The sequence below is a fragment of the Bacillus sp. IT-79MI2 genome (genome assembly GCF_949768135.1).
Classification (GTDB): domain Bacteria; phylum Bacillota; class Bacilli; order Bacillales; family Bacillaceae_G; genus Bacillus_A; species Bacillus_A pseudomycoides.
Genome location: NZ_CATKPV010000139.1, coordinates 1 through 115,343 on the forward strand (window position 1 = coordinate 1; position 115,343 = coordinate 115,343).

Sequence of the window (115,343 nt, forward strand, 5' to 3'; positions counted from 1 at the left end):
TGAAAAAGATGGTTTAATTTGTCAATTCTCTATTCTACTTAAGTAGGCTATAGAACATATTCCTGATACAAGTTCCCCTTGCGTCAATCCTTTATGTATACGAATTTGTCGTATTCGTTCCCCGATTTGCATGTTTCCATCCCCTATTCAAACATTCCTAATAATGAAATAACTATTTATATTCTAATTTCTATTTTAATTGTACTGTTGTAATTCTATAATTTCTATCCACTTGTTAAAAAAATTGGTAAAAAAGTCAATTTTTCCGTCTTTTTTTTTATAAAATTCAACTACTTGTTATTAACATAAACCACATTGTATATTTTAAGTACGATAAACTTGCTAGAAAAAATTTGAAGCAAATATAAACAATTGTTATTTCTATCCTATCTCTAGCAGCTTGCACTTATTTTTCACACAAATATGATGAATGAATTTCATGCAATAAATTGATATTCAATTTATCACTCTAACTTATTACATATGGACAGTCTATTACCTATTCATAATAAAATTCAGAAAACGTAATAGATAAAATAATAATTGTTTTATTACAGTTTATCGATGATTGAAATCAAAAATATTTTATTAAATAAGAAAGAGGGATGATTATGATTTGGAGAACACATAACAAAAAGGCGCGAAAAACAGTAAGATATGTTGCAGGATTTGCTTTACTTTTAATACTAGCATCCTATATATATCAATGGAATAATAATTTAGTGATTGATACGAATGAGGACATTGGTTTAATACTAGTTCTCACTACTTTCCTTTCGAGCTTCTTGCCTGTAAAAAAGCAAATCAATGAATAATAAAAAAGCACTTGAGGATTTAAAGTGAACCCCATTAATAGGGTTCACTTTAAATTGACCTCAGGTGCTTTTTTTTGCAAGATAACATGTTATGCCTATTTATAATTGTATAACAAAAAAGATTGATCAAAAAGATCAATCCTTTACTCTACTTCATTTAAGAAGAACAATGTTAATACGCCCGGTCCTGTATGCGCTCCGATTGCTGCACCAATTGTATTTACAATAAATACTTCACAGCCAAATTTTTCAGTAATTAATGCTTTTAATGCATTCGCAGTTTCTAAATCATCACCATGGGTAATTCCAATCGTTTGACCTTTAAGGTTCTTCCCACGCTCTTCCATAATATCAACCATTCGGCCTAGAACTTTTTTTCTTCCTCTTATTTTTTCAAGTGGTACAAGCTTACCTTCTTCTACATTTAAAATCGGCTTAATGTTTAATAAACCACCAATAAATCCAGCAACCTTACTTAAACGCCCACCTCTTACTAAATACTGCAAATCAGCCACAGTAAAGATATGCTCCATATGTTTTGTTAGAAAAGCAATTCGTTTCAAAATTTCTTCTTTTGATGCACCTTCTTTAGCCATTTTCGCAGCTTCTAATACAACAAGACCTTGACCAAGTGAAGCGCATTTTGTATCAATAATTTCTAAATCGAAATCTGCATATGTTTCTTGTACTTCTTCTTTAATCACTACTGAAGATTGATATGTACCCGAAAGTTCAGAAGAGAAAGCTACATATATACAAGGTGTACCTTGCTTTGCATATGTAACGAACTTTTCTTGGAATGTTTCTAATGATGGCAGCGATGTCTTAAATACCTCGCCTTCTCTCATCTTTTGTAATAATTGAACCGAATCTAATGTTACTCCATCTAAATACTCTGTTTCTGCCTCATCATATACACGGAGTGGAATCAAATCTATATCATAAGCTTGCAGCAATTCTTTTGGTAAATCAGCAGCACTATCCGTAATGATTTTAACGCTCATTTTTAAACCTCTATTCTGTTATAAGTATACTAAAATAAGAACAATTACCTTTAAATTATATACGTAAAACAGGAATGAAGAAAGAGAAAGTATTATTAAACTATTCTACATTCTATGCACGGAATGTAGAGAAATTAACTTCATGATTAAATCAATTTCTCAAACGAGTTATATCTAATTGAATCAAGTACTATTATTTCATTACAAATCATTTTGTTTCCTATACAATAGAAATATCAGAATTTTTCAAGGAGTGTATTTTTATGAAAATAAAATTTGTTTCATCAGAGGATTTAGAATGGATTAATCATCAATATAAAACAGTTGGATTTGTACCGAGTGATTTAAAAAAAGATAAAGTGGCAATTGTGACACCTCGTATACTATCAGAAACCTTATGATCTATTTATCTATTTTCCTTACAAAAACCTTACACTTTTGTAATAAATTCGAACTGATTTTGAATCAGCAAGGATTTCCTTTCCCTTCACTGAATAGCACTTCTCCTATCCGAACTTTGGGATGCGAATATTATAATTGAGAATGATAATAAGGAAACAATTTCATCTTTCCACTAAAAAACGTTATAATAAACTGTAGCTTCTACGATTACGTTATAAAGGAGATTAAAAAATGGCTAAAATTAAAGTGTATCAAGTAAAAGAAGAAAATATGGATGCAGTAAAAAACATCATTGATGCCCAGGAACAAAACCCATCTACTGCAGATTTACAAAATCTATACGCATGTGTATTAGATACTGAGGATATGGCATTGCCTGAATCATATATAGAAGAAGATATTTTAATCGATTCTATTGAAGTAATGGTAAACGTTTCTCAAAACAAACTAAGAGACCTAGGTACATACGATGTAATTGAAGTACAAAACAAAGGTAAAAAAACACAGATTTTATTATTAGCAGACGAAGAATATGAAGTAATCGAAGGTTAATTTGTAAAGTTACATACAAAAAAGCTCCTTTCTATTTGAGAAAGGAGCTTTTTTCTTCTATGCTTTTGATGTTTCAGCCTTTATCTTACCTTGTTCTTTCTTATATACCATTCGCTCATTCCCCATGAAAAAGATGAACAGGAATGCTAAACCTGCTGGAACTAACGCCCACATAAAAGTATGAACGATAGAACTTGAAAGGGCTTCAATAATTTTATCTAATATTTGTGGCGGAATTTGAGATCTTGCGCCTTCTGAAAGAATTGCTCTTGAATCCCCTAGAGCGTCGCTATTTATTCCGCCGTCCATTCCTTTAAATGCTTCTTCTAATTGATCTTGAAAACCTGTTCTTTGAATCATACCAAATATTGTAATCCCAAGTGTCATTCCTAATGAGCGGATAAAGTTACTCGTTGAAGTTGCTGATCCCCTCTGGTTCATACCGAAATTATGAATTGCAGCCATACTTAATACAGAGAATGAGAAACCTACGCCAAAACCGATAATAATCATATAAATGGTTAACCATACACGGCTCGTTTCTAGTGTTAATGTACTTAATAAGAACAATCCACCCAGCATAATCACAGCTGAAATAATCATGATATTACGGTAACTTAGCTTTGATGTTAAAAATCCACCTAACTGTGCTGTAACTACTGATCCTAACATCATTGGCAATAGTAATAAGCCAGAATTCGTTGCCGATCCGCCATATACACCTTGAATAAACAAAGGAATATATACAGTTGCTGACATAAAAGCTGCCCCGTAAAATAAAGCGATAATTGTACTCATCCCGAATAAGCGCTGTTTAAACATTTCAAACGATATTATAGGTTCTGCCACTTTTCTTTCAATAAAAATAAACATAATAATTAAAATAGCAAATGCCGCAAATAAACTTAAAATAAAAGTAGAATCCCAATCATACTTCTGTCCACCAAGTTCTAATGCGAACATTAAACAAACAACTGCACCGACTAGTGTAATTGCACCAAACCAATCAATCTTTTGTTTTTGATGAACGCGCGATTCTTTATAAAAGAAGACAATAAAAATAAGTGATAGAATACCAAGCGGTAAGTTAATATAAAACACCCAGTGCCAGCTAATGTAGTCTGTAATATATGCGCCAAGTAAAGGACCGAAAATACTAGATAATCCAAAGACCGCACCAAATAATCCACCCATTTTCCCGCGCTTTTCGGGCGGGAAAATATCAAAAACAATGGTAAAGGCAATTGGAACAAGTGCCCCGCCACCAATACCTTGGATCGCACGATAAATACCTAACTGCGTAATATTTTCTGCGGTACCACAAAGTGCCGAACCAATCATAAAGACAATTAAACCGAAAATAAAGAATCTTTTTCTACCATACATATCTGATAGTTTTCCGAAAATCGGCATTCCTGCCATTTCTACTACCATATACGCCGATACAACCCAAACAAAGTTTTCTAATCCACCTAAATCGCCAACAATTGTTCCCATCGCTGTAACAACAATGGTATTATCCATTGATGCCATTAAAATCCCTAACAATAAACCAGCAACTACCAAGCTAAGTTTACTATTCTTTGCAACCATATATCTTGCTCTCCCTCTTACAACTATATTTGTTTATGTTCTTTTACAACTGATTTTCCTTTTTGATTAAAGCTAGTATGATATTCAACAACACTTATTTCACAGCCAGGGCCAATTGTAACATTGTTTCCCCTCACTACTTCAGCTATTGTATGCTCTAAATAAATGTCATCACCTTCAATAATTGATGTTTGAAGATTACCAGTATGGCTTGTAAAAGGAATAAATCTAGCTTTTTTTCGTACTGTAATCTTTTTTCCACCAATTTCTCTTACTTTACTTCCTTCATAACGCAAGATAATGTTAATATTTTCAGCATTTAAAAGCCCTTCACTTTCAAGACCACCCGTTAATAAAAATTCTTCAACTTCAATATCTTCTTTTACAGTCAGTCCTCCTTTAATGTCCACAAAGTTTCCGGATAACTTTCCATTCACTTCGAACATTCCTCGAATTTTTATTTTGTTAATGTGACAATCATTCTGCACTTGTGTGTTACCATACACTTTCACATACTCAGCATGCAAACCACCTTGTACTTCACTATCTCCATACACAATATATGAATTTGTCGTCATATCACCACGAACATCGCTCGTTCCGTACGTTTTAAATTCATTACAACTAACGTGATTGGAAATTGTTCCTTCGCCACGAATTTTCACTTTATTATAAGCTCCACCTGCTGAACTGCCCGATCCGTTCACGGTGAGACTATGCTGATTTTCCATATCTATTCCTCTCTTTCTAAAAAATTAAACTTGTTGAATTTCTTTTACTTTCGCGTTTTTATCAACATTAAGAACTCCTGTATATTCAATAAGTCCTATCTCACAATTTGGACCTACTGTAACATTGTTACCTCTTACTGTTTTAATTTGCACGTAATCAACATCAATATTGTCACCTTCTAACAATTCAGCTTCTAAATGTGATCCAAACACCGTTTTAAAAAGCCTACTAAATGCCGTTGGTCTGTGTCTTACTTTAATTGTTTGACCACCTATTTCTTTCGCTCTACATGTACCATGAATATCGATGTCAATTTCATCCGCGCTCAGTAAGCCACCGATTGTAAACTGCCCTTCTGATGAAAAGACATCCACTTCGCAGTTACCATCTATAATCGCTTGCCCGCGAATCTTTAATTCTTCTCCAGTTAAAGTACCACCAATTGTACCTTTTCCAGCAATCTTTAAATTGTTGACCTTAACATCTTTTGTAATTGTTGCCTTTCCATCAATCCTCATGTTTTCAGTGCTTACTGTACCGTCAACTTTACCGGATCCGCTAATTCTTGTGTTTCCACTTTTTAAATTACCATTTACACTGCCAGAACCGTTACATTCAAAGTCGTCACACTCTACGTTTCCGTTAACAGTTCCTTTTCCGTTTAATTGAACTTTATGAAACTCCCCCCCATTAGAAGAACCATAACCATTTATAATTAAATTTTCTGATCGCATTATTTCTCCTCCCCTATAACAATTTTGTTTTTAATGCTTCTGTATAGTTCATAATTGTTGCGCGAATAACAACTTTTGTTCCCTTTTCAAAAAGTAAGTCTTCCACATTTGACACTAAGAAACATGTAGAAATACCTAATTTCCGAATTACAACTAAGTCACAATTTTTATGCTTTATAGCTTCATAATTGTCATGCAAGACTTGTAAAACCATTTTTCCTTCTTCTAGACTAATCTCTCCGGATTGGAGAAGTTCTTCTAAAATATACACATAAAGAGTATCTACAAATTGAAATTCAGCTGGTTTATTCGTTTGTTCTATGAAAAATTGTATAACTGGTTCTGAAGCAATCCCTTTACGTATTACATCACCTTTTGTTAAACAAATCTCTGTAACACTTGGCGAAAACATACTCGCTAATTCATCAAGAGACAAATCCTCTTTCATTGTTTGAATTTTATCAATACGCTCTAATATCTTTTCTTTTGGAAAAAATGTTTCTTGCCCTGTAAACGTTGATTTTCTTACAAACCAATCTTCTGGTATTAAATTCTTTCTTTTCCACCTATATAGCTGTCCGTATGAAATACCAGTCAGTTCCAATAAATCCTTTTTTGAAATTAAATCCGTACTCAACTGTATAACACTCCTTCCTAACAACAACGTAACATAACACTGTTACGTTGTAAATGGGCGTTTATAACAATATGCGAAACAATGTTCAAAATCCACATGTACTTCCATACAAAAAGGCCCTTTTGATTTTTCAAAAGAACCTTTATTAAATGCTTATATATTAAGGTTTAAACCATATATTATAAAAATCAATCCACCCTTGAGCGTTGATGATTATATTTTGCACTTTTTCATGTGTACGTATGTGTTGTTTATTACGATATAAAGGAACAATATGAATATTACGTAACAATGTGTCCTCTATATCGCGTAACAGTGTAATTCGCTTTTCAAAATTAGGTTCAATAAAATATGAATGTAATTGCTCATTAAAATCCAGAGAGCTATGCTGATAAATAAAGCTATTTTTTGAAAGAAATATATACAAAAAACTGCTTTCTGTTTGTTCGCTAATGGTAGCACTGTCATGAATCATATCTGCTTGTTGTATTGCTTTAACCTGTAATAATTCCTCTGCATCCAGAAACTTTATTTCAATTACAATTCCATATTTGGCACATTCTTTTTGAATCCAATATGAATCTTCTACATGATCTTGTTCTTTAAATGTATATAAATATAATGTTTCATCATTGTATTTGCTATTTCCAATAAGGGTATGAATATCCTCCTCAATTCCCGGGACAGAGCTATTCGTTAATACTAATTCCTCTGCTACCTCGCCACGCTCTCCCTCTAACTCATCTATTATTTTGTTACTATGAATAATTTTATACAATGCTTTTCGAAATGTAACATCTTGCATAGGTCCTTGTTTCTCAGTGTTTAACGTTATATATGTTACATTGGATTCCAATATAGAAAGTTCCTTATGACACTTTTCTAATTCTTTATGTTGCGCCTTCACCAACACATCATATGTATCTATACTTTGTGGCACATTCCATAATTCAATCCGATCGAGAAAGGGCCGTTCACGAAAATACAAATCATGCGCTTCTAATACAAAAATAGACTCATCATTTTCACACAGTTTAAACGGTCCTGTTCCAATTAGGTTGTCTTCCTCATCTTCTATTACAATAGAACACTGTTCTGAGCTTAAAGCATATAACAATAACTGATTTTCCGTATGCAAGTGCATTTCTACAATATATTCATTTACAATACGAACACTTTCAACATGTTGAAGCATCCATGAATACGGATTATCCTCTTTATTCATAAACCTACCAAATGTATATACAACATCATGAGCTGTAAATCGTTTTCCATTATGAAATCGAACCCCCTTTCGTAAATAAAAAGTCCATAGTTTTAGATTGTCATTATATTCCCAATGAAAGGCGAGTCTCGGCTCTATTGTATTTGTGCTCTCATTAACATAAATAAGCGTGTCATATAGATGTTTTACCATATGACACTCCGAACGCATTGTAGCATATACAGGATCTAAAGAAATTTTCAGGTTCATTTCAACTTGTAAACGCAGTACATCTTGTCTTCCTCGAGAAGTCATTTCAATTTGATAACCAAATATCGAATCTATCCAAGCTTGGAATTGTTTTTCTAATACGGAGAAATATGAGCTATATTGCTCAACAAATGCTTTTCCACCCTTTACATCCCCCTGTTTCGTTATTTCTTTCCCCTTTTCTAAAATTAAGGAAGCAGGATCTTTTTGAAACGATAACTTTGACAGATTCCCTCTCCCGCGTCCTGGAAACCAACAAATCCAAGTTAGCTCTTCTAATTTTTTTATAATAAATTTACTATTACGATCCGTACAAAACACTGTTTCTGATATATTTTGTAATGATATTTCTATTTTTTCTCCCTCTGTTCTCCCTTTTCCATACCGGAGCCACAGCTGAACATACTGATCCAAAATAACCATATCCATCCCCCTAAAAGGTGAAAAATCCCACTCTTTCATTCTACCCTTTTTCATTTCTTGCTTCTATCTTAAGATTTCCATATAGAAAGGAGGAAATGAAGAATGAATCATCTTATAAAACGTTACAATAAACCAATCTGGATTCGATTATTAGGAGAGTTATTGACTAGAACAACTGAGGCCATGCTGGCAATTTTTTTTATTATCCATGTCAATAAAGCGCTAGAAGGTAATGTAACTCTTACAATGCTACTGTTCGGATTGCAGCCACTCTCTGATATTGTGTTCACAATCATTGCTGGAGGTGTAACAGATCGCTACGGTAGAAAGAAAATTATGTTACTCGGGTTATTCGTGCAGGCAATTGCAATAGGCGGATTTGTTTTTGCTGAATCAGTCCTATTCTTTGCTTTGTTATATGTAATGAATGGTATTGGCCGCTCCTTATATATTCCTGCTCAACGTGCACAAATTGCAGATTTAACAAAGCAAGAAAAACAAGCAGAAATATTCGCTGTTCTTCAAACAGTAGGAGCTATCGGTGCTGTGATTGGTCCATTCATCGGTGCCTTTTTTTACAATAGTCACCCTGAATACTTATTTATCATTCAAGCTGTAACTCTCCTGCTGTATGCCATTCTCGTCTGGACACAACTTCCAGAAACAGCTCCAATCATTCAAACTAATGAAAAATCAGCACAAGTAACAACACGTACACAGTTTATTTTTAAGCATTATGCTATATTTGGACTCATGATATCTACTCTTCCGATTAGCTTTTTCTATGCCCAAACTGAAACGAATTATCGTGTATTTGCAGAAAATATCTTTCCAAATTTCTTATTCGTTCTCGCATTTATCTCAACTTGTAAAGCTGTAATGGAAATCATCCTGCAAGTTGGTCTTGTCAAATGGTCTGAACGATTTTCAATGCCTAAAATAATTGTAATTTCCTATATTTGTTATACATTCGCTGCTATTGGTTATGGTTATTCTACAACATTATGGTCACTCTTCTTCACATTGCTTTTCCTGACAATTGGTGAAAGTATTGCTTTAAATCACTTACTACGATTTGTCTCCAGAATAGCACCAAGTCATAAGCGGGGATTATATTTTTCTATCTACGGCATACACTGGGATATTTCTCGAACGTGCGGCCCTGTTATTGGAGCAGTTATATTAAGTCATGTAAGCGGCAGCACCTTATTCTATATTTGTGCCTGCTTATTAATAATTGGCGGAATCGTTCAAACTTACTTTGTTTATTCAGTAGAGCGCAACAAATCAAAAGAGCTGTCCTTATGAAAACTCCCTCCACTTATCTCCTTTGGATCTGGAAGTGGGAGGTAAGCCGCTGGGCGATTCATCTCCCTCCTACTCATTGGGCTATGCCCCTCACATTCCTTGAGGGTGAAGTTTTCTCGCCTATTTTTAGATAAATTTAACCTTGCGTCCACTCCATTACACTACTTTTCAAATCATAAGAGCACCAAAACTTCTTCACATTCTGCTTCTAACTGTCCGACATATACAATTCTAAAAAATATACTTACTTATATATCCCTTCTCTCTTAAACCATGTCAAACCTCCTTATAAGAATATAGAAAACTATACTGCCTTTGCTTCTTCGATGATTTGTACAAAATAAAAAAGCCGCCCTATGAAAGGCAGCTTTAGCTATGTATTTATACTTCAATACTTTTTCCATCTTCAACGATGTGGTAAAGTAAATGAGCTAAATGATGAATTGGACCATATTCTTCCTCTTCCTCATCTGTTTCACCTTGGAATTCAAGGTCATTTAAATACAGTGCTAGAAATTGATAGAATAATTTCAAATCAAATCCGTAGCAGGCACTTGGCTCTTCGTGATCTCCTTCATATTGCAACATTAAGTATTGTTCATTGCCTTCTGCATCTTCTGCATCAAAGAATACAAAGAAACCAACATTTGTATCTAGATCAAATAGATGACGAGTACCATTCTCTGTTACTTTATTGAAGTCCTCTTCACTTAACTTATGTACTGTTGTTGCTTTTGCATTGTCTTCCTGATGAAAGTTTACTGTAAATGATTTCAATGCTGACACCTCCTGATTGTATAACAGTAGCATAACAGATTAGGACAAATAATACAAAAATGGATCGCTGACAATTGTCAGCGATCCACCTGATTTCATTTTCGTATTGCACGTAGTAATAAGCTGACAATAAAAATTAAAACAATGGCACCAATTAATGCTGGAATAATTGCATACCCTCCGATAACCGGTCCAAACGTACCCAATAATAATGTTCCAAGCCAAGAACCGATAATCCCAGCAATAATATTTCCAATCACACCACCAGGTACATCTTTACCAACGATTAAACTTGCTAGCCATCCTAAAATACCACCAACAATTAAAGACCATATAAATGCCATATCACTATACCTCCTTAATTTTACAAGACAGAAAAATAATAACCATAAATCATTGCTTATCATTAGTTATGCTACTATTTTTATTAAGTTATACTTTTAACTTGCGTATACTAAAAAAACGATTAAACCAATCGATAATAAAATGAAAATCCCATCAACAACCGAGCTTTTACAGGATATATAATTCGTATCTTTTATCCTTATAAAAATCAATCATTGGCTTAATTAGTTTTGCTAGCCCTGTTCCCTTTTCATTAATAATGTTTACCATTTCAGGAGTAATAAGCGCTGCTGCGTTACATTTAGCGGATAAACACTAACATTCTTGGCATATTTCATGACAATATTAGTTGCAATTGGATCTCCATAAAGTGAAACTTTAATCAGTGGGGGTTTTCTTCATCCTCCTCTGATTATTAGTTGAACGAATCGGGCTTTTATGGGCAGTTGATCCCCCACCTAACTTCTTTGCTTTCGCTGAACTTTGAGGTGGGGGTCTTACTGCCCGTTAATGCGGGGTAAAAGTTAGCTTCTGAAACAGGAGTAACATTACCTGGAAATCAAAATGCGCCACCCATTATATAATAAGCGCATACTTGGTCCATTACATCTGGATACAAAAGAAATAATGTTGCATGTTTTATCTGCATAAATTAAAGCAACTGCATCATTGATACCAAAATCTCCAAAAAAGATTTTTTATTAACTCCTCTCACCCTCCTCATCATTTTCTACTATTATTATGCGAAAAAGACAAGGCGGTGAAACAGTATCAAATAAAAAAAACGCCTATTTACTGGCGGTTATATGGAGATAATAAAATTGTTTATATTTTATTCAACTATCGTGTATTTTTTAATATGAATACAATTTATTTAACTTTTCATTTTCCTCTTAAAGCCCAAAACAGCGATTACGAAAATAATGATTATATAACCAACTACCCATAATAAAGGTACAACGAAATCACCGTATTCACCAGCTAAAGCAAATCGAGTAGCATCAACCGCATGAGCAAATGGCAATGCATAACCGATTGTTTTAAACGCACCACCAATCATATCTAACTTAAACCAAGTGCCACTTAACCATGTTGTAAGGTTGACAAAAATCGCAAAAATCCCGCCAACTTGCTTATCTGTAAAATACGTACCAAGTAGTAGACCAAATCCAATATAAAGCATTGCGATGATAATGAGTATAATAGTGGCAACTAGTACATTCGCATTAAAAGATAAACCTAAGAAAAATGCTGAAATAAAGCAAATAACAATTTGAAAAATTGCAACCGGTAATAGTGGAATAGCGTACCCAGTAATATAATCAGACGCAGACATAGGAGAAGCAAAAATCCGCATTAAAAACGAACTACTTTTATCCTTACCAATTAGCATCCCTGAAAATAACGTTATAAAAGAAAAACTGAAAATAATGACGCCTGGCGTTAAGTTTTCTATATGATAAAGGTCAAAAGGCATGTTTTGCTGCATGATTGAAAAAAGATACATAATAATAACAGGAAGCACAACCCCAAAAAGAAGCGTGAGAGGATCTCGTAAAATCTCCTTACGATTACGTGAGGCAAATGCTACATTTCTCATAATCCGTCCCCCTCTTCAGTTAGTGTAAGGAAAATATTTTCTAAAGATGATTATCCTGTATTTTCTTTTAACTCATCAATCGTTCCAAGTGCATGCAATTTACCACCATGCATAATACCGACGCGATCAGCAAGTGCTTCTACTTCTTCTAGATAGTGCGTCGTTAAAATAATCGTGATTTTACCCTTTAATTCAAGTAGAGTCTTCCACAGATCATGTCTAGCGCGAATATCAAGTCCTAGTGTTGGCTCATCTAAAAAAATGATTTGGGGAGACGAAATAAGTGCCATCGCAATGCTTAGCCGGCGCTGCAACCCACCTGATAATGTTTTTGCTTTATTTTTTGCTCGCTCCGAAAGTCCAAACTTTGTCATCATTTCCACCGCTTTTTGCTTAACCTCTTGCTTATTGCTTCCATAGATACTCGTGATGAATTCTAAATTTTCCCTTACAGAAAGATTCGGAGCTACCGCAGTTTCTTGCGGAGAAATGTTTATTTTTTGTTTTACTGCCGTAGGTTTTTTGATGATACTATCTCCTAACATCAGTGCATCGCCACTTGTAGGTGTAAGTAAGCAACTAAGCATTTTAATCGTTGTTGTTTTTCCAGCAGCATTTTGCCCTAAAAGTGCGAAGAATTCTCCCTTCTTAATCGTCAGTGAAAGATTGTCAACAGCTGTGCGCTCTTTAAATTTTTTCGTTAGATTTTTTATAATTATGGCCACTATTCATCACTTCTCCCTTCAAATTGCCTTGATTGAATCGCAGCATTAATTTTTTTTATATCATTCTTTGACATCATGTATTGAATAGCCCATGTAATGACATATGTACCTAAAAAACTAATAAAAAAAATCAGTGTGCCTATAGATGTTTTGGGCATCCACAGTAGCGTTACAATCGGCCCCCATACTAGTGCTGTTATACAAAAATGTACGATGTACTGTTTTAGTAGACTCCACTTCACTATGTCAAAAACAAGCGAACTTGTAGCGAATGTGACCCCAATCAGCCCTGTTAACAGTATTTGTACCATGACAGCTGACATCTCACTAACAAATAAAGAGCGAAACTGTTCCACAACTGGCATATATTCTCCTTGACCTAATGTGAGTGAAATAAGGAGTTGTACGATTTGTCCAATAATCACACCGATAACAAAACCACCAACAACTCGACTAATTATATTTTTCAAGATATTTTCACCTCATATTCCGAACAGTTTCTTAATTTTTGAAACATAGCGTCGAGAAGCATACGTTTTGATATTCCCTGTTAATGACACGCCAATTGTTCCTGTCATACTAATATCCATATTCGTAATCATTTTAATATTAACAATCTCTGAATTTGAAATACGAACGAAAAATTGACTATTTAATTTCTCTTCCAGTTCATATAACCTTGAGCGAACGGGATAAATACCAGCAGCGGTTTGGAGAAATACCTTCTGTTTCTCTGTATAGATTCTAATGATATCTTTACATTCAACAATTTCAACACCTCTTTCTGAAAATACAGCTAATGAATCCATATGAGTCTCCGATAGTCGCTTCATAATATCAGATATCTCATCTGTCATTTTATCCGTTAGAATGATAATTTTCGGCTCTTTATAAGATGGATCAATCGACACTTCAAACTTCACTTTCACTCGCTCTAAATATAAAAGCTATTTAAGTTACTGTAAATGGATTTTCGATAATCGGTCGTTTTCACACAATAACTGGTCAAAAGAAGAATATAACAATTAGATACTTCAGGATCACATTCTCACTCTCTACAGTAAAAAAGCACATAAAAACAGACCCTCTGTATGCTAATTTAATATATGTAGTTATAAATAAAAATCATTTCATTAAGTTATTTTTTTATACAGATTAACAAATTATATAAGATCGGTCTAAATATTCAAAATATACCTTTCGCTAAAAAACATTCCCTGTTAATTAAAGGAACTTTTTATATTTCTATTATACATGAATAGAAAAAACGACACTGTATTTTGTGTCGTTTCGGCTCTCTTTCATTAAACAATTTTATTGTTTTTAAAGGACTTTATTATTTGTGAACAGCATTTTCCATCTTTTTATACGACAAATATGCTAATACATTCTTACTTGTATCATATTTAGGATTGTTTCCTTTTTTCGGCTCTCTAACATGTGTCTTTTCAAACCCAGGAATTTCAGGCATTTTCTCCAAAAATTCAACAATCTCTTTTTCAGTTCCCTCAACGCGTACACGAATCATTGTTATTACTCCTCAATTCTCTATTTCTCTGTACTAAGTATAGCGTACTGAGAAAAGACTGCAAGAAAATTATCTTTTTAGCGTTGAACTTTTATGACATACAAACAGTGCCATCTCCGTATAAAATGATTCTACTTTATTATTGTTAAATTGTATGTTGAAGAACTCCTTCATTTCATTTGACGCTTTCATCATACAATCCGTTAACTTGGAGCGTGTTGGCGATGGGACATCCATCATGTTACACCACCAATCAAAATTAAATTGTTTTTCAAATGTGAAACATGATTGCATTTGTAAACCTTGCTTTTCTAATAATGAAATCCACTCTGTTTTTCTAAGCGCTCTCCTGTGACTTGGATCTCGCTTTTTCTCAATAAAATTATAAAATGTATCATATTCTAGGTTTTCTGGGGAGACATTATCAATTAATATAAATAATCCGTTCTCTTCTAACTTTCGATGTACTTCAAAAATAAATTGAGAAGGGTTTGAAAAATGATGCGCTGCAATGCGACAAATAATCGTATCAAACGATTGATTAGAAAATGGTAAATCCTCTGCATTTCCTACTACAAATGATACATTTTCATGTCCGTTTGTCTGGATAAATGCTTTCGCTTTTTCTAACATTTTTTCTGTTAAATCGAGCGCAACAACCTCTTTAAATATCGGGGCTAATAAATTAGCAACATGACCGCCACCTGTAGCAATATCAAGAAGACGAATATTTTTACGATTTTTTACTTGTTGAACGACATACTGTAAATCTGGCCCTTTTGCATGAATTTGACTATTCACATACTTTTCAGCATTACTACCAAATTGTGTTTTCACAAGTTCTTCGTTACTCATTTCAATCATCTTCTTTCCACATATATTTACATATTCTTTTTCAGCAAGAATATATAAATATCCTCTTTATTCAATGAACTAAGCACTCTATTTCCTTCCGATTTTCTTCTTGTTTTATATATTTACATACATTTATACCATATGCTTGTACAATGAAGGGAAGTGACAATACAAATAGTTCTTTTAACACATTCTCTTCGTATTCATCAACCCAATCCTTTGTTTCTGCACAATAATTAAAAATCAACGTATAGAAACTTCCGCATTCAATTTCTGTTTTACCTACACCTATTTCTCTTAATAACTCTTTACATAATAACGAATGTCCATCAATAAAGCGTGGAAAGTAATAAGCATAAATCATTTCACGGCACTTCTCCCTAATCATTTCCTCAAATTTAATATAGTATATTCTACTTTCAAAATAGAACGCTCCTCTTGTTTTCCCACTATACTCCCGTAAAAAATCTCCAATTGTATCATACGTATAGCCTTCATGTGTTTGATTCATATGTACTAAAACACCACTAGAGTTCACCATATATTTTGGGACTGATATGTAATAATAGACAATCCAAAAACAAAGCTTTGCTATTATTTCCTCTTCCTGCTTCTCTAAAAACTGGTCGAACAATTTTTTGAAAAATTGTTGAATCATAAGTATCCCTCCCTCGTACATTTTAAATTTATTCCAATTTATTTTCTAATATGTAAATTTGATTTTTTAGCTCTATAAAAGCAAAGTTTTATCCAAATCAAAAAGATTGAACTTTCATTATCAAACACGTAATATAGACTCTGACTCTAAAAAATAATGATTCAAATGTATGAATGAAGAGGAGGATTTATATACGATTTTTCCTATTTTATAAGACTGAGAGGTTTTGTTATGTGGCGTAATAAAAATGTCTGGATTGTTCTAATCGGTGAGTTTATCGCTGGGCTTGGTTTGTGGCTTGGGATTCTTGGCAATCTAGAATTTATGCAGAAGTATGTACCTTCTGATTTTATGAAGTCGGTTATTTTATTTATTGGATTATTAGCCGGTGTTCTTGTTGGTCCGATGGCTGGTCGTGTTATCGATCAATACGAAAAAAAGAAAGTCCTTCTTTATGCTGGTTTCGGCCGTGTTATCAGTGTTATTTTTATGTTCTTCGCTATTCAATATGAAAGTATCGCCTTTATGATTGCCTTTATGATTGCCCTTCAAATTTCAGCGGCTTTTTATTTCCCTGCATTGCAGTCTGTTATTCCGCTTATTGTTCGTGAACATGAACTATTACAGATGAATGGTGTCCATATGAATATCGGAACAATCGCTCGTATTGCTGGAACCTCACTAGGTGGTGTTCTTCTTGTCGTTATGAGTTTACAGTACATGTACGCGTTCTCAATGGCAGCATACGCTTTATTATTCCTTTCGACCTTTTTCCTACAATTTGAAGATCAAAAATCAAATACATCAAGTAAAAAAGCAGCAAAAGATAATAGCTTTATGGAAGTATTTCGGATTTTAAGAGGAATCCCAGTTGCATTTCGGGCACTTATTTTAAGTATTATTCCCCTTTTATTCATCGCTGGTTTCAATTTAATGGTTATTAACATTAGCGAAATGCAACATGATCCGACAATTAAAGGGTTTATTTATACCATTGAAGGTGTGGCTTTTATGTTAGGAGCTTTCGTAATTAAGCGTTTATCTGATCATTTCCCACCTGATAAATTACTTTATTTCTTCGCCTTCTGTACTGCTTTTGCGCATCTCTCATTGTTCTTTAGTGATGTGAAATGGATGGCACTTGTATCATTTGGTCTATTTGGATTTAGCGTTGGTTGTTTCTTCCCTATCATGTCAACAATTTTCCAAACAAAAGTTGAAAAAAGTTATCATGGACGTCTTTTCTCATTCCGTAATATGTTTGAAAGGGTAATGTTCCAAATTGTCTTACTTGGAACTGGGTTCTTCTTAGACACAATTGGGTTACGATATATGGTTCTTATTTTTGGCGCTATTTCATTATTAATTATTTTTATGTCGTTATCAAAGCACAAGCAGGCAAGTAAAAACACTTCCCAAGTATCGAACATGTAAAATCCATCTCCAAATTGAGATGGATTTTTCTCTTATTGTAAGAGATTACCTAAGTCTCCTGTTGTTATATTCCCACTATTTGCTTCATCTGTATCAATATGCATATCTAATGCGTATGTATCTTTTACACGAACTAACACTTGATTAAAAATCAATCCTCTGTTTCCTTCTACTTTCACACTTACATATTGTCCATCTTTCACTTGAAATCTTTCAGCATCTTGAGGTGTCATATGGATATGGCGCTCAGCGACGATTACACCTTTTTCAATTTTTAAAGAACCCTTTGGACCAATAAGAGTAATCCCTGGTGTTCCATCAATATTGCCTGATGCGCGAATCGGAGCATCCACTCCTAATTTACGTGCATCTGTTTTTGAAATTTCAACCTGTGTAAACTTTCGAATAGGACCAAGGATACGGACCTTTGAGATTTCTGCTTTTTCGGTCTTGATTGTTACTGTTTCTTTCGCTGCAAATTCTCCCGGTTGTGAAAGCTCTTTTGCAACCAGGAGTTCATATCCTTCTCCAAAAAGCTTTTCTAACCCTTCGTTTGTCAGATGAATATGCCGATTTGATACACCAATTGGAATTTGTTTCACCTTTAACACCTCTTCATTATGTGGTAGTATTCATACTCTTTAGCCTTCCCTTCTTTTTCTTTTTACACAACTGTGTTTTGAATTCTGGCTCAAAAGTGATAAAATACAATTATGTGTTTTCAGAATAATAAAAGAATATAAAAGTTAGAAAAATGAAAGCACAGTTTTTTAGGAGGGGTTTTGATGACTTATACGTTAGCAGCTAGAATGAAAGCATTTCAATCTTCTATATTCAGTGAATTAGCAGCTTATAAAAAGGAAAAAATTGCAGCAGGTCACAAAATGATCGATTTAAGTATTGGCAATCCAGATATGCCTCCTGCTGATATTGTAAGAGAAGCTATGGTACATACAGCAAGCGGAAAAGAAAATTACGGTTATACTTTAACAGGTATTCAAGAATTTCACGAGTCAGTAACTGAATATTACGATAACAATCACAATGTTAAATTAGATCCAAACAATGAAGTTTTATTATTAATGGGTTCCCAAGATGGACTTGTTCACTTACCTATGGTTTTTGCAAATCCAGGTGATCTTATTTTAGTACCTGATCCTGGATATACAGCATATGAGACGGGTATTCAAATGGCAGGTGCAAAGCCTTACTTCATGCCTTTAAAGAAGGAAAATGATTTTTTACCTAATTTACAAGACGTTCCTGAAGAAATTGCTAAACAAGCAAAAATGATGATATTAAACTTCCCTGGAAATCCAGTTCCAGCAATGGCACATGAAGATTTCTTCAAAGAAGTTATCATCTTCGCAAAACAACACAATATCATTGTGGTACATGATTTCGCATATGCAGAATTTTATTATGATGGAAAGAAACCAATCAGTTTCTTATCTGTTCCTGGCGCCAAAGAAGTTGGTGTTGAAATTAATTCCCTATCCAAAAGCTATAGCTTAGCTGGTAGCCGCATTGGTTATATGATTGGAAATGAAGAAATTGTAGGTGCACTAGCGCAATTTAAATCAAACACAGACTACGGCGTGTTCTTGCCAATTCAAAAGGCCGCATCAGTTGCCTTACGTAAAGGGGCCGATTTCTGTGAAAAAAACCGCATCATCTACCAAGAACGTAGAGATACTTTAGTTGATGGATTTGCTTCTTTCGGATGGCATGTTGATAAACCAGCCGGCAGTATGTTCATATGGGCTGAAATACCAAAAGGCTGGACTTCATTAAAATTTGCTTATGCATTAATGGATCGTGCGCATGTTGTTGTAACCCCTGGTCATGCTTTTGGACCACATGGTGAAGGTTTTGTTCGCATCGCACTTGTCCAAGATAAAGAAGTATTACAACAAGTTGTTGAAAACATTAAAAATAGCGGTATTTTCTCTCTTGAAAAAGCAGATGCATTAGTCAAGAATTAATTACAAATCCCCTGCTTCCTTTTAGCAGGGGTTATTATTTTATATTCACTTTTCATTTAGAAATTAGGAGGTACATATGAATATCACAGCTATTAACGATACACTTCCCCATCGTCACCCATTTTTAATGATTGATAGAATTACAGAAATTGAAAATGAAAAATCCGTAAAAGGATATAAATTAATAACAACTAACGAATGGTTTATAAATGAGAATCAAAACAGTATGCCTCACATGCTAATTGTAGAGGCACTTGCGCAGCTTGGAGCATTCGTGGGAACAAGCAAGTCTAATGGATTAGGATTTCTCTCCTCATTAGACGGCGTAACATTTAATGGAACTGCTACTCCTGGTGATAAGCTAGATTTACAATATGAAGTTCTACGGAACAAACGAGGATTTATTCTCGGCAAAGGAATCGCTTCTGTAAATGGTAAACCAATTGTTATAGTTGAAAAGTTATTAGTTTACATCACTAAATAAAGATTTAATTATAGATATCCGTTATGATAACTACATAATGATAAGGAGTACAAAAATGAAGAGCGCCGTCGGTATTGATGCTGGAGGAACACTAACAAAAATTGCTTATTTTAATGAAGACAATGAATTACATTTTAAAAAATTTTACTCTCATGAACAAAACAAAATTCAAAAGTGGTTAAATAAAAATAAGTATATAAATAGATTGTCTCTGACTGGTGGTAAAGCTGAACAGTTACAAACATTATTTTTAGAAAAGTACACTATAGAGTATGTTGCAGAATTCGATGCCACACTTGCAGGCGTTCACTATCTTATTAACAACGGAAATGATTCCATAAATAACTTTGTTTTAACAAATATCGGTACAGGAACATCCATTCATTATGTCCATAATAAAAATTATATTCGTGCTGGAGGAACTGGTATTGGTGGAGGCACTATCATGGGCTTGTCGAAACTATTAGCGAATATAGATCGTTTTGAAGAAGTAATCCAGCAGACAAAACTAGGTTCTAGGCAGAATCTCGATATAACAGTTGGAGATATTTATAGCGGAATTCTATCTCCTATTGATAGTAATTTAACAGCTAGTAATTTCGGGAAAGCTGCTATTAGTGAAGCTGATTATAACAAACCCGATTTACTCGCCACCCTTCAAGGTCTTGTTGGTGAAGTAGTTACTGCATTAAGCCTTCAATTTGCAGAAGCAAAAGATATGGATCATATCGTTTATATTGGATCTACACTATCAAATAATACACATCTACAAGAAATTATAGGTAGTTATACTTTGTATCAAAATAAAAAACCTATCTTCTTAGAAGATCACGGTTTTAGCGGGGCTATTGGGGCTTTATTGAGTGCGGTAAAATAAATTCATCACAAAAAGGGGACTTTTGTGAAAGAGAAAACATTAATCAAAATTGAAAAAGATATCGAAAATCACGACTTAGGAAAAGCAAGAGATCGACTTCATGGCTTAATTCAGGCTTACCCTGAGGACCTTTCACTTCGCAAAAAATTAGGTGATATTTATTTCAAGTTACAATATCCAACAATGGCCGGACGCTATTGGTATCTTGAAGAAAACAAAACACCTGAAATGCTTCAAGCATGCCAACGATTTGAAAAATCGATGGGCAACAGTCCTAATGAGATTGTAAGAGCTTTAAAATTTAAAGGTGATTCTGCAATAATTAATAAATTATCATTAAACTATACTAGCTCTAATATACAACATCGTGTCATAAGCCAGATTGTCCAAGGACCTGAAGAAACTTGGAAGGATACCCTAGTTACAATTGGTTGTATTTCTATCTTGCTAATATTGATTATAACTGCCTGCATTGGATTATATACAATATTCAATTGGATATTTTCGTAAAATTTTCACACAATAAAAAGCTGGTATAAACCAGCTTTTTTTATGAACTATAACTCTACATACCCTTTTTCTCCACCGAGATACTGAAAGTCAGTTACACCAAACTCTTTCGTTACATATAATTTTATCGCTTCAATCCCTTCACCAAAATAAGGAATAGGGTTTTTCAAAAACGAGATTGTTTTTTCTCCATCATAAATTTTAGCTTTTATTATATCTTTGTCCGAATGAAACAATATATATATTCCCTTATAATAATATTCATAATATCCCTCTTCATCCTGTTCACTCTTGTCTTCAAAAGGTATACATTCCATTTTATAAGTATCCCCATTAATATTTATCAATTCCATGTAATCCGCCCCTTTAAAGAAAACTTAGGTACATTAACATGTAACACCCTCTTTTATTCCGCTTCTACATTTTCTTGTAACAATACGTTTTTGGAGAAACAGACTGTAAAAATTCATTCATCTCCCCTACAGAATAAATATATAACTCATGCATTGCACGCGTACAAGCAGTATAAAATAATTTCCGTTCACTTTCTCTACTATATTTTTTCTTTGATGCATCATAAATGATAACTGCATCAAACTCTACCCCTTTCGATAAATATGACGGGATAATCAAAATACCAGCATCAAACGAACTCGTTTCTTTCTTAATAAGACGAACTTGTAATGATGTTTGTAATGCAAGATAAGCTTCTTCACTTTCTTCCGCTGTTTTACAAATAACTGCAATTGTCTTATGACCACTTTGCTGCAACTGTTCGATTTGATCCACAATCTTTTTATGATGCACTTTCCCTTCTTTCACTTCCGTTATAATTGGTTGTTTGCCTTCACGCTGAAACGGTTCAATTTCATGCCCATCTGTAATTAACTGCTTCGTAAATTCAATAATTTGTTTTGCGGAGCGATAGCTACGTGTAAGAACGATTCTTTCACTCAGTTCTTCCCCGTACAGCGTACTTAACTGTGAAAATTCATTCTCTGACGCATGTTCATAAATAGTCTGATTAAAATCGCCTAGTATCGTCATTTTTGTATGCGGGAATACTCGTTTCAAAAATGCATATTGAAATGCGGAATAATCCTGTGCTTCGTCAATAAATATGTGCTGCACAGAAGTATTTCTTTGTAATTCTTCTAGTTGGTCTTTCATGTATAAATAAGGCGTTGCATCTTCATATGACATATAAAAATCTTGTATTTTTTCTATAGTTTCTTTGCATATTTCATTCCATCTTTGCGGTAATTCATTTTCTTCTACAAGTTGCTTAGCAAACTGCGGATCTTTAAATAACTGCATATAGAGTGCTGGTGTATGCATAAATTGTAATTTTTTCACACGTCTTTTAAGCGGTTTAAAATGCTCTTTTACAACAATCGCTGCTAGCATCTTCTGTTCCCGCTCAAAATCATCAAATGCACCATTTGAATGTTCTTCCTCTCGTTGCAATTGATGATACACTTTCGCATATGTTTCTTTATCTAATAACTGTATTTCTTCTTCCACCCATAACTCTTTTCTCTCTATTTTTTCTTGTTTTCTTAACTCTTTTAACAACCACTCAGAAATTAACTTTATTCGATTCGGAATCCGTATTGAAGGATCAAATTTATAAAATTGTTCTTTCATTTGTTCTTTAGAGATTAATACTTCCCCTCTAAATTTTATATCTTTAAATAACATACCTTCTCGTTTTAAATAGGATACATACTGATCTACTACTTCAATAAAATCAGAACTTGCTTTATATCTAATCCCTTCTAATCGTGTTTCATAACTCTTTTCTTCCATTCTTGTCAGTACATATTCCATTTGTGTAAATGGATCTTCTAATTCAAATTTCTTATCAATATGACGCTCTAAGTATTCTTGGAATGTCGTTTGCTTCATATTGTCTTCACCAAGTTCCGGCAATACTGTAGATACATAGCTATTAAACATCGAGTTTGGAGAAAAGAGAACGATTTGATCTGCATGTAATGTCTCTCGATAACGATATAATAAATATGCAACGCGCTGAAGTGCTGCCGATGTTTTACCGCTCCCCGCAGCTCCTTGAACAACAAGTAAACGACTCTTTTCATTCCGGATAATTTGGTTTTGTTCCTTTTGAATTGTTGAAACAATGCTTTTCATTTGTGTATTGGCGTTATTTCCTAATACTTCTTGTAGCAATTTATCGCCAATCGTCACTCCTGTATCAAACATACTTACAATTCGACCATTCCGAATAACATATTGCCTTTTTAAGGTCATTTCACCCGAAATCGTATCATTAGGTGCTTCGTATTTAGCTCTTCCTACAGAATAGTCATAATACAAACTTGATATAGGGGCTCGCCAGTCATACACAAGAAATTGTTCTGTCTGTTCATCGTAGAATGAGTGAATACCAAGATAAATAGCATCCTCACTTTTTTCACCGTCTTCTAAAAAATCTACCCTTCCAAAGTATGGTGATTGCTGTAATCTTTGTAATCCTTTTAGTTGCTTGTAAGCATGGCGGTGACTTTGCTCTCGTTCAGATAATAACTCCGCTTGTTGTTTGATACTTGCTGCCGTTTCGATAGCCTCTTCTGTATTATCAACATTCACAGTTACATCGTCCCAAAAATGTTTTCGAATCTGGACAACATCTTTTGTTGCTGCACTTGTATATTGCTCTAATGTATCAATATGTTTTTCAATCTTTCCAACTACTTCTTTCACACGATGTTGTTCCTGTTTCCACTCTTGATCTGTTTTCTCCATATCGCCACTCCTTATCAACTAATCGTTCTGATTCTCATTGTTTGATGCTATAATAAATTCAATAAAAAGTTTGACAAACAAGCATTTAATTTGTTATAATTAAATTGGGTAATTATTGAGTTTTATAAAAATAAACAGTGAGCGTTTTTCCATTTTAACACATATATATATGAAAAAACAATAAAAAGGAGATACAAATTTGTATCTCCTTTTTATTTTGAAAGTTCCACTTCAAATTCTATTATTGATTCTCCACCTTCTCCAATACATTCAACACTTACTTTTTCAAGTATACATTGCAATCGCGTACTTAATCTCGGCATCTTCTCTGCGATTTCTATTGCCCGTTTTTCATTTTCTTTTCGTCCAACTGTAACATGTGGTATATAGGGTATATCACTTCGCAAAAATTTCGCCAAAGGCCCTTTGTATAACTCATCATGCAACTTCCTTATCTGTTCCCTTCCTTTTTCAATGCGTAAGAACAAATAATCACCTTCATGACTTATACAATCGATAAGCTCAACTTCTATTGGATGAACCCCTTCCAATTTCCGGGCTATATGCGCTCTTAGTTCATCATTAGAAAGTGCACTTTCAAAAGGAAAAACAAGTGTAATATGTGGTTGAATGAATCCAAATAAAGGATCATGCTTTTTTCTAATTGCTTCAATTTCATCTATTTGTGCCTCACCTAAAAAAAGTAAAATAGTACGCATATTCCAACCTCCCTCCAACGAAACAAAAAAACTCAGCTCTATGAAACTGTACGAAAAACTTTTCTAAACTTCATATAACAAGCAATTCTCCATGGAACAATATAAGAAATAGCAACAACATAAAACAATAACCCTATCGTTTGCTGATCCAAATCAATTATATATTGCCTAGAACCATACCTTAAAATTACAATCCCGATAAAAGTAATGAGAAAAGCTACACTTTTCTTCGTATAGATATTCCCATCTTCTCTTCTCTCATAATTTGTAAGTATAATAAGTGGAATCGCGAAAAGAATTCCAAATAACATCGCAAAGTCAATGTATACTGCGGCCGGATGAATAGGACCAAAAAACATTAAAATTCCTGGTGATAAAAAAAGCAGTGGTAATAAAATTCGTTTACCATTTCCCTTTATCGGTCTATGCATAGAGCGGTAACGCCGCCATAAAATCAATAATGCAATACATAAAAACATCGTTATTAACGAAGATGTATCTCCCATATGTTTTCCTTCTCTCCTAAAATATTTTATCTAACACTGCTATACAATTTATTAAACCGTTTGTTCTAAAGAAATTTTTCGAATACATATGCCACTAATCACAAAGTAAAACACAATTAGCCCACTGGAAATGATTATGAACGAAGGTATATTCATCAAAACTTCAGTTTTTGTAAGGGTCAATTTTAGCCCGCTGTCATAACATACGCTTGTTAAGCCTATAAAAAAGATTGAACCAACTCCACATCCAACCCAATTAAATCTCTGCTGAAAAATAACAATTCCTTGAAAAAGACTCGCTATAGTAACATAAAGTAAAAACTGTACAAAAAACTGCTCAATTGAACCTCCTAACAAACTAGCACTTTCCACACGATAAAATAAGTCCTGTAAGAAAAGAACTTGAAACAGTGAAAAAAACGCTGATTGTAAAGCAATATAACAAACTGATCCAATGAAAAACTGTAACCTTGTTGTCCCAAACGAAACAGCTAAGCGAAATACATCTAGCTGTATAAAGAAAGTACTCACTACAATAAAAAACATAATGGCAATAGAAGGATTGTTGAAAACATCTTGTAAAAAGCCAACTCGTATATCTTTTATATCTATTAAACTCGTTGAACCTTTTATGATTAACGCTACAATCCAAAATATTAAAATAGCTTTATAATGATAATTAATGTGTAATTTTAACTGATTCATTAGCATCTTCACTTCACGTCACCATCCGTTATATAAATAAATAATTTCTGAAGCGACACTCCCTCAATTTCTAACTCTTCACTTTCAAGATATTTATAGTCTTCTTTAGAAAGCTCTCCCCATATAACACCAATCCCTTTATTTCCAAACAATTCTCGGTATACAACATTTTTATTTATCATAAATTCATCCACTTTATCTTTTCGCCCTGATATGTAATGGCCTTGCTGTAATAAATCTTCAACTGCTGATTGAACAACTACTTCTCCTTCTTTCAAAATCAGCACATCTTCTACTAAATGCGCTACCTCTTCTACTAAATGCGTTGATAAAATAATTGTTCGGGGATGATTGCCATAGTCTTCTAACAACATACTGTAAAATAATTCTCGGTGCGCTGCATCCAAACCGGTAGTCGGCTCATCAAAAATGGTAATAGGTGCCCTACTTGCTAATCCTTTAATGATTCCGACAACAGTCTGCATGCCATGTGATAATTTATCGTACTTTTGGTTTACATCTATTTGAAACTTTACTGCAAGTTCCTCCGCAAACTTCTGATCCCAATTTTTATAAAACATGTTACATAACTTAAAAATTTCTTTCACTTTATAATTCGAATAAATCTCTTCTTTCACTTTTACAAAACAAATATTTTGTAATGCATGACTATTTTCATACACATTTTCATTAAATATAGATACACTACCTTTACTTGAAACGATTTGTCCAGTAAGAAGGTGAAGTAGCGTTGTTTTCCCCGCTCCATTTCTACCAAGCAAACCATATATTTTATGCTCTTCCAATGAAAAGGTTAATCCATTTATAGCCATCTTTTTCTTATATTGTTTTGTCAATTCTTCAGTTTTCACTACAATTGTCATTCTTTTCCCTCCTTTGTAACCATTTGAATCATTTTGATTAGCTCTTCTTTAGAGATTTCAAGTACCTCCGCTTCCTTCCACACTTTAGGCAAAAATTCATTCCTAAAAGCACTTTGTCGCTTCTTTAGTACCACTTCCTTCGCTCCCTTTGCAACAAACATCCCAATCCCTCTCTTTTTATATAAAATACCTTCATCGACTAACAAATTTACTCCTTTCGCCGCTGTCGCCGGATTGATTTGCAGCAATTTTGCAAATTGATTTGTTGACGGAACCTTTTCTTCTTCAAGCAGTATTCCCTTTAAAATATCCGACTCAATGGTTTCTGCAATTTGTATGTATATTAACTTATTTTGTTCAAGAGATTGTTTCATACCTTCCCCCTTAGGTTCATAGGTTCATTACTTATGTAATTAACCATATCACAAGAATATATTTCCATTCAATATTTTCCCATAATTTTTTCGCAAAAAAGAAGTATCATACCTTAAAGAATGATACTTCTTTATAAAACCGTTGTATTTTCTATACTGAACCTCAAGTTCTTTTCATTCAAACCATTTTGACAAAAATCAAACTTCTTTCCCTTTAATAATTTTGTTCGATCTACTACCTGTCCTAGATGATAACTTGTATGCTCAACTAAATGAAACAAGCAATGTATGTCTATACGAGTATTTTCATTACAAGCTTTAACATACTCTTTTTTCCATTCATCAAATGTTCCTTGTACAGTTTTAGATAACATTGCTGGACTCAAATGCATAATTGGAAAATATTCTTCAATCCCGTTTTCAAAATGTATATTCGGATTCGAATAACGACTGCTATTTCTTTTTATATGCTCACAAATATGTAATACAATGCTGCCAATTGAATTTACTGTCCTGTCTGATTTCCACAACTCTTCTTCATTTAAATACCCAATTGTTTGCAGTAATTTAGGTAAATAGTGGTCATACATTCGGTGATAGGCAATCTTATAAAATAGTTCCATCTTTATCCTCCATTCAATTCCCCTATAACTAATACATCGCCTTATCAAAATTCCCTTCCAAAATATACACATTTTAATAAAAATTAAAAATTTTCACTTTTTTAGTTTACAATTATCCATTAATTGTATATACTTACTAACGTAAGAAAAAAATTCTAAAAGGAGGTCGAATAAAATGATGAAATTACAATTACATGTTGCATCTATTTTACAATTAAATATGAATTCGACCACCCTAATGGAGAATTGAAAATCGTTCGGTATTTTCTTTAATTAGCAAATTCGCCACAGGAGGTCGTATACTTTCCTGTGGCTTTTTCATGCCTGTCACAGGAGAATTATATCTTCCTGTGGCTTTTTTGTGCGATTTTTTAATCTCTAACACTATTTCTTTTCGGAAGGAGCAAATATTCAATGACTTTTCACGTACTTTTTTTCAGTATTACAATCCAACGAAAGCAATTATCTGAAGTTGAAATGTTACACGATCAACACATTCAAAAGACTATGAATGACATAAAGGAGCGTCAATGTCCTTACAGTAGTCACCTATAATTCCTTTACGAAAGGAGGAATTCATTTATGACGATTCATATTTTCTTTTTTACGTTTGCTCTTCAGAAAAAATCTTTATCTGAAACTGAGATTTTACGTAAACAACAATTAAAAGCGATTACGGACGAAGTAAAAGATCGCAAGAGTTCTTATTATAATCAAATGTATTAAAAATTAATTTATAAAAGGAGCAATCTTCTGATGAAATTTCGAGTATTCTTTTTAACCATTACTGTTCACAAAAGTAAAGTCTCTGAAACTGAAATTTTACAAGAACAGCAAATCAAAAAAATGATGGATGAAGTGAAAGAACGTCAAGTTTCTTATTACAACCATATGTACTAAAAATTTATATAAAAAGGAGCAATCTTCTGATGAAATTTCGAGTATTCTTTTTAACCATTACTGTTCACAAAAGTAAAGTCTCTGAAACTGAAATTTTACAAGAACAGCAAATCAAAAAAATGATGGATGAAGTGAAAGAACGTCAAGTTTCTTATTACAACCATATGTACTAAAAATTTATATAAAAAGGAGCAATCACCTTATGAAATTCCAAGTTTTCTTTTTAACGATTACAATTCACAAAAACAAATTTTCTGAGTTCGAAATGTTACACGATCAACACATTAAAAATGCTATGGATGAAGTGAAAGAACGTCAAGTCCCTTATTGTAGTCACCTATAATTCCTTTACAAAAGGAGGAATTCATTTATGAAATTTCATGTTTTCTTTTTAACGATTACCATTCAAAAGATGCGATTATCTGAAGCTGAAATTGTGCAAGAACAGCAATATAAAAAGATTATGGATGACATTCGAGATCGTAGAAGCAAATATTATACACATCTATAATGATGCAATTTAAATCTTATGAGAGGAGAGGATTAAGATGTTAATGGCGCGTTGCAAAGAAATGATTTGGATTATTGAGAGGGATTCCACATAGTCCAATGTATGATATTTTAAAGCACTAGTTTCTTTGAAAAACAAGTAAAAATTACACATTAAAAAAAGATACATCACTTAAAAAGCAATGTATCTTTTTTGATACTTTTATTTCCGATTATTTCTTTTCATCTTAAATAATCTCACCAAGTTTGAAACAACTGTTTTTGTCACAGCGTAAGCTGGTACTGCTAAAATCATCCCAACAATACCCGCGAAATTACCTACACCAAGAATTAACACAATAATTGTTAAAGGATGGATATTTAATTTCGAACTCATAATACGCGGTGAAATAATGTTACTCTCAAATTGTTGTACAATGGTTACGATAACAATTACCCAAGCTGCTTGCATTGGAGATACAAATAATCCAACAATTACAGCTGGTGCTGCCCCAATAAAAGGTCCTAAATTCGGGATAATATTTGTAAATGCCGCTATAATACCTAAAACAAAAGCATATGGCAAATCCATGATGACATATCCGATAAATGTAAATGCACCGACGAATAAACAAACGAGCGCTTGCCCCTGAATATAGGCAGACAACGTTTCACCTGTTTCTTTTATAATACGAAGTCCTTCTTCACGATACGATTCTGGTAAAAAACTAACAGCTTTTCCTGGAAATGCATGACCATCTTTAAACATGTAAAACAAGATAAATGGTACTGTAAATACGACTAATGCAACGTTTGTAATAATACCGAATAAAGCCGTTGCACTCGACGTTATTGTATTTGGTATCTCTTTTAAATACTCAATTGCGTTTTTTTCAATCGTTTCAATTGATACATAATCTTGTGTAGCCAGCCATTCAAATAGCCTATGATGAGATAATTCTTGTATGTATACTTTCCCCTCTTTAATATATGTTGGCATGTTTTTCACTAGGTCCATTAGCTGCTGTGAAATCGTTGGAACGACTACACCAATTGCAACTGCTGCCAGTGTAATGATAAAAACATATAACAACAATATCGCCAAACTTCTAGGAACTTTTTTCGCCTCTAAAAACACTAACACTGGATTAAAGATGAAATATAAAAACAAAGCGATTAAAATTGGGAAAAATAAAGTGGAAATGAATATGCCAATCGGTTGAAATAAAAATGATATTTTTGTGCAAATAAATATAATTCCTACAACCATTAGCACTTCTAATGTCCAAAAGTGCACTTTCGATTTCAAAAAAACGTCCTCCTTTAAACTAGCACTTCCCTATATTGTATCAAAACATCCATGAATTTTACATGCTATTTTCACCTTCAATGTTCCAAAATGCGAATAAATACACTACAATGAGATTACATACAAATTTGCAGGGTAAAAGGTGATAAATATGACGCAATGTATTATTTGCAGAAAAGAAACGAAAGAACTTAGTGAACAACATGTTATCCCAGAGATTTTATGTGGACATTATTTTACAAATTCAATTTGTGATACTTGTTATGAACATCTCACAACAAACGTGGATCGACCATTAATTCGGCATAAACTGATTCAATATAAAATCGAACAAATGAAGCAACAAATTGATTCCCCTCTTTATACGAATGAATATGGTCAAGAATTAGCTGCAGCGGAAACTGAAGAAGTTGAAACAAACGACGAAGTATATTATTCTAATGCATTAATTATGAAACTATGTAAAAAACATGATATTTCATTACATAATGAAATTTGGAAAGAAGAGCGCGTAACAAAAGTAGCAAGCTCAATTCAACGTGAATTACTTTTAGATAACCGTAAATATAAAATGAGTATCTTAAAAATGGCTTATACATTCGCAGTACATACAATTGACGGTTATTTTAATGATCCAGATGCGATTGATATTTCTACTATTATATCTAATGTTGACTTTATCGAATTAAAAGAACGAAGTATTGTTCGTGATTTAAGTAAAAGTTCATTGTGGAATACCCTTAATACAACTAGTGATAATCACTACTTTATCTTATTAAGTGACAAAGATGGCCTATTCTGCTTCATTCGTCTATTTGATATTTTTGATGTTGTTGTCCATCTTTCTGGAAAAAAATATCAACTTCCATCTCCAATTGTTGGAGTAAATGATGTAGAAAAACAAGAATTTTATATTGAGAATTTAAAACAATACATGGATAAGTTATTTAAACAAAAGAGTACAAAAACTTATATCTAATTACAAATCAGAACATATGGTCTCCTTTCTTAATAAAAAGACACTATGTTATAATGAGTATGAAAAGAACAATACAATCACATAAAACAATTATAAATTGTATATAAATAAAAAAGACTAGTGTGCGGCTACACACCAGTCCATGTAACTTAGCAGATTGGATTGTTCATTTATCCTATTTGTTTCTTACAAACGAGACAACCCACATTCTATTGGCATAGGTGGGTTGTTATTTTTTGAGCTTGTCGATTAAAACGACAACAAACGTTAACAGTGCAACGAGAAACAATCCGCCTTGCAATAGTAACGCAATTTCACTCATTCATTATCACCTCCCTTCTATCCGGAGAAGTGATAATTGAACAACCAACCATACCATAAGTTACCTCTTAATTTTATCATATTTTCTAATCTTTTACGATGAAAACCGGCAAGTCTCTCGCTTGCCGGTTTTACTGATTCCTATTCTTTTATTCTCCATCTTGCACTAGTTTTCCAACAATCGCTTCATAAAATTCCCGCTCATCATCCACATTTACATGTACACGATTCACCTTTTTGGTAAACCCATATAATAACTGCGCTGTTAACGGCTCTTTTAATTTTATTTCAAAAGTAGCCGGTTCCTTTATAAATTCCATTACCGTTGCTTCGAATACTTCTTTTCCTTCTTCCTTCGTTAATGCTTCACCTTTATAAAATGTAATCTCCTTTATTTGAGTAAATGGGATTATGATTTTCTTCCCAAATCCAACTTGGATAATTACTTCCGTTTCCGTCATCATATATGGATTCGTACGAATTGCTTGTATCTCAGCTAAAAAATATAAAATTCCATATATATTTACAACGAGTAAGCCCCAAGCCAACACTTCATTCCACTGATGAAGTAAATAATGAAATCCAATTGATTCAATTAATGTTGCGTGAATCAGCATAATATAAAATGGGATTGCCCCAGTCTTTTTATGATACGAAAAAACATGCTCACTTTCTGGTATCTTTGTACGCCACGAGAATAAAGCGTAGTAAAATAATTTACATTCCGAAACAATAACATCTACTACAGTATTTCTTTTCAACGCAGTATCAAAGGCTTTATCAATTACAAAGGAGAATGATGGATATTCATTCTTATATTGTTTATAACATCGTATTATCTTAGGTAATGCTCTAGCAATCTTATATAGAATAAATAACTCTAAACCTATAAATGCACTTTCTCCTGCAACTAAAATATAAGAAATAAATGCAAACGACTGTAAATAATCGCTCGGAATAATGAATCTTGCAGCGATATACCCCGCAATTATAACCGGGAATATATTAGTTAATGAGTAGCGTTTACGTATAATAAAGAAATACGTAATGACTGGAATAACAATAAGAAAATCTAACAAGGACCCTAGCACCATTTCCTTCGGTACAGCGGGTACAATAGGAAGTGTATATGCTAGATAATTTGATATTACAATTAAAGCTATAAAACCAATCGAAATATTTCTTCTTTTACGCGAAGTGGATTCACTCATATAATCCCACCTTTTTATTTAAAAGTCTTATGAAGCTGATCCTTATAAAATAGAATAGCTTTTTCATATTCTTTTACATTTTCTAGTTTTACAACGGTTTCGATCAATAATTTCATTGCTTCTTCATATTCTTTTACGCTTTTTATAAACGACTTAACCTCCCCTCTTCTACACGATTACATAACTGTTCTAACCTGTTTACAATCTCTTTTGCTGTTTCATCTTTCCCTTCACAAACCCAAACATTGCCATCTTCTCCAATCACATGATGAATGGCTGCATGCGAATACAGTGAATGCGGAGAATTTGCTATCATCAGATTTGCTTTTGCCTGTTCCATTCTTTCACTTGCACGTTGGATTAACTCTCCTCTGTTGACATCACTTTCAAGCTTGAATCCAACTAAAACTGTTTCTGGATTCCATTGTTTAATTTGTTTTAATATTTTAGGTGCTTTTTGAAAATGAATAATTGGTGCTATATCACTTGAAATTTTACCGTTCATATCAAGTTCATTTCCTTCTTGATCACAAATTTTATCAACAATCCAGTCCGATCCAGCTGCCGCCATAATCACAGCATCGATTTTCTCATGTGTAATGATACTTTTCATTTTATCTTGTAAATCTATAATACCTTCAAATGGATGTAATTCTAATTTGCTATTTGTAGCATTCGGTTTTTCAGCAAAATAACCATGTAAGTATATGACATGTGCTCCTTTTGACATCGCTTCTTCAGCAAGAATTTTTCCGATTGTACCTTTTGCTAAATTCGTATGACCGCGTACTTGATCCCATTTTTCTAAACAGCCACCACTCGTAATTAAAATCTTTTTCTCCTTCATCATAACCATCCCTTACTTGTTTTTCGAACGAAACCACTGTACACCAAAGTCAACAACTTCTCGTTGTTTCATAAGTCTACACGTTGCATTTCCAATTTTACCGATTATTACAGATCCTGTGTGCTCAAATTCCTTCCCAATCTCAACAAATGCATCAGAATCATAGTCCATTTCATCGAACTCTTTCCATACTCTGACACCGTTTTCTATAATAGGCGCCCCCACTTTCACCAATTCACGTGCACCTGTACGTATTTCAGATAAATGAACTGATGTGTTAGAATCATAGCCTACACCTATCAACAATACATATCCATCTAAATCATATATTTTCTTTAAAGGTGAGTACTCTCCAAAACTAATTGAAAGTGAATGCTCCGCTATAATAGCCTCTGCATGTTTCCCCCATGCAGCAAAACTATTTAACGGATGATTACTACGTTTTACATTTGGATATGTACGAAAACATTCTACAACTCTACCCATCGCGCGTGTTGGGGTTATATCTGGATGAAACGCTGGAACATTGTCTCGAATAATTTGCCACCAGCTTTCTGGGACAGGAGGTCTTGCCCAATCTTTTGGATCCGATAAATCAGAGGTTTGTGTTGGCATAATGATTGTACCTTCTTTAGTAATTACATTCATTAAAGCTTCAACTACAGCGACGGCTCCGCCAGATACCCAGCCAATTGAACTAAGAGAAGAATGAACAATCACTGTCATTCCTTTTTTTAGTCCTAGCCTTTTTAAATCATTTGTTATCGTTTCTATTGTGTTAGGTAATTTTGTTTCCGCCACTATGTCATTTATTTTCATGATTACTCCCCCATAAGGTTCTCTCTACGCTTATAAACTATCAAATCGAATTTTAAATCTCATCAATATATTATCATACTTTTCTTAATTTTTAATCCCAACGACAAAGAGACCTCCTAAAAAATTCTGTTCATACTGACTTATGTATCCTAGACAACTGAACTATAGCACTGCTCCATATACATTTGTATTATTATGGTAAATATTATACAATAAAACCGACTGGTTGGTCTATAAAAAGAAGAATTATGAAAGACTATCACAACCTTGTATAGCGTCAACATACATAAAAGGTCTTTTTTAGTCTATTTTCAAGGGAGATGAAACCATATGCTCAACTGGATATTTGTATTCAGCATTGCTATACCAGGAATTGTTACAATGAGCTTAGCGGAACAAAAAATAAACAAAAAGTTAGAAAATACTCCAGAAACACCCTCTATCTACCTAAGTCTTTTTATCCATACTCTACTCGTTTTACTTTTTTCCGGCATGGGTGCATTTTTCTTATCAAAGATCCAAGATGGAAATATTATTTTACCGAGCAACATTGGTGAAGCAGTTCTAATTGGAGTAATTTGCTCCCTCGGACACGTTATTATGTATTATGGATTCTTTAGAAAAGTTATTGATAAAGAAACGTTTCTACAAATTGAACATCAGCGCCATAGTGTAGGATTAGGAGCCAGAATCCTATATGGCGGAGTTGTTGAAGAAATCATCTTCCGGTGGGGTCTTATGGCACTTTTCATCACGTTGATGAGTTTTTTTCATGCTGTCACTCAGATTATTGTAGTTCTTGGGATTATCCTATCTAGTATTCTATTTGCAGTCACACACTTTCTAGGCGTAAAAGGAATGAAAAAATCAAGATGGCTATATTCTTATGCTGTATTAGGAAATTTGTGGATAGGTATTTTTTGTGGCTGGCAATTCTGGTCGAATGGTTTAATTGCCGCTATCATTGTTCATATGCTTTTCCACCTATTATTGTATCCTTGTGAACTGTGGTACCTCAGAAAATTAAAAGATGGAAAGAATGCTCTAAACATGTAACATTATAGACTATTCCTCTTCCATTCCCTCTATTTTCTGATCCGATAGCATTAGAAAATCGCATTACAAACGGAAAAACCAAAAGGTAATTTATAGTATAATCAAATGAATAAAATCAGGGCTACGAGGTGGATAGAATGAAAAAACTCATATTAAGTTTTTGGGTATTGGGGATTATCGGATTAAGCGGATGTACTCTGTTTACAAGTGATTATGAAAGGTATTGGGTTTTAGATAAATCTAGATATGGTGAAGGTAACTTCGGCCCAACAAATCTATACGAAAAAGCACAAGAAGACCCGACAATGGTTCATTATTCAAGAGAAAGAATTAGCGAAGGGAAAATGATGATATTTTTAGCATTTGGCGAAAAATACAAAAATGATAAAATTACAGTAAAAGAAGTAAGAGATGAAAAAGATAAGTCAGTTATTGTATTACATGTGGAAAAAGATAAAGGTACAGATAAAAACCCCGTTATGTATATTGGCGTAAATAAATTAAGAGACTCTGTGGACATTGTAAATGAGAACGGTAAAAAGATTTTTGAGATAAAACAGAATGAAGGAGTAACATCGCAACAATAAAAAACACAATACTTCATAACTAAAAATACTCTCTCTAAAGTAAACTTGTATTACCTTAGAGAGCGTATTTTAGAATTCTAAAAGTAATCAAAAAAGCATGGCGGTGAATCAGGAATCAACTCCTCAAGCACTTCTATCATTTCAGGATTTCCTTTTATCCTTCCAATATCACATAAAAATGCAGGGCTTTTATAACTTAATAACATAGTTGTTAACGTTTGGATTGTTAAAGATATTCCATCAATGTCATTTACTTCTTTATGATATGTTATTTGTAATTGTTTCCTATGATCCCATTTTAAAATAAAGGTTCCTTTATTCCACTCTAATATAGGATCATCTATATGTAAGACTAATTTTTCTGTTTCTGTATTTTTAAATGGATATTGTTTCAGAAAACCAACTACATCGACAATTCTTCCCATATAGTAAGGGGCGATTGTCTGTTTTATTTCACTATCTTCAAGTAAGAAAGCAACCGGTTCATGAACGCATGTCTTTCCTTTAACATAATACACCATTGAAAAGTGTGCACTAATGAAATTCCATAACCCTCTTCTCGCCTCTTCATTTAAGTAAATCATTTCTTCTATATAAAACTTCTCTTCAAGGACACGATAAAATAAATAGCCATGAGGAATATCTTCATCTGTGTAATAAACTGCTAATTGTAAATCAATCGTTTCCTCACGAAATCGTTCTTCCCATGCAAGTGTCTTTCGAACCATTGTCCCATTTGTTTTTCTAGCAAACTCATCATAGATTTTTTCTTTTTCTTTACTTTTTAATCCAACTCTCCTTACTCGGCCACTAATGTTGCCACGATACTTAGGAAGTTGTGTATCTTTAATTTGGTATTCGATGATATCAGAAATAATTTCCCATCCTTTTTTTCGATAATAAGGAATCGAATAGGGAAACAAATACGAAATATATTGTCCATTTTCTCTCATCGTTTTTAAACTTTCCTTCATTAATGAGTTCATTAATCCATGCCCTGCATACTCTGGATATGTACCAACTCCAGTAACTCCTCCCATTTCATAAATCACACCATGAATATTCACTTGAAAAGGCAAAACAACAATTTGAGAAATTAATTTATTATTATCAAACCACCCTAAAGCAGTCCCTGGCTTTAATTGATGGCTTTTCTTTTGGACCATTTTCTCTTCATCATTAATCATCTTTTTTGAAACTTGAAACACATATTTCATTAAGTTTGAAAACTGATCTACTTCACTTTCTTTAATAGGCCTCATAATCAAACCTTTATAGTACTTTTTGTCCATTTTCATATACTCCTTTGTAACACAAACTAAAATATCATATTATTTTTATCATTTAGTTAGTATATACAAAAGATAATGAAAACAAGCATACAGTATTATTAAGACTGTATGCTTGCATTTTTATAATTCCACAATTTCTCTTCCTTTTTCAGCATAACTCATATCACCAACAGACTCGACTTTATATGCCCCATCTTTATAGAGAATTTTAGTTACACTTGCATTTTCTACTCCCATTTTTGTTTTACTACTATCAAGCATTTCTACTAATGCAGTGATCATCAGTCCATGAGATACGACTAAAACGTTACCTCCTCCACTTTTAGCGGTGTCTTCACTAATTTTATCGATTTCTTTTTTTATACGAATTGAAAATACTTCCCAATTTTCAGCTTGTTTCGTAGCGTCTGCTTCCGCAATGAAATTCGTAATTTCTTTAATAGAGAACTTCATTAATTCAGATACTGCTTTAACACCAGCAGTATCTTGCATAGCCTTCCACATATTTTCAATCTTATCGCCTTCAAAAATCCCAAAATTCAATTCACGTAAATCTTTCCGTTGTTCAAATTTTAACTTTGATTGTCCACTATACTTTAATACTAAGTTAACAGTTTCAATTGCACGACCACTATCACTACTATACGCATCAACAAAAGGTATATCTTGTAGTCCATTCCCTAAACCCTTCGCTATTTCAATGCCCTTCTCTACTAATGGAGAATCTGCCCAGCCTTGTACACGTTCACTAGTGTTTAACATTGTTTTTCCATGTCTAGTAATATATAACGTAACGGTATTATCCTTGTTATTATCTGTTAAGTTCATATCTTTTTCCATATTCATCATTCATGTCTCTCCCTTTAGAGTAATCCATTGCTTGTAAAGTCACTGCTTCTTATCGACCAAAACTTAAAAATCTGCTTCCTTTACTAACAACTATATTATAATTTTATCAAAATAGTTTCATACGTGGATAAAATATATAATTTTAGTTTCCATCAATTCATATTTTTTAAACGAAACAAAAAGGAACAGACCCTTATAATTACGAATCCATTCCTTTTCTATCTTTCACTTTTTATGCTGTTATCTTTTCTTCCTTTTTCATAACAACTGCAACATAACTATGCAGAATCATTCCTACAACAACTAAACTCATTCCAATCCATGATAATGATGATGGAAATGGAGCAGATAGCCAGACTAATTCTCCGAGTAATGCAAATAAAACTTCACCTGACTGCGTTGCTTCTACTGTTGCCAATTTCTGCGGATCATCCTTTACAAGATCTGTTGCAAAGAAAAATAATACAGTCGCAATTAAACCAGAACTAATTGCTACGATGAAGCATTGAAAAACTTGGTCACTTGCTGGTAATCCATTTGTAGAAACCTCATAGCCTGATAACAAAAACCAAAATGGTAAACTTGCGAGTGTCATTCCAAGAACTCGTTGAAAAACATCTAACTCTCCTTTACATACTTGCATCATTTTTCGATTTCCAAGCGGGTAGGCAAATGCTGCTACAATTACGGGCACCACACATAAAACGGTTTCACGAATCCCTAAAGAAGAAGCATGTTCTACTTGCATAAAAAGCACACCTAATAATATGACAGCAGACATCATCAATTCTTTCATTGGAATTTTTATATGTAGCGAATTTGTTGCAAATAATGGAGTTAATAAAATCCCTGCTATAATTGTAATTTGCCATGTTGAGGCAACGAGCCATCCTGGTCCAAATGCACCTGCAAAACTAAGCGGTGCGTAAAAAAGACCGAAGCCAACAATACTCCATAACAACCACTCTTTCGGATTACTTTTCATATATTGAAAGAGTTGCTTTAAGTTCCCTCTATACATGACAATAATGACAAGTAACGGGACCATAAAGTAATATCGTAACGATGCACTCCAAATCCAGCTTCCGCCTTGTAAATCCATCGCACGGTTTAAAATAAATGTAAAGGCAAAGAAAAACGATGCCAATACCCCCGTTGCAATTGCTTTCATCCTAAAACCCCTTATACATTTTTTCTTCTACTATATAACAGAACACGGTTAATTTGAAATAAAATTCATAAATTTCATACTACAAATGGTATCTTTGTACATTTATCTAGAATCATATCGGTAAAATTTCCGCAATCGACTTATATGAGCTTGATGATACCGATTATGATCAGCTATATGCCAGATTCCCCACCTAATCGTAGCAGTTTCACCATCTTCATAATATACTTCTCGTGTTAAGTCTGCTTCTGTTAGCTTCATACATTCGTCATAAAACATATTTTGAACATCTTCATAATCTCGCATGATTTCTCGTAAAGAACCTTTTGTTGTATTAGGTAATTCTCCTTTTTCATCAAGCATAGGACCATATTTTTCTTGTAATGATAGTGGAACTTGCGCACCTTTCAAACGATATACCCAATGTAAATCTACAACCGCTAGATGTTGTAGAATCTGCCCAATGTTATTTTCATCATTAGAAGAACCTTTGTAATGTAGTTCTTCTTTACCTACATCCTTTACTAATCCTCTTAATCTTTTGAATGTATCACTTACAGTAGCATATAACACTGCAACGTGAGGGTTCATATCCCTTTCTACATATAAATCTTTCACTGCAATTCTCCTTTCCAACTCTTAATCCTTTCATTGATCCCATTTGCCTTTTCATGATGAATATAATGCTTTGTATTTGGAAATATAATCTGTTCCGTTCTTGAAGATATTTTTAACAGTTCATTCTGCGTTTTCTCCCAATTTTCATATACTGGTTTATCTTCACGTTTTCCTGTTGCGAAAATGTGCATATCATGATTGTTAACTTCAATTATCTTACCAGGTACTTCCGTATAATTATTTACACAAATAGCTTGGTACAGTACACTAGCAATAAAAACAATTAACGCAATAAACAAAACAATACGCTTCTTGTTTTTAAACATCAGATACTCCTTTTGGATATATTTTTAGAGAAATAAAACCATATGTTCGTCATCGCGATATATGCCATTTATTTTTAGTGCCCTTTTTTCTATCCCATACGTTGTAAAACCTATTGATTGATACAATTTTTTTGCTGCTTCATTATCTGAAACAACCCCTAAACTAATTTGCTCTATTTTTAGTTCTCTTGCCTTTTCAATTAACGCTCGAATTAAGCATTTTGCTAAGCCTTTCCCTCTACTTTGATGATCTACATACATGGCAACAAGATGTCCCTTATGCTTATATGCTGCTTTTTGTTCCGTTAGTAACGTTACTACACCCATTAGTTGATTCTCTTCATTAAAAGCACCGAATGTGTAACTAGTTTTTGAATTTAAATTTCGAACAACTTCCTCAACAGGGTTTTCTTTTTGCATCGCTTCTTCATAAGTTGTCACGAATGCTTCTGGATTCATTTGTAGTGCTTGTAAGCGTAAGTTCCAATATTGTACTGCATCTAAGTCTGATAAAACTCGAATCATTTGTATGCATCCTCTCATCAGTAAATTTCTAAACTTAATCCATTTTTGTTTACATAATAGTATTATATGTTCAAAACTTTTTTATTAATAATTTCATATTCTTCTTTCAACATACTAAAACGATAACGATTAATAAATGCACCTTCTCGTAATCTATCATTTCTCATGATTCCTTCACAAACAAACCCAGCCTTTTCATAACTTTTTATCGCTTTTATGTTATCCGCATCAACACGTAGCCACACTTTCTCTAGACCAAATTCATAAAATCCAATTTGTAATATGCTGTATAGCGCCGCAATACCATATCTTCGCCCCCAATATTCTTTGTTCCCAATTGCAATTCCTAATTCAGCATTTTTATTCGTTGTATCAAAGTTTTTTAAATCGACCCAGCCAATATGCACACCATCTCTAGTAACAATAGCTCGTTGTTCATACCCATTTTCTCGATTCAGACACATCCCAATCCATCTTTTTGTCTCATCACGTGTAAACGGTGGATATTGATCAGGTACAACTAAATGTTTTGTTACTTCTTTATCTAATGACCATTGATATCGATCTTCTACATCGTCTAATGAAAGTTCTCTTAATACAATAATTGGTACATTCATTTTTCCATCTCCCTTTTATTTCCCTATAGAAAACCCTTCAAACAACCTGCCTCCATAGTTTTCTAAAGTGCCCTCGACAAAGGCAATCAGTTTCTTCTTCTCCCCAGTTCTATAAAATTGATCAAAAGCTGCAACAAACTCTTCTGCAAATGATGTATCATATTTCCTTAACACCCTAATAAACCATTTAGAATTGCCAACCCATTGTCCATTTACTCGAAGTACAAATTCATGAACTAAATCAGCCAAAAGATTAGCAATAAACAATTCTTCTTCCCTCTTTGTCGCACCAATAAAATCGTCTAGTGCATCCGTAATAAAGTAACGCTTCTGTCTGATAAGTTCTTCTGTCCACTTTTCAGGACCTTTATCTAATAATTGTCGTGCTTCCAGTTTTAAGCTAGTTACAATTCCTTCCTCCCCTTTTAAAATAATCCCTTCCGAAACTAATTGTGGTAAACTAGGTCTCCCACGCTTGCAGTCACTTTTAAAATATTCTTTATATGTTTCAAAAGTATGTACAAACACTTCAACTGGCCAACCATTGCTAAAAAAAGATTCACGATAACAATTAGATAGACTTCCATCAAATATTACAATATCAAGGTCAGATGTTTTGGTTGCTTCTCCCCTTGCAATACTTCCTCCTAATAAAGCGACGTCACAATGTGGAAAGTGTGATTCAATAATTTTTTGTGCAGCGTCAATTGCTTTCATGCTGTTCTCCTTCTTTCATTTTCTTTTTTTATTTCTTTCTCTATCCCGTGCTTTTATAATATATGCCTCTGCTTCAGGTGTTTTACATGAAGTGGCACCATGATCAACATCAACCTTTCCAATTTCACGTGCAATTGTGATTGCTTTTTGCTCAAGCTCATCATTTCGAATTCCAATCGCAATAAGTGCACTATTCATTGTTTCTTTTTTTCGATTTTTTTCAGTATGTATATGAACCTTAATTTCTTTTAAAAATGGTAGGAAAAATTCATCTTCTAACGATTTATCCTTTATAGCAACATTAGCGAGTAAAGACCAACCCGCTCTACCAATCCATTCATCTTGAGATGCTGTCCACTTTTTCAATTTCTCTATTGCAATTGGAGACGAACTTACAGCTGACATGAGTACATCCATCAAACAATAATAATCAACCTCTTGTACCCATTCATCCAACTGCTCTGACGTGAATTTTTTTGGATCAACAATCATTGTAGCTAATGTCATTGCATCCATATTTTTTGTTTCCCATAATGACATGGCTAATTCATGATCTTTTTTGATTTTCTTCTTTAATTGTTTTAAGTTTGCAAAACTAACACCGAATAGTGGCTCTTTTGCCCCATGGTTTTTATATGTTTTACGATTTTGTTCTGTTCCACATTCCTCAAGCTGATGCATGATTTCTTCTAATATCATTTGGGCACCTCGTTTTTATGTTATTTCTCCTTGCCTTAAATACACACTTACGATATATTCGACATTATTTATTATTTTCCTAGTTTTTATTTTCAAATACGGTATGTGAAATTAAATAAACCTAAAAAACAAGAATCACTTATAATTAATTCAAAAGTATCTTCTATTATCAATACTTTAATATCTATAGATTTCTGTTTTTGCTGTGCAAATCGATTCAGACGTTCTACAGTCCCAGGGGCAGTACTAGGATTTGTAAATAATATTGTTTGCGGCCCTTGAACATTACAAAGCATTTCAAAGAATGGTTCGTCAATTTTTATTATAGGTTTTGTAATTGAAAACTCTTCCTTCTGTATTAGCGTGATATAACTGGTACATGTAATTAAAACTGCATCTATATTACTTTCTGCTATCCATTTCAGCTGATTTTTCAACTTATTTTGAGCTTGAGCCCTTCCAAACCCCTTATCACTTTCTATCCTCCTCGACAAGATGGGATCCACAAAATGAATTAATTCTATCTCCAATACTTCAAATGCTCTTTCTATATATTCAATATTTGAATGATGGGCATGTAAACAAGCTATTTTTTTCACTTTTATCACACCTTTTTTATTTTAAAAATACACATGTGAATTTATGGGGTTTTAGATTCTTTTAATCCATATGCTGTTTTTATTCATTTCTCTTCTCATTTTAAAAAACCTGCTAAACAAGAATGTTTATCACAGTAAAAACAACAAAATCTTGCATACTTTTTTACAAACTTTTTTGTACTTGTAAAAATCTTTTTTTGCATTTACCTACCTAAAATTGCTAATATAGTAGAGTAGAACTATTATAGAGAGAAGGAAAATTATGCACAATGGAATTCGAATGACAACCTTAGTAAAGAGAGCATTGTTTATTTGCGTCGGGGTATTATTTTTATACGAAGCAATGTACGGTCCAACTCATATTGCTCGGGCAAGTACGGAAGATGAAACAAAATCTGTTCAACTTGTAAGTGAAATTCAAACTGCTCTAGCTCCGAAAGAAGCCCCAAAACAATATAACGGGCAAGTTAGAAAAGTTGCTTACTTAACATTTGACGATGGTCCTGGAAAGTACACTGCTGAGCTATTAGAAATGTTGAAAAAAGAAGATGCGAAAGCTACATTTTTCCTAATTGGAGCAAACGTTAAAGCATTTCCAGATCTTGTGAAACAAGAATTAGCCGAAGGACATTATGTTGGTATGCACAGTATGACACATAACTACAAAAAGCTATATACTGAAGGACATTATGTGGATGAAATGAAAGAAGATCAAAGTTTAATTGCTGGGATTATCGGAAAATCCCCTATCTTAACACGTCCACCATATGGCTCAATGCCAGGATTGAATGAAGCGCTCCGCAATAAAGTTGCTGAAGGTGGTTTTAAAGTTTGGGACTGGACAATTGACTCTTTAGACTGGAAATATAATAAAGTGCCAGTAGATTCTGCCTCAGCGCAAATTGTACAAAATGTTCTTGCTGGTGCTACAAATCCAATCGAGGTCGTGTTAATGCATGATATTCACCCACAATCAGTAAAAGCTGTGCCTGGAATCATTAAAGGCCTAAAAGAAAAAGGTTATGAACTGGAAAGTTATCAAGAAGATGAACATTTCCCATTAAACTTCTGGCATGATAAACGTATGTAATAAAAAAGACTTGATTTTCTTTATAGGAAAATCAAGTCTTTTTTTATTTTTATTTGTTTAGAAAATAGAAGTTATTAATTTTACAAGTATAGATACTAACTTTGCAAAATTAGATTGTTTCAATCATTTTCTACTAATATAGTATCTTGTATCTCCCATAAAATTAAGTCCAAATTATCGTTTCTGTAGTGTGCGATAATTGTACTCTTTTCATACATTCATTATACTTTATCAATACGGTATGTGAAATTACCACATGTCTCCAAAATAAAAAAGCCTCCTCACAAGGATATTTATCCTTATAAGGAGACTAACGTTGATTTATTTTATTACGTTTAACCTTCTTGCGTAGTTTTTACTTTCGTCTTATTTTTATCACGATGATTATAGTTATATTTCGAACGATCTACTGGTGTAAATCCTTCTGGTGTGTAGAATCGTAATAAATCTCCGTTTACAACTTCATCAGAGAATTTAAGTTTCTGTTGAACCATTTTTTCATTTTGTTTGATTTCATCCGTTACTTCTACTGGTTTTCCAGTGGTTGTGTCATAATACTTTCCATTAAGCGCAGTAACGGCCGGACTTACATAGTTACCATTACGGAAAGAAACAACTTGTTGATGCTCTGGTGATAATAAATCTGTACCAAATTGGATATAATTCTTTGTATCGGTACCTAGTAAATGTAACAGCGTTGGAAGAACATCGATTTCTCCGCCATATTGGTGTTGAACTCCGCCCTTCATTCCTGGAACATGAATGATTAAAGGTACACGTTGTAATTGTGCATTTTCAAATGAATTAATTTCTTTACCCATGATTTGTGACATCGCTGCATTATGATTATCTGAAATACCATAATGGTCTCCATACATCACAATGATCGAATTGTCATATAAACCAGATTGCTTCAAGTAATCCATAAAGCTTTTTACAGATTCATCTAAATAACGTGCTGTTTGGAAATACGTATCTACAGATGAATCACCAGTTTTTGCTGGTTCAATTGTCGCTTCATCCTTATTAATTGGATAAGGGAAGTGATTTGATAACGTAATAAACTTCGCATAGAACGGTTGTTTTAATGTTTGTAACATTGGAATAGACTCATTAAAGAATGGTTTATCTTTCAGACCATAGTTTACAACATCTTTTTCATTCATATCATAATATGATGCATCAAAGAATTTATTAAATCCAAATGATTTATAAATATCATCACGGTTCCAGAATGTTTTATAGTTACCATGGAACACCGCAGATGTATAGCCCTGCTGTCCTAAAATAGCTGGTGCTGCTTGATACGTATTATGAGCTTTGTTTGTAAATACAGACCCTTGTGGTAAACCGAATAGTGAGTTCTCTAACATAAACTCCGCATCAGATGTTTTACCTTGTCCTGTTTGATGGAAGAAGTTATCAAAATACAGTGTATTTGCATCATGTGTAAATGAATTTAAGAACGGTGTAACTTCTTGTCCGTTCAACTTGTAATTAATTAAAAAGTTTTGGAACGACTCTAAATGAATATAGATAACGTTCATACCTTTCCCCTTACCAAAATACTCTGGGTTAGGGCTTGCATAGTTCGATGTAATATAGTTTCTTACACCTGTCATGCTATCTCCATCCGCTAAAGCACGTTCTGTCGATGCTTTCATACTTTGGATGCCATCATAAATTGTATAGTTGTACGCACCTAAGTATTTCACAATGTAGTTGCGGTCAAACGTTCTTGTTAGTAATTCAGGACGATCAGATTCTGCTAAACCTAAGTTGATGCTAAAAATCAAAATTCCTGTAATAAATACAAGTGACAATTTATGTTTTGCAACACGAATTGGTTTTGGATCTGCAAACTTTGTTATTACCAACACAAGCAAGATAATTGTGTCTAAGAAATATAATGGATCATATAGATGTAATAACGCTAAAATACTACCACCTAAATCTCCAAAGTTATTCGTTTGTGTTAATGTGGGGAACGTAATAAAATCGCTGAAAAAGCGATAATATACTACGTTTGAGTATAAGATAACTGACAGTAACAAATTAATAATAATTAACCAAATATAAGATCGTTTCCCTTTTGCAAATAATGCAAGTCCTAAAAATAGGACAGCTGAGCTTAGCGGGTTAAAAAATAGCAAGAATTTTTGGATTGTGTTCGATATTCCTAAGTCGAATTCTGTAACATATGCTGCATATGTTTTTAACCAGAATAAAACAACTGCAAAAATAAAGAACCCAAAATGATTACTTAACACACGCTTGCTCTTTAATAATAATTGTTTCATCTCTCCACCTCTTTTAATCATCCAAGGCTTATTTTTTGATAAGTCCATCTCTATGTTTACTTCTTCATACAGCTCGTTCTTTTCTTAAACCATATGAAGAATATTAGTAATTATAAGTTGAAGTCTATATTTATTCAACTATTTCTTACCAAACATTTTTGACCTTGATATATATTTAATAAAATGCATTTGTAACATTTTTTATTTCTATCTAACTTTCTAAAAATCCGTCCGGTTACTAGGACAATCCCCACTATAAACTTTTATTCTTCACTTCGCAAACATTCTTATTTCCAGAATTACCAATTGAATTTGTTGCTGCTAATTTATTCATTCTGAGAAAATTTCTTCTTACTGCCTCCTTTATATGTAAAAAATTATAATTTACATACATAATTTTTTGTGATTAATTTCTATAAACAACATTTAATTCCATTATTTCTCCTGTTCATTTAACATTAGCTTTGTGGCACGAAAAAGAATATATTTAATCTGAACAGGCCGATTCCGTTTGGAAAGACATGTAATTTTTCATTATATGTAACTTCTTTTCAACATAGTTTCATGAATATTGACAAAATTGTACGCGTTTTTTATATATAAAATCATTTTAATTTTTCGATATATAAATCCCTGCTATGCAGAATAAAAAGTAACTTACACTCGTTTGCTCTTTCTGTTTTTACTTCGCATGTGGCAGAAAAAGGCCCTGACCGCTTCTATGCATGGCCAGATGCTCTCCCCCACCTAAAAAGAGGGGTTTTATGTCGGTTTTTTAATTGATGTACATATAGTAAAAAAACAAAACCCTCGCTCTATTCTAAGTGCGAGGGTTTTGTTTTACAGATTATTTTCCTTGATACATTGCATCTACTTGTTTTTGAAGTTCTACATTTTCTAAGAACTCATCGTATGTTGCTTCTTTATCGATTACACCGTTTGGCGTCACTTCGATAATACGGTTTGCAATTGTTTGTACGAACTGATGGTCGTGAGATGTAAATAGTAATGTTCCTTTAAATGCGATTAAGCCGTTGTTTAATGCTGTGATAGACTCAAGATCTAAGTGGTTCGTTGGATCATCAAGTGTTAATACGTTCGCTCCGCTTAACATCATTTTAGAAAGCATACAACGAACTTTTTCTCCACCTGACAATACAGAAACATTTTTCTTTACTTCTTCACCAGAGAATAGCATACGACCTAAGAAGCCACGCAAGAAACTTTCTGTTTCATCTTGTGGAGAGAACTGACGTAACCATTCAACTAAGTTATATTCACTGTTCTCGAAGTACTTAGAGTTATCTCTTGGGAAGTAAGCTTGAGATGTTGTAACGCCCCACTTAAATGAACCGCTATCTGGCTCCATTTCACCCATAAGAATTTTAAATAATGTTGTCATCGCAATATCATTACGTCCGATAAATGCAACTTTATCACCTTTAGATAATGTGAAGTACACATTATCTAACACTTTTTCCCCATCAATCGTTTTTGAAATACCTTCAACAGTTAATAAGTCATTTCCTACTTCACGCTCTGGTGTGAAGCCAACGAATGGATAACGGCGTGATGATGGTTTAATATCATCTAATGTAATTTTATCTAATAATTTTTTACGAGAAGTCGCTTGCTTCGCTTTAGACGCGTTTGAACTAAAGCGTGCAATGAAGTTTTGTAACTCTTTTACTTTCTCTTCTTTTTTCTTATTTGCATCTTGTGTTAGTTTTAATGCTAATTGGCTTGATTCATACCAGAAGTCATAGTTACCAACGTACAATTGAATTTTACCGAAATCAAGATCCGCCATGTGCGTACATACTTTATTTAAGAAGTGACGGTCATGGGATACAACGATAACTGTATTTTCAAAGTTCATTAAGAAGTTCTCTAACCATTGAATCGCTTTTAAGTCTAAGTGGTTGGTAGGCTCATCTAATAATAGAATGTCAGGTTGACCGAATAATGCTTGAGCAAGTAATACTTTTACTTTCTCTGCCCCTGTTAACTCTGACAATTTTTTGTCATGAACTTCTTCTCCAATGCCTAGACCTTTTAAAAGAATTGCAGCTTCAGATTCAGCTTCCCAACCGTTTAGCTCAGCAAACTCACCTTCAAGTTCTGCAGCACGCATACCGTCTTCATCACTGAAATCTTCTTTCATGTAAATTGCATTTTTTTCTTGCATTACTTTGTAAAGGCGTGTGTGACCCATAATTACTGTTTCTAATACAGGAAACTCTTCGTATTCGAAGTGGTTCTGTTTTAATACTGCTAAACGCTCACCTGGCGTGATGTTTACATCACCTGTTGATGGATCAATTTCTCCAGATAAAATCTTTAGAAATGTTGATTTACCAGCACCGTTTGCTCCGATTAAACCGTAGCAGTTACCTGGTGTGAATTTTATGTTAACATCATCAAATAATTTTCTGTCCGCAAAGCGCAATCCTACGTTACTAACTGTAATCATGTGTTTCCTCCAATTTCGATACTTTTATATACATACTTCACTTACTATAACATACTTAGGCATCCAAAGGTATATCTAATCATCTTTCTATTTCAACAAAATAAAAAGCACTTTTCAAATCGTGCTTTTCATTTGAAATTTTAAAAGAAATCATAAATAAATGGTCTATGTAATGGAATCAACTGTTCAAGTGTTTTTACTTCTTCCTCACTCCCTAAAATATGGTCCATTTCGTATAACTCTAATGGACGCTTATACCCAAATAACATTGTTGATAACGCATTTATATTTAAATGGATTCCGCTACTATTTTGTTTTTCGGTTTCTTCTTTATTAACAATTACTATTTCTTTATTCTGTAATTGAACCGTCACATTATTCCACGGGGCAAATGAATCTGAAATATGTAAAATGACATTATTTTGTTGATTACTCCAAACAAATGGATATTGATTTAAAAACTGCTCCACATCTACGATTCGAGCCATAAAATAAGGAGTAATTTCAGTCTTCACTCGAGGCTCTTGTAAAGTATAAAGTAATGGTTCAGTTTCACTTAGTATCATCTTAAGTTCTTTTATCATCGAATCATGCTGGCAAATAAAATTCCAAAGCCCAATTCTAGCCTCATGATTTAGCGGAACAAGTTCTTCTACTGTCATTTTTGAATCATTGATTTTGTAAAACATGTAACCAATAGCTTCATTTTCTTCATTATAATAAACAGCTACTGTTAAATCATGATAAAGTGCATGAATCCACCAATCTTTACTTCGAATTAGCATCCCAGCAAAACGTTTCGCAAATGTTGCATATACCGCTTCAATTTCACTTGGATGACAATCTTTATTAAACCGTTTTACATTTCCTTTCACCTGCTTTTGCATCACTAAATCATTCTTCGTCATGGAACAGATTAAACGGTTTGCGAATAGTTCCCATCCATACTTTCTGTAAAATGAAACTGCAAATGGATGTAACATTGATACACTAAATCCATCTTGTTTCATTTTTTGTAGCACATACTTCAGTAATTCTTTTACATGCCCACTCCGCCTATACTCTGGGTATGTCGCTACTCCTGCAATTCCTCCCATTTTAAACATTTCATCACCAATATTTATTTCTAATGGAAGAAGATGCAACTTGGCTGCAAGTTGATTTCCTTCCAAAATTCCAAACAGTTGATGGTGCTTTTTCATTAATGTAAGACGCCTTTCAATTTGATCTTCCGGTACCTTATATTGAAAGGCATATTCAGATAAAGCAATCGCTTCTCTATATTGTCGCTCTGCTAATTCAATTACTTTCATGACTTTCTCCTCCTATTCCCTTTATTACATTCGTACTCATACAGATAAAATCCTATCTAAAAAATTAGAAAGGTTGATGGAATATACATCAACCTTTCAATAATTATTATATCTCGATATAATACAAATCATCTTCCAAATACAGAGTTGCCATAAAGTAAAACTTTATGCTTTTTCCAATTCAGTTTGTAGTTTGCTCAGTTCCTTAAAAAATGTAGGGTACGAAACTCCAACAGCCTCCGCATCTCCGAGTACTGTTTTACCTTCTGCTATAGAGCCCGCAATCCCAAGCATCATACCGATTCGGTGGTCACCATGACTATTTACTTTATTGCCTTTTAACGAAGACTTACCGTAAATAATCATTCCATCATCCGTTGCTTCAATACGTGCTCCTAGTTTTGTTAATTCAGCTACAACTGTATCGATACGATTTGTTTCTTTTACTTTCAACTCATGTGCATCCTTGATAACTGTAATTCCTTCTGCTTGCGTTGCTGCAAGCGCAATGATTGGGATTTCATCGATCAGTCTTGGGATAATATCCCCTTCAATTTCAATCCCTTGAAGTGAAGATGTTTCAATCGTAATATTCGCAGCTGGTTCTGACGCATCCTTATTAATAGGCTGTATTTCTAACTTAGCACCCATTTTAGTAAGAACATCTATAATTCCTGTACGAGTCGGATTCATTCCAACATTTTGTAATACAAGTTTACTATTTGGAACAACCGCTCCCGCAACTAAGAAAAATGCCGCTGAAGAAACATCACCAGGCACCTGTATATCAGTCCCTATTAATTTTTGTCCACCAGCAATTTTCACAGTTTTATCTTCACGAGTTACCGTAACGCCAAACGCCTCAAGCATTCTTTCTGTATGGTCTCTTGAAATATGAGGTTCTGTAACAGTTGTTACACCTTCTGCAGTCAGTCCCGCAAGTAAAATAGCCGACTTCACTTGTGCGCTTGCTACAGGTGAAGTATAGTCGATTGCTTTTAAACTTCCACCTCGTATTGTAAGCGGAGTAAACGTCCCTTCTTCTCTACCATCAATTTTCACTCCCATAAGTCCAAGCGGATTCGTTACACGTTTCATTGGTCTCTTCCCAATTGATGAATCCCCTTGAATACAGGAATGAAAAGGTGTGTTCGCAAGTATCCCAGACATTAAGCGTATCGTTGTACCTGAATTGCCAACGTCTAAAACATTTTTAGGTTCTTGTAACCCTTCTAATCCTTTTCCAACGACAATCACTTCATCACCATTTTGCGAGATTTTTACTCCCATTTCTTTAAAACAAGAAATGGTACTTAAACAATCGGCACCAGATAGAAAACCTTTAATCGTTGTTTTCCCTTGCGCAATTGCTCCAAACATGACAGCACGGTGCGAGATAGATTTATCTCCGGGGATTCTAATCGTTCCCCGCAATCCACTTGTTACATTTTGTATCGTTTTCTCCTTCACGGTGTCATCCTCTCCTTATTACATTGTTTCATATGTTTGGTATTCTTCTTTTTGTAATACGATCACTGCTTTTAAGCGATCCTCTTCTCTTTGGAAGCTAATACGAAGCACACCAAGTAATCCTTCTCGCGCTTCTATAATTTGCAGATTTGTAATACTAATTTCTTCATGAGCTAAAATACTCGTAATATGAGCTAATGCCCCTACTTTATCTAAAACATCAACATATAAGTCATGATAAGCTGGAATCGCTCCGCTTTTACGAACTGGTAAAGAATCACGATATTCTTTCGCATTCGCAAAGTAGTTCTGCAACTCATCCGCATCGCCATTAGCAACTGTTTTGTGTAACTCTTTCATTTCCAACATCCACTCTTCTAGTAGCTGCAGTAAATGATTTCGATTTTGTTTGACAATATCACTCCACATTTTCGGACTACTTGATGCAATACGTGTAATATCCTTAAATCCACCTGCCGCAAGCTGATGAATTAATGGATTCTCCTCTGCATGCTTTTCAACTTGTTTCACCAGGCCCGCCGCAATTAAATGAGGAAAATGACTTACAATCCCTGTTACATAATCGTGTTCTTCCGTATTCAATACGAGAAAATGTGATCCTGTTCCTTTTAACCATTCTTTTAGTTGTTCCACTCGATCATTTGATACATGACTCATTGGTGTTAAAATGTAAAATGCATTTTCAAACAAGTGTGCTTTCGCACTTTCAACTCCCGTTTTGTGTGAACCTGCCATCGGATGTCCCCCAATAAAAGAGACCTCTTCTGGTAATAAAGACTCTGCTTCATTCATAATCGTTCCCTTTGTACTTCCTACATCTGTAACAATTACATCTTCACGTAAATCGTATGCCGCGAGCTTACGTAATAACTTTGTTGTTTCTTCAACTGGGGAAGCAAAAACAATTAATTCCGCCCCCTCACAAGCAGTTTGTAAATCTTCTGCAATTTCATCAATTACGTGAAGTTCTTTCGCGCGCTTCACTTGTTCGCTATGAATGTCATAACCTGTAATCATCACTTCATGTTCTCTTTTAATCGCTAGCGCGAGAGAACCACCAATTAATCCTGTACCAATTAATAAAACTTTTTTACACATTTGCCTCATCTCGAAACTCATTTTTTCTATTTATAAAGTGCTGTTTTAACACTGAAATCACTCCCTCATTCTGTTCGCTCGTTCCAATCGTAATCCGGACACCATTTGGAAACGGGCGAATAATAAAACCTGCGTGCGCACATCGTTCATATATTTCCCCAGCATCGTCTACTGGTAAAAAGATAAAGTTTGTTTGAGATGGATAAAACGAAATCTCATTCTCGTTACAAAAACTCTCATATCGCTCTAGTCCTTCTCGATTTACGCGAACTACTTCCTTTATAAATTCTTCATCATTACAAGCGATTGTTGCTGCTCTTTGCGCAGGTAAAGATACATTAAATGGCAAACGCACAACATTCAATTTCTCAATCAATTCTTCTTGTCCAATTGCATATCCAACGCGAAATGATGCTAAACCATACGCTTTAGAAAATGTTCGTAATATAAGAAGGTTTTTATGTTTTTTCAATAATGGTATTGTTTCTGGAAAATCTTTCGCTGTGACATATTCATAGTACGCTTCATCGATTACAATTAGCGCACTGTCATGCACACTATTTATAAATTCATTTAATTTTCGGTCATCAATATATGTGCCTGTTGGATTATTCGGATTACAAATCCAAATAATTTTTGTTTTTTCATCTATTGCTTCTGCAATTCCCTCTAAGTCGTATGAGCCATTTTGCAGTGGAACTTCTTTCACTTCACAGCCTTCAATAACTGCATGATGACGATACTGCGGGAAAGTTTCTCCTGCTGTTACTACATTATCTCCCTTACAAAGTACCGCACGGCTTATAATTTGAATGACTTCATCAAGTCCGCTTCCACATATAATTTGTTCCTTTTGAACTTGTAGTTTTTCTGCAATTGTTTGGCGAAGTTCTACAGCTCCTCCATCTGGATATAAGGCATGTTCATGCCATGCTTTTTGCAACTCTTCTATAACACGTGGTGAACAACCGAATGGATTTTCATTTGATGCTAATTTTACAAATGAATGATCCCCATATATCTCTTTCATTTGCTGCGCTGATTTACCTGGTTTATATGGCTGTAATGATGATAATTTCTCTTTTACCTTCATCTGGCATCCATCCTTTTTAAAATTCTTTTGCATATTTGTTATGCTGCGTAATATTTTGCTTGATTAATTCCATGCGGTCTTTTCCGAATTGTTCAACTAATGCATCCGCAAGCTCCCATGCAACAACAGCTTCTGCAACAACACTTGCAGCTGGTACTGCACAACTATCAGATCGTTCAATACTTGCTTGGAATGTTTCTTTCGTATCAATATCTACACTCACAAGTGGCTTATATAATGTAGGAATCGGCTTCATTACACCTCTTACTACAATTGGCATTCCTGTAGTCATACCACCTTCTAATCCACCTGCATGATTTGTTTTTCTTGTATAGCCTTTTTCTTCATCCCATAGGATTTCATCGTGTACTAAGCTTCCTGGCTGCCTTGCCGCCTCAAATCCAATCCCAATTTCAGCACCTTTAAAAGCATTAATACTCATAATTGCTCCCGCGAGTTTTGCATCTAATTTACGATCATAATGTACGTAGCTACCAACACCAATTGGCATCCCTTCCGCAATTACTTCTACAATTCCACCTATTGAATCCCCACTGCTTTTTGCAGTATCGATAGCATCCATCATCTTTTGCTCTACCTCTTTATCTAGGCAACGCACAGGTGAATTTTCTGTAATTGTTTGAATTTCTTCTATTAGTAATCGGCCTACACAATTTGCTTGTATCCCGCCAATCTCAAGAACATGTCCTGCAATTTGTACACCTAATTCTTTTAAAATTTGTTTTGCAACTGCACCAGCAGCTACTCTGACAGTTGTCTCCCTTGCAGAAGAACGTTCCAAAACATTTCGTATATCACGGTGACCATATTTAATTGCACCATTTAAATCTGCATGTCCTGGACGTGGTTTTGTAATTGTACGTTTCATTTCTTTATTTTCTTGCTCCGAAATAGGTTCAGCCCCCATTACTTTCGTCCAATGTTTGAAATCATCATTTTTTACGATTAATGTAATTGGTGAACCAAGCGTTATTCCGTGGCGCACACCACTTACAATCTCTACTGTATCCGTTTCAATTTGCATGCGTCTCCCGCGACCATGCCCTTTTTGTCTTCTTAATAATTCCTTATTAATATGTTCTGCTTGTAACGATAATCCTGCAGGTACACCTTCTAAAATAACAGTTAACTGCGGACCATGTGATTCTCCGGCTGTAATATATCTCATTTCTCTTACCCCTTTATTATTTTTTTGTACAAAAAAGTCCCTACTGAGCGCTCAGTAGGGACGATTAATATCGCGGTACCACCCTAATTGTAGACTATTTTTTGTCTACCTCTTATCATTGTTAACGATCTATGAGACCGTCTTTCCCTTCATAAAGATATGATCTTTACTACGAAAAAGATGCTCTAGGGCTGTAATTCATGCTTATCTTTGTACTGATTCTCAGCATCCATCAGCTCTCTATAAACAGGGAGATAAGCACTACTGTTTCCCTTTCAATGCATATTTAATATGAAATTAAGATAATTTATTTTTAAATCCCTTTAACTCTTCCATGAATTTATGGAACTCTGGAATATCCATTTGCTGTGCAGAATCAGATAATGCAACTGCTGGGTCTGGATGTACTTCTGCCATGACTGCATCTGCTCCAATTGCTAGTGCTGCTTTTGCAGTAGGTAATAATAAATCTCTGCGTCCCGTAGAATGCGTTACGTCCACAACAACAGGTAAATGTGTTTCTTTCTTTAAAATTGGTACTGCTGAAATATCTAACGTATTACGCGTTGCTCTTTCGTATGTGCGGATACCGCGCTCACATAGTATAATTTGATCATTTCCTTGTGCGATGATGTATTCAGCTGCATTAATGAATTCATCAATTGTCGCTGCTAAACCACGTTTTAATAATACAGGTTTATTTACTTTACCCACAGCTCTTAATAAATCGAAGTTTTGCATGTTTCGTGCCCCAACTTGAATGACATCAACGTACTCAAGAGCCATTTCTACATCGTTTGGATTTAAAATCTCACTGATAATCGCTAAATCGAATTCATCGGCTACTTGGCGTAAAATTTGTAAGCCTTCAACCCCTAATCCTTGGAAGTCGTATGGTGACGTTCTCGGTTTGAAAGCACCGCCGCGCATTAATTTTAATCCTTGTTCTTTCATCGCTTGCCCCACTTGGCGAACTTGCTCTAAACTTTCTACTGCACAAGGACCCATGATGAATGTTTGTGTTCCGTTTCCTAATAATTCACCTTTTACATCCACGATTGTATTTTCTTTTTTCTTTTTACGTGAAACAAGTAATGCTTTACGATTGTCGTCTTCTTGTAATTCCAAACTTGCTTTGAAAATTGTTTTGAAAATGTGTTGAACTGTTGAAGTTTCGAATGGTCCTTCATTATGTTCTGCGATCATATCAAGTACTTCACGCTCACGAACTGGATCAAAACGTTTCGTACCTTGCACTTGTTTTTGTTCCCCAATCTTTTGAACAACTTTACCTCGTTCATTCAACAATTCCAGTAACTGCAAATTAATTTTATCCACCTGTTTACGTAATTGTTCTAACTCATGATTTGCCATTTTAAAATCCTCCTTTTAATGTTTAAAACTATAATAAAGGAATGAAAATTCCCTATTTTCTGAATTGATATTTTACAAAAACTCATTATGGGATCGATACCGTCTTTCTGTGTACAAAAAATCCCTACTGATTTACTCAGTAGGGACGATATTTATCGCGGTACCACCCTAGTTGCAGACTTGTTTCGTCTACCTCTCTTCACTGTTAACGATCATTTGACCGTCTTTCCCTTCATAAAGATGATTATCTTTACTACGAAAAAGATGCTCCAGGACTGTAATTCGCACTTGTTTTTGTACTGGTTCACACCAACCACCAGCTCTCTGTTACAGGGAAACAACTACTACTCCTTTTCCTTTCAATGCATATAATATTCCATTTTCAAGTTGGGCCACAAAAATACAAAAAGTCCCTACTGATCCAATCAGTAGGGACGATATTTATCGCGGTACCACCCTAGTTGTAGACTTATTTCGTCTACCTCTCTTCACTGTTAACGATCATTTGACCGCCTTTCCTTCATAAAGAACATATATCTTTAATCCGAAAAAGATGCTCCAAGACTGTAATTCATGATTATCCCTGTACTGATTCACACCAACCATCAGCTCTCTGTTACAGTAAGATCCTCACTACTGTGATCTCTTCATCGCACTTTGTTTATTCAAATGTTTTTGAAATTGAATAAGTTATGATTCGTATTATAGAATGCTTTTTAAAATACTGTCAATACCTTTTTATTTTTTTTTTGAAATTCCACTTTTTACCCACTATTAATCTTGTAAATTTGTCATCACAAGTCCAATACGAATCATTTCGTTTTGAATAGATATTAGTAAATCATGCTCCACTTGATACTCTGTTAATAATTGTTTAATCTCGATGATTTCATTTTCAAAAAAATTCGCCTCATGCAAGTGTTGTAATAAAGAAAAAAACAACTCACCATAAGCCTCTACATGATCTTTCATGTTCTTTTTCTTTTCCAAAATAGCCAAAAATAGTTGTTTCATTTCCGCTTGATCGTAACGTTCTGATGGCGGCGAGAAACAAGTAAGAATTGTTTGTAATCCCTTTTCTGCAACTCCATCCATACATAATACAAAACGTAAAAACATGACATATTCCCTACCGGTTATAGAACTCATTTTTGGACGTTCACTCAAAAATCCAGCTAACCAAGCTTCCCAAAATTTTTGTTGTTCTCTCGCGCTTAATGTATTCACATAATAACATAAATGTTCCATAAACTTAATTTTTTCATTTTCCGTTTCCTGTATAAAAAGTGGATATAACCAATCTGCTCGTTGATCCCAATATAATACACATTTAATAAAGACAAAGCTGAGCCACTTTAAGAACACTTCTTTTGTATGTGGATGTAACAAATGTAAATGCTCGACTGCATATTTAATATATCGCTTTATCTCTGTAAATAACGGTAAATTTATTTGTGTATAGCAGAGTCCTGCCCATGCATATTTTATTGCTTTTTCTTGTTTTTTTAAATCGAGATAAGGTAACAGTTTTTTTCTACACCACTGTTTCTCAATATGATATAAAAATGTTACATCTGCTGTTAATCGTGCAAACATGAAATTGGTACTCTGCGAAAATGTTCTCATTTGTTCTTCAAATAAAAACAAGTATTCGTGAATATTCCGATCGTATAAGTGGTCATATGCTAGTAGCTTTAATAATACTGATGTCATCTTTCCAACAGGATGTTGAATAGACTCATTATAAAAGTCATGCTCCTCTATCTTGAAATTCAGATTACCTTTCATTACTTGAGGAAATAAAGAAAAGGCAAAGCGTTTCACCACACGTATACTATTCTCTTGGAATTCTTCTAATCGATTGCTGATTTCATAAAGAAAACTGCTAATTAACCAATGAAAAGATGTATTTCTTACAAATTGTTGCAAGAGTGGAATGATTTTTTGTATTTGTTGATTTGTAAACTTACGATTATTCCTCCATGCCCGAATACAGACAAACCATACTTCATTACTTACCTTACCTTCCCCTACTAATTGATACGCAAGCGAAATACTCCACTCTGTATCCAATTTACATGCCTTTGATAACATTTCTAAAAAATGACGTTGTTCAAAAATACCGTCATGAGAAAAAAGCCTAACTTGTTTCATCATTTCATGGTCTTTCAACTGCAATAATCCATCGGCCGTTACGTTGCATGTAATACTTTGTACAGCATCCTCTACTCGCTTTTCACCGTAACGTTCTGGGGAAAAATGAGGATGTTTTTGTTTCATTTTTTTATATGCTTGTACTGTACAATTACTATTTGGATCACATGTATAAAGTAAATCCATAATAAGGCAAGCATCAAAAGCCCTCTCATTAACAAGGTGTTTCATAACCTTTTGTAACACTTCTTGCTTTCTTTGTTCCGAAGTAAATGGATAATGCTTCTTTAAAAATTTAAATACTTCATGCCTATATGTAACATGTAAAAGCAACTTTTGTTCTAGTAGCCATTTGATTTTTTCATCGTCAGTTACAAATGAATTTTTACTCATCGCAGCTATTGCAATTCGTTTTTGTAATATACTATCTGTTTCTATCATTTGGGCGATATAGTAGTTTGCCTTTCTCTTATTATTTTCACATAAATAGGCGAGACATTCTTTTACAATACGAATTAAAAATGTAAAATCTTTTGGCTGTAAGTCATGCTCTGAAAATTCGACTGTATTATATGTCACACCGTCCTTTTTCTGCAGTGCAGTCTGCCTTAAAAATAACATTTGGATTTTTTCTAACCCTATGACCATAATTGGGTCGGCAAAATATGCGATATGCGGTTTCATTTTTTCATCCCAGATTCTTTGTACAAATGCAAATACAGGAACTGGTAAACGGCTTGTCTCCTCTAATTCAATTGAATCTTGCATATCGTGTTCCCATCTTCTGACACGCTTTAATTTAATTTTCCCATCCAAAATAAACGCCAACAATAAGACGAAAATTTCTTTATGATCAGGAAAGGAACATTTATGTAACAAATATGAAACCAATTCTATAGAGCTACTATTTTTTTCTGCTGTTTCCAGTAAGAGCAATGTCCATTTTGCGAATAATAGCGGTTCAATTTGCTCTTTTGTTTCGTTTAAATACGTACAAATCGTTCGCCATAACAAAGGAGAAATTTTTGAGTGATTTTTATAAATAAGCTGAAATAATTCTTTTTGGTGGCTAAAAAGAAATTGTTTGACGAGCCACTCGGCCAACAATTCATCCTCTTCACTATGAATAGTGGAAAGCAAAAATAAATTTTGGATTTTGCCTTCTGCCTCTAACCATTCTACCCATCCATAATCGCGAGCAAACTCTATAAAATACCGGAGTGTTTCAATTTTTTTTACTGATTGCTTTATATATGATAATTGCTCTTGTTCAACTGATGGTGGAACTGTCACGATATCACGAATTCGCATTCTTTTTGTAATATAATTATCTCCCATTAATTCAGCCCAGCGCTTCACCGCTTGAACAAGTGCCTGATGATTGTTCGCCTTATTTGGATAAACAATGGGCCTTACTCCCAAATGCTCCCAGTGATATGTATTATCTCCTTGTGCAACAAATGCATAACGTTTTGTACTCGGTGGTAAACCTGTTGCTAAATATTTCATGACAGGATCATTATGACTATATCCGATGAATAACACCGTATAATTTGAAAATAAATCAACTAAAAATCTTCTTGCCCAACCCTCTGTTAAGTAAGCCCTTCCAAAATCGCCATCCGTTAATATTAAATTTTCTTTTTCCTGTTCTACATTGCCGTGTATATATGCTAAACCTTTAAACGCTCTACCTGTTGGAAGTGCAGGTGCGTAATATATATTGATATCTCGATTCATTTCCCGAATTACACTTGTAAAATGCTGATCAAAATTTGTAGTAACGATGCGAACATCAATATCATCTGAAAAAAGCCGTGGAATGGCATAGTGTAATGGATTCGGTTTTGAATTTTTCACATCAACAAGATCTTGTGCAACTTGATGTACATCTTTCGTCTTCGCAACTTTTCCAAGATAATAATCATGCGGTTCTGTATTTTCACGCTTTTCAACATATAAAGCTTCCGCAATTTCATCAACTAAATCATCGAAATTTGGTAAGTTTGATTTCCCTTTCATAGAAACTCCTGCTCCGACAAATAATACAAGCCTTCCTTGTTCAAGATTATCAAATAGTTCATCTGGAATTTCTACTTCTGAAGTAATCCACATTTGGATCCCCCTTACCTAAAAATGTCATACACTCTCATTTTACTATAACATTTTTCGCTTATTTTTTTAATATTTTGACAAGATGTTTAACATGAAAAATTTTATTTACAATCATGTACATACATAAGAAATGTATGAACTTCTCGCTTTATACCAAAACTATGTAAAAAACGGGAGGTGTGCAATGTGAGTAATTTTACAATTGTGCTAATCAAATTTATATCGTGTATCATCGCGTTTGCTATCGGACTTGATTTATTTTTCGATGCAACAATTGTTGATGTTATATCCTTTAGCCTGTTTGTAACAATCGTTTCTTATATGTTTGTTGATAAAATCCTTTTGAATCGTATTGGAAATTCCGCCGCTATTATGGCTGACTTTTTGTTAACATATTTAAGTGTGTGGATTTTCGGTAATATTTTATTGGACAATTATATGCAGATCGCATGGGGTAGTATTCTATCTGCTATTGTCTTTACATTATCTGAAGTATTTGTGCATCGTTTTTCTCATACGCATGAACGACACAACAATGAACGAATTAATATGAATGGCCGATTCGCGTATGGAACTGAATTTGCTGAAGAACAAAACATCTTAGATAAAGATAAAGATAAGAAAAAATAAAAAAGAAGGATGTCACAATCTAAATGACATCCTTCTTTTTAAAAATTTTATAATTATCAAATGATTGATCTCGCAATTCTAAATCCGATATCATCTATATAAAAATTAGGCATACTCTTGCGGCGACAAGTAGCTCCACATCCACGTTCTTCTTCTGCCCAACTTCCTCCGCGAATTATTCTGTAAGTACCGAAGGTCTCTGCATCGTATAAGTCCCAGCACCACTCCCAAACATTCCCAATCATATCATGCAAGCCCCATTCATTAGGCTTTTTCTCACCAACTTCGTGTACTCGTTTGTTAGAATTATCTTTATACCAAGCAATTTCATCAATTTCACCATACCGATATCCTTTTGATTTCGCCTTACATGCATATTGCCATTCAGCATCTGTAGGTAAACGAAAACCATTCGTACTATAATTGGAAACAACTGCTTTACTTTCATTATCAAAATCATAAAACTTGTCATAACCTAGCGCATCAGACAGTAAATCACAAAAATTAACTGCATCTATCCATGAAACATTAACAACTGGTTTTTGAGCCTCAGCCGTTATTAAAGATTTCTTTCCCATAATAATCGCATAAAGTTCTTCTGTCACCGTATATTTAGCAAGATAAAATGGGTTTATTTCAACATTCCAAATAACTTCCTTTAAATTTTTTCTACTACCCGGCATTCCAAATTTATAGTTTGAACTAATCCATTTTTGTTCGTTTCGAAAATCTCGTAGGCTGATTTCTCCTTCAGGAATACCCACCATTAAATCTTTTAAGTAATCATTTAAGTTAACTATCATTGTCCTCTCCTAGTCTTGAATTAATGTTTTAAACACTTCTTTCAAGGTGTATTATGACATTGTATTCTGTAACATACCTAATAAACATATTTACCTGTTGAGATAGTATACTGCCCCTCCTTATCCATAACATTATATTATTCTAGACTTATTGAATTAACTCCTCTTACTAAACCTTAATCAATAAATTTCTCAAACCACATAAGTAAATGTATTCAAACCCGTCTCGTTTTCATACATTCGTATTAATTCTTTCTAAAAAATACTACTATTGCCGGATGTTATAACAACTTTACTTTAGTAATCTATAGATACCGAACCAACATAGGAGGAATACATATGTCTAAAGGTTATAATTCCAAAGAACATCAGCAAGAAGAAATAAATGCAATCCAGCAAACGATTACCGAAATAGAAATAGAAATTGCATTTAATGCACATGATGCAGACGAATTAGATCGCCACTTCACTTTGAATGCCACATGGGTCAATGTGCTTGGCAAGCGGCTATCAGGTTGGAGGCAAATCAATGAGACACACAAAGTTCTTTTACCAGGACCTCTTCGGGACTCATACGCTTGTTATACAGTTGAAAGTACTAACTTTATTCGTTCTGATGTAGCTATCGCACATATTAGACAATACCCAACAACCTTTGAAGGAAAAATAATAGAAGATGAGCAAGGGAGCCTTGCTGTTTATGTGATGGTTAAAGAAAAAGAATCGTGGAAAATTGCTGCTGGGCAAAATACGCTTGTTCAATAGCTCTTCCCATATCCCCTATTTAAACTGGAGGTTTCAACTTATGTCTCAAGTAACTCTGAAAAAAATAACTTCTGACAACTGGCGAGAGGCTCTCACGCTTTCTGTAAATATTGAACAACAAAAGTTTGTTTCTGAAGTTACACCACCTGTTGCTATTGCACTTGCTAAAGCATATATTAGGCCGGATGATAGAATGATTGAACCTTTTGGAATTTATCATAACGAGAAAATGGTTGGTTTCTTTAATCTACATTACGAACTAGATCGTCAAAAGGACTTTTGGCTGTTTCATTTTTTTATCGACAAAGGACATCAAAGAAAAGGATTTGGAGCCGCGGCAATAAACGAATTAATTAACCATTTAAAAATCGTTCATCCATCTTGCCATCGCATTCGCTTAACTGTGCATCCTGAAAATGATTCGGGTCAAAAATTCTATTCTAATCAGGGGTTTACCGATGATGAAATTCTCACATACGGTGAACTAACCTATTCCTTGTATCTTTAGAATTTTTTTAGCATGATAACGAACAAAGGGTGCCATGAAAAGCTCTAAAGACACTCTTTGTTCGCGTGAAGCACTATAGGTTATATCGGACTATCTTTTAATCTCAAATACCAATATATTGCAACTTCATCATTTTGCTCATTTATCCCTTTATATACAAGAAAATCAAAGCCTCCTATAACAAAGCCACAACTTTCATAAAACTTGCACGCTTTAACGTTATTGTTCTGTGTCTCCAGCATGATTCCTGGCATTTCACAAACTTGTGCCCAATCCTTTGCCCGCTCAATTAATTTCCTACCAACTCCAAGCTGTCTAAACTGCTTATCTACTTTTATATCTTCCACGTAAGCAAAACCATTCCAGTTTCTCTTTACTATAATCATTCCAATTATTTGGTGATTCATAAACGCCAAATAATTTATCTTATCTGGATTATTAACATATTCACTATAATCTAAATCATTCTCTTGATCCTCTTTATATATATCTTCTGAATAATTTTTCTCATAGCTTGGTATTTCCCGTACTGTGTATTCTATTCGTTGATTCTTCGCTCCTAATGAAAGAACTAACTTAGAATCAACCGTAAAACTGTCATCAATTTCAGGAAATTCATTCAAATCCTCTAATTCTAGTTTCCTAATTATAATGTCCATCCTTATCTCCTCTAAATAAAATACAATATTTTCCTCGTACTAAATATTTATAGCAATTCCAGCAATGAATAAACTAACAATTATGAGGAAAGGCGTACCAATCATTGCTCCTCTTAGATGCATCTTATAATCTTTATATCCCTTCATCCCTTCTGTACTAGGAATAACAACAAATCTCGGGGTAATCCGGCAAAATATAAGCCAATCTAGAATGAGTAAATCAACTAAGTTAAAAATCATTAAAATTCCAAAAGAATGTAAGAAAGCATCTATAAAAAATAATTTCTTATGTTGATTTAGTAAAAAAGTTGAAATGAAGGGTGTTCCAAAAAGAATTACATTATATACAATTCCAAAGTATAAAGTTTGTCTTTTTTCAGTAATTGTTTTGGCAGAACAGATTTTTGAATATCCTTAGGATAGTCATTTAACCATAGACGAGGATTATAATATAATGATCCCAAAATTATTATGGATAGTATAATAGACATAATTGTTCCAACGAGCAACATTTGTTCATATTGACCCATAAATTATTCTCCTCCTTAACTTGTAATTACCGTAAAAATATTAAATTACTATGTAAAGACTCATTCTATTAAAAAACCTATGTATTCCCACATCAGAAAATTAACATAAATCTTTGCTAAATAACTTTTTCATTTCTATGTTTAAAATCGATTTCTTTCAGCATCCACTCTTATTTCTTGACATATCATTTCAAACTTCATAAAGTAAAACATTATGAAGTTTGAAGTTCTCCATCTCTCACATAACTTCTTTGCTTCCGCTAAATTTTGAGGTGGGAATGTTACTGTCTATTAATGCGGGATAAATTCACGTAAGAACAGGACTGGTGAAATAAATGAAAATTGAACATATAGCAATTTGGGTGAATGATTTAGATACAATGCGCACTTTCTATACACAATACTTTAATGGAGAGGCGAATTCTTTATATCACAATAAAGCTAAACACTTCGAATCTTATTTTATTACTTTTGAATCTGGAGTACGCCTTGAAATTATGCGAAAGAAAGGAATAGAAGATAAACCTAATCCCAATATAACCGGGTATGCTCACTTGGCTTTTTCTGTTGGTAGTGAAGAAAATGTGAATCAACTAACCAAAACATTAAAAGAAGCTGGATATCCGGTATTAAATGGACCACGTTTCACTGGAGATGGCTATTATGAGAGCGTAATTAGTGATCCAGAAGGAAATCAAATCGAAATAACTATCTAGCATAACTTTTCAATATATAAGTTAAAAAATAATATAACAACCAAAAACCGTTCAAAAATTTTGAACGGTTTTATTATCTAATTCTGTCGCATTAAAAAATTTGATTATTACAGAAATGCTAGTTCTATCGTGTTCCTTAATGACAATACTAGTCTACTAATCTCTTTAGATGTTCTATGTTTTCTGAAGATACTTTTTCTGACAATCTTGCCCCAGCAATAATAGGAGCCCACTTTATAACTTCATCCCTTGATAAACCAGCATTTTTGCAATATATACGTAAATACATTTCAGCCAACTCTACTGAAGCCTGGGCATACAACAAATATGTTCGGTAGACATCGGCACGAATATCTCCCGCGCTAGCATCCACCCAATCAATAATTTTCACATTATCATTACTCAAAATCAAATTAAATGGATGAAAATCCCCATGACATAGCCTAGGTTCAAATACCATTGAATCCAATTTTCTTAACAATTTACCCTTTTGTTTCTCATCTAGATTATGTGCTGATTTAATCTGGCGATATAGTTTTTCTGACATCGGTTCAAGTAAATCCGAATCAACAACAACAGCATGCACCTTTTGTTGTGCATTAACACAAATACTTATGTAATGCTCAGCTCGTTCCATATTATGAATTAAGAGATCACCTACTGTTTTCCCTTTTACATATTCCATTATAATTGCTTGCCTACCCTTTATTTCTGTGACTTCTAATACCTTTGGGACTTGAATCCCGCATGAATAAGCGTATTCTTGTTTCTTTGCCTCATATAAAGATTCTGTATTTGGAAAGTGCTTTTTAAACACTTTCACAATTTTATTATCATAAAGATATATCTTTGCTGTATTCCCAATAGCTATCGGATTACCTAGGTTCAATTATTCCCTCTCCTTAAGATAAAGTGAAACTTTAATCATTTGGGGTTTCTTCACCCCCACTGACTATCAGCCCTCACCAATTAAGCTTTTACGGGCAGCCCTATCTTCACCCAACTTCTTTGCTTCTGCTGAATTTTGAGTCGGGGGTTTTACTGCACGCGAATAGCGGGATAAATCACAATAATATCCTGCGTTTCATTTAATAAATTCGATGTAATTATAGTGAAAACCTTCCCCCTTACATTAACAGAATATCTACATTTGAGTTTTAATTGGGATTATCCCCTGTTCGTCCATGCGGGTAGTTCAATAAAAGAAGGAGTTTACGTTAGCTTGACGAATTTATACTGATATAATTATAAAAAGGGTGGTTTAATTGAACATTTTGTGGGATTTTGATGGAACATTATTTGATACTTATCCTGCGTATACAAAAATACTCTCTCAGGTTTTAGGAGATACAGTGGATAAACAGGAAATCTATGAAAAGTTAAAAATTTCGTATTCTCATGCAATTGATTACTATAACATTTCCAGCAATAAAGAAGAAGAAATCTTAAAATTTGCAAATAAAAATGTAATTATGACCCATAAGCATAGGGACGGAATTTCAGCCATATTAAAGTACTACGGATGGGATAAATACTTTGTTGATATGGTTACGATTGACGATGGTTTTCCTCGAAAACCCAATCCATTAGCATATATTCATTTGCACACAAAACACAGAATCAATTTAGTTATTGGAGACAGAGAATTAGATTTATTACCCGCAAAAAAATTAGGAATTTCAACATGTATGTTTCAAAGTCAAAGTGATTTAGCTGATTATCATTTACAGGACTACTCAGAATTTTTTAATACCAATATTTCGTTAACAAAACAGGCGATTGATTAACAATACATACAGTAAAAGGACCAAAGTTTGGTTCTTTTATTTTTATTACTATCAACATAATACTTTAACAGAGCCAATTGAACTCCCCCCACCTTCACTTCGTTTAGAGGAGGGGGATGAATCGGTTAAAATGATAAAAAAAGACCCTGTAAAACAGGATCTATACAAACTTTAAAACATCGTGTTCATATTTCAAATCGATTTATACTCTTAATTAATTTTTCTCCATAATTGCAAAGTAATTCTTCTCATGATCAGCAAAATTAAACGCTCTACCAGACGGCATATTTACAATTTCTCCAACTGTAATTTCTTTCTCTACAAACTCTTTATATAATTTATCGATATCTTCAGTGAAAAACAACATGGAGGGTGTACTAAGATTTAATTCAGGCTGCATCTTCGCAATTAATTCTTTATTATGTAGAACAATACTCGTTTCTGCTGTCTCTGTTGGCGCGATTTCAATCCATCTAAACCCTTGACCGTTATCTTCATCCGCAACTAAGTGGAAACCTACTTTTTCTGTCCAAAATTGCACAGCCTCATCTTGATTATTTACATATAACATAATTTGACCGATTTTATGAATCATTATCTTTTCTTCCCTTCTTCTACTTCAACTTCAATTGTATTAAGTATATACGAACTAGCGTTCTTTTTAAAGTGCTTTTATACTAAACTTTCACTTTAAATATTTTATCTTCCTTAATATCTTGAAATGAGGATTATCAATTAAGTAATAGCCGATACAGATCTAATAACCATAATAACATTATGTAAATTAAGTTGCTATATTCTCTCTTCATTTTAACCTGTATGTCTTAATTTATTGTCCTTTTTCTATTCATGTATATTTCCACTACACTACAAATAAGTGCCAAAAAGAAAATAAATGCTCCTATTAAAAAAGTTTTATTAAAACTACGAATAACCCCGTATTTATATTTCCATTTAATTTGTTCGTAGAGTTTATTTCCTTCCTCTGATTCCATGCTTACATATTTCTTCTCATCACTTGTTTGTATTACGTGTAGTATTTTTTGTTTTTCAAAGTCTGTTTGATTGCCTTTTTGAATCATCGCTTTCACTTGTTGCTTTATTTCTTCTTTTTCGATAGATAATTGATGATTTAAAATCACAACTAATATCGCTACACCTACTATACTTCCTACTGTTCTAGAAATATTAGATATACTTGACGCAATACCTGATTTTTCGGTTGGAACACTTAAAACGGCAGTTGTTGTCAATGGAGCAAGCGTACACCCTGCACCAAAACCTACAACCACGAGTCGCCAAATATAATCCCAATTTGAAAAGCCTGATTCCATATGACCAAATAAATACGAAGCGATTATAAATGCGATAATTCCTATACTACCGATAACACTACTTCCACGTTTTGCAGCAATGGGTGTCATAATCGCGGTAACTACCATTGATACTACCGCAAGTGTACTAATAATCATCCCTGATTGAAGCTCGCTCATTCCATCTACTTGAACTAAGTAAAATGCAAAAACAAATAAAAAGTTCATTAAACCCATGCCTACAAAAAATAATGAAAGATTTGAAAACGAAAACTCCTTATATGAGAATAAATATAGGGGTAACATCGGATTTTCACTTTTCTTTTCAATAAAGATAAACAATATGAAGCTTATAAAAGAAATAACAAAGAGAAGACTTATACTTAGCGGACTTAAACTCGATTTATTTACTTGTATCAGAGCGTACACAAGTAAAAACAATGCACATGATGAAGTAACCATACCTGCCCAATCTATTTTAGAACTAGCTGTATGATCATATGATTCTTTAATAAAAAGAAAGACAAAGATTAAGGATAGAATACCGACTGGAACATTAATAAAAAATACCCAGTTCCAACTTAGTTTATCTGTTAAAACACCTCCAAGTGATGGACCAATCGCTGCAGCTAATCCACCAAAAGCCCCCATAACTCCACCTATCATACCTTGTTTTTCTTTTGGCACAAGTTCAAGTCCAAGCGGCATCGCAACAGGTACAATTATGGCTGCAGAAATTCCTTGTAACACCCGAAAAATTACTAATGTATGAAAAGATGTTGCCACTCCGCACATAAGTGAGCTGATAGAAAACCCTAATAACCCAATAACATACAGCTTCTTGCGGCCAAATTGATCCGCAAGACGAGCTGCTATTAATAAACAAGTAACAAAAGCGACATTATATCCATTTGCAATCCAAGAAATTGTATCAATAGACGTATGAAATGTTTTTGTCATTTCTGGCAATGCAATATTTACAATATTTGAATCTAAAATTGCCATGAAGAATCCTGCAACTAATGCAAATAGCGCAAATAATTTTCTCATGTTTCCATTTCCTCTCTCTTAATTTTTCTTATTTGAAATCCCGTTAATAAATAGAGTTACACATGTCTCTATGTACTCTTCTAATTGAATATCCTCTTCCGTTATACTCACATTCATAATATATAAGAATAATTGTCCATAAAACATGTTCGCTATTAAACGATAGTTACATGTAATAATATGTCCCTTCTCTCCAAGTAGCTGTAAATATGTTTCTAAATGGTCAACTAAATGTGAATTTAATTCATGAAGTAATCGTTTCATTTCACTATTTTGTCTAGATTCTAGTAATGCTGCCCAAATATAATTTAATTTTGGTAAGTTTACCTGAATGTATGTTTCTGCAATCTTTGTAAGGTCTTTATTTAAATCACCTGTAAACTGTTCTTCTAATTCCTCTAATAAAGCAACTGGGGTTGTTCGCAAAATAATACTTTCCCGAAATAAATTTTCCTTGTTTTTAAAATTACGAAAAATTGTCAACTCGCTTACCCCTGCTTTTTCTGCAACTTCACGAATTGTCGTGGCCGTATATCCCTTTTCACCAAATAATAAAGTCGCTGCTTCCATAACCTTTTCTCTCGCTGTTGGTTTTCCCATTCTAATTCCTCCATCCAATATGTAAGTAAGTGATTACTAACATATTATCATAAACAAAAATGAAAGTAACTAGTTACTTTCATTTTTGTTTATTCATAAGTCTAACAAAGCGATTTATCGCCCAACCTCCAACTAAACCAACGCGCATGGCCATCCGTTTCTCCAACAGTTTCATTGTATTCTTTCCCATTCATAAAATAATCAAGATGAAGATCTCTATCCCACATATTGTTATAAAGATGGAAAACATCCCGTTTCGCACCAATTTCTTTAACTTTTTCTACTAATTTATGTTTTACACTCTCTGGTATTTGATTCGCTACATGTGTATGGAAAACACAAATCACCGAATCCTCTGGAATTTGTTCTGCAATTTCTGAAAGAAGAGCTACTCCATCCCCTTCTATTAATTTTACAGATTGTTCTTTTAAACAAGCTGCTGCGTGATCAAACATTTCAAGTCGTTCTTTATGCTCAGACCAAATAAGTGAGCGTAACCATAAGTAATCTTCCTCATTATTTAAATCATTTATATGTAAATCAAGTCCGATTCTTTCTACGACAGGTGGACTTTGTTGTAAGAAAAATGGCTGATTCTCCCCTTTTATTTCTGATTTCAAATGAACTTTAGAGTCTTTATTTCCAAAAACCTCTCCTGTTCCATAAGAATAGCTATACTGATCCCAGAACAGCTGTAAACCAGCACTTGTCCCAATTTCAATTAGCGCTAAAGGCTTGTTCACTTTATTAAATATATAACAAAAACTCGGATATAAATATGTACATCGTCTTACTTCGTTTGTCTGCACTAGCTTTGTTTTTAAAATATTGATTATCTCTTCCCTATGAATCTGACAAAAATCTTTAAAATGTTGAAAAGAATGTTCTAGATTTTTTTCTGGAGCCGAAACAAGGCTACCATAGTATTGTTTTAATACATGATTACTCCCTTTCAGTAATAAATAGTGAACAGCACCAAGTAATAAGTTAGGAGTTGGCTGACCAAGTTGTGCGTGTGACGCTAATGCAAGGATTTCCTCGTCTTCTGAAATTTTTAATGATAAATGTTCATATAAATCGCTCGATCCTTTACATTCTTTTATAGAAAAATTTCTAAATAAGTTGGAGATTTGTTCTTGTGTAAGCAAATCGACTCCTCCAATCGCATAATTTAATATTCAGAATAATTTTAACATAAATACAATTATTAGGATATTTGTACTTATTTTGCTAAAAAGACTTATCCTTCAAGATAAAAGGAGGCAGCAAGTTGAATAGAAATATAACCTATACTTTCCTCATATTAATCACATTTCTTATTAGCTGTTCAAAAGAGCAATCCTTTTATATGTACTTCCATGAAAAGATGCAAAAAATGCATTTTGGACAAAAGAACAATTCCTACACTCTCATTCATACAGAAATGAATGTTTCACAAGAAAATGATGCCGTAGCAATATTTACAGAACAAAATCAGCAAGGAGAACAAATATTCATTGCTTATTTTGAAAAGGAAAGTGACAAGTGGAATTGGATAAGAACTACAGGAACTGAATGGAATAGCCCTGTAAGATGGACTTCCATGCATCAAATCCCTTACATTTATGCTGGAACAATTCGTGATAACGCTATTACTAAAGTTTATGTCGGGAACAAAAATGCAAAAATCATTACTGTTGAAGGAACAAAAAGGTTTTGGTATGTCGTTAGTAATACAGAATGGGCTGAGGTTAAAATTGAAAAAGGTGATGGTACACAAGAAGTAGTTGGACAAATTGATGAAGAGATTCTAAAAGATTGGCATAATAAAAACGTCCGATAAAAATACCGGACGTTTTTCATTTCAACATTAAAAATTATACTTATCAATATTATCCTTCGTAAATACAACTCTTTCTGGTAATACAATGATTCCATTTCCATCTGCTTCATAGTCATAACCTTGAATAGAATTCGGTTCCACCTTTACTTTACCTATATTCGGAACTTCAAAGCTATCGCCAACTTTTAATTTCTTTCCTTTTACCACAATTTCATTTGCAACATAAGTGGCAAGTGCGCCTTGTTGTTTTACATCCCATAGCCCAAATTGCTGAACAGTTCCACGTTTTACATAATCACGCATTACGTTTGGAGTTGAAAATCCTGTCACAACTACCTTTTTATCCATTTTTAAGTTTTCAGCAGCTTGTGCCATTGCTGGAAGTGCTGTTGCATCAGGACAAATCACTGCATTAATATCTGGATACGTTTTTAAAATGCTTTCTCCAACCGATAATGATTTTTGTGCATTATTCTCTCCGTACTGCGTCGTTACAATTTCCCAATTTGGATATTTTTCTTTTATAATCTCTTTTGCTTTTGTTACCCACTGATTTTGATCTGTTACAGTCGGACTTGAATAAAAGAATGCTACTTTTCCTTTATCTCCAATTTGTGATGAGGTCATTTGAATTAATAAATTTGCCAGTTGCTCCGGCGTTCCTTGGCTTATATAAAATGAACGGTCTTTCGGATTTACATCAGAATCCCATGTCAACACCGTCATTCCTTTTTTCTTAGCGCGTTGTAATGATTGTGAAAGTCCATCAACCGATGTAGATGAAACCATCAATGCATCATAGTTTTGATTAATAAAATTGTTTATATATTTTACTTGCCCTGATACACTAGCCTCTGACGGCCCATCATATTTCACTTGTACCCCTAATTTATCTCCCATTTCTTTTGCCCCTTCACCACCTGATGTAAAGAAGCCAACCCCTGTCAATTTCGGAATGAAAGCAAATTTCACATCATCTGCTTTTTTCTTGTCTGCTGTTTTGCTAGAACATGCGATTAAACCGATGATACAAACACATGTAATGATAAAAATCCCCAGTTTTCTTTTCATGACATTTCCCCCTTATGCAATTTCCTTCTTTTCCACATAGTGAGTTGCTGTAACTTGAAATGCCTAATAATAACAGAGAGGATAAGTATAATACCAATAACTACATTTGACTGTTCGTTCGTTAAACCTGTCATTTGTAAACCGTACTGCATCATTCCAATAAATATACTTGCTAGTACTGTTCCAAGAATACTTCCTTTTCCCCCAGTGATGAGTGTCCCACCTAATACAACTGCCGTAATAACCGGCAGAATTGTCTCGCTTCCAATATCAGCTCGAGCTGAGCCAAAATATGCTGTTAAAAAAGCCCCTCCTAATCCACCTCCTAACCCAGAAAGAATATAGGCAATAGTTACTATTTTTTTTGTTCGAATACCCGAATATTTAGCTGCCTTTTCACTCGCACCTGTCAATATGACATAACGTCCGTACCTTGTTCGATGAAGTAAGAGTGTAAACAAAACAGTCAAAACGAAAAGTAACCATACTAAATTAGGAATTCCTATAAAACTTCCATTTGCAAGTTGCACGTAAGAATCCGGTAAACCACTTATCCCTTCATATCCACTGGCATTTGAGCCACCCGAGATAACAAGTGCAATTCCTGCATATAAAAACATCGTTCCAAGTGTAACAACAAGAGGTTCTACCTCTGTCGTTTTAATAATCACCCCGTTGATACAACCCGCTAGACAACTGATAAACAAGGCAATAATTACAGCTAAAATAACCGGAATTCCATTCATCCAGAGTACACCAATAAGAATTGAAGTAAGCCCCATAATCGATCCTACAGATACATCGATTCCACCTGTTATAATTACAAAAGTCATTGGAATTGCGGCAATCGTAATAAAAACGAAGTCATTCATACTGAAAAGTAAATTACTAATATTTAAAAAATCACTGTTTAACAAACCAAAGAGAATGAACTCTATAATAAGTAATACAATAAGAACTCCTTCCCATCTTAAAAATCCACGTGCATACTTCATAGATTCATCCTTCTTTCTTCCAACTGTCTTATTCCCTTCCATTTTTTTAAGATGCTGTCTAATATAATAATAAGTAACAGTAAGAATCCTGATATAGCACTATTCCAAAAAGCAGGTATTTTTAAAAAGACTAATGAACTACTTATAACTTCTAAAAAAATCGCTCCCAGTGCTGCTCCAAATATAGAACCTGTTCCACCTTTTAGATGAATTCCGCCGAGAACAGCGGCAGCAATTACTTGTAACTCAATTCCTGTACCAGTTTGATTTGGCACAAAGCCGATATTCATAACAAATATGCATCCTGCAACCCCTGCGCTCATCCCAGAAATAATAAATGCATATATTTTCACCTTGTCTACCGGTATTCCAATGAGGCGTGCTCCGTCTTCGTTATCTCCGGCAGCATAAAAATATCTTCCAAAAGGTGCTTTCGTTAAAAAGATATATAATAATAGTAAAATAGCCAAAATGATCCATACTGTAACTGGAAGCCCTAGTATCATGACAGAAGACATCTGTTTATAAGACTTAGGAATATCTTCAATCCATTTGCCGCCTGTATATATCAACATCGCTCCTCTAATAATCCCTAACATTCCTAATGTCATAATAATTGCCGGTACACGAAACTTCGTAACCCCAACGCCGTTTATCATTCCAATCACAGCTCCAAGCAAGATTGCAACAATGATTGAAATTAAGATGCTATTACCATTTGTCAAAAACATCCCACAAATTGCTGCGCTTAATCCCATAATAGAACCGACTGAAACATCAATATTTTTAGTAAATAATACGAATGATTGACCAATAGCTAGTATGACTAAAATAAGACTTGATTTCACAATTAAAGAAAGCGAACTAAACTGAACAAAACTAGGATTAATAATTCCTACGAGGGCTATGTAAATAAGTAATAAAATAATAATGGATGTTTCATGCATTTTAACTATATTTGAAAAACGTTTCATTCCGTTACACCTTCCCTTCCCACATATGCAAGGCGTGTAACTTCATCTATACAAACTTCTCCTTTCTCTAAATGAGAAACAAGTTTTCCATTCCTCATCACATATACCCGGTTTGCTAATTGAACAATTTCTTCTACATCTGAGGAAATTAATAAAATCGCAAGCCCTGATTGTTTTAAACTTTGAATTGCCTCATATACTTCTAATCTTGCTTTTGCATCAATCCCGCGCGTTGGTTCATCGAGAATAATTAATTTAGGTTCACAGGCAAGATATTTTGCTAATACAACTTTTTGTTGGTTTCCACCTGATAAAGATGTCATTTTTTCATCTACATTGGAAACAACTATCCGAAACTTATTCATATACAATTCCATTAAAGCGCTTTCTTTTTTGTGTTTTAAAAAGAATGGGCTCATCCGGTGTAAAGAAGCTGCCGTTATATTTTCTTTAACAGACCGAATTGAAAAAATACCACTCCCTGCCCTATCCTCCGGAACATATACCATCCCTTTATCTAATCGCTTACTCGTAGAACACTTTGCAATTGACTCCCCTTCTAATAAAATATCCCCTGACAGTATGGGCCTTATCCCATATAACACTTCTGCTAATTCCGTTCTACCCGATCCAACAACACCAGCAATCCCTACAATCTCCCCAGCATGTACATTTAGTGATATATTCTGAAATGCATAACTCGACAGATTTGTTACCTCTAATACTTGTTGAGAAAGTTTCATCGTTTCTTGAGGTGCCTCTTTCTTCTCCTCTTGTTTATAATCTTTAGGCAATAATCCCTCCATTAGCATGTCGTATGTATAATCTGATACATCCCCTTGACTCACTATCATTCCATCACGCAAAATAGCTACTTTATTTGCAATCTCAAAGATTTCCGGAAAACGATGCGTAATATAAATCATTCCGATTCCCTTTTCTTTTAAGTCTTTTATCAGCACAAAAAGACTCTTTATTTCATGAGTTGTTAATGTCGATGTTGGCTCATCTAAAATAAGAATCTCTGCTTCTCTTATTAATCCTCTTAATATTTCTACTAATTGTTGCTGTGCAATTGATAATGAACTTCCAATTGCACGCAGTTCTATGTTCCACCCTAAACTTTTTATCAAATCTTTTATCTTTGTACGAAGTTCCTTCTTCTTTGCTTTTATTCCAATACATATATTTTCTTCAATTGTCATATGAGGAAAAATTAACGGTTCTTGTGGAATTAAATAAATACCATTTAAATGTGCTTCCGCTGGATTAGAAAAACTTTGCACTACTCCCTTTACATACATCTCCCCGGCATCATAAGAGTATAAACCTATTAATATTTTCATCAATGTTGATTTCCCAGCACCGTTTCCGCCAACTAAAGCATAAACATCGCCATAGTCTAATTCTAAATTCACTTCTTTTAGTACCCTTTGTTCTGAGAATGATTTACTCATTTGCCTCACTTTTAATAAGGGGGCATTCTCCACATCTTGTCACCTGCCTTTATACAGAACAATTTTTGAGAAAATGATTTTTTGTTCTACTTGTTTTGTAGCATTGTATATCCCTTTTTTCATATCTAGAACAAATTTTTCTTGAACACAATTACTACTTCTATCGGTATAAACAAAAAAATAAGCACATATGTTTAAGCATCGGTCAATTGTTGAAAGGGATGAAGAGCATGTCACAGTTGAACTTTGAAGAAAATTTGTTAACAAAAGTAGCCTGGTATTACTATAAAGATCATTTAACGCAGCAGGAAATCGCTTCTTTGCTTCACATTTCGCGAAATAAGGTCGTTCGGTTATTAGATAAGGCTCGAGCTGAAGGTGTCGTTACATTTCATGTAAAAGGTACGGGTTTACATTGCTTAAGCATTGAACGTGAACTAATTAAAAGGTTTCACTTGAAAGATTCTTTTGTTATTCCTACTCCGATGGAAAATAGCCCTAATTCTTTAGGGAAAGCTGCAGCGCAATATGTAGAAACTCATTTACAACAAGGAGATTTACTCGGTATTGGCTGGGGAGAAACAATATCAAAAATGCTAGAAAACATTCATTTTGAACCATCTATGCAACTTTCAATTGTTACCCTTACAGGTGGTGTAAATCACTATCTTCCTAAAAAGCAAAATTATTTAAATCACATGCAAGGAGAACTTCATATCATTCCCACACCATTTTTAGCATCCACAACCGAAATGGCGCAAAGTATTCTCTCAGAACCAGCAGTCAAAGATATGCTACATGTCGCTTCACTTGCTAATACAGCAATAGTTGGTATTGGTGGTTTATCTCATGATGCAACGATTGTAAAAGAAGAAAAATTAACGCTTCGTGAAATGACCTATATACGAAGTCAAAATGGTGCCGGAGATATTTTAGGGCAATTTTTCAATACACATGGAGAATTACTAGAACTTCCACATCACGATCGCCTAATTGGTACACCTCTTTCTATTCTTCAAAAGATGAAACACGTAGTCGGTGTAGCTGGCGGTGAAGAAAAATTAGATGCAATTTACGGGGCTTTAAAAGGTAGATTCATTCATACATTAATTACCGATGAGGACACAGCACTCTCCCTATTAAGAAAGGAAGGTGAATCATAATGTCTTCTCTATTAGCTTACGACGCAGGTACTGGTAGTATCAGGGCCGTCCTTTTCGATTTACAAGGAAATCAGCTTGCTGTGAGTCAAAAAGAGTGGGTTCATAAGCCCGACTCTCGTTATCCTGGTTCTATGAATTTTGATGTGATAGAGAATTGGAAACTCGTTCAAGAATGCACAAAAGATGTACTTCAAAAAAGCAATATATCCCCTTCTTCTATTAAAGGAATTAGTGCAACAAGTATGCGCGAAGGATTTGTTTTATATGATAAAAGTGGGCAAGAAATATGGGCATGTGCGAACGTTGATGGCCGTGCTTCTTCTGAAGTAAGTGAATTAAAACAGATTCGTTCAAATCTTGAAAAAGATTTATATGGGAAGTCGGGGCAAACTTTTGCGCTAGGTGCATTACCTAGATTGCTTTGGATTAAAAAACATCAACCTGATATATATGATAAAATCCATTCCTTTACAATGTTAAACGATTGGATTTTATATAAATTGTGCGGGGTATTACAAATAGACCCTTCCAATGGATGTACATCGGGTATTTTTGATTTAGAAAATAGAACTTGGGATAATTTGATTGCTGAGCAATGTGGGCTCTCTTTATCATTTTCTCCAACTGTAAATGAGGCTGGTACAGTTATCGGTCAAGTAACAAAACAAAGTGCAGAGCTGATAGGGTTACAAGTAGGAACACCAGTAGTTGCTGGGGGCGGAGATGCCCAGATGGCTTCACTCGGTTCGGGAGTCGTACATCCTGAACAAACATTTATTTGCGGAGGGAGCTTTTGGCAACAAGAAGTAAATATAACAAGTCCAAAAACAGATTCAAATGCTCGTATTCGCGTCAATTGCCACGCTATCCCTACACTTTGGCAATATGAAACAATCGCTTTTTTCCCCGGGCTTGTGATGAGATGGTTTCGAGATGCTTTTTGCCAAGAAGAAAAAGAACTTGCTACTAAACTAGGTGTAGATGCTTATGAATTATTAGAGGAACAAGCAAAACATGTGCCAGTCGGATCATATGGCATTATTCCTATATTTTCAAATGTAATGAACTACATTTCATGGCGCCATGCCGCACCTTCTTTCATTAATTTAAGCTTAGATGCTAATAAATGCGGAAAGAAAGAACTGTTCCGTACACTCGAAGAAAATGCTGCATTTATAGCACTTGGAAATTTAAAATTAATAGAATCATTAACAGGAAAGTTCCCTTCTGAAGTGATATTTGCTGGGGGTGCCGCAAAGGGAAAACTATGGCCACAAATTGTTGCGGATGCTCTCGGAATTTCTGTTAAAGTACCAGTTGTAAAAGAAGCGGCCGCCTTAGGAACAGCAATTGCGGCAGGAGTTGGTGCCGGAATATATGACTCTATGGAAACAATCTCTCAGGAATTTGTAAAGTGGGAAAGCACCTATGAACCGAATGCTGAAAATCATAAATTATATCAAAATTTCTATCAAACGTGGAAATCTGTTTATGAAAAACAACTCCCTCTAGCGGATGAAGGCTTCACATCACATATGTGGATTGCACCGGGGGCACTGTAACACATTCATAAAGGAGTGAACAATATGCTCAAAGTAAATGAAGAGGATTTTTCCTATCGCTTTGGTAACCATGGTCCAAAATATTTAGTAAAGGGCCCTAACATTGACCTTGGCGTTGTAGTGATTCAACCTGGGCAGGAATTTCAAAATCATTATCACACCATATGTGAAGAAATTTTTTATGCCTTAGAAGGCGAAATTGATTTCTATATTGATAATGAAAGAGTTCCTGTAAAACAAGGTGACGTCTTGCAAGTTCGCCCTCATGAATCTCACTATCTTATTAACCACTCAGATCAAATCTTTAAAGCTGTTTTTATTAAGTCACCACATTTACAAGAAAAAGATACTGTACAAACAGAAAATCCAAATTTAACGAAGGAGTGATTGACAATGACTTGGGGATTTCAAAATCGATTAAATACGATTCTACCTGATGGAAAAGCGGTTATGTTAGCAATTGATCACGGTTACTTTTTAGGACCTATTCATGGATTAGAGCAACCTTTAGAAACGGTGAAAAATTTACTTCCCTATACAGATTCTCTCTTCTTAACAAGGGGTGTACTCAATTCCTGCATTCCTAAAGACTGCAAAACACCAATGGTTTTACGTGTTTCAGGTGGTCCAACTGTAGTTGGTAAAGATTTAGCAAATGAGACCATTGTTACATCAATCAAAGAAGCACTGCGGCAAAATGTGGCCGGAGTTGGTGTATCTGTTTTTGTCGGTTCAGAATATGAAACACAAACCGTTACCAATCTAGCTAATGTTGTTTCTGAAGCACATGATTACGGCTTACCCGTGCTTGGTATTACAGCCGTAGCAAAGGAACTACAAAAACGAGAAGCTCGCTTTTTAGCACTTGCATCACGTGTATGTGTAGAGATGGGTGCCGATATTATTAAAACGTATTACTGCGAAGGATTTGAAAAAATTACGAGCACATGCCCTGCCCCAGTCGTCATTGCAGGTGGACCAAAATTAGATTCTATTGAAGATGCTTTAACCATTACATACCAAGCATTGCAAGAAGGGGCAATTGGAGTTGATATGGGCCGAAATATTTGGCAATCGGAACACCCAGCTGCGATGATTCAAGCGATTCATGGCATCGTCAAAAATGGCTTGAATGTGAAAGAAGGGCTAGAGTTGTATGATGAAGTAAAAAATTAAATTAGTTGATTAAATAATGTGTTTTTACTAAAAAAAGAACCCTCTTTATTAAAAGGGTTCTTTTTTAATGATAAAATCTAAGTATCACTTCTGAAAAATATGTTTTATTTTTTCACCTGGAACATTACTACCCCCTCTTCCTTTCACATCTTCAATCATCATTGTAACAATCATATCCGGCGCATTTGCATCGAAAGCTGCAAACCATCCGAGTTCTTTTCCATCTTCTTCTTTTGATTCTTTTAGTTCTGCCGTACCTGTTTTACCAGCAAGAGTCATGTCATCAATCCTAGCAATTTTCCCGGCACCATCGGAATCATTAATTACTTTTATTAACGCACTTTTTAATATTCTTTGACTTTCTTTAGAAATCACATTCTCTTTCCAATTCTTCACTTCTTTTTGTATCAGATGTGGAGACGGAATATTCCCTTCATTTACAATCGGTGCATATGTTAAAGCTAAATGAAGAGGTGTCATTAATACTTGTCCTTGACCGTATCCTGTATCTGCCAGTTGAATATCGTTTTTTATCCCATCTTTTGCAATGATTGAAATAGGAAATTCGTATTCAATCGGCAATTTTTCATGAAATCCGAACTTCTTAAGCATGCTTTCATACTGATCTTTTCCTATTTTTAAAGCTTTTTGTGCAAAATAAATATTGTCAGAGTACTTCATTGCCTTATCGAAATCAATTGGACTAGCATCTTTCACACGTGTTACATAATAATTCCCCCAAGATGAGTCTTTTGTCCACTTTAATCCTTCAATTTTAAACTCTTCCGTTGGATTTATAACTTTTGCTTCCAGACCAATTGCTCCTGTAATTGTTTTAAATACAGACCCTGGTACAACTGCCTGTGTGAAACGGTTTATCATTGGATTTTTAAAATCATTATTCCATACTTCACGTTGCGCTTTTGATGCCCCTCTAACTATTATATTTGGATTATAAGCTGGACTACTTACAAGGGCAATTGTTTCACCCGTCTTTGGATTAATCGCTGCACTAGATCCTGCTTCATTTTTCATTTCATTATAGATTTTTTCTTGAATTGAGGCATCAATTGTTAATGTAACATTCTCTCCATCTCTTGCTTCTGTTTTTGCTAAGTTTTTAATCTCTTTTCCGTTCTCATCTTCCATAAATACGCGTCCACCCTTTTCACCGCGCAATTTATTTTCTAAGACTTTTTCTAATCCTGTCTTACCTACTAAATCATCTGCTTGATATCCTTTTTTCTGAAGCAATTTTAACTCTTCTGCATTTACTTCTCCTATATATCCCGTTAAGTGTGCTGCCGCTTCTCCTAATGGATATGTACGAACTTTTACCGGACGAGACGAAACACCTTCCAACGAAATATAATCACTTTGTGTTCGTCCTTCTGGTAAAATACCAATTGGTACATAGGAATCTGGTTTGATCCATTTCGCTGTAAGCTTCTGGTCAACTTCTTCGATAGACATATTAAGTAATTGCGCTATTGTTTCTTTCGTTTGTGTTCCAGTATCTCCTAATTTTTCTGGAATAATTCCAACTTCAGTTGCCTTTCCATCCACTACAAGCCCTTTTCCATTTCGATCATATATTTCACCGCGTTTTCCTTGCTCTGTCTGCAGACGGACTTTATAATTTTTTTTCATCCCTGGAAAGATAAAGTCTGGGGTCCAATTTATTTTCCAAGATTTCTTATCTCCATCTTTTTCTTTCACAAGTGTTGCTTCATGTGAAAAAGAAATTTCTCCTCCTGCTGTATCCATACTTACGGTAAAAAGAATGACCTCACTTTCCGTTTTATCTTTACTTACTTTCTCTCTTTTAATTTTTAAATTCTCAACTCCAATACCTTCGTAAATTTTTTCATTTTTCTCTGTAAATTCTTTTTTTGAAATGGATTCTTTTGCGTGTTTTGACAGTTGATCATACATATCTGCAAATTTTTTGTCATTCCATAATTTTATATATGTTTCAAATGCTTGTTCTGAAGTTTCACCTTTATTGCATCCTACGAATATAAATGTGAAACAAAAGAAAAGTAGTATCCATATTTTTTTCAATTCAAACTTCTCCTTTAAATAAATCAAAATAGCTTAAATAATTCTTATAATCCTTTTTACATGAGTAACTTGCTATAAATAGTGTACATCCGCTCGTTTTCTACTGATTAATATGCACCTGAGATTTAATAATGGTCTATATCTTGGTAACAAAGTTATTATTAAAAACCTGTGAAATAGCAACTATACTAGCTGCTATTCCACAAATTCACCTTAATTCTTTTATTCAAAAAGCTTCTTAATATAAAGTACAACCTTAATAAGCACGCTCTAACCAGGCTTTTACGGGCAATTGAGTCCCACCTAAACTTGTTTGCTTTCGCCAAATTTTGAGGTAAGAGTCTTACTGCCCGTGAATAACTGGATAAACAATATAACTTGGACCCTAGTAATCATTACCTTCCCTACAGAGAACGAAATTTCACTATTACTGATTAGGATTCACTATATTAGTAGTTTCACCATTCATACGTTGCTTTTTCAAGTCAAAGTATATATCTAATATATCCTTTCCAATTAATGAATTAATCCCACTTTTATCATTGTGAACCCAAGGGACTACTACAGAAAATGCTATTTCTGGATTATCATATGGAGCATATCCAACTAATGTTAAATTGTAACACTCAATACGTTCTCCCTTCTCATTCCTTCCAATTTTACTATCTCCTCCATATACTGTCTGAGCTGTTCCTGTTTTCCCAGCTGGTTTATATGGAGCCTTTTGGAAATATTTCACACCGGTTCCATCGCCTTCTTGAAATACCCATCTAAAGCCTTCTTTTACTCGATCAATATATTCCGATTTCACATCCACTCGATTTAACACAACAGGTTCTATAGATTGTACAACTTGTCCAATTTCTTCTTTTTTTGTTGTTTGTTCTCGAATCTCTTGGACAATTTGAGGTTGCATTCGGTATCCATCATTTGCAATGGTTGAAATATATTGTGCCAATTGTAATGGTGTATACGTATCATACTGTCCAATAGAAAAATCTAATAAAAATCCAGGTTGGCTATCTTTCTGCCTCGTTTGTCCAGTTATTTCATTCGGTAAATTGATTCCTGTTGGGACGCCTAAACCAAATTGTTTAAAATAATAACGCATTGTGTCAAATGCTGCTTGTTTAATATCCAATGAACTATTTGGTACATAATTCACTCCAGCTATTTGTAACGCGGTATGAAACATGTATACATTTGATGATACTTGTAAAGCCCTTAAATCATTAATATTTCCAAATCCGGATACATTCCATGATTTTTTAACTCTCGTACCTTTAAACTTCATAGGTGTGTCATAAAATTGAGTCCCTGCTTGTATAGCTCCGGTTTGGTATCCAGTTAATAAAGTAGCACCTTTTACAGCTGATCCTAACTCATAAGAAGTTACCATGTTGCCTAATGCAAAATCTTCTACTTCTGCTTTCCCATCTTTTTCTACCAATCTCTTACCAGCCATAGATAATAGTTGTCCGGTTTTCGGATCCATCATGACAACAAAAGCACGATCCATTAATGGTTCAGAACTCTTAAAAGCTTTTAAATTTTTTTCTATACTTTCTTCTACTTTTTTTTGTAACTCCATATCAATTGTTAAAGTTAAATTGTTACCACTTTTTCCTTTAGAGACTGTTTCCGTTTGAATAACATTTCCTGCTTTATCAATATTATTTTTAACTTCTTTTTTTGTTCCATGTAATACATCTTCATATCGTTGTTCAATATAACTTTTCCCCACGCGATCGTTCCGATTATATCCGCGGACCAAATAAGAATCTAAGTGTTCTTTTGGCAATCCTTCTTCAGCACTTGTTATATTCCCTAATACCGAACGGAATAACTCACCATTTACATAGTTTCGTTCCCAATCAACTGTCGCATCTATCCCTGGGAGTTTTGCTAAATTTTCACTTATCCTCGTATACTCTTGCTCTGTCACGTCTTTTTTTATAATTTGTGGTGTCATTTGATAACCAGAACTCATTTTACTTTTAATAACTAACACTTGTAAGTCTTGTGGCGTGAGCTCTCCTAATTCTTCTTCTGTAATGCGTTTTCGTCTTAACTCTTCGATTCTTTTGTCTAACTCTTTCCCTTCTATACCCTTTTTTCTAAATTTTTCCTCTTCTTGCTTCGTGATCTTTTCTTTAGCACGCTTTTTATTTAATTGCATCCAAAAATCTTTTTTATCTACTTCCGTTAATTTGTTTATTTCTTCTTCTGATATTTCAAGTATATTTGCAATATCTTCTGCAGTTTTTAAAATGTCTTCAGAGCTTACACCCTTCAATCTTGTATACGTAATCGTACGAAGTGCTCTATTATCAACAACCGGTTTCCCTTCTCGATCATAAATTTTCCCACGGGGAACTGGTATACTCGTTGTTGCATTTTCATTTTTTTCCACTTGATTTTTATAGGTCTCTCCATCAACAATTTGTACTCTTCCTAGCTGAAAAATAATAGCCGAAAATAGTATAAATACGCAGAAAAATAAGATGTTTAATCGGATAGATATCGATGTCTTCTGCTTCTTTCCTGTTTGCTTTTTCATATATCCTCCATTTTTTAATGAATTTCATTCGGATTACAGTTTTATATACAAATTCACGCATATGTGTTATTCAATCTTTATACAAAGAAAACTAAAAAGTAGCGGTTCATTCAATTAATGAATTGAATAGATAAAAATGGAATCGTTCCTCTATTTACTTAAAGTGAAACTTCCATCAGTGGGCGTTTTCTTCATCCCTTACTGATAGTTAGCCCTCACCAACCGGGCTTTTACGGGCAGTTATTCCCCACCTCTCTTCCTCGTTTCTCTCTGACCCTTAAGGTGGAGGCTTACTACCCGTTAATGCTGGATAAAGAATAAGAGAAACTGCATTCAATCATAAGCAGTTCCCCTTATTTTTTTATTAATATATCTAAAACAAAAATTAGGCTGTTCTTCTATATTACGTGGCCGTCATACCCTATTAATTTTCATTATTTTTTAACAAGTTCAACGTATGAGTAAATAAACGACTATCTCCGGGATCTCCATGTCCTGGTACAATAATATTTATATCGCTGTATTTCTTTTCTACTTTTTTAATTGCCTTTGACCAATTAGATACATATGAACCTGGAGTTTGTACAATCTCTTGCGTATCTAGTGATTTTATTAAACATCCTCCAAATAGGATTTTATACTTTGGTAACCATACTGTTATGTTATCTTGTGTATGTCCTTTTCCTGGATAAAATGTTTCCACGTTTATATCACCAAATCGCATATTATCGCGTTTCTTCAAGTCTCCAAGAGGCTTATCAAAACCTTGTTTCTCTGCTAAATCAGCAGTTAAAGCCGTACTGTGTACCTTGGCACCTTTTTTAGTCAGCGTTTTAATTCCTCCTATACGATCGTCATGAGCATGTGTCACAATTGTTTCTGTGACCTCTTTTGTAGGAAATTGCTTTTTTAGTATTTGAAGTAGTTGATCTGTAAGAGCATCATTCCAAGGTGTATCAATCAGTACTAGTCCTTTAGACGTTTTAAGAATTAAACCATTTGCAGAAATACGTGTTCCATTTACCTCGCCAGTGCTTGTATGCATCCAGACTTTTGGACGCAACTGTGAAATGGATACATCTTTCTCTTGATTTTTATTTTTTATTTGCTCTACTTTTTCTGCAGCTTGTACTGGAAATATTGAACTGGTAAATTGGCTAATCCCTAATATACTTGCGCATAGACCTACTTTTAATATCAGTTTCTTTTTCATTATTATTGCTCCTTTCCTAGCAGCTTACTTCTCTAAAAGCGCTATTACACTTAATAGACAATACAAATGATAAAGTTGTTCCCACATTTACAAAAAAAATAATAAATTTTAATATAGAATAGAATCTGGATAAGGGAGGATTTTATGTTACATAAAAAATCGAAGAGGTGGATAATTTTAACGATTTTTTTCATTTTAGGAGTTGTTTTGATGGTTTTATTCATAACAAGGTTTATTTCGTTTACTATCACAACTTCTGCAGCTGAAAGAGGAAAAATTATTGACCAAAACGGAGTCATACTAGCCACAAATAAACAAATAAAGTCTTTGTATTATGTCTATAATATTGATTGTCCAGCCGATCAAGAAGTAGCGAAGATATCAAGTTTTCTAAATCAGTTTTCATCCAAGTTTAACCATAAAATTTCAGTAAATCACATACATTCACAATTACAAAAATCTTGTAAACATCATGATAAAAATGAAATACGATTACATGCAAACTTAAATGATAAAGAATCCGCATTTATAAACGAAAATAACTTCAAAAATGTAATAGTAAAAAATGAGTTGATACGTGTTTATCCACATCATGAAATTGCTTCACAAGTAATTGGGTATGTTGACTATGAAAAACACAACTCAGATTCTCATTATGTTCCTGTTGGTAAAAATGGAATTGAACTTCAATATGAAAACGATTTAAAAGGAAAACCAGGAAAAACTCTCACTTTTAAAATAAAAAATAAAAAGTTCTTATGGAACATACAAAGTCCTCAAAGAGGAAAAGATATTCAGCTAGCACTAGACTATAAACTTCAACAAAAAACAGAAGAAGCACTTAGGTCCCAAATTCTGAAAACACCTGATGCTACTGCTGGTTATGCTGTAGTGATAGATGTTAAAACAGGAGAAATATTAACTATGGCTAACTCGCCAGTTTTTGATCCAAATGTATTCAATACACCTTTATCATTGTCTGAAAAAGAAAACATCCAATTACTTGCTCAAAATAAAACAATCCAAAAATTAAAGTATGGTGATTCCTATATAAATATGGCATCAACTATAAAACCGCTTACTATATTAATTGGGTTAAACGAAAAGCTTTTTCAGCCTGAAGATACGTATTTAGATAAGGGTCGCCTTCAGTATAATAATCAAAATAACATCACCAATGCCGCTGGAACTCCAACTGGTGAAATTACACCGAGTCAAGCTATCATTAATTCATCAAATACATTTATGACAGCAAAAGTAGCAATTCCATTATTCAATAAAAATAATGGAAATTTAGAAAAAGTAGCAACCTTGTGGACGAATTATTTAAAACAATTCGGTCTTCGCTCGAAAACTGGAGTTGATTTACCCTTTGAAGAAAAAGGACAATATAAGTTACATGCATCTAGTAATTTTGAAAGTGGGATTTCTGCTTTATTGAATGCTTCTTGGGGCGCAAATGAAGTGCACACTACTCTCCAACTTGCTCAATATGCAGCTGCTCTTGCAAACAAAGGAGACAAATACAAACCTCAAATCGTGAACGCTATCATAGAAAACGGTGATAAAAGAACAAAAGAATTTAAACCAATTTTAGAAAGTTCAAATCGTTATCCTTCAAGTTTCTGGAATGTTTTACAAAGTGGAATGAGTCAAAATATACAAGAAATTAAAAATTTACCCTTTGACGTTGCTGGTAAAACTGGAATAACAGGTTCGCCAAACGAACAAAAAAAAGTTATAAACCATTCTCTGTTTATTTCATATGCTCCGACTAAAAATCCGCATATTGCTATTTCTGTCATTATTCCTGGTGGTAATTCTGAAACAAATAGTGCAGCTCTTGTTGCAGCGGAAATTTTAAAGGCTTGGGATACTCTTCAAAAAGAGAATAAAAAATAAAGAAAAAGGTTCAATAAAGTGAACCTTTTTCTTTTACCATATAGAATCTATACTCTTTATTTTCCACATACCATCATTTTGTTTTTCAAAAATGAAAGAATACTGGATATCTATTGAGACATGGTCTTCTTTTACATAACCGGTATAACCATTCATTGTAGTTATTTTTATATATCCATCATTATTCACTTTCTCCGGAATCCATGCTTTTACAGTTTCGTTAGATACCCGATATAAAACGCGTGAATCAGGTTTTGGTTGAGTTAAAATTTTTGTTTCTTCCCCAACAACAGTAGCATATAAATAACGTTCCTGCTTCGTTTGGTTACTTTCTGCCAATCCACTAGGTATTTTATATAATGTTTTCGTATCATTCACAAATTCTCCCCCCATTGCAAGAGCTACCTGTAAATCATGAAAAATATCATCATCAAACTTCCATTCATTTTTACTATACTTTTCTCCCTTAAAAATAAATTCTTCATCCAATACTCTATATAAATCGTTCTTATTTTTTAAGCTTGTGTTTTGATTTAATTCATCCATAAATTGTTTTAGTAATTGATCTTGATTAGATTCATCTTTCATCTTAACTTCAATTTGAGTGCTACTTTGCACAGGCGGTTCATTTTTTCCAAACCAGAATTGTTGAAAGTTAAACAGCACAGCCGTAAAAACTAGAACAGCTGCAACAGTGAATGTCTTTATACGAAATGGCCTTCTAATTTTAGGAGAACCTTCCTCCCTATTTTGGTATATGGATTGTTTTATCTTATAAATCAATTCCTCTTCGTCTTGAGGCTGTTTCATAGGCCCACCTTTTAATTCTTTATACCAATCCGGCTTTCTATCATTGTTCATAATTCATCCTCCGATAATATTTTTGAAACTCGTGCACGAGCGCGATGTAGCCTAGATTTCACAGTTCCAATAGACACGCCTAATGTTTCAGCAATTTCATCATAAGATAATTCATATTTTGCATCTAGTATTAATACTTCACGATGTTTTTGGGGCAAATTTAATACGATGTCCCAAACTTCATTCATAGTTTCTTTTTGTAAAAATTGTTTTTCTGCTGACGGATATTCCTTATCATTTCGAAAGAAACTTACTAAAGAAATCCTCTTAAAATAGGAGGACTTCAAATAATTTAAAGCTGTATTCCTTGTAATTTTTAATAACCACGTTTTAACAGAGGACTCATTTCGAAATGAGCTCCATTTTTTAAATACTTTTATAAACACCTCTTGCGTTATATCATCTGATAAATGGGTATCTTTTGTAATAATGAATGAATAATTCCATACGTCTTGCCAATGTTCTCTTATAACATTATCAATTTCATCATGATTGCAATTTTCAATAACCTTATGTTCCATCTCAACACCTCAAGCTTATTTGCATAAGCATAAACACCTTTCCTCATGTTTTATATTTGACTCCTTTATATAGACAAGACAAAAGTTTCTTTTGTTCCATTTTCTATTAAAAATCATACTTAAGAGTTCTATCACCGAAATTCCAAGATACTTGTATGCAATCTTTTAACATTTGACATACGAATTGCTTCTCTTTTTCAAGTGCTCACATATCCAATTCCTTGTATAGAATCTACCATTGACGTGCAACAAGTTGTATCATTTGGAAATATGTACATTCACCCTATATGTGGATAGAATTATCATTTCATGTCTATTTAGCTTAACCTTACTTTTCAAAAATACTGGCGATACCTATCACCAGCAAGATAAGATTGAGTCTCCAAAGGACTTTCTCTCATGTTGTTTACATGTTTAATATTATTCGTGTTTGTTTAAGCATTTACACATACCAATTAAATAAAAAAGTACACCACTACATATCGTGTGATGTACTTTTTTCATATATTATAAACAAGACATTGATATAAAAAAACTTTATGACACTTCCATGTCTTATATTTTACAAAATGTATTTCCTTTTTTGATTAAGATTGCTGATAAGCTGATTTTGATGATTTCACATAATAAACCGCATGCTCAGATTTCAAAATATGATCTGGTTTTGGTTTCCCGCGACTTTCTCTATGTCCAGCTAGATGCTCTTCACTTGTCTCCCAGTTTTTCCATGCATCTTCAGATTCCCAACGAATCATTACAACGACTTCTTCGTCCCCTCTTCTCACCTTTTTAACAAGAACACTTAAGTCGATAAACCCTTCAAATTTTTCAATAATACCTTCCCCAGAAAAACGCTGAACAACAAGATCTGAAGTTCCTTCTTTAACTGTAATTGTTTTCGTTTCGATAAACATATATCCCACTCCCTTTATTTGCAAATAACACTCGTATTCCTTTATTATAATTGATTATGATAATTATTTTCAATTAAAACATTTCATTTAAATTATACAACAAGGCTATTAAGCTGATTTTTCTCGAATAGATTCATCGAGAAATTTAAAATACGGGAGTAGCATTCCAGCTAAAGAAGTTACACATATGATAGATCCAATTAGTACATATAACGCCCTCACTCCCCATACCTCACTCAATACTCCTCCAACTAAAACACCTAGTGGCATCGCACCTCTTATTAAAAATAAGCGTACCGAAAATACCTTCCCCATCCTATCATTTGGTACAATTTGTTGACATATTGTCGTGTTATGGACATTAAAAAATGCCATGCATACGCCCGCTACAACTTCAATCATAACTGCTAAAATGATGCTATGATTTAGGCTTAGTGAAATATATGTGATTCCTCCTATCAATAGCGCCCCAAGCATGAGAAGACGCCGACTATGGTACTGCACTTTCCCAACAAGTATAGAGCCGATTACATACCCAAGGGGAAAACCTGCCATAAAATATCCATAATCAGCATAACTTGCTGAGAGTTCATCTATTATATATGGAAGATTAATAACCATCGTCACACCGACTCCAAATTGAACAAATGTGAGAAAAACACCTAACCAAACGATAATGGGTTGTTTAAAATAATAGGTGAATCCCTCAATAGATTGTTTTAGCCAACTTTTACGAATTGTTTGAGCTACTCTATGTTCCTGTATAAATAATAGTAAAGTACCACTTATAAATAGAAATAAACAAACGAAAAATAATGTTAGCTTTACTCCTATAAACTCAATAACAATTCCCCCTAATACAGGGGCTAAAAACATCACAAGACGAACCATTCCATCGATATAAGCATTCGCTGTTTGTAGTTCTTCCTTAGATACAATTGTCGGTGTAATTGCTTGATTGGCTGGTACGTAAAATGGAGTGATTAAGCCTACAATTATTTGTACAATAAAAATATGCCATGTTTCTATATTTCCAATGATTATCATACATAGAGGGAGTAAAAAAGCTAGCCCACGTGTCCACTGAGATACAATCATAATCCATTTCCGGATCCACTTATCAATGAAAGGACCAATGACAAGCTGTAAAAGAAGCGATGGGATAAAGTAAAGTAGCCACATACTTCCTAAGGCCATTTTCGAGCCCGTTAATTGATAAATAAGAATGGAATTACATAGGGTACCAAATGCACCGCCTAATTCAGAAATCGCGCTACCAATCCACATAAAGAAAAACGATCGATTTTTTAAAATATTTCTCCCCATTTTGCACCAACTTTTCTTTTTAGTTCTCCTCCTATTGTGCATATTCTATAAAAGTAAAATTATTTTATCTTTTACCTTTGGATGTACAAATTCATAATTAATGATTTAAATAGAATTCCAACTCTTTCGATATAGCCTCTAATGCTTTCTTTTTCAAAATATACTTTGCATCTTGAATATCAACTAACTTCGCAGATCTTAAAATTTTCAAATGATGATGAATTGTTGACTTCCCAAGATTTAATTGTTCCGTTATCTCCTGCAATGTACGATCTTTTTCAAATAACAATTTTACAATTCTCAATCTTGCTTCATCACCTAAAGCCTTATGTTTATGAACTAAAAAATAACTTGGCTGATATGGATCTTCTGGATGTATACTTTCATTTGCGATTGGATAATGAAATATTTTTGTATCTTCTATATCTGCTTCGATATTCCAAGGTCGATACGTGTATTGCGGGATAAGAAGGACATGATGTACACTTGGCTCTGGAGAATAGGTAACACCGCCTGTTGCCCATTCAACAAATTCTTCGGCCTTCATCTTTTCGTTCATTTTACATTTCGTTTCATAGTCTTGTTTTAGTATAAGTGATAGCTTTTCTGCTTCCGGTTCAATAATAGCTTCATACCAGCCTGTCATCACTGCAATGAAATGCTCTTTAAGCATTTTTATATCCACTTTACAGATGAAATCAATATAAGCAGGGAAAAATGGATTGCTACTTGTTATCTCTTTTAATTCCTGTACTGCCTTCATCTCTCCATTTGCTGCCTTCTTTCTTTTTTCTTGGTATGTATAGCCGATAAATGGAATGCATATATACTTTAAATCTTCTTCTGATAACGTGGTTACATACTGGATAAACTCAGGTAAATTCGTAAAATCTTCTTGATATAATAGTTGTAACAACGCTTTCCACGTGTTATGTTTCTCCACAAAATGTAAATGCTCTATCATTTCCGTTGATAATGACTGTCTTATCTCTTCCCACTCACTTTGAGATTTTTCTAACGTATCAATCAGCCTTTTATGAGTGATCGCCGCAATTCCAAGTGCACATTCGAAAAGTATCGAATACTTTACTTGAACGTTATATGTTTCTCGTTTTCTACTTGTTAAATGTAAGACTTCCATTGTATCCCTCCTTATTTTGTTATTATTTTAAATTCTATAAATATCGAATTTATCCTTTTGTATTTTTAGAATTTTAAACTTTTCAAAAAAGACTCGTAAATAAACATATTGCACATTATATAAAGTGAAACTTTAATCAGTGGGGGTTTTCTTCATCCCCCACTGATTATTAGTTGAACGAATCGGGCTTTTACGGACAGTTCATCTCCCACCTAACTTCTTTGCTTTCGCTGAATTTTGAGGTGGGAGTGTTACTGTCCGTTAATGCGGGATAAAACCAAGAAAAGAATAGATAAGGCAAAAACATTTATGCCCTATCTATCCTTTGTTGCACTACATAGTTAATTTATAATATAATAGAAATACAATAATTCGGAACATTTCCACTAAAATGATATGTTTTTCAGGATGGAAAGGACATACAGAATATGAATAAAAACTTAACAAAAATTACAATAACAAGTGGTCTCATTCTTATTCTCTATCATTTTTTTCAATGGTATTTAGTAGAATTTCTTACGCCATTTGCTATGCCGTTTTTATCGATAGCAATTCACGGATGGTTTTTCGTAATGTTAATCCTTACGATTATACATGTTATCAAATATAAAAGTTGGAAACCTTTTATTATTCAAATAACGATAATAGTTATTTGGCTATGTACACCATTTACACTAATCTATCTAAAACTAGATTTTATATTCTACAAAGAAAACCGTAAAGAAGTTGTAGAACTTATAAATCGCAAAGAGTTAACTCCTAATATTAATCATGATAGTAGACAAATTCATTTACCTGAACGATTTGCAGCTACTTCAAAAGGCGGTGGAGATGTACTTATACAGCATAATAAAAATGGTACCTTAGTTTTCTTCTTTACTTATCGTGGTATATTAGATAACTTTTCAGGGTTTATTTACACACCAAATGATATAAAACCAAACAAAAATGATTTTAATAGCGAATATAAAGAAATCACAAAAATCGAGAAAAATTGGTATTATGTCACGTCGTATTAAAAATGATACAAATATTAGAAATACAAAAAGCTAGCATTTTGCTAGCTTTTTAAGCGTCAAATATTCCCCACCTACTATTTGTAAATAACCCATGAGATAATCTCCTTACATACTACATGTGGAGGTTTTTTTATGAAAAGACACCTATTAAAGAAAGAATGGGAAACTTATATTCAAGACTATAAAAACATAAGGTATCATTTTCATATTTTCTTTAATGGTCGACTTAACAATTAAATCTTGACCTACTATCAAACATGGATACTTTAAAGAATTATTCTTCATGTAAATATGATTCTTGTTTTTTAATATGATTTTTGCATTATAAACAGAAGCTTCTATACATTCTTCTTCATTACGATTATTAAAAGTATCACTTGCATGATCCGTAATAATTATTTTTATTTTTGTGTTAAAGGTAATCACGCGCCTTTCTTTCAATTTCCTCAACCAATTTAATTGATAGGTCATAATTAAAATCATCTATAACCTTACTCATGGCCATTACAAATGGTACAATTCCCTGCTCCTTAATAAAGTTTTCAATTCTCTTCTCAGTATCCTTTGAAATAATACCAACTCTTTGTGCAATTCTATCTTTAATCTCTTGTATATCTGTTTTATCGTGTATTTCTTCTGAGTATTTTCGTTCTAATTTTAAATGTAGGGTTGAGAATGACAGACTTTCATGAGTAACATCAATTATTTTAACGTCTTCAATTATATCTCCAATTTGCAAAAAATCCTCAATACGTTTAACAAACATGTTTTGCAACTTTTTTATATGCAATAAACCTCTACCCTTGTTTTCATCCTGGATCTGTACAAAAACACCATATTTCACTACATTTTCTACCTTTACTGTAACGATCGTATTTTTCTTATACAATTCATTGTACGGTTTGTGCAACATAGTTGTTTCATTTATATACCTAGCAATATTTTTATCTAGCGCACTCTCATTTGACACATATCCTCACTCCTTTATTGGACCTATAGATACATATTTATTATCATTTTTTTCTACACTTCTTTTTAATCCTTTAAAAGGATACTTAATTAATAATGGGTAACTGTTACCAATTGTGCAAATTCCTCTTCTTCATATACCAAGATTTTATAGGTAATAAACAAATAAGAAACAAAGTTGATATAAAAAAATTACGTAATTCCACACTTCTATAAAAATGTTTTAAAAAATACTACCTCCAATTTGGAGATAGTATTTTTTATTATTCTTGAAAACGAAAGATAGCTTTTCATTCTCCTGCTTGTCTAAATTTCCTTCTTTAAATGAGTTTAGATTATACTTCTTTTCAAAATAACAAATAAAATATTATACAAATTGTAGTTACTATTATTGTTTTATTAAATTTATATAACGGAGAATTTTATTTTTCTCTAATGGAATATGACCCGAACGTTTATCAAAATACAAATCTATTTTTACTGGGTTTACATGGTAATTTTCATCTATTTGTTGTAATCCATCAACAAAGGGCTCTAGATGATTCTTCATATCAAATTCTGCGGCTATATTTTGTAAATAATAAATGCGTGGTACATGTTTTATTTGATTATAAAATGCTATAACATTTATTCTTTCAGCAAATAAGTGGTTAATCTCCTCCAAAGACAGATTGGGATAAGAAATATTAAATACCTGTTTGAGGGGATCTATATACCAGTTTGTTAAGATGGTTTGAGGATTATTTACTAATGCACAGGACTCTTTTATATACCCTGCTAATATTAAAGACATGAAGCCCCCTCCGGAGCTTCCGTAAAACAGTATATTTTCATTTGCTACATTCAGCTTTTGTATTAATTTCTCTAAAATGATGGCTATTTCTTTCAAGTAGAATCGCTCAATAGTTCCTTGTCCCCATCCTAAATTAATATTACCTAAATAAAGAGTAGGATCATTATAAAAAATTAAAGAATCATCGAATTCTTCCATCCATGTGTACCTCTGAAAGATAGGTGGATGCTGATTTTCACTTGCCCCCGATCCTAATATAATGACATTTGGTGACTTTTGTTTAATACGAATTAAAAATTCATAACTTACTTCATCCCATTGAACATTTAAAAGAAATGGTTCTGATGTAATAATAGACATTTCTTCAATTTGGTTGAATCTAATATCTATCCTCTTAAATTGCTTAAGCGATTTAACCACCTCCTATGATTTAATTCCTTCCATATTTTTATTGGGTTTTATCTTATTTATATATCCAATTGTTTCATTTTTCCCGACAGCTGCATGACCTGCCTTTTTGTCATAATATAAATCTATTTGAATTGTATTTACAGCTAGATTTTCATCCATCTCTTTCAATTGAGAAATAAAAGGCATTAAATGATTCTTTACATCAAACTCGAACGCAACATTTTGTAAAAAATATATATTTGGTACATATTTAATTTTTTTATAAAAATCTATAACATTAATTCGGTACCCAAAATGTTTTTCAATGTACTCCCTAGAATAACCTGGGTAAGACAAGCTAAACACTTGATTTACTGGTACCGGTATCCAATTAGTTAAAATTGTTTGTGGATTATTAACTAACGCTGTCGAGCCTTTTACATATCCTGCTAGTATTAAAGACATGAAGCCCCCACCTGAGCTCCCGTAAAATAATACATTTTTCTGATTGAATTTTAATTTTTTAAATATTTTCATTAGTATTATTGCAATATCCTTTAGGTAGAATCTATCTATCGTCCCCTGTCCCCAACCTAAAGATATTTCTCCAAGATATAAAGTTGGATCATTATAATAAATCACAGTATCTTCAAACTCTACCATCCAAGAATGCCTGTGAAAAATGGGTGGACCAATTGATTCTTCTTGAAATCCTCCTGCTCCTGAACCAAATACAAGAACATTAGAAGCATTGGGTTTAATTCGAATTAAAAATTCATAACACACATTATTCCATTCGATATGCAATATAAAGGGCTCTATCCTATTCAGTGAGATTTTATCTAATTCATCATATGAAATTTTTATTTTTTTATATTGACTTAGCAACAATATCCACCTCTCCAAATTTGTCTAATTTATTCTTTTTGAACTTGAAATAAATGCGAAAATCCCTCAAGATGGTCACCCAAAATAAGTGAAGTGGTTGGTGTAACACTGGGACACAATAATGTTTCCCAACCAACATCATTATGAAGTTTACGTTTAATAAATAAGTACCATTTTCATACTTATAGATATATAAATAATATTCCCCTGGTTTTCCCACATATTTCCCTCTTATGACATTACCATCATTTTGTCCATATGCTACGTAGTTTCGTAGATTCAATCCTTTCAAACAGTATTTACTTATACACTTGCTTTCTTCATAATTCCGCGTGTATCTATAATATGATTTATTGATTTTAGAATTTCCCAATCAATAGTGGAATGATCGGTTAAAATTAATACAGAATCCGCTTGTTTTACTGTTATCTCTTCCAAAGGAATCGAATGATAAATTCTGTTCCCGATTTTCACATTAGAAATATACGGGTCGTGATATTGGATACTAAACCCTTCTTCCACTAAAAGTTGCATAATTTTAAGAGCAGGAGATTCCCTCAAATCATTTACATCCTTCTTATAAGCAATTCCAACAACTAAAATATTTCCTGAAGGTTTGGTTGCTTCTTTTACTTGCTTTACAACTTCTATTGGCATCTCTTCATTAATTAAATGAGCTGCTTCAATTAATTGACTTTTTAAACCATATTGTTTCATTTTCCATTGAAAATAAATTGGGTCGACAGGGATACAATGTCCACCGATTCCTGGCCCTGGCCAATATGGGGTATACCCAAATGGTTTCGTTGCTGCTGCTTCTAACACTTCATAAAAATCAATGTTTGTTTTTTTGCATAATATATTTAATTCATTTACTAAAGAAATATTAACTAAACGCTGAATATTTTCAAAAAGCTTACACATCTCAGCAACCTTTGGTGAACTAACAGGGACAATCGTATCAAAGACGGAGCTATATAATTGTTGCACTTTTTGCTTACACATCTCCGTTTGACCACTAATGACTTTTGGAATAGATTGTACTGTGTACTGTTGATTGGATGGATCAATTCGTTCAGGAGAGTATCCAATGTAGAAGTCTTTTCCAACCTTATTACCTGTTTCAGCAATGATTGGAATTATCGCTTCTTCTAATGTACCTGGATAGGTGGAACTTTCAAAAATGAAGGTTTGTCCTTTTTGAAGATTTTGCTTAATATAGTGTGATACAGATAAAAGCGCACTTAAATCAGGTTCATTTCTTGAATCAAGAGGAGTTGGAACGGTTACAATCACATAATTACTATTTTGAAAATCTTTTATCCCTTCACTAGGAGTGTGTACAATCAGTTTTTTATTTTCTAATAATTGCTGCAATTCTATTGAAGAGACATCTGAAATATAACTCTCCCCTTTTTTGAGCATTTCAATTTTTTTTTTATCTTTATCAAGTCCGATTATCATATATCCTCGTTTGGCAAAATGGATTGCTAAAGGGAGCCCTACATAACCTAACCCAATAATTGTGATGATACTTCGATCATTCATTTTTATTCCCGTCTTCCTTTCTCAAATAATATTTTATTTTTTTGTATTCTTCATAGATTATACAAGTGTCAAATTAATAGAGGCTGTTCAAAAGCAATAAACTGGGAATATACCTTGATTTTATCCGAATCTCTCCCTATACAAACCTTTGTCTATTCGCTGCAACTATTTGTGAAATTTGCTTACATAGATATTAATTTATTGTTTGTATTAATCTTTTGAATCAGCCTCTGATTTCCTTACATATACATCTAATTCATGTTCAATAAAGATGCCCTATTTAAGAAGTATGAAAAGAAAGGCTTGTTAATAGGGTAGAAACACTTAGATCATCATTTAATGTGATAGAGAAACATGCGACTAATGGTAACGTAATTACAATTGCTCCATCAGGCGTTATTTCAATGGTAGGGCTTGTCCCACATACATCACCACAATTCACATTTGTTACTACACCATTTCCTGGAGTAATTACAATCTTAAGACATATATTAAAACAAAGATTGTTCGTAGTACACGCCATATCTATTCCCCCCTTTCTAATTAATACAATATGCATTAGCCAAAAGGAGGGAACGGTATATACGGATATTAAGTTGCGGAGATTCTTTAATTCATTCAAAAACTATTATTCAGCCTAAATATCTATTCCTATTTAAATAACCCTAACCAACTATCTTAATATTACATAAACTATGTATATCGAAGGATAATATTAAAATTTAATAAGGAGCATGAATATGAACAAAAAAACTGTTTCGATTATTATTCCTGTTTACAATGAGGAAAAAACATTATCTAGTGTTTTAGAATCATGTCAACAATTGAATCCTATGGAAATTATTGCTGTTGCTAACGGATGTACAGATCGTTCTATAGAGATTGCTAAAAATCATAATTGTAAAGTCCTTATATATAAAGAACGATTAGGGCACAATGTTGGCCGAGCTATAGGAGCGAAAGAAGCAAAAGGCGACATCTTACTATTCATCGATGCCGATTTTACTATTTCTTCTTCCACATTAAATCAATTTCTTGAACCTTTAGTAGAAGGAACTGCAGATGTTGTATTAAATAACTTAGATTATATTTTTAAAAAAGTGTACCCTCCTCACTCAATCACAATTTGGAAACAAGTTATGAATCACTTCTTACATTGTCCTAATTTAAATTCAGATTCACTTGTTGCTGTGCCTCATGCTATGACAAAGGAAGTCATCAAAAAAATTCATTCTGATAGTTTAAAAAATCCGATTTATGCACAATTAAAAATTATTCAACATCAATTCCGCATCTCTCGTCATATGTCAATTGATGTAGTAACTATTAATCGAGTTCACCCCAAACAACATAAAAATACCCCTACAACTCTTTCCATTAGTGAAAAAAGAATTATCGGGAATCATATTGAAACAATTGCAGATTGGATACATGAGACTAACGACTCAAGGCTAAATTATTCTGATGAAAATAGAAGAAGAGATATCATTGAGAATTTAAAATCAAACAAACTAGAACCTATGCCGAAAATCATTACTGGTTGGGGAAAGCACTCTAATATTTATGCAGGAAAACAATTATCAGTTATCATCCCTGCCTATAATGAAGATAGAACGATTGAAGCCGTAATTCAGGAGGTACGAAAACTAGAACCCTTAGAAATCATCGTAGTAGTTAATGGAACGACAGATCATACAGAAGAAATTGTAAAAAAGAGCGGAGCAACTGTCATTGTTTATGATGAAAAACTTGGAAATGATACAGGACGGGCTATAGGGGCATATTTCGCAAAAGGTGATATTTTACTTTTTATTGATGGTGATATTATTATTCCTTCGCAAGATCTACTACCATTTGTCCACGCGATTCAAAATGGTACAGACCTAGCATTAAATAATTTAGAATATCTTATGAAACGTGCTCCAGTCTATATTGTGACAGCCTGTAAATATGCTGTTAACCTGGCATGTGACCGAAAAGATTTAGGGGTTGGTTCACCAGTTGCAATCCCTCATGCTTTTAGCCGAAAATGTATTGATGAAATTGGATTTGATGTACTTGTTTCCCCCGTCATTGCGCAAGTAAAAACAATTCTATCGGGTTTAAACATTCAAAATGTCCATTCTGTTGAGGTAGATAAAATGAATCGTATACGACCAGAAAAACATTTCGCTAAAAAAGGAGAACTTTCTTCAGCAACAAAACAAATTATCGGCGACCATATAGAAGGTATCTCTTACCTAATCAAACAGAAAGGAAAAAGAGGATTATTTTAGCTAACAACAATTTAAATTGGTCTATGTATGTTCATTCACGTGCAAAAAGAAAGAATTAAAATAATAGACTCTTTAAGAGGCTTTAGTTTATTAGGAATTTTATTAGCTAATGCTGTGATTTATGGTTATGGTCTTTTAGATAAGAGCGATTTAACCAATGATAAAAGTAAACGTAAAGTAACTCCAAAATATACAATAAAAATTGATTTTGGAGTTGCTTTTTGTTTACGCTAATACACATTCGTCATAAATTAAACTAATATGCAATTGCTTTAAAGGCTCTATTTGGTTTTGTTCAAGGTACAAAACCAAGTCATTATAAAGCTGTTGTCCATACTCATCGACAGAACGTTCTAATGAGAAGCCACCTGCTAAACTTGTCCACCATACTTCAAAGCCACGAACAATTTCCTTAAATGATTCTTCATTAAACAGATCTGCTTCAAATAGCTACTACTGCCCGTTAATGCGGGATAAAAAAATAGAAAAATCATTTATACCTGCATATGGTACTTGATTCTTGATTTTGTCTTCTAAGCTATGTAAGGTGTATTCTTGCCATTCTTCTAAATTATTCATATCCCATTTTTGTATGAATAATTGATACAAATAAATCTCTCTTATTTTTAAGAAAATAGGAATTTGTATAATTATATCCTTATGAAGCATATTTTCTGTTTTATATCCTGCAAAAAAATTACTCATAAATATATCACAAAAAGAATGTGTATTGCCATTAAAGGAGCTATGTTGCCAATAAGCATGATAGAAAGCTACTGCAATATCTTGAGCATACCAATTAAATGCACAGTCATCAAAGTCAATTGTAGTTATACGACCTTCCTCATTAATAATTAAGTTTCCTTGATGATAGTCATTATGAATAAGTCCGAAAGTATCAGGAGTAATAATATATGAAGTTAGATTGTGTACCAACTTTTCATATTTCTCCTTAATCCATGGATCTAACTTTCTTCTAATATCAAAGACATCAGGACTTTCCACTTTCCATTCAGGACGTTGTATTGTTTGTAATTTAAAACCTTTGGATAGTGCATGCATTCTCCCTAAATTTTTACCGAGTTTTTTAAAAATCTTTTCATTCCAGTGGGATTTATTTGTAACATCAATTTGATCACCCTTAATAAATTCAAAATATGTTTTAACCCGTTCGTCCTCACACTCTAAAGGAATTACTGACTTAGGTACATGTACACCTTTTTCATATAAAAAGTTCATCCACTCTATTTCTTGTAAAACCATCTCCTTTGTTTTACTCTTATCAGAAATTCTAACTACCCTTTCTTTCTCTTTAATATAAAAAACGTCGTTATTAAATCCTCCATTCAACCTAACACGATTTTCTAGCATCCTGCTTTCCCCTTACACTCTCAATTTACAAGAACACTTTTATTTAAACGGTAGCATTGTAACTTCTTTGTCTCTTCATTTACTAACCTGCATCGTTAGTTTAATAGCACAACTTCTAAAATAAACCTATTTTTAAAAATGAATGTTTAGAAAAATTTCGTTTTACATACATTTCAAAATCTTAGACATATAATAACTATCAACTAAGTTTCCATCAATAATACAAGAAGCTTTTTTTATTCCCTCAATCTCATAACCTAGTTTTTTATATAAAGAAATTGCTGATGTATTATTTATCCTTACCGTCAACTCTAATCTAATTACATCAATCGCTTTTGCCCAATTTTCAAGTTCTTTAAATAACTGGGTTCCAATTCCTTTTCCGTTATTTTCATTTGTTACACCAGCAACAATATAAACACTATGTCTAGTTCTTTTTGGTTTACTACCAATTGCCATCAAATATCCTACTAATTTACCTTCAATCTCAGCAACAAAAATAGCTGAATTTGAAGATTGAGTTATTTTTTTGATCGTATTTTGTTGCTGTTCTATAGTAGTAGTTCTTTCCCCTTCCTCAAATAACATAAATTCCGTTTCTTCATCAATCTTTTTACATAATTCTAAAAAGGGTTCTGCATCTTTTTCCATAATCAATCGAATCATGTTATATAAACCTCACTTTAACTAATTTGCCATAGCAATAAATAATTCGACATATTTAATCCTTATTTATAGGTAGAAAAACAAAAAACACTAGAATTAACCTAATGTTTTTTGTTACTTTAAAAATTCTAATCCTCCAAAACGAAAGAACTAACATTCTTAAGCTGAAAATGCACTAAATTCTCATTCCTAGGTTGATAAACATTGTCTCTATCCCTTTAAAACTAGATCAGCATTTTGCTGCGGACTTTCCACTTTCAAGTAAAAATCCTCGGCTTTCCAATATCTATGTTCAAACTTTAGGAGATTCTTTTGTGTTTCTTCATTTTCACGAAGAAACCTTTGTTCCCTTGGGTAATCCAAATACACCATATAATCAAAGTATTCTCGCCACTCTTTACGCTGAAGAAACACTCCTTCAATTACGATCACACAAGGATTAGGTATGATTACCTCTCTCATTTCACAGAAATCCGTTTGATGATCATAGAACGGAAGGTTTAGCTGATTTTCCAACCTTAATTTATGAAACAAATGCTGTTGCAACCATTCAACATCCCATTGTAGTTGATAATACTCATACCATTCTTCATGTTTCGTATTATAGCGCTTGCTACGCTCCACAATATGATCATCAATATGAAAAATATGAAATGGAATATCTTTTTGTTTCAATTCGTCTTCTAGCTGCTTGACTAATGTTGTTTTTCCCGAACGACTCAGACCATCTATACCTAGAATAAAACGATTACTTGTATTTTCAGCAATCACTTTTACTAATTCGTTTGAATTCATTATCTTTTCCACTCTTCTTCTAATAATGAATAGATTACAGTATCATGAGCTACACCATTTTGAATCATATATTTTCGAAGTAATCCTTCTTCTTGAAATCCAGCCTTTTTCAGTAATCGATGTGAAGCTTCATTTTCTGTATAAACAACTGCTGCAATCCTTATTAGCTGCAATGTTTCAAATCCATATGTAAGAATTGCCTGTAAAGCCTCAGATGCATACCCTTTTCCCCAATATGTATCATCTAATTCATAGCCAATTTCGGCTCTCTTATGATTTGGATTGATTAAATGAAATCCGCATGTACCAATTAATTGATTTGTTCCTTTTAGCTCTATCCCCCAGCGTAAAACATTTCCCTCTTCATACCTTTTTCTAAAAGTTTGAATCGTATTTTTCACTTGTTCCATATTTTGAAAAGAGTCCATACCAAAGTAACGGATAACAGACTCCTTCTCAAAATAATAAAACATTGTTTCAGCGTCTAATAATGTTAATTCCCGTAATTTTAAACGCTCAGTTTCTAAGATTGGAAATCCCATTCTCTTTTCTCCCTCTACTCTAATGAGTTACAAATTTCTATGTAATTACCATCTGGATCAGACACATAAGCAATGGTTTGCCCCCATGGTTTCGTTATTGGCTCCACTAATACCTTTACACCTTTTTCTCTTAATCCTGAAATCGTTTCGTTAACATCCTCCACAACAAATCCAATTTCAAAATTAGAGGATTCTGATTCACCCTTTGGAATTGATAATCCCGTTAACTCTCGTACATCCTCTCTACTATTCATCGCTAAAATTGTTGCTCCGGTATCAAACTCAATGTATGTACCATGTTCGCCTTTTATCGGTAAGCATAAAAGATTTTTATAAAACCGAAGACATTCTTCATATCGCTCCACATATAAAATGACATATTTCATTTTTAAGTTCATTGTAATCCCCCTTTCAAATTCTCTTCTAAAAATTCGACAAAGGACGTAGAAAACCTTGTTTATATGACAGTATTCATAATTATAAACAAAAAAAAGAAGACCGATTTCTCGGTCTCAAACATATTGGCATAAAACAGGAGATTGGTTTGGACATAACCAGTTCATACTTTTATTGTATTTTATCTTTTCTGAATTTTAAATATAATAATCGACGATTTATGTTGAGAAACTTTTTTTACAAGGATGGTTAAATATAACTGCTTGTACATCAATAACTTTTGCTTTTGAATAAATTTCTTCATATAAAGAGATGCTAAAAATGGAGGTGTATACATATGGAACCAATGCTTTGCCCAAGTTGTAAAACAAATCGCACTCGCTTTAATATTCTTGAGCAGCAAATAAAACCAGTAAAGTTAAATCCACAAACTGGTCAAATTGAAGAAGAATATACAAACGAAACAATGAATGCTTTTCATATGGCATATCAAGGACCTTCCTATCGTGTCCAATGTGCAGTATGCGGGCTTGTTGAAAACCCAGAACAATTTATTAAACCTGCGCAAAACCAATCATTCTAACACTTGGAAACTTGATTCATATTTCCTAATCCAAAAGGTAACATAAAATCCCTCATTACCTTTTGGATTATCTATCAATTACTCGCTTTTAATCGACCTACTCATCTCTTCATAATGTTTTTTTATTTTTTCTTGGAATTGACTATATGCCATTTCCACTTGTTTCTCCTGCTTCTTAGTTAAATCGTTTATCCTTTTCTCTATTTCATCAGCTAACTGTTGACTCATTTTTTCGTCTTTATATAGGATTGTAACTGTATACTTCATAGCAATCTGAACGCTTCTTATATTTTCTTTCGTTTTCCGTTCATATTCATCAAGTTTCATTTTATCACTGATGCTAGCCATATTTAAATCTACTTGAGCTCCACCAGCCTTTAATCTACGACTCGTAATATCTTTTCCTGTTTCTTCAAACTGATCTTGTAACTCTTTTGCATTATTTGCTAGTACGTATTTCCCCTTACTTACTTCCGCGATCTCTTTGAGCTGTTTTTCCGCTTCATGATCTACTTGAAATCCAATAATATTCATAATAGGTTTTATGTTTGAATTTGAAATTTTTTTTGCCTCTTCAACCGAGTTTCCTCCACATGTTTCTACTCCATCACTTACAACATACATTATATTTTTATCGTCTGTTTTTGCAGATTGAAACGTTTCTGTCGATTTTTTAATTGCTTCAGCAAGCGGTGTCCATCCTACGGGTTGAAACCCATCTAATGATTGACGAAACGTCGTTTGATCATACTTTTGTAATGTATATACATTTTCAATCGCTCCGCATGAAGCCGCTTTATCCTTTTCCTCATTTGATCCTTTATGTCCATATACTCGTAACGAAACATTAACTGTCTCTGGTAAACCGGAAACAAACTGCTGAATTGCCTCTTTTGCAATATCCATCTTCATTTTCCCATCAACTTTACCAGCCATACTACCACTAGCATCTAATAGTATTTCAATGTTATAGTTTCCACTATTCTCTTTATTTTCTTGCTCCCCCTTCGTACCAGTACTGCTCTTTTCTTTCTCCTCAAATCCACCTATCTCTAAAATTTGTAACGGTATTTTATCAAGTGGTGTAATATCCTGCTTTAACAAGCTATACATCGTATGTACATATAATTCTGCTTGCTCACTATTAGATTTATTCTTCAAATCGACAGATTTTATATTCGATTCCGTATCACGAGCCACCTCTTTCATAATAGGTTCCGATTCTTTCGATATGTCTAATAGCCCCACTTTATACTTTCCGTTATATTTTCCATTCGGATATTTCGCCATATCTTCAAATGTAACAGGAATAGAATGAACAACCTGTTTTTCATTATTTCTTTTCTTATTTTCTTTCTGACTTACATTCTTGTTCTCTGTTTTCGTTGTTTCTGTTTGTGTACTACAAGCATTGCAAAAAATAAAAATGATACATATCAATGTCAGTTTATAAAGTCTTTTCACATTTCTTCCCCCAATCATATTCACATACAACAAATCCCATTTACGTATAATTATAACAGAATAATCTTTCATTTCAGAAAAATCATTCAAAAACTACATATACTCCTATAAAAGTTCCTTAAAAAATCTTTCTTAAACCAATAAAAAACGCCACTTGTTTTCCAAGCAACGTTTTTTTCATTCTCCATATATTCTTAAAACTCACTGTAAAGTTACTTTCCCCTTTAATACAAATAATCGAACGAGTACAAGTAAATCAATTGTTATATGTAGTAGCATGGATGGATAAATAGATCCTATGGTCACATACAATCGTGAGGAACTGTTCGAAGTAACACTCAGTGAGATGCAACTGTACTATTGTTTTAGAACCGAGTCATTCACAAAACCTCTTTTTTCAATTTTCGTATCTTCCAAAATAACCTTACAAATACATATACATTTATAAATCCGCAAAGCCCCAGCACAAGTTTTATCCAAACGGGACTATTGGCTTCTGAAGGTCCTAAGTAATTCAAATACATCCCTAGCATCTCAATGACAAAGATAATCGCAAAAAATCTCATTAAATCCATAAGTTTTTCAATCTTCGTTTCTTTCTCAGAATAAATATCAGGTAATTCATTATCATCATCTACTTCTTTACAAAAATAGTGCCATTTCGTAAAGCTGGTTACATGCTTCCAACCAGACATCTCATATATTTCAATGTATTCTTTTTGATTCATTTGTGAGTTTCGATTATCCAGTTTGAAATCGGCTTTATAAACAACATCCTTCGGCTCCGTTTTCTTGAATGTGTACATAAAATTGTAGTTTTGGAATGCCCAGCCCTTTTGGTGCATTTTTCTTAAATACGCCTCTTCTTTTTCTAGGTTCCACGCCGCAAAAAATTTTAATGTCTTCTTTATCTCCATACTGTCTTCACTCTCCTAAAATATTTCCCCCATTTTGAACAGAACGTTGTAACCTTTTAAATTCAAGTTCTAACACTTCTCTCCCAAATGGAGTTAACACGTAACATTTCTTTCTCTCTGTAGAGGCTACTTCTACAATCAGTTTTTCTTTCAATAACTTTGTCGTATTCCCATATAACGTACCAGGTCCGAGTTTTACTTCTCCATTCGTCATTTCTTCCACCATTTGCATAATCCCATAGCCATGCAAAGGTTTCACTAATGACAACAAAATATAATAGGTTGCCTCTGTTAATGGAATATATTTCTGCGCTTTCACACTCATTATAACTACCTCCGATACATCGATATATGATATATCGACTAGCGATACATCGTATATCGATATTGTATAGCGTATTCCAAATAAATACAACTAAAAATGAAATTTTTCTTAGGAATTTTATATTTATTCTATACAAAAATATTATTATATTAATTTTCAGAAAAATTTGTTAAAATATAACAATACAATTGCCTACTTTTGAAAGGATGATACATATGATAAATACATTAAAAGAAAATATAAGTTCTGTTTTTGTCGGAAAAGAAAACGTGGTTGATTTACTCCTTGTTTCATTACTTGCGGATGGTCATGTATTGCTTGAGGATGTACCTGGTACTGGAAAGACATTACTCGCTAAAACAATTGCAAAAAGTATTGGCGGCGGATTTTCTCGCGTTCAATTCACTCCCGATGTGCTTCCGAGTGACGTGACAGGGATTGAATATTTCAATCCTAAAACGAGTGAATTCGAATTAAGATTTGGGCCAGTCATGACAAATATATTGTTAGCGGATGAAATAAATCGTGCTATGCCTAGAACACAATCTAGTTTATTAGAAGCAATGGAAGAGCGTCAAGTCACACTCGAAAAGCAGTCCACACCTCTTCCTAAACCGTTCTTTGTTATTGCAACGCAAAATCCTATTGAATCACAAGGGACTTTCCCTCTTCCGGATGCACAGCTAGATCGTTTTTTAATGACCATTTCAATTGGCTATCCTTCTCCAGAAGATGAACTAAAAATGATGCGCCGTTTTCGAAATAACAAGCCTTTAGATGCCATTCGTTCCGTTATCACTTTAGAAGAAATTTTACAAGTACAACAAAAAGTAAATGAAATATACGTATCTGAATCGTTAGAGTACTATATCATTCAACTAGCCAACGCTACACGAAATCATGATTATATCGCCAACGGTGTCAGCCCGCGTGCAACACTTGCCTTAGTCAGGGCGATACAAGCATTGGCCTTTTTACATGGTCGTGAATACTGTACGCCTGAAGATATACAATTCTTACTTCCTTACGTATGGAAACATCGTCTCATTTTATCAATGGAGGGTGCGCTGCGAACAACAAAACAGAAGTTAATTGAAAGTATTTTAACTGAAGTGGACGTTCCTGTGGAGATCGAGCAATCATGAATTATACACGCATTGTAACTGTTCCATTATTTTTCCAGCATCATATTATTAAATTAACAATTCCAGTTGCTTTATTTCTAGCGTTCTATGTAACAAATTCATATTTAGTTGTCCCATTTTTGTTTTATTATTTATTTGCTTATTTTATTTATCGTTATACAGCATACATAGATAAGCATTTTCAAATTATCGATAAAAAACAAACAACACGCTTATTTCCTGATGAAACAGGCAGTTTATCGATTCATTTACAAAACAAAGCTAAGCTTCCTTTAGTGAATGGTGCTTGCTTTTTACATATCAATCCAACCTTAATACCCAATAAGACAACTGGTGTTGAGCAAATATCTAAAACGTTATTTTCTTTTCGCTTTTCACAGCCTGCAAAGTCAGAACAAAAATGGGAACTATCGTTTACAGCTACAAAGCGTGGTGTTTTTAAAGTTGAGCAATTTGAATGTATTATAGGTGATCCATTTCATATCATTCAAGTTCATCTGCCTACTGTAGATAAATTGAAGACTGAAATTATCGTTTATCCTACTTTAAAGCGTGTTGCAGGGTTACAGGAGATACATCAATTAGCAATCGGTACTTATAAAACAAACTTTTCTTATTTTCATGATGAATCTTCCATTGTTGGTATAAAGAAATATGAGAGGGAATCTTTTCGAAGTATTCATTGGAAAGCATCTGCTAAAATGCAAACTTTACAAGCAAAACAATATGAAGCGATAAAAAATTACAGCTGGACAATTTCTCTTTGCTTAGGAGCAGATCGTGGGTTTGGTTGGAAAGAAAATATCGAGGATCTTATTTCTTACACGACGTATTTATGTCAATTTGCAACAGAGAAAAATATTCCTTTTGAATTATTTGTTAGCATATTCACTGAAGAAGGCCCTTTACATCTCGCATTAAATGATGGTCATGTACAATATGCGAAAGCATTAGAAGAACTTGCCCGAATTTCAGAGGATAGTACTTTACTCCCTCGTGAAAGTTTCCTGCACTATTTGAATAGGAAAAAAGAGCGTTCCTCAATACTATTTTTTGTCGGAATAAGAAAAGCCAATTTACCAAATATGATGCAGCAAACGTATCTCATCACTGATGAAGGGATGGTGGAACAACTTGAAAACATGGCTCCATTACGTTAATGATTTTCTTCTTCTACTCCTTCTTTCTCTATTGACGGAGCAAGGAAGAACACTTCCCATCATCCTATTTTTAGTCATTAGCTTTCTTTGTACGATTCTCATTCATAAAATGAAGACCAATAAACGAAGAGCTTTCATTTTACTATTTATTCTACAAGTTATACTTTGTTACGTATTTTCTATCTTTTCTATCGTTAGCTCTATCTTACTCCCGTTCTTCTTTTACATCGTACATGCACGTGATGACCTAACGGCATACCATAAAATGCTAGGTGCCTTTTTATGGTTCATTGTTTCTTATTTTCTTCATTTAATGAAGTTACCTTCTCTATGGGTACTAGGCTTATTCGCTTTATTTATTCTACTGTCACTTTGGATTACTAGTTATAATAAAGATCAAAAAGCAATTCGTTTTGTATCTATCACAGGAATCGGAACAATCAGTTTTCTGTTCTTCTTATTTATTCCGTATATACGCATCGTACTCTCGTATCTTTTCTACTGGGTATCACTTGGTTTTGGCTATGGTATTGAAGCTTTATTATCTATTACAAATCCAAATGATGCTACAGCTGCCATAGAAAAGTTAGGTGGAACGAGTCCAGAACTTCCAAAGCCCGATCACCCATACGATGCCTTTGTTGCTCAATCCGTTACTGCTTCTATCATTGGAATCATTGCTGCATTTGTAATTTGGAAGCTGTACAAAAAGAGAAAATCCTTTCACCTTGAGAATATATCCCTTTATAACTCTGGTACAGTTATGCAAGAAGAAGGTATATTACAAAAAGCAACTAGAATGACACGCCCACCAACGAACGCCATTCGCAAAGAAATTTTCAAACTAGAAAAGAAATTAAAACCACCTTTAAACAGAAATCGCGGTGAAACGGTTGACGCATGGATGGAGCGAATTCAGACAGAAGAAGATATCTCTATTGAAATTGATACAATTATAAAAGCATACAATACTGTGCGCTACGCTAATCAGGAGAATACTGAACTATTCCGGGAATTTAAAGAAGAAATAAATAAACTTTACGTTTATCAAAAGACTTTAAAAAAGAAGAAAAAATAAAACACCCCCTCGAGGGCTCTATTTTAGAGTAGTCGAGGGGGTATTTATTATTTTACTGGTTGCCCATCATAAACCTTAATATCTAATGGAGCTGTCAAAAATTGATTTGCTTTACTAACAAAAGAAGTAAAATGTTCACTCGTATTGTGGCTAGCAACCGCTTCTGCATCTTGCCAAACTTCTACCATTGTATATACATTTTCTTTTTCAGTATCTTTATATAAATCATATGATACGTTTCCACTTTCTTCTCTTGAACCATGAATCAACGGTTGAATTTCTTCTAAAAATGCTTGTTGTTTTGCTGGATCTACTTGAAATACTGCGTGAATGATAATCATAGTGCTTCCCCTCTCATATTCTACGTATCTTTATAAAATTACTTCCACTCGGCAATTGTATCAATTGGCAGACGAACTGATTTGTATCCACTATCAGCTGCTTTTCCAATTGAAATCAACATAACTGGTACATAGCGGTCTTTATCTAATCCAAATGCTTCAGCAATTTTGTCTTTCTCAAAGCCACCAATTGGACATGTGTCATATCCATGAGCGCGAGCTGCCAGCATAAATTGCATAGCTACAAGACCACCATCAATTAAAACTGTATCTTTCATCACCTCTGGTGAAACCATAGAGAAATAAGCGGAAAGCTTTTGCATTTGATCTTCTTTCACTTCAGCTGGCATAAACCCGTGTTCAACCGCTGTACCATAAATCTCTTCCGCATTATCAAAGTTTTGTAAATCACCAAATACAGCGATCATAGTTGATGATGTTTCTACTTGAAGCTGATTGAATTTAGCAAGCGGCGCAAGTGTCGCTTTTCCTTCCGCACTATCAATAACAAGAAAGCGCCATGGTTGCATATTAACTGAAGATGGTGCAAGTGTTGCTTCAGTCAGAATTTCTGTCATTTCTTCTTTACTAATTTTCACTGATGGATCATATTTACGAATCGAACGACGTCCCGTAAGAATTTCTGTAAAATCATTTGTTTTTGTTATGTTACTCATAGATGTAATCTCCCTTTTTCAGTCACTTATTTAGACTTCATTTATATTTTTTTGCATGCGATTTAACATACTTAAAAGATTATCTCGCTCTTCTTCACTAAAATCTTTTAACGTAGAAGCTGCGAATCGTTCTTTCTCCTCTTGAAAGGCATGGATTTTATCTCGTCCGTCCTTCGTTAAACGAACAAGCGTAATCCTGTTATCATCTGGATTTTTACGTCTTGTAATCATTCCATTTGCTTCAAGCTGTTTTAAATGTCGTGTAATCGCCGCGTTATCAATATTCACTTCTTGTTGAAGCGCCTTTTGACTCATTTCTTCAACTTGATATAGTTGGTGTAACAGCTCTAGTCTTGATTGACTAATACCAGTACACCCCTCAAATTTCGAACTAACTTCTTTATTTAGAAAGTGTAGCTTATATAAAATAATGGCTTCCTTTGAGCATGAATTTGTCAAATAACCCCTCCGTTATTAAGGATCTCAAATATTAATTGATACATCAATAATTGATATGTCAATTAATATACCGGATTATAATTTAAAATGCAATCATTTTGTTTTTGCTTATTTACTTTTAGTATTGCCCTCCTGTTAATTTTCCAAAATTAAGTATTTCATCACGTTACAAATAACGCGAATTTCCCTATAATAGAAATATCATAAAAGACTGGAGAGTGATTGTAATGCGGCAATTTATTACGAAAAGAAATGAGGAAATGAACATGAAAAATGAAATGAGGGTTTTAACACATGAAAACAATAAATATAGGGATTGTGGCGCATGTAGACGCTGGAAAGACGAGTTTGACTGAGCGTATTCTTTATGAAACTAATGTGATTCAGGAAATCGGCCAAGTAGATAAAGGAAGCACACAAACAGATTCGATGGAGTTAGAAAAGCAACGTGGTATCACAATTAAAGCATCTGTCGTTTCATTTTTTATAAATGATCTGAAGGTAAATGTAATTGACACACCCGGCCATGCGGATTTTATTGCTGAAGTGGAGCGATCTTTCCGTGTTCTAGATGGAGCAGTTTTAGTTATATCTGCAGTTGAGGGCATTCAGGCACAAACCAAAATTTTAATGAGAACTCTGCAGAAACTGCGCATTCCGACCATACTATTCGTCAATAAAATTGATCGGAGTGGTGCCCAAACTACTAAAGTGATCCAACAAATACGGGAAATGCTTACCAATCAAGTACTCCCATTATATAAAGTGAAAAATGAAGGGACAAAAGACGCATGTATGATTCAAAATGAAGTACATGCTGATATATATGATGAATATATTGAACTTCTAGCAGCACATAATGAATCGTTACTTGAATCCTATGTAAATGGCGAAGTATTAACTACAGCCACTTTAAGAAATGAATTATGGGATCAAATTCAGCATGCAAATGTATATCCAATCTTTTTCGGTTCAGCAATGACTGGAATAGGAATCACTGAATTACTCGAAAGTATTTCAGTAATGATTCCCCAAAATGATTGTGGCAATGATATAAATACACCTTTGTCTGGTATTGTTTTTAAAATCGAAAGAGAACTTACCGGGGAAAAAATTGCTTACGTACGAATATTCTCAGGTTGTTTACACGTAAGAAAATATGTTGATATTAATCGAAAACAAAGTGACTTAAAGACCCTTTCACACAAAGAAAAAATCAAAAAGCTTCATATATTTCATAATGGAAGTGCTATTCAATCCCCTACTGCTGGAACGGGAGAATTTTGTAAAGTATGGGGCTTAGCGACATTAGAATCGGTGACGTGATCGGTGAATGGTCAGATAAAATGAAAGATATTCACTTTGCAGAACCTCAAATGGAAGCTGCAATTGAAGCACGGCCAAAAGGGAAAAATCACAACCTATATCAAGCACTCGTAGAACTCTCAGAAGAAGATCCACTTATAAAAGTAGTGAAAGATGATATTCACAATGAAATCTATATTCGGCTTTTTGGTGAAGTTCAAAAAGAAGTGATTGAAACAACTTTACAGGAAAAATATAATTTAAATGTTTCTTTCTCAGACACAAGAATTGTATGTATAGAAAAGCCAATTGGAATCGGAAATGCACTAGAAATAATGGGTGAAAAGAATAACCCTTTCTATGCAACAATTGGTTTTCACATGAAACCTGGTGCACCAGGTTCTGGTATCACTTATAACTTAGAAGTCGAGCTTGGCTCATTGCCTTTAGCATTTCATAAAGCTATTGAAGACACTGTATTCCAAACGTTAAAACAAGGC

The 115,343-nt window shown here is 33.7% G+C and carries 117 protein-coding genes, 8 pseudogenes and 3 other annotated features (1 of these 128 running past the window's edge); of the genes and pseudogenes, 38 read left to right on the plus strand and 87 right to left on the minus strand.

Features of this window, described 5'->3' with window-relative positions:
* Positions 1-24 precede the first annotated feature (24 nt).
* Positions 25-132 (minus strand): annotated as a pseudogene (locus ACM6HU_RS27410) (helix-turn-helix domain-containing protein); the annotation flags it as partial.
* A 479-nt stretch (positions 133-611) separates the two neighbouring features.
* Here ACM6HU_RS27410 and ACM6HU_RS27415 point away from each other — a divergent pair.
* Positions 612-815 carry a hypothetical protein gene (locus ACM6HU_RS27415; RefSeq protein ID WP_097836830.1) on the plus strand — a complete coding sequence of 68 codons (204 nt, stop codon included), beginning with the start codon at positions 612-614 and terminating at the stop codon, positions 813-815.
* 143 nt (positions 816-958) lie between these two features.
* On the opposite strand, the gene ACM6HU_RS27420 is transcribed toward ACM6HU_RS27415, so the two are convergent.
* Positions 959-1,819: a DegV family protein gene (locus ACM6HU_RS27420; RefSeq protein WP_016115162.1), complete on the minus strand. Its 861-nt coding sequence runs from the start codon at positions 1,817-1,819 to the stop codon at positions 959-961.
* A gap of 263 nt (positions 1,820-2,082) precedes the next feature.
* On the opposite strand from ACM6HU_RS27420, the pseudogene ACM6HU_RS27425 reads away from it, so the two are divergent.
* Both ACM6HU_RS27425 and ACM6HU_RS27430 read left to right on the plus strand, forming a co-directional pair.
* A pseudogene (locus tag ACM6HU_RS27425) lies at positions 2,083-2,193 on the plus strand (GNAT family N-acetyltransferase); the annotation flags it as partial.
* Between the two features lie 259 nt (positions 2,194-2,452).
* Positions 2,453-2,773 (plus strand): hypothetical protein, encoded by a 321-nt coding sequence (locus tag ACM6HU_RS27430; RefSeq protein ID WP_088094111.1) that lies wholly within the window; start codon positions 2,453-2,455, stop codon positions 2,771-2,773.
* A 57-nt stretch (positions 2,774-2,830) separates the two neighbouring features.
* Here the strand turns inward: ACM6HU_RS27430 and ACM6HU_RS27435 are convergent, their stop codons facing one another.
* The 5 genes from ACM6HU_RS27435 to ACM6HU_RS27455 form a co-directional block, all read right to left on the minus strand.
* Positions 2,831-4,366 carry an MDR family MFS transporter gene (locus ACM6HU_RS27435; protein ID WP_414848556.1) on the minus strand — a complete coding sequence of 512 codons (1,536 nt, stop codon included), beginning with the start codon at positions 4,364-4,366 and terminating at the stop codon, positions 2,831-2,833.
* A 23-nt stretch (positions 4,367-4,389) separates the two neighbouring features.
* The gene (locus tag ACM6HU_RS27440; RefSeq protein ID WP_414848557.1) at positions 4,390-5,097 is read right to left on the minus strand and encodes a cytoplasmic protein; all 708 of its coding nucleotides are present in this window, start codon (positions 5,095-5,097) and stop codon (positions 4,390-4,392) included.
* A gap of 24 nt (positions 5,098-5,121) precedes the next feature.
* On the minus strand, positions 5,122-5,835 hold the full coding sequence (locus tag ACM6HU_RS27445; protein WP_414848568.1) for a polymer-forming cytoskeletal protein: 714 nt from the start codon (positions 5,833-5,835) through the stop codon (positions 5,122-5,124).
* A 10-nt stretch (positions 5,836-5,845) separates the two neighbouring features.
* Complete coding sequence (locus tag ACM6HU_RS27450; protein WP_414848558.1) at positions 5,846-6,469, minus strand: YhbD family protein; 624 nt, start codon at positions 6,467-6,469, stop codon at positions 5,846-5,848.
* A gap of 160 nt (positions 6,470-6,629) precedes the next feature.
* Complete coding sequence (locus ACM6HU_RS27455; RefSeq protein WP_414848559.1) at positions 6,630-8,420, minus strand: ABC transporter substrate-binding protein; 1,791 nt, start codon at positions 8,418-8,420, stop codon at positions 6,630-6,632.
* 48 nt (positions 8,421-8,468) lie between these two features.
* On the opposite strand from ACM6HU_RS27455, the gene ACM6HU_RS27460 reads away from it, so the two are divergent.
* Complete coding sequence (locus tag ACM6HU_RS27460; RefSeq protein WP_414848560.1) at positions 8,469-9,674, plus strand: MDR family MFS transporter; 1,206 nt, start codon at positions 8,469-8,471, stop codon at positions 9,672-9,674.
* Positions 9,675-10,055: 381 nt separating this feature from the next.
* On the opposite strand, the gene ACM6HU_RS27465 is transcribed toward ACM6HU_RS27460, so the two are convergent.
* The 10 genes and pseudogenes from ACM6HU_RS27465 to ACM6HU_RS27510 form a co-directional block, all read right to left on the minus strand.
* Positions 10,056-10,451 (minus strand): hypothetical protein, encoded by a 396-nt coding sequence (locus ACM6HU_RS27465; RefSeq protein ID WP_003197987.1) that lies wholly within the window; start codon positions 10,449-10,451, stop codon positions 10,056-10,058.
* 95 nt (positions 10,452-10,546) lie between these two features.
* Positions 10,547-10,795: a GlsB/YeaQ/YmgE family stress response membrane protein gene (locus ACM6HU_RS27470; RefSeq protein ID WP_016115172.1), complete on the minus strand. Its 249-nt coding sequence runs from the start codon at positions 10,793-10,795 to the stop codon at positions 10,547-10,549.
* A gap of 169 nt (positions 10,796-10,964) precedes the next feature.
* Positions 10,965-11,430, minus strand: a pseudogene (locus ACM6HU_RS27475) (nucleoside hydrolase); the annotation flags it as partial.
* 240 nt (positions 11,431-11,670) lie between these two features.
* Complete coding sequence (locus ACM6HU_RS27480; protein ID WP_242227100.1) at positions 11,671-12,396, minus strand: ABC transporter permease; 726 nt, start codon at positions 12,394-12,396, stop codon at positions 11,671-11,673.
* A gap of 50 nt (positions 12,397-12,446) precedes the next feature.
* Entirely contained in the window at positions 12,447-13,121 is a 675-nt protein-coding gene (locus tag ACM6HU_RS27485) for an ABC transporter ATP-binding protein (protein ID WP_242227099.1), read from the minus strand.
* Positions 13,121-13,591: a DUF3021 domain-containing protein gene (locus ACM6HU_RS27490; RefSeq protein ID WP_242227098.1), complete on the minus strand. Its 471-nt coding sequence runs from the start codon at positions 13,589-13,591 to the stop codon at positions 13,121-13,123. The genes ACM6HU_RS27485 and ACM6HU_RS27490 overlap by 1 nt, the downstream gene beginning before the upstream one ends.
* A 12-nt stretch (positions 13,592-13,603) precedes the next feature.
* On the minus strand, positions 13,604-14,044 hold the full coding sequence (locus ACM6HU_RS27495) for a LytTR family DNA-binding domain-containing protein (protein WP_097989660.1): 441 nt from the start codon (positions 14,042-14,044) through the stop codon (positions 13,604-13,606).
* Between the two features lie 413 nt (positions 14,045-14,457).
* Positions 14,458-14,649, minus strand: a complete 192-nt coding sequence (locus tag ACM6HU_RS27500) for a YvzF family protein (RefSeq protein WP_003198184.1) — start codon at positions 14,647-14,649, stop codon at positions 14,458-14,460.
* A 69-nt stretch (positions 14,650-14,718) separates the two neighbouring features.
* Entirely contained in the window at positions 14,719-15,504 is a 786-nt protein-coding gene (locus ACM6HU_RS27505) for a class I SAM-dependent methyltransferase (RefSeq protein WP_033671902.1), read from the minus strand.
* A 70-nt stretch (positions 15,505-15,574) separates the two neighbouring features.
* On the minus strand, positions 15,575-16,162 hold the full coding sequence (locus tag ACM6HU_RS27510; protein WP_016115178.1) for a hypothetical protein: 588 nt from the start codon (positions 16,160-16,162) through the stop codon (positions 15,575-15,577).
* Between the two features lie 231 nt (positions 16,163-16,393).
* Here ACM6HU_RS27510 and ACM6HU_RS27515 point away from each other — a divergent pair, with 231 nt between their 5' ends.
* A complete protein-coding gene (locus ACM6HU_RS27515; RefSeq protein ID WP_016115179.1) occupies positions 16,394-17,596 on the plus strand; it encodes an MFS transporter in 1,203 nt (400 codons plus the stop codon).
* Positions 17,597-17,628: 32 nt separating this feature from the next.
* Here the strand turns inward: ACM6HU_RS27515 and pduL are convergent, their stop codons facing one another.
* Positions 17,629-18,198, minus strand: a complete 570-nt coding sequence (pduL, locus tag ACM6HU_RS27520) for a phosphate propanoyltransferase (RefSeq protein WP_016132932.1) — start codon at positions 18,196-18,198, stop codon at positions 17,629-17,631.
* A gap of 183 nt (positions 18,199-18,381) precedes the next feature.
* Between pduL and ACM6HU_RS27525 the strand changes: the two genes are divergently transcribed.
* From ACM6HU_RS27525 to ACM6HU_RS27540, 4 genes are all read left to right on the plus strand, one after another.
* Positions 18,382-19,581: an LL-diaminopimelate aminotransferase gene (locus tag ACM6HU_RS27525; protein ID WP_016115181.1), complete on the plus strand. Its 1,200-nt coding sequence runs from the start codon at positions 18,382-18,384 to the stop codon at positions 19,579-19,581.
* A 76-nt stretch (positions 19,582-19,657) separates the two neighbouring features.
* Entirely contained in the window at positions 19,658-20,065 is a 408-nt protein-coding gene (locus tag ACM6HU_RS27530) for a 3-hydroxyacyl-ACP dehydratase FabZ family protein (protein WP_016131492.1), read from the plus strand.
* 55 nt (positions 20,066-20,120) lie between these two features.
* Entirely contained in the window at positions 20,121-20,942 is an 822-nt protein-coding gene (gene coaW, locus ACM6HU_RS27535) for a type II pantothenate kinase (protein WP_016115183.1), read from the plus strand.
* Positions 20,943-20,966: 24 nt separating this feature from the next.
* Positions 20,967-21,452 (plus strand): DUF6584 family protein, encoded by a 486-nt coding sequence (locus ACM6HU_RS27540; protein ID WP_077294112.1) that lies wholly within the window; start codon positions 20,967-20,969, stop codon positions 21,450-21,452.
* 47 nt (positions 21,453-21,499) lie between these two features.
* Here the strand turns inward: ACM6HU_RS27540 and ACM6HU_RS27545 are convergent, their stop codons facing one another.
* The 8 genes from ACM6HU_RS27545 to ACM6HU_RS27580 form a co-directional block, all read right to left on the minus strand.
* On the minus strand, positions 21,500-21,805 hold the full coding sequence (locus ACM6HU_RS27545; RefSeq protein ID WP_016115185.1) for a hypothetical protein: 306 nt from the start codon (positions 21,803-21,805) through the stop codon (positions 21,500-21,502).
* 64 nt (positions 21,806-21,869) lie between these two features.
* Entirely contained in the window at positions 21,870-24,221 is a 2,352-nt protein-coding gene (gene helD / locus ACM6HU_RS27550; RefSeq protein WP_016131495.1) for an RNA polymerase recycling motor HelD, read from the minus strand.
* Between the two features lie 212 nt (positions 24,222-24,433).
* Complete coding sequence (locus ACM6HU_RS27555) at positions 24,434-24,940, minus strand: 2'-5' RNA ligase family protein (RefSeq protein ID WP_016115187.1); 507 nt, start codon at positions 24,938-24,940, stop codon at positions 24,434-24,436.
* A gap of 38 nt (positions 24,941-24,978) precedes the next feature.
* On the minus strand, positions 24,979-25,446 hold the full coding sequence (locus tag ACM6HU_RS27560) for a CcdC family protein (RefSeq protein WP_016115188.1): 468 nt from the start codon (positions 25,444-25,446) through the stop codon (positions 24,979-24,981).
* Between the two features lie 51 nt (positions 25,447-25,497).
* The gene (locus ACM6HU_RS27565) at positions 25,498-26,157 is read right to left on the minus strand and encodes a DUF4052 family protein (RefSeq protein ID WP_033671903.1); all 660 of its coding nucleotides are present in this window, start codon (positions 26,155-26,157) and stop codon (positions 25,498-25,500) included.
* A 2-nt stretch (positions 26,158-26,159) separates the two neighbouring features.
* Entirely contained in the window at positions 26,160-27,035 is an 876-nt protein-coding gene (locus ACM6HU_RS27570; protein ID WP_016115190.1) for an ATP-binding cassette domain-containing protein, read from the minus strand.
* Complete coding sequence (locus ACM6HU_RS27575; RefSeq protein WP_006095115.1) at positions 27,032-27,409, minus strand: GntR family transcriptional regulator; 378 nt, start codon at positions 27,407-27,409, stop codon at positions 27,032-27,034. The genes ACM6HU_RS27570 and ACM6HU_RS27575 overlap by 4 nt, the downstream gene beginning before the upstream one ends.
* Before the next feature lie 131 nt (positions 27,410-27,540).
* Entirely contained in the window at positions 27,541-28,032 is a 492-nt protein-coding gene (locus ACM6HU_RS27580; RefSeq protein WP_016115191.1) for a hypothetical protein, read from the minus strand.
* Between the two features lie 414 nt (positions 28,033-28,446).
* Here ACM6HU_RS27580 and ACM6HU_RS27585 point away from each other — a divergent pair, with 414 nt between their 5' ends.
* The 6 genes from ACM6HU_RS27585 to ACM6HU_RS27610 are packed head-to-tail and all read left to right on the plus strand — an operon-like array spanning position 28,447 to position 29,443.
* A complete protein-coding gene (locus tag ACM6HU_RS27585) occupies positions 28,447-28,587 on the plus strand; it encodes a YrzI family small protein (RefSeq protein ID WP_016115192.1) in 141 nt (46 codons plus the stop codon).
* Between the two features lie 27 nt (positions 28,588-28,614).
* Positions 28,615-28,758, plus strand: coding sequence for a YrzI family small protein (locus tag ACM6HU_RS27590; protein WP_003198152.1), 144 nt, complete (start codon positions 28,615-28,617; stop codon positions 28,756-28,758).
* A gap of 30 nt (positions 28,759-28,788) precedes the next feature.
* Entirely contained in the window at positions 28,789-28,932 is a 144-nt protein-coding gene (locus ACM6HU_RS27595; RefSeq protein ID WP_003198150.1) for a YrzI family small protein, read from the plus strand.
* A 29-nt stretch (positions 28,933-28,961) separates the two neighbouring features.
* The gene (locus tag ACM6HU_RS27600) at positions 28,962-29,105 is read left to right on the plus strand and encodes a YrzI family small protein (protein ID WP_003198150.1); all 144 of its coding nucleotides are present in this window, start codon (positions 28,962-28,964) and stop codon (positions 29,103-29,105) included.
* Positions 29,106-29,134: 29 nt separating this feature from the next.
* The gene (locus ACM6HU_RS27605) at positions 29,135-29,275 is read left to right on the plus strand and encodes a YrzI family small protein (protein WP_003198148.1); all 141 of its coding nucleotides are present in this window, start codon (positions 29,135-29,137) and stop codon (positions 29,273-29,275) included.
* 27 nt (positions 29,276-29,302) lie between these two features.
* Complete coding sequence (locus ACM6HU_RS27610; protein ID WP_016115193.1) at positions 29,303-29,443, plus strand: YrzI family small protein; 141 nt, start codon at positions 29,303-29,305, stop codon at positions 29,441-29,443.
* 201 nt (positions 29,444-29,644) lie between these two features.
* On the opposite strand, the gene ACM6HU_RS27615 is transcribed toward ACM6HU_RS27610, so the two are convergent.
* The gene (locus ACM6HU_RS27615; protein ID WP_016115194.1) at positions 29,645-30,730 is read right to left on the minus strand and encodes an AI-2E family transporter; all 1,086 of its coding nucleotides are present in this window, start codon (positions 30,728-30,730) and stop codon (positions 29,645-29,647) included.
* Between the two features lie 151 nt (positions 30,731-30,881).
* Between ACM6HU_RS27615 and ACM6HU_RS27620 the strand changes: the two genes are divergently transcribed.
* Positions 30,882-31,709, plus strand: a complete 828-nt coding sequence (locus ACM6HU_RS27620) for an HNH endonuclease (RefSeq protein ID WP_016115195.1) — start codon at positions 30,882-30,884, stop codon at positions 31,707-31,709.
* A 229-nt stretch (positions 31,710-31,938) separates the two neighbouring features.
* On the opposite strand, the gene ACM6HU_RS27625 is transcribed toward ACM6HU_RS27620, so the two are convergent.
* The 4 genes from ACM6HU_RS27625 to ACM6HU_RS27640 all read right to left on the minus strand — a co-directional run bounded on the left by ACM6HU_RS27625 (position 31,939) and on the right by ACM6HU_RS27640 (position 34,907).
* Positions 31,939-32,031: a putative holin-like toxin gene (locus tag ACM6HU_RS27625; protein WP_001289320.1), complete on the minus strand. Its 93-nt coding sequence runs from the start codon at positions 32,029-32,031 to the stop codon at positions 31,939-31,941.
* 148 nt (positions 32,032-32,179) lie between these two features.
* Entirely contained in the window at positions 32,180-33,241 is a 1,062-nt protein-coding gene (locus ACM6HU_RS27630; protein WP_077294109.1) for a hypothetical protein, read from the minus strand.
* A 142-nt stretch (positions 33,242-33,383) separates the two neighbouring features.
* Complete coding sequence (locus tag ACM6HU_RS27635; protein WP_033671240.1) at positions 33,384-34,088, minus strand: phosphopantothenoylcysteine decarboxylase; 705 nt, start codon at positions 34,086-34,088, stop codon at positions 33,384-33,386.
* A gap of 12 nt (positions 34,089-34,100) precedes the next feature.
* Complete coding sequence (locus tag ACM6HU_RS27640; protein ID WP_016131504.1) at positions 34,101-34,907, minus strand: aminoglycoside N(3)-acetyltransferase; 807 nt, start codon at positions 34,905-34,907, stop codon at positions 34,101-34,103.
* A gap of 381 nt (positions 34,908-35,288) precedes the next feature.
* On the opposite strand from ACM6HU_RS27640, the gene ACM6HU_RS27645 reads away from it, so the two are divergent.
* Both ACM6HU_RS27645 and ACM6HU_RS27650 read left to right on the plus strand, forming a co-directional pair.
* Complete coding sequence (locus ACM6HU_RS27645) at positions 35,289-35,963, plus strand: CPBP family intramembrane glutamic endopeptidase (protein WP_255254995.1); 675 nt, start codon at positions 35,289-35,291, stop codon at positions 35,961-35,963.
* Between the two features lie 137 nt (positions 35,964-36,100).
* Positions 36,101-36,550 carry a hypothetical protein gene (locus ACM6HU_RS27650; RefSeq protein ID WP_016115200.1) on the plus strand — a complete coding sequence of 150 codons (450 nt, stop codon included), beginning with the start codon at positions 36,101-36,103 and terminating at the stop codon, positions 36,548-36,550.
* 77 nt (positions 36,551-36,627) lie between these two features.
* On the opposite strand, the gene eis (ACM6HU_RS27655) is transcribed toward ACM6HU_RS27650, so the two are convergent.
* The 10 genes from eis (ACM6HU_RS27655) to ACM6HU_RS27700 form a co-directional block, all read right to left on the minus strand.
* Positions 36,628-37,842: an enhanced intracellular survival protein Eis gene (gene eis, locus ACM6HU_RS27655; protein ID WP_016115201.1), complete on the minus strand. Its 1,215-nt coding sequence runs from the start codon at positions 37,840-37,842 to the stop codon at positions 36,628-36,630.
* A 120-nt stretch (positions 37,843-37,962) separates the two neighbouring features.
* On the minus strand, positions 37,963-38,691 hold the full coding sequence (locus tag ACM6HU_RS27660) for a histidine phosphatase family protein (RefSeq protein ID WP_016115202.1): 729 nt from the start codon (positions 38,689-38,691) through the stop codon (positions 37,963-37,965).
* A gap of 232 nt (positions 38,692-38,923) precedes the next feature.
* Positions 38,924-39,862 (minus strand): multidrug resistance efflux transporter family protein, encoded by a 939-nt coding sequence (locus ACM6HU_RS27665; RefSeq protein ID WP_016115203.1) that lies wholly within the window; start codon positions 39,860-39,862, stop codon positions 38,924-38,926.
* Positions 39,863-39,964: 102 nt separating this feature from the next.
* Entirely contained in the window at positions 39,965-40,480 is a 516-nt protein-coding gene (locus tag ACM6HU_RS27670) for a DinB family protein (RefSeq protein WP_098116847.1), read from the minus strand.
* Positions 40,477-40,806 carry a hypothetical protein gene (locus ACM6HU_RS27675; RefSeq protein ID WP_016115205.1) on the minus strand — a complete coding sequence of 110 codons (330 nt, stop codon included), beginning with the start codon at positions 40,804-40,806 and terminating at the stop codon, positions 40,477-40,479. Before ACM6HU_RS27675 ends, ACM6HU_RS27670 begins: the two co-directional genes overlap by 4 nt.
* A gap of 24 nt (positions 40,807-40,830) precedes the next feature.
* Positions 40,831-41,331: a GNAT family N-acetyltransferase gene (locus ACM6HU_RS27680; RefSeq protein WP_016115206.1), complete on the minus strand. Its 501-nt coding sequence runs from the start codon at positions 41,329-41,331 to the stop codon at positions 40,831-40,833.
* Between the two features lie 62 nt (positions 41,332-41,393).
* On the minus strand, positions 41,394-41,948 hold the full coding sequence (locus tag ACM6HU_RS27685; RefSeq protein ID WP_016115207.1) for a GNAT family N-acetyltransferase: 555 nt from the start codon (positions 41,946-41,948) through the stop codon (positions 41,394-41,396).
* Between the two features lie 15 nt (positions 41,949-41,963).
* Positions 41,964-42,665, minus strand: coding sequence for a nucleotidyltransferase domain-containing protein (locus ACM6HU_RS27690; protein ID WP_016115208.1), 702 nt, complete (start codon positions 42,663-42,665; stop codon positions 41,964-41,966).
* Between the two features lie 15 nt (positions 42,666-42,680).
* Positions 42,681-43,364, minus strand: a complete 684-nt coding sequence (locus tag ACM6HU_RS27695) for a DNA alkylation repair protein (protein WP_016115209.1) — start codon at positions 43,362-43,364, stop codon at positions 42,681-42,683.
* A gap of 92 nt (positions 43,365-43,456) precedes the next feature.
* Positions 43,457-43,963: a hypothetical protein gene (locus tag ACM6HU_RS27700; RefSeq protein ID WP_016115210.1), complete on the minus strand. Its 507-nt coding sequence runs from the start codon at positions 43,961-43,963 to the stop codon at positions 43,457-43,459.
* A 262-nt stretch (positions 43,964-44,225) separates the two neighbouring features.
* On the opposite strand from ACM6HU_RS27700, the gene ACM6HU_RS27705 reads away from it, so the two are divergent.
* Complete coding sequence (locus ACM6HU_RS27705; protein WP_016115211.1) at positions 44,226-45,053, plus strand: peptidoglycan-N-acetylglucosamine deacetylase; 828 nt, start codon at positions 44,226-44,228, stop codon at positions 45,051-45,053.
* A 335-nt stretch (positions 45,054-45,388) separates the two neighbouring features.
* Here the strand turns inward: ACM6HU_RS27705 and ACM6HU_RS27710 are convergent, their stop codons facing one another.
* The 9 genes from ACM6HU_RS27710 to ACM6HU_RS27750 all read right to left on the minus strand — a co-directional run bounded on the left by ACM6HU_RS27710 (position 45,389) and on the right by ACM6HU_RS27750 (position 61,653).
* Entirely contained in the window at positions 45,389-47,353 is a 1,965-nt protein-coding gene (locus ACM6HU_RS27710) for an LTA synthase family protein (RefSeq protein WP_016115212.1), read from the minus strand.
* A gap of 847 nt (positions 47,354-48,200) precedes the next feature.
* Positions 48,201-49,826 carry an ABC-F family ATP-binding cassette domain-containing protein gene (locus ACM6HU_RS27715; protein WP_016115213.1) on the minus strand — a complete coding sequence of 542 codons (1,626 nt, stop codon included), beginning with the start codon at positions 49,824-49,826 and terminating at the stop codon, positions 48,201-48,203.
* Positions 49,827-49,966: 140 nt separating this feature from the next.
* Complete coding sequence (gene eis / locus ACM6HU_RS27720) at positions 49,967-51,139, minus strand: enhanced intracellular survival protein Eis (protein ID WP_016115214.1); 1,173 nt, start codon at positions 51,137-51,139, stop codon at positions 49,967-49,969.
* A 165-nt stretch (positions 51,140-51,304) separates the two neighbouring features.
* Positions 51,305-52,609 carry a 3-phosphoshikimate 1-carboxyvinyltransferase gene (aroA, locus tag ACM6HU_RS27725; RefSeq protein ID WP_016115215.1) on the minus strand — a complete coding sequence of 435 codons (1,305 nt, stop codon included), beginning with the start codon at positions 52,607-52,609 and terminating at the stop codon, positions 51,305-51,307.
* An 18-nt stretch (positions 52,610-52,627) separates the two neighbouring features.
* On the minus strand, positions 52,628-53,728 hold the full coding sequence (tyrA, locus tag ACM6HU_RS27730) for a prephenate dehydrogenase (protein WP_033671241.1): 1,101 nt from the start codon (positions 53,726-53,728) through the stop codon (positions 52,628-52,630).
* Positions 53,721-54,821: a histidinol-phosphate transaminase gene (hisC, locus tag ACM6HU_RS27735; protein ID WP_016115217.1), complete on the minus strand. Its 1,101-nt coding sequence runs from the start codon at positions 54,819-54,821 to the stop codon at positions 53,721-53,723. The genes tyrA and hisC overlap by 8 nt, the downstream gene beginning before the upstream one ends.
* Before the next feature lie 16 nt (positions 54,822-54,837).
* Positions 54,838-56,010: a chorismate synthase gene (gene aroC, locus ACM6HU_RS27740; RefSeq protein WP_016115218.1), complete on the minus strand. Its 1,173-nt coding sequence runs from the start codon at positions 56,008-56,010 to the stop codon at positions 54,838-54,840.
* Positions 56,011-56,063: 53 nt separating this feature from the next.
* Positions 56,064-56,298, minus strand: a binding site (T-box leader).
* Between the two features lie 9 nt (positions 56,299-56,307).
* On the minus strand, positions 56,308-57,384 hold the full coding sequence (locus ACM6HU_RS27745; protein ID WP_016115219.1) for a bifunctional 3-deoxy-7-phosphoheptulonate synthase/chorismate mutase: 1,077 nt from the start codon (positions 57,382-57,384) through the stop codon (positions 56,308-56,310).
* A 138-nt stretch (positions 57,385-57,522) separates the two neighbouring features.
* Positions 57,523-57,756 (minus strand) — a binding site (T-box leader).
* A gap of 55 nt (positions 57,757-57,811) precedes the next feature.
* Positions 57,812-58,044, minus strand: a binding site (T-box leader).
* Between the two features lie 114 nt (positions 58,045-58,158).
* On the minus strand, positions 58,159-61,653 hold the full coding sequence (locus ACM6HU_RS27750) for a DUF4020 domain-containing protein (RefSeq protein ID WP_016115220.1): 3,495 nt from the start codon (positions 61,651-61,653) through the stop codon (positions 58,159-58,161).
* A gap of 186 nt (positions 61,654-61,839) precedes the next feature.
* Between ACM6HU_RS27750 and ACM6HU_RS27755 the strand changes: the two genes are divergently transcribed.
* Positions 61,840-62,283 carry a YndM family protein gene (locus ACM6HU_RS27755; protein ID WP_016115221.1) on the plus strand — a complete coding sequence of 148 codons (444 nt, stop codon included), beginning with the start codon at positions 61,840-61,842 and terminating at the stop codon, positions 62,281-62,283.
* A 56-nt stretch (positions 62,284-62,339) separates the two neighbouring features.
* Here the strand turns inward: ACM6HU_RS27755 and ACM6HU_RS27760 are convergent, their stop codons facing one another.
* Positions 62,340-63,086 (minus strand): formylglycine-generating enzyme family protein, encoded by a 747-nt coding sequence (locus tag ACM6HU_RS27760; protein WP_016115222.1) that lies wholly within the window; start codon positions 63,084-63,086, stop codon positions 62,340-62,342.
* 339 nt (positions 63,087-63,425) lie between these two features.
* On the opposite strand from ACM6HU_RS27760, the gene ACM6HU_RS27765 reads away from it, so the two are divergent.
* Both ACM6HU_RS27765 and ACM6HU_RS27770 read left to right on the plus strand, forming a co-directional pair.
* The gene (locus ACM6HU_RS27765; RefSeq protein WP_077294103.1) at positions 63,426-63,851 is read left to right on the plus strand and encodes an SgcJ/EcaC family oxidoreductase; all 426 of its coding nucleotides are present in this window, start codon (positions 63,426-63,428) and stop codon (positions 63,849-63,851) included.
* A gap of 40 nt (positions 63,852-63,891) precedes the next feature.
* The gene (locus ACM6HU_RS27770) at positions 63,892-64,359 is read left to right on the plus strand and encodes a GNAT family N-acetyltransferase (protein ID WP_077294100.1); all 468 of its coding nucleotides are present in this window, start codon (positions 63,892-63,894) and stop codon (positions 64,357-64,359) included.
* A gap of 80 nt (positions 64,360-64,439) precedes the next feature.
* Here ACM6HU_RS27770 and ACM6HU_RS27775 read toward each other — a convergent pair whose 3' ends face one another.
* Both ACM6HU_RS27775 and ACM6HU_RS27780 read right to left on the minus strand, forming a co-directional pair.
* Complete coding sequence (locus tag ACM6HU_RS27775) at positions 64,440-65,018, minus strand: GNAT family N-acetyltransferase (protein WP_016132941.1); 579 nt, start codon at positions 65,016-65,018, stop codon at positions 64,440-64,442.
* A gap of 39 nt (positions 65,019-65,057) precedes the next feature.
* Positions 65,058-65,548: pseudogene (locus ACM6HU_RS27780) on the minus strand (nitroreductase).
* Between the two features lie 335 nt (positions 65,549-65,883).
* On the opposite strand from ACM6HU_RS27780, the gene ACM6HU_RS27785 reads away from it, so the two are divergent.
* The gene (locus ACM6HU_RS27785) at positions 65,884-66,264 is read left to right on the plus strand and encodes a VOC family protein (RefSeq protein WP_016115227.1); all 381 of its coding nucleotides are present in this window, start codon (positions 65,884-65,886) and stop codon (positions 66,262-66,264) included.
* A gap of 148 nt (positions 66,265-66,412) precedes the next feature.
* Here the strand turns inward: ACM6HU_RS27785 and ACM6HU_RS27790 are convergent, their stop codons facing one another.
* A complete protein-coding gene (locus ACM6HU_RS27790; RefSeq protein ID WP_016115228.1) occupies positions 66,413-67,153 on the minus strand; it encodes an aminoglycoside phosphotransferase family protein in 741 nt (246 codons plus the stop codon).
* Between the two features lie 376 nt (positions 67,154-67,529).
* Here ACM6HU_RS27790 and ACM6HU_RS27795 point away from each other — a divergent pair, with 376 nt between their 5' ends.
* Entirely contained in the window at positions 67,530-68,051 is a 522-nt protein-coding gene (locus ACM6HU_RS27795; RefSeq protein WP_077294097.1) for an HAD-IA family hydrolase, read from the plus strand.
* 214 nt (positions 68,052-68,265) lie between these two features.
* On the opposite strand, the gene ACM6HU_RS27800 is transcribed toward ACM6HU_RS27795, so the two are convergent.
* The 4 genes from ACM6HU_RS27800 to ACM6HU_RS27815 all read right to left on the minus strand — a co-directional run bounded on the left by ACM6HU_RS27800 (position 68,266) and on the right by ACM6HU_RS27815 (position 72,162).
* Positions 68,266-68,646: a VOC family protein gene (locus ACM6HU_RS27800; protein WP_016115230.1), complete on the minus strand. Its 381-nt coding sequence runs from the start codon at positions 68,644-68,646 to the stop codon at positions 68,266-68,268.
* A gap of 229 nt (positions 68,647-68,875) precedes the next feature.
* Positions 68,876-70,414, minus strand: a complete 1,539-nt coding sequence (locus ACM6HU_RS27805) for an MFS transporter (RefSeq protein WP_016132942.1) — start codon at positions 70,412-70,414, stop codon at positions 68,876-68,878.
* A gap of 18 nt (positions 70,415-70,432) precedes the next feature.
* Entirely contained in the window at positions 70,433-71,014 is a 582-nt protein-coding gene (locus tag ACM6HU_RS27810; RefSeq protein WP_016132943.1) for a TetR/AcrR family transcriptional regulator, read from the minus strand.
* A gap of 101 nt (positions 71,015-71,115) precedes the next feature.
* Positions 71,116-72,162, minus strand: coding sequence for a DUF2332 domain-containing protein (locus ACM6HU_RS27815; RefSeq protein ID WP_077294091.1), 1,047 nt, complete (start codon positions 72,160-72,162; stop codon positions 71,116-71,118).
* A gap of 122 nt (positions 72,163-72,284) precedes the next feature.
* Between ACM6HU_RS27815 and ACM6HU_RS27820 the strand changes: the two genes are divergently transcribed.
* Complete coding sequence (locus tag ACM6HU_RS27820; protein WP_016115235.1) at positions 72,285-72,836, plus strand: hypothetical protein; 552 nt, start codon at positions 72,285-72,287, stop codon at positions 72,834-72,836.
* A 27-nt stretch (positions 72,837-72,863) separates the two neighbouring features.
* Here the strand turns inward: ACM6HU_RS27820 and lsrB are convergent, their stop codons facing one another.
* The 4 genes from lsrB to ACM6HU_RS27840 are packed head-to-tail and all read right to left on the minus strand — an operon-like array spanning position 72,864 to position 77,366.
* Positions 72,864-73,907 carry an autoinducer 2 ABC transporter substrate-binding protein LsrB gene (lsrB, locus tag ACM6HU_RS27825; RefSeq protein WP_016115236.1) on the minus strand — a complete coding sequence of 348 codons (1,044 nt, stop codon included), beginning with the start codon at positions 73,905-73,907 and terminating at the stop codon, positions 72,864-72,866.
* Complete coding sequence (locus tag ACM6HU_RS27830; protein WP_016115237.1) at positions 73,904-74,902, minus strand: ABC transporter permease; 999 nt, start codon at positions 74,900-74,902, stop codon at positions 73,904-73,906. Before ACM6HU_RS27830 ends, lsrB begins: the two co-directional genes overlap by 4 nt.
* Complete coding sequence (locus tag ACM6HU_RS27835; RefSeq protein WP_016115238.1) at positions 74,899-75,876, minus strand: ABC transporter permease subunit; 978 nt, start codon at positions 75,874-75,876, stop codon at positions 74,899-74,901. The genes ACM6HU_RS27830 and ACM6HU_RS27835 overlap by 4 nt, the downstream gene beginning before the upstream one ends.
* Entirely contained in the window at positions 75,873-77,366 is a 1,494-nt protein-coding gene (locus ACM6HU_RS27840) for a sugar ABC transporter ATP-binding protein (RefSeq protein ID WP_016115239.1), read from the minus strand. Before ACM6HU_RS27840 ends, ACM6HU_RS27835 begins: the two co-directional genes overlap by 4 nt.
* A 179-nt stretch (positions 77,367-77,545) precedes the next feature.
* On the opposite strand from ACM6HU_RS27840, the gene ACM6HU_RS27845 reads away from it, so the two are divergent.
* From ACM6HU_RS27845 to lsrF, 4 genes are read left to right on the plus strand one after another with little or no spacing between them, the layout of a single operon-like run.
* On the plus strand, positions 77,546-78,496 hold the full coding sequence (locus ACM6HU_RS27845; protein ID WP_170927943.1) for a sugar-binding transcriptional regulator: 951 nt from the start codon (positions 77,546-77,548) through the stop codon (positions 78,494-78,496).
* Entirely contained in the window at positions 78,496-80,058 is a 1,563-nt protein-coding gene (gene lsrK / locus ACM6HU_RS27850) for an autoinducer-2 kinase (protein WP_139350019.1), read from the plus strand. The genes ACM6HU_RS27845 and lsrK overlap by 1 nt, the downstream gene beginning before the upstream one ends.
* 24 nt (positions 80,059-80,082) lie before the next feature.
* Positions 80,083-80,445 carry a cupin domain-containing protein gene (locus ACM6HU_RS27855; protein ID WP_016115242.1) on the plus strand — a complete coding sequence of 121 codons (363 nt, stop codon included), beginning with the start codon at positions 80,083-80,085 and terminating at the stop codon, positions 80,443-80,445.
* Positions 80,446-80,451: 6 nt separating this feature from the next.
* Positions 80,452-81,234 (plus strand): 3-hydroxy-5-phosphonooxypentane-2,4-dione thiolase, encoded by a 783-nt coding sequence (lsrF, locus tag ACM6HU_RS27860; protein ID WP_016115243.1) that lies wholly within the window; start codon positions 80,452-80,454, stop codon positions 81,232-81,234.
* Positions 81,235-81,318: 84 nt separating this feature from the next.
* Here the strand turns inward: lsrF and ACM6HU_RS27865 are convergent, their stop codons facing one another.
* From ACM6HU_RS27865 to bla, 3 genes are all read right to left on the minus strand, one after another.
* Positions 81,319-83,298, minus strand: a complete 1,980-nt coding sequence (locus ACM6HU_RS27865) for a penicillin-binding transpeptidase domain-containing protein (protein WP_088094136.1) — start codon at positions 83,296-83,298, stop codon at positions 81,319-81,321.
* Positions 83,299-83,725: 427 nt separating this feature from the next.
* Positions 83,726-85,858: a peptidoglycan D,D-transpeptidase FtsI family protein gene (locus ACM6HU_RS27870; protein WP_088094137.1), complete on the minus strand. Its 2,133-nt coding sequence runs from the start codon at positions 85,856-85,858 to the stop codon at positions 83,726-83,728.
* Positions 85,859-86,282: 424 nt separating this feature from the next.
* Complete coding sequence (bla, locus tag ACM6HU_RS27875) at positions 86,283-87,071, minus strand: subclass B1 metallo-beta-lactamase (RefSeq protein ID WP_275857991.1); 789 nt, start codon at positions 87,069-87,071, stop codon at positions 86,283-86,285.
* Positions 87,072-87,215: 144 nt separating this feature from the next.
* On the opposite strand from bla, the pseudogene ACM6HU_RS27880 reads away from it, so the two are divergent.
* Positions 87,216-88,995 (plus strand): annotated as a pseudogene (locus tag ACM6HU_RS27880) (peptidoglycan D,D-transpeptidase FtsI family protein).
* Between the two features lie 11 nt (positions 88,996-89,006).
* Here ACM6HU_RS27880 and ACM6HU_RS27885 read toward each other — a convergent pair.
* The 5 genes from ACM6HU_RS27885 to ACM6HU_RS27905 all read right to left on the minus strand — a co-directional run bounded on the left by ACM6HU_RS27885 (position 89,007) and on the right by ACM6HU_RS27905 (position 93,736).
* Entirely contained in the window at positions 89,007-89,834 is an 828-nt protein-coding gene (locus tag ACM6HU_RS27885; RefSeq protein ID WP_016115248.1) for an SH3 domain-containing protein, read from the minus strand.
* Positions 89,831-90,355, minus strand: a complete 525-nt coding sequence (locus ACM6HU_RS27890) for an RNA polymerase sigma factor (protein WP_016115249.1) — start codon at positions 90,353-90,355, stop codon at positions 89,831-89,833. The genes ACM6HU_RS27885 and ACM6HU_RS27890 overlap by 4 nt, the downstream gene beginning before the upstream one ends.
* Positions 90,356-90,942: 587 nt before the next feature.
* Complete coding sequence (locus ACM6HU_RS27895; RefSeq protein WP_003207439.1) at positions 90,943-91,269, minus strand: antibiotic biosynthesis monooxygenase family protein; 327 nt, start codon at positions 91,267-91,269, stop codon at positions 90,943-90,945.
* Between the two features lie 108 nt (positions 91,270-91,377).
* Complete coding sequence (locus ACM6HU_RS27900; RefSeq protein ID WP_088094139.1) at positions 91,378-92,595, minus strand: MFS transporter; 1,218 nt, start codon at positions 92,593-92,595, stop codon at positions 91,378-91,380.
* A 97-nt stretch (positions 92,596-92,692) separates the two neighbouring features.
* Complete coding sequence (locus tag ACM6HU_RS27905; RefSeq protein ID WP_088094140.1) at positions 92,693-93,736, minus strand: ArsR/SmtB family transcription factor; 1,044 nt, start codon at positions 93,734-93,736, stop codon at positions 92,693-92,695.
* A 428-nt stretch (positions 93,737-94,164) separates the two neighbouring features.
* On the opposite strand from ACM6HU_RS27905, the gene ACM6HU_RS27910 reads away from it, so the two are divergent.
* Positions 94,165-94,755: a hypothetical protein gene (locus ACM6HU_RS27910; protein ID WP_016115252.1), complete on the plus strand. Its 591-nt coding sequence runs from the start codon at positions 94,165-94,167 to the stop codon at positions 94,753-94,755.
* Between the two features lie 412 nt (positions 94,756-95,167).
* On the opposite strand, the gene ACM6HU_RS27915 is transcribed toward ACM6HU_RS27910, so the two are convergent.
* The 5 genes and pseudogenes from ACM6HU_RS27915 to ACM6HU_RS27935 form a co-directional block, all read right to left on the minus strand.
* A complete protein-coding gene (locus ACM6HU_RS27915) occupies positions 95,168-95,725 on the minus strand; it encodes a S1 RNA-binding domain-containing protein (RefSeq protein WP_016115253.1) in 558 nt (185 codons plus the stop codon).
* Between the two features lie 387 nt (positions 95,726-96,112).
* Positions 96,113-96,877 carry a glycosyl transferase family 2 gene (locus ACM6HU_RS27920; protein ID WP_229161723.1) on the minus strand — a complete coding sequence of 255 codons (765 nt, stop codon included), beginning with the start codon at positions 96,875-96,877 and terminating at the stop codon, positions 96,113-96,115.
* Between the two features lie 78 nt (positions 96,878-96,955).
* Positions 96,956-97,813: pseudogene (locus tag ACM6HU_RS27925) on the minus strand (glycosyl transferase); the annotation flags it as partial.
* Positions 97,814-98,098: 285 nt separating this feature from the next.
* Positions 98,099-99,343, minus strand: coding sequence for a nucleotide sugar dehydrogenase (locus tag ACM6HU_RS27930; protein WP_088094438.1), 1,245 nt, complete (start codon positions 99,341-99,343; stop codon positions 98,099-98,101).
* Between the two features lie 280 nt (positions 99,344-99,623).
* A complete protein-coding gene (locus ACM6HU_RS27935) occupies positions 99,624-99,866 on the minus strand; it encodes a hypothetical protein (RefSeq protein WP_016115258.1) in 243 nt (80 codons plus the stop codon).
* A 217-nt stretch (positions 99,867-100,083) separates the two neighbouring features.
* Between ACM6HU_RS27935 and ACM6HU_RS27940 the strand changes: the two genes are divergently transcribed.
* Together ACM6HU_RS27940 and ACM6HU_RS27945 are read left to right on the plus strand one after the other, a co-directional pair.
* Positions 100,084-101,619 (plus strand): glycosyltransferase family 2 protein, encoded by a 1,536-nt coding sequence (locus ACM6HU_RS27940; RefSeq protein ID WP_016115259.1) that lies wholly within the window; start codon positions 100,084-100,086, stop codon positions 101,617-101,619.
* 39 nt (positions 101,620-101,658) lie between these two features.
* The gene (locus ACM6HU_RS27945; RefSeq protein WP_229161725.1) at positions 101,659-101,853 is read left to right on the plus strand and encodes a hypothetical protein; all 195 of its coding nucleotides are present in this window, start codon (positions 101,659-101,661) and stop codon (positions 101,851-101,853) included.
* Here ACM6HU_RS27945 and ACM6HU_RS27950 read toward each other — a convergent pair.
* The 6 genes and pseudogenes from ACM6HU_RS27950 to ACM6HU_RS27975 all read right to left on the minus strand — a co-directional run.
* Positions 101,845-102,069: pseudogene (locus tag ACM6HU_RS27950) on the minus strand (hypothetical protein); the annotation flags it as partial. The gene ACM6HU_RS27945 and the pseudogene ACM6HU_RS27950 sit on opposite strands and share 9 nt — an antisense overlap.
* Positions 102,070-102,072: 3 nt before the next feature.
* On the minus strand, positions 102,073-102,990 hold the full coding sequence (locus tag ACM6HU_RS27955; RefSeq protein WP_016115261.1) for a phosphotransferase enzyme family protein: 918 nt from the start codon (positions 102,988-102,990) through the stop codon (positions 102,073-102,075).
* Positions 102,991-103,152: 162 nt separating this feature from the next.
* A complete protein-coding gene (locus ACM6HU_RS27960; protein WP_016115262.1) occupies positions 103,153-103,656 on the minus strand; it encodes a GNAT family N-acetyltransferase in 504 nt (167 codons plus the stop codon).
* Positions 103,657-103,866: 210 nt separating this feature from the next.
* Positions 103,867-104,451, minus strand: coding sequence for a kinase (locus ACM6HU_RS27965; protein WP_016115263.1), 585 nt, complete (start codon positions 104,449-104,451; stop codon positions 103,867-103,869).
* Entirely contained in the window at positions 104,451-104,993 is a 543-nt protein-coding gene (locus ACM6HU_RS27970) for a GNAT family N-acetyltransferase (protein WP_016115264.1), read from the minus strand. The genes ACM6HU_RS27965 and ACM6HU_RS27970 overlap by 1 nt, the downstream gene beginning before the upstream one ends.
* A gap of 14 nt (positions 104,994-105,007) precedes the next feature.
* Entirely contained in the window at positions 105,008-105,391 is a 384-nt protein-coding gene (locus tag ACM6HU_RS27975) for a VOC family protein (RefSeq protein ID WP_016115265.1), read from the minus strand.
* 335 nt (positions 105,392-105,726) lie between these two features.
* On the opposite strand from ACM6HU_RS27975, the gene ACM6HU_RS27980 reads away from it, so the two are divergent.
* Positions 105,727-105,972, plus strand: a complete 246-nt coding sequence (locus tag ACM6HU_RS27980) for a hypothetical protein (RefSeq protein ID WP_003198313.1) — start codon at positions 105,727-105,729, stop codon at positions 105,970-105,972.
* A 78-nt stretch (positions 105,973-106,050) separates the two neighbouring features.
* Here ACM6HU_RS27980 and ACM6HU_RS27985 read toward each other — a convergent pair whose 3' ends face one another.
* From ACM6HU_RS27985 to ACM6HU_RS27995, 3 genes are all read right to left on the minus strand, one after another.
* Positions 106,051-107,436: a vWA domain-containing protein gene (locus tag ACM6HU_RS27985; protein ID WP_414848561.1), complete on the minus strand. Its 1,386-nt coding sequence runs from the start codon at positions 107,434-107,436 to the stop codon at positions 106,051-106,053.
* A 380-nt stretch (positions 107,437-107,816) separates the two neighbouring features.
* Positions 107,817-108,353 (minus strand): DUF2812 domain-containing protein, encoded by a 537-nt coding sequence (locus tag ACM6HU_RS27990; RefSeq protein WP_088094441.1) that lies wholly within the window; start codon positions 108,351-108,353, stop codon positions 107,817-107,819.
* A 7-nt stretch (positions 108,354-108,360) separates the two neighbouring features.
* A complete protein-coding gene (locus ACM6HU_RS27995; protein ID WP_016115268.1) occupies positions 108,361-108,678 on the minus strand; it encodes a PadR family transcriptional regulator in 318 nt (105 codons plus the stop codon).
* Positions 108,679-108,893: 215 nt separating this feature from the next.
* Here ACM6HU_RS27995 and ACM6HU_RS28000 point away from each other — a divergent pair, with 215 nt between their 5' ends.
* Genes ACM6HU_RS28000 through ACM6HU_RS28010 form a run of 3 tightly spaced genes read left to right on the plus strand, consistent with a single transcriptional unit; the run spans position 108,894 to position 112,061 of the window.
* Positions 108,894-109,823: an AAA family ATPase gene (locus ACM6HU_RS28000; RefSeq protein ID WP_016115269.1), complete on the plus strand. Its 930-nt coding sequence runs from the start codon at positions 108,894-108,896 to the stop codon at positions 109,821-109,823.
* Entirely contained in the window at positions 109,820-110,983 is a 1,164-nt protein-coding gene (locus tag ACM6HU_RS28005; RefSeq protein WP_016115270.1) for a DUF58 domain-containing protein, read from the plus strand. Before ACM6HU_RS28000 ends, ACM6HU_RS28005 begins: the two co-directional genes overlap by 4 nt.
* Complete coding sequence (locus ACM6HU_RS28010; RefSeq protein WP_016115271.1) at positions 110,958-112,061, plus strand: DUF4018 domain-containing protein; 1,104 nt, start codon at positions 110,958-110,960, stop codon at positions 112,059-112,061. Before ACM6HU_RS28005 ends, ACM6HU_RS28010 begins: the two co-directional genes overlap by 26 nt.
* Before the next feature lie 47 nt (positions 112,062-112,108).
* Here the strand turns inward: ACM6HU_RS28010 and ACM6HU_RS28015 are convergent, their stop codons facing one another.
* The 3 genes from ACM6HU_RS28015 to ACM6HU_RS28025 are packed head-to-tail and all read right to left on the minus strand — an operon-like array spanning position 112,109 to position 113,538.
* The gene (locus ACM6HU_RS28015; protein ID WP_016115272.1) at positions 112,109-112,402 is read right to left on the minus strand and encodes a putative quinol monooxygenase; all 294 of its coding nucleotides are present in this window, start codon (positions 112,400-112,402) and stop codon (positions 112,109-112,111) included.
* A gap of 38 nt (positions 112,403-112,440) precedes the next feature.
* On the minus strand, positions 112,441-113,079 hold the full coding sequence (locus tag ACM6HU_RS28020) for a nitroreductase family protein (protein WP_016115273.1): 639 nt from the start codon (positions 113,077-113,079) through the stop codon (positions 112,441-112,443).
* A gap of 30 nt (positions 113,080-113,109) precedes the next feature.
* Positions 113,110-113,538 carry a MarR family winged helix-turn-helix transcriptional regulator gene (locus tag ACM6HU_RS28025; RefSeq protein WP_016115274.1) on the minus strand — a complete coding sequence of 143 codons (429 nt, stop codon included), beginning with the start codon at positions 113,536-113,538 and terminating at the stop codon, positions 113,110-113,112.
* A gap of 294 nt (positions 113,539-113,832) precedes the next feature.
* On the opposite strand from ACM6HU_RS28025, the pseudogene tet reads away from it, so the two are divergent.
* Positions 113,833-115,343: pseudogene (tet, locus tag ACM6HU_RS28030) on the plus strand (tetracycline resistance ribosomal protection protein); it runs 462 nt beyond the window's last position.

What these genes read in the sequence shown, in the direction of transcription:
- ACM6HU_RS27695 (WP_016115209.1), bottom strand. Translation starts at nt 43,364, where the DNA reads ATGATATTAGAAGAAATCATGCATCAGCTTGAGGAATGTGGAACAGAA.
- ACM6HU_RS27995 (WP_016115268.1), bottom strand. Translation starts at nt 108,678, where the DNA reads ATGAGTGTGAAAGCGCAGAAATATATTCCATTAACAGAGGCAACCTAT.
- ACM6HU_RS27935 (WP_016115258.1), bottom strand. Translation starts at nt 99,866, where the DNA reads ATGGCGTGTACTACGAACAATCTTTGTTTTAATATATGTCTTAAGATT.
- ACM6HU_RS27635 (WP_033671240.1), bottom strand. Translation starts at nt 34,088, where the DNA reads ATGAAGGAGAAAAAGATTTTAATTACGAGTGGTGGCTGTTTAGAAAAA.
- ACM6HU_RS27910 (WP_016115252.1), top strand. Translation starts at nt 94,165, where the DNA reads ATGAATAAAAACTTAACAAAAATTACAATAACAAGTGGTCTCATTCTT.
- ACM6HU_RS27980 (WP_003198313.1), top strand. Translation starts at nt 105,727, where the DNA reads ATGGAACCAATGCTTTGCCCAAGTTGTAAAACAAATCGCACTCGCTTT.
- ACM6HU_RS27810 (WP_016132943.1), bottom strand. Translation starts at nt 71,014, where the DNA reads ATGGGAAAACCAACAGCGAGAGAAAAGGTTATGGAAGCAGCGACTTTA.
- ACM6HU_RS27420 (WP_016115162.1), bottom strand. Translation starts at nt 1,819, where the DNA reads ATGAGCGTTAAAATCATTACGGATAGTGCTGCTGATTTACCAAAAGAA.
- ACM6HU_RS27870 (WP_088094137.1), bottom strand. Translation starts at nt 85,858, where the DNA reads ATGAAAAAGCAAACAGGAAAGAAGCAGAAGACATCGATATCTATCCGA.
- ACM6HU_RS27610 (WP_016115193.1), top strand. Translation starts at nt 29,303, where the DNA reads ATGAAATTTCATGTTTTCTTTTTAACGATTACCATTCAAAAGATGCGA.
- ACM6HU_RS27600 (WP_003198150.1), top strand. Translation starts at nt 28,962, where the DNA reads ATGAAATTTCGAGTATTCTTTTTAACCATTACTGTTCACAAAAGTAAA.
- eis (WP_016115214.1), bottom strand. Translation starts at nt 51,139, where the DNA reads ATGAAAGTAATTGAATTAGCAGAGCGACAATATAGAGAAGCGATTGCT.
- lsrF (WP_016115243.1), top strand. Translation starts at nt 80,452, where the DNA reads ATGACTTGGGGATTTCAAAATCGATTAAATACGATTCTACCTGATGGA.
- ACM6HU_RS27460 (WP_414848560.1), top strand. Translation starts at nt 8,469, where the DNA reads ATGAATCATCTTATAAAACGTTACAATAAACCAATCTGGATTCGATTA.
- ACM6HU_RS27505 (WP_033671902.1), bottom strand. Translation starts at nt 15,504, where the DNA reads ATGAGTAACGAAGAACTTGTGAAAACACAATTTGGTAGTAATGCTGAA.
- ACM6HU_RS28005 (WP_016115270.1), top strand. Translation starts at nt 109,820, where the DNA reads ATGAATTATACACGCATTGTAACTGTTCCATTATTTTTCCAGCATCAT.
- ACM6HU_RS27530 (WP_016131492.1), top strand. Translation starts at nt 19,658, where the DNA reads ATGAATATCACAGCTATTAACGATACACTTCCCCATCGTCACCCATTT.
- ACM6HU_RS27855 (WP_016115242.1), top strand. Translation starts at nt 80,083, where the DNA reads ATGCTCAAAGTAAATGAAGAGGATTTTTCCTATCGCTTTGGTAACCAT.
- ACM6HU_RS27920 (WP_229161723.1), bottom strand. Translation starts at nt 96,877, where the DNA reads ATGTCTATTATTACATCAGAACCATTTCTTTTAAATGTTCAATGGGAT.
- ACM6HU_RS27885 (WP_016115248.1), bottom strand. Translation starts at nt 89,834, where the DNA reads ATGAACAATGATAGAAAGCCGGATTGGTATAAAGAATTAAAAGGTGGG.
- ACM6HU_RS27900 (WP_088094139.1), bottom strand. Translation starts at nt 92,595, where the DNA reads ATGGGGAGAAATATTTTAAAAAATCGATCGTTTTTCTTTATGTGGATT.
- ACM6HU_RS27940 (WP_016115259.1), top strand. Translation starts at nt 100,084, where the DNA reads ATGAACAAAAAAACTGTTTCGATTATTATTCCTGTTTACAATGAGGAA.
- coaW (WP_016115183.1), top strand. Translation starts at nt 20,121, where the DNA reads ATGAAGAGCGCCGTCGGTATTGATGCTGGAGGAACACTAACAAAAATT.
- ACM6HU_RS28000 (WP_016115269.1), top strand. Translation starts at nt 108,894, where the DNA reads ATGATAAATACATTAAAAGAAAATATAAGTTCTGTTTTTGTCGGAAAA.
- ACM6HU_RS27690 (WP_016115208.1), bottom strand. Translation starts at nt 42,665, where the DNA reads ATGAAAGCAATTGACGCTGCACAAAAAATTATTGAATCACACTTTCCA.
- ACM6HU_RS27545 (WP_016115185.1), bottom strand. Translation starts at nt 21,805, where the DNA reads ATGGAATTGATAAATATTAATGGGGATACTTATAAAATGGAATGTATA.
- ACM6HU_RS27745 (WP_016115219.1), bottom strand. Translation starts at nt 57,384, where the DNA reads ATGGCAAATCATGAGTTAGAACAATTACGTAAACAGGTGGATAAAATT.
- ACM6HU_RS27705 (WP_016115211.1), top strand. Translation starts at nt 44,226, where the DNA reads ATGCACAATGGAATTCGAATGACAACCTTAGTAAAGAGAGCATTGTTT.
- ACM6HU_RS27775 (WP_016132941.1), bottom strand. Translation starts at nt 65,018, where the DNA reads ATGGACATTATAATTAGGAAACTAGAATTAGAGGATTTGAATGAATTT.
- ACM6HU_RS27500 (WP_003198184.1), bottom strand. Translation starts at nt 14,649, where the DNA reads ATGATTCGTGTACGCGTTGAGGGAACTGAAAAAGAGATTGTTGAATTT.
- ACM6HU_RS27680 (WP_016115206.1), bottom strand. Translation starts at nt 41,331, where the DNA reads ATGATTCGAGTTTTATCAGACTTAGATGCAGTACAATATTGGAACTTA.
- ACM6HU_RS27710 (WP_016115212.1), bottom strand. Translation starts at nt 47,353, where the DNA reads ATGAAACAATTATTATTAAAGAGCAAGCGTGTGTTAAGTAATCATTTT.
- ACM6HU_RS27930 (WP_088094438.1), bottom strand. Translation starts at nt 99,343, where the DNA reads ATGAATGATCGAAGTATCATCACAATTATTGGGTTAGGTTATGTAGGG.
- helD (WP_016131495.1), bottom strand. Translation starts at nt 24,221, where the DNA reads ATGGAGAAAACAGATCAAGAGTGGAAACAGGAACAACATCGTGTGAAA.
- aroC (WP_016115218.1), bottom strand. Translation starts at nt 56,010, where the DNA reads ATGAGATATATTACAGCCGGAGAATCACATGGTCCGCAGTTAACTGTT.
- ACM6HU_RS27575 (WP_006095115.1), bottom strand. Translation starts at nt 27,409, where the DNA reads ATGAAACAATCTCTTGAACAAAATAAGTTAATATACATACAAATTGCA.
- ACM6HU_RS27455 (WP_414848559.1), bottom strand. Translation starts at nt 8,420, where the DNA reads ATGAAAAAGGGTAGAATGAAAGAGTGGGATTTTTCACCTTTTAGGGGG.
- ACM6HU_RS27565 (WP_033671903.1), bottom strand. Translation starts at nt 26,157, where the DNA reads ATGCTAATGAATCAGTTAAAATTACACATTAATTATCATTATAAAGCT.
- ACM6HU_RS27835 (WP_016115238.1), bottom strand. Translation starts at nt 75,876, where the DNA reads ATGAAACGTTTTTCAAATATAGTTAAAATGCATGAAACATCCATTATT.
- lsrB (WP_016115236.1), bottom strand. Translation starts at nt 73,907, where the DNA reads ATGAAAAGAAAACTGGGGATTTTTATCATTACATGTGTTTGTATCATC.
- ACM6HU_RS27585 (WP_016115192.1), top strand. Translation starts at nt 28,447, where the DNA reads ATGACTTTTCACGTACTTTTTTTCAGTATTACAATCCAACGAAAGCAA.
- hisC (WP_016115217.1), bottom strand. Translation starts at nt 54,821, where the DNA reads ATGAAGGTAAAAGAGAAATTATCATCATTACAGCCATATAAACCAGGT.
- tyrA (WP_033671241.1), bottom strand. Translation starts at nt 53,728, where the DNA reads ATGTGTAAAAAAGTTTTATTAATTGGTACAGGATTAATTGGTGGTTCT.
- ACM6HU_RS27525 (WP_016115181.1), top strand. Translation starts at nt 18,382, where the DNA reads ATGACTTATACGTTAGCAGCTAGAATGAAAGCATTTCAATCTTCTATA.
- ACM6HU_RS27955 (WP_016115261.1), bottom strand. Translation starts at nt 102,990, where the DNA reads ATGCTAGAAAATCGTGTTAGGTTGAATGGAGGATTTAATAACGACGTT.
- ACM6HU_RS27640 (WP_016131504.1), bottom strand. Translation starts at nt 34,907, where the DNA reads ATGAAAATAAATGACATAGTGGCGGAAACAAAATTACCTAACACAATA.
- ACM6HU_RS27650 (WP_016115200.1), top strand. Translation starts at nt 36,101, where the DNA reads ATGAAAAAACTCATATTAAGTTTTTGGGTATTGGGGATTATCGGATTA.
- ACM6HU_RS27895 (WP_003207439.1), bottom strand. Translation starts at nt 91,269, where the DNA reads ATGTTTATCGAAACGAAAACAATTACAGTTAAAGAAGGAACTTCAGAT.
- ACM6HU_RS27660 (WP_016115202.1), bottom strand. Translation starts at nt 38,691, where the DNA reads ATGATGAATATGGAAAAAGATATGAACTTAACAGATAATAACAAGGAT.
- ACM6HU_RS27480 (WP_242227100.1), bottom strand. Translation starts at nt 12,396, where the DNA reads ATGAGAAATGTAGCATTTGCCTCACGTAATCGTAAGGAGATTTTACGA.
- ACM6HU_RS27665 (WP_016115203.1), bottom strand. Translation starts at nt 39,862, where the DNA reads ATGAAAGCAATTGCAACGGGGGTATTGGCATCGTTTTTCTTTGCCTTT.
- bla (WP_275857991.1), bottom strand. Translation starts at nt 87,071, where the DNA reads ATGAAAAAGAAACTGATATTAAAAGTAGGTCTATGCGCAAGTATATTA.
- ACM6HU_RS27990 (WP_088094441.1), bottom strand. Translation starts at nt 108,353, where the DNA reads ATGGAGATAAAGAAGACATTAAAATTTTTTGCGGCGTGGAACCTAGAA.
- ACM6HU_RS27515 (WP_016115179.1), top strand. Translation starts at nt 16,394, where the DNA reads ATGTGGCGTAATAAAAATGTCTGGATTGTTCTAATCGGTGAGTTTATC.
- ACM6HU_RS27765 (WP_077294103.1), top strand. Translation starts at nt 63,426, where the DNA reads ATGTCTAAAGGTTATAATTCCAAAGAACATCAGCAAGAAGAAATAAAT.
- ACM6HU_RS27595 (WP_003198150.1), top strand. Translation starts at nt 28,789, where the DNA reads ATGAAATTTCGAGTATTCTTTTTAACCATTACTGTTCACAAAAGTAAA.
- ACM6HU_RS27975 (WP_016115265.1), bottom strand. Translation starts at nt 105,391, where the DNA reads ATGAACTTAAAAATGAAATATGTCATTTTATATGTGGAGCGATATGAA.
- ACM6HU_RS27620 (WP_016115195.1), top strand. Translation starts at nt 30,882, where the DNA reads ATGACGCAATGTATTATTTGCAGAAAAGAAACGAAAGAACTTAGTGAA.
- ACM6HU_RS27675 (WP_016115205.1), bottom strand. Translation starts at nt 40,806, where the DNA reads ATGTTTAAAAACAAGAAGCGTATTGTTTTGTTTATTGCGTTAATTGTT.
- ACM6HU_RS27970 (WP_016115264.1), bottom strand. Translation starts at nt 104,993, where the DNA reads ATGGGATTTCCAATCTTAGAAACTGAGCGTTTAAAATTACGGGAATTA.
- ACM6HU_RS27960 (WP_016115262.1), bottom strand. Translation starts at nt 103,656, where the DNA reads ATGATTCGATTGATTATGGAAAAAGATGCAGAACCCTTTTTAGAATTA.
- ACM6HU_RS27570 (WP_016115190.1), bottom strand. Translation starts at nt 27,035, where the DNA reads ATGACAATTGTAGTGAAAACTGAAGAATTGACAAAACAATATAAGAAA.
- ACM6HU_RS27760 (WP_016115222.1), bottom strand. Translation starts at nt 63,086, where the DNA reads ATGATAGTTAACTTAAATGATTACTTAAAAGATTTAATGGTGGGTATT.
- ACM6HU_RS27510 (WP_016115178.1), bottom strand. Translation starts at nt 16,162, where the DNA reads ATGATTCAACAATTTTTCAAAAAATTGTTCGACCAGTTTTTAGAGAAG.
- ACM6HU_RS27625 (WP_001289320.1), bottom strand. Translation starts at nt 32,031, where the DNA reads ATGAGTGAAATTGCGTTACTATTGCAAGGCGGATTGTTTCTCGTTGCA.
- ACM6HU_RS27785 (WP_016115227.1), top strand. Translation starts at nt 65,884, where the DNA reads ATGAAAATTGAACATATAGCAATTTGGGTGAATGATTTAGATACAATG.
- ACM6HU_RS27555 (WP_016115187.1), bottom strand. Translation starts at nt 24,940, where the DNA reads ATGCGTACTATTTTACTTTTTTTAGGTGAGGCACAAATAGATGAAATT.
- ACM6HU_RS27415 (WP_097836830.1), top strand. Translation starts at nt 612, where the DNA reads ATGATTTGGAGAACACATAACAAAAAGGCGCGAAAAACAGTAAGATAT.
- ACM6HU_RS27470 (WP_016115172.1), bottom strand. Translation starts at nt 10,795, where the DNA reads ATGGCATTTATATGGTCTTTAATTGTTGGTGGTATTTTAGGATGGCTA.
- lsrK (WP_139350019.1), top strand. Translation starts at nt 78,496, where the DNA reads ATGTCTTCTCTATTAGCTTACGACGCAGGTACTGGTAGTATCAGGGCC.
- ACM6HU_RS28015 (WP_016115272.1), bottom strand. Translation starts at nt 112,402, where the DNA reads ATGATTATCATTCACGCAGTATTTCAAGTAGATCCAGCAAAACAACAA.
- eis (WP_016115201.1), bottom strand. Translation starts at nt 37,842, where the DNA reads ATGGACAAAAAGTACTATAAAGGTTTGATTATGAGGCCTATTAAAGAA.
- ACM6HU_RS27685 (WP_016115207.1), bottom strand. Translation starts at nt 41,948, where the DNA reads ATGAATGTACCAATTATTGTATTAAGAGAACTTTCATTAGACGATGTA.
- ACM6HU_RS27605 (WP_003198148.1), top strand. Translation starts at nt 29,135, where the DNA reads ATGAAATTCCAAGTTTTCTTTTTAACGATTACAATTCACAAAAACAAA.
- ACM6HU_RS27830 (WP_016115237.1), bottom strand. Translation starts at nt 74,902, where the DNA reads ATGAAGTATGCACGTGGATTTTTAAGATGGGAAGGAGTTCTTATTGTA.
- ACM6HU_RS27435 (WP_414848556.1), bottom strand. Translation starts at nt 4,366, where the DNA reads ATGGTTGCAAAGAATAGTAAACTTAGCTTGGTAGTTGCTGGTTTATTG.
- ACM6HU_RS27440 (WP_414848557.1), bottom strand. Translation starts at nt 5,097, where the DNA reads ATGGAAAATCAGCATAGTCTCACCGTGAACGGATCGGGCAGTTCAGCA.
- ACM6HU_RS27715 (WP_016115213.1), bottom strand. Translation starts at nt 49,826, where the DNA reads ATGATTACAGTTAGTAACGTAGGATTGCGCTTTGCGGACAGAAAATTA.
- ACM6HU_RS27750 (WP_016115220.1), bottom strand. Translation starts at nt 61,653, where the DNA reads ATGTGGATTACTTCAGAAGTAGAAATTCCAGATGAACTATTTGATAAT.
- ACM6HU_RS27560 (WP_016115188.1), bottom strand. Translation starts at nt 25,446, where the DNA reads ATGGGAGATACATCTTCGTTAATAACGATGTTTTTATGTATTGCATTA.
- ACM6HU_RS27965 (WP_016115263.1), bottom strand. Translation starts at nt 104,451, where the DNA reads ATGAATTCAAACGAATTAGTAAAAGTGATTGCTGAAAATACAAGTAAT.
- ACM6HU_RS27905 (WP_088094140.1), bottom strand. Translation starts at nt 93,736, where the DNA reads ATGGAAGTCTTACATTTAACAAGTAGAAAACGAGAAACATATAACGTT.
- ACM6HU_RS28020 (WP_016115273.1), bottom strand. Translation starts at nt 113,079, where the DNA reads ATGAGTAACATAACAAAAACAAATGATTTTACAGAAATTCTTACGGGA.
- ACM6HU_RS27805 (WP_016132942.1), bottom strand. Translation starts at nt 70,414, where the DNA reads ATGAGAAAATTATTTGCGCTATTTGCATTAGTTGCAGGATTCTTCATG.
- ACM6HU_RS27770 (WP_077294100.1), top strand. Translation starts at nt 63,892, where the DNA reads ATGTCTCAAGTAACTCTGAAAAAAATAACTTCTGACAACTGGCGAGAG.
- ACM6HU_RS27630 (WP_077294109.1), bottom strand. Translation starts at nt 33,241, where the DNA reads ATGAGTGAATCCACTTCGCGTAAAAGAAGAAATATTTCGATTGGTTTT.
- ACM6HU_RS27800 (WP_016115230.1), bottom strand. Translation starts at nt 68,646, where the DNA reads ATGATTCATAAAATCGGTCAAATTATGTTATATGTAAATAATCAAGAT.
- ACM6HU_RS27645 (WP_255254995.1), top strand. Translation starts at nt 35,289, where the DNA reads ATGAGCTTAGCGGAACAAAAAATAAACAAAAAGTTAGAAAATACTCCA.
- ACM6HU_RS27590 (WP_003198152.1), top strand. Translation starts at nt 28,615, where the DNA reads ATGACGATTCATATTTTCTTTTTTACGTTTGCTCTTCAGAAAAAATCT.
- ACM6HU_RS27430 (WP_088094111.1), top strand. Translation starts at nt 2,453, where the DNA reads ATGGCTAAAATTAAAGTGTATCAAGTAAAAGAAGAAAATATGGATGCA.
- ACM6HU_RS27580 (WP_016115191.1), bottom strand. Translation starts at nt 28,032, where the DNA reads ATGGAACTATTTTATAAGATTGCCTATCACCGAATGTATGACCACTAT.
- ACM6HU_RS27890 (WP_016115249.1), bottom strand. Translation starts at nt 90,355, where the DNA reads ATGGAACATAAGGTTATTGAAAATTGCAATCATGATGAAATTGATAAT.